This window comes from Kineococcus anabasis, from assembly GCF_054590795.1.
Window position 1 is genome coordinate 1 of record NZ_BAAIHU010000005.1, and the last position, 112,310, is coordinate 112,310.

Annotated in this window: 110 protein-coding genes, 4 tRNA genes and 2 pseudogenes (1 of these 116 running past the window's edge); 50 read left to right on the forward strand and 66 right to left on the reverse strand. The window is 73.8% G+C overall.

Annotation, left to right across the window (positions count from 1 at the left end; genetic code table 11):
* A partial coding sequence (locus ACYQBY_RS08130) for a CYTH domain-containing protein (protein WP_459643354.1) occupies positions 1-783 on the reverse strand: 783 nt, incomplete at its 3' end.
* A gap of 299 nt (positions 784-1,082) precedes the next feature.
* On the opposite strand from ACYQBY_RS08130, the gene ACYQBY_RS08135 reads away from it, so the two are divergent.
* Genes ACYQBY_RS08135 through ACYQBY_RS08150 form a run of 4 tightly spaced genes read left to right on the forward strand, consistent with a single transcriptional unit; the run spans position 1,083 to position 4,710 of the window.
* Complete coding sequence (locus ACYQBY_RS08135; protein WP_459643355.1) at positions 1,083-2,180, forward strand: Gfo/Idh/MocA family protein; 1,098 nt, start codon at positions 1,083-1,085, stop codon at positions 2,178-2,180.
* Positions 2,177-3,097 carry a DUF6807 domain-containing protein gene (locus ACYQBY_RS08140; RefSeq protein WP_459643356.1) on the forward strand — a complete coding sequence of 307 codons (921 nt, stop codon included), beginning with the start codon at positions 2,177-2,179 and terminating at the stop codon, positions 3,095-3,097. The genes ACYQBY_RS08135 and ACYQBY_RS08140 overlap by 4 nt, the downstream gene beginning before the upstream one ends.
* Positions 3,094-3,840, forward strand: coding sequence for a cupin domain-containing protein (locus tag ACYQBY_RS08145; protein ID WP_459643357.1), 747 nt, complete (start codon positions 3,094-3,096; stop codon positions 3,838-3,840). Before ACYQBY_RS08140 ends, ACYQBY_RS08145 begins: the two co-directional genes overlap by 4 nt.
* A 15-nt stretch (positions 3,841-3,855) precedes the next feature.
* Positions 3,856-4,710 (forward strand): shikimate 5-dehydrogenase, encoded by an 855-nt coding sequence (locus tag ACYQBY_RS08150; protein WP_459643358.1) that lies wholly within the window; start codon positions 3,856-3,858, stop codon positions 4,708-4,710.
* Positions 4,711-4,879: 169 nt separating this feature from the next.
* Here the strand turns inward: ACYQBY_RS08150 and ACYQBY_RS08155 are convergent, their stop codons facing one another.
* Together ACYQBY_RS08155 and ACYQBY_RS08160 are read right to left on the reverse strand one after the other, a co-directional pair.
* Positions 4,880-5,410: a DUF6584 family protein gene (locus ACYQBY_RS08155; RefSeq protein WP_459643359.1), complete on the reverse strand. Its 531-nt coding sequence runs from the start codon at positions 5,408-5,410 to the stop codon at positions 4,880-4,882.
* A 301-nt stretch (positions 5,411-5,711) separates the two neighbouring features.
* Positions 5,712-5,972 (reverse strand): glutaredoxin domain-containing protein, encoded by a 261-nt coding sequence (locus ACYQBY_RS08160; RefSeq protein ID WP_459643360.1) that lies wholly within the window; start codon positions 5,970-5,972, stop codon positions 5,712-5,714.
* A 268-nt stretch (positions 5,973-6,240) separates the two neighbouring features.
* Between ACYQBY_RS08160 and ACYQBY_RS08165 the strand changes: the two genes are divergently transcribed.
* Positions 6,241-6,702, forward strand: coding sequence for a hypothetical protein (locus ACYQBY_RS08165; RefSeq protein WP_459643361.1), 462 nt, complete (start codon positions 6,241-6,243; stop codon positions 6,700-6,702).
* Positions 6,703-6,768: 66 nt separating this feature from the next.
* Here the strand turns inward: ACYQBY_RS08165 and ACYQBY_RS08170 are convergent, their stop codons facing one another.
* From ACYQBY_RS08170 to thiM, 7 genes are all read right to left on the reverse strand, one after another.
* Positions 6,769-7,518 (reverse strand): response regulator transcription factor, encoded by a 750-nt coding sequence (locus tag ACYQBY_RS08170; RefSeq protein WP_459643362.1) that lies wholly within the window; start codon positions 7,516-7,518, stop codon positions 6,769-6,771.
* Positions 7,505-8,764 (reverse strand): sensor histidine kinase, encoded by a 1,260-nt coding sequence (locus ACYQBY_RS08175; RefSeq protein WP_459643363.1) that lies wholly within the window; start codon positions 8,762-8,764, stop codon positions 7,505-7,507. Before ACYQBY_RS08175 ends, ACYQBY_RS08170 begins: the two co-directional genes overlap by 14 nt.
* Entirely contained in the window at positions 8,749-9,315 is a 567-nt protein-coding gene (locus ACYQBY_RS08180; RefSeq protein ID WP_459643364.1) for a hypothetical protein, read from the reverse strand. The genes ACYQBY_RS08175 and ACYQBY_RS08180 overlap by 16 nt, the downstream gene beginning before the upstream one ends.
* Positions 9,316-9,418: 103 nt before the next feature.
* On the reverse strand, positions 9,419-10,135 hold the full coding sequence (locus ACYQBY_RS08185) for a TenA family protein (RefSeq protein WP_459643365.1): 717 nt from the start codon (positions 10,133-10,135) through the stop codon (positions 9,419-9,421).
* Entirely contained in the window at positions 10,132-11,034 is a 903-nt protein-coding gene (gene thiD / locus ACYQBY_RS08190; protein WP_459643366.1) for a bifunctional hydroxymethylpyrimidine kinase/phosphomethylpyrimidine kinase, read from the reverse strand. Before thiD ends, ACYQBY_RS08185 begins: the two co-directional genes overlap by 4 nt.
* On the reverse strand, positions 11,031-11,675 hold the full coding sequence (gene thiE, locus ACYQBY_RS08195; RefSeq protein WP_459643367.1) for a thiamine phosphate synthase: 645 nt from the start codon (positions 11,673-11,675) through the stop codon (positions 11,031-11,033). Before thiE ends, thiD begins: the two co-directional genes overlap by 4 nt.
* Positions 11,672-12,502: a hydroxyethylthiazole kinase gene (thiM, locus tag ACYQBY_RS08200; protein ID WP_459643368.1), complete on the reverse strand. Its 831-nt coding sequence runs from the start codon at positions 12,500-12,502 to the stop codon at positions 11,672-11,674. The genes thiE and thiM overlap by 4 nt, the downstream gene beginning before the upstream one ends.
* A gap of 218 nt (positions 12,503-12,720) precedes the next feature.
* On the opposite strand from thiM, the gene ACYQBY_RS08205 reads away from it, so the two are divergent.
* Positions 12,721-13,176: a DUF4383 domain-containing protein gene (locus ACYQBY_RS08205; protein WP_459643369.1), complete on the forward strand. Its 456-nt coding sequence runs from the start codon at positions 12,721-12,723 to the stop codon at positions 13,174-13,176.
* 38 nt (positions 13,177-13,214) lie between these two features.
* Here the strand turns inward: ACYQBY_RS08205 and ACYQBY_RS08210 are convergent, their stop codons facing one another.
* Positions 13,215-13,625: a hypothetical protein gene (locus ACYQBY_RS08210; RefSeq protein WP_459643370.1), complete on the reverse strand. Its 411-nt coding sequence runs from the start codon at positions 13,623-13,625 to the stop codon at positions 13,215-13,217.
* Positions 13,626-13,757: 132 nt separating this feature from the next.
* Positions 13,758-14,528: an LmeA family phospholipid-binding protein gene (locus ACYQBY_RS08215; protein ID WP_459643371.1), complete on the reverse strand. Its 771-nt coding sequence runs from the start codon at positions 14,526-14,528 to the stop codon at positions 13,758-13,760.
* A 158-nt stretch (positions 14,529-14,686) separates the two neighbouring features.
* Between ACYQBY_RS08215 and ACYQBY_RS08220 the strand changes: the two genes are divergently transcribed.
* The 6 genes from ACYQBY_RS08220 to trxA all read left to right on the forward strand — a co-directional run bounded on the left by ACYQBY_RS08220 (position 14,687) and on the right by trxA (position 20,399).
* A complete protein-coding gene (locus ACYQBY_RS08220) occupies positions 14,687-15,514 on the forward strand; it encodes a hypothetical protein (RefSeq protein ID WP_459643372.1) in 828 nt (275 codons plus the stop codon).
* Complete coding sequence (locus ACYQBY_RS08225; protein WP_459643373.1) at positions 15,511-17,109, forward strand: sensor histidine kinase; 1,599 nt, start codon at positions 15,511-15,513, stop codon at positions 17,107-17,109. Before ACYQBY_RS08220 ends, ACYQBY_RS08225 begins: the two co-directional genes overlap by 4 nt.
* The gene (locus ACYQBY_RS08230; RefSeq protein ID WP_459643374.1) at positions 17,106-17,768 is read left to right on the forward strand and encodes a response regulator transcription factor; all 663 of its coding nucleotides are present in this window, start codon (positions 17,106-17,108) and stop codon (positions 17,766-17,768) included. Before ACYQBY_RS08225 ends, ACYQBY_RS08230 begins: the two co-directional genes overlap by 4 nt.
* Before the next feature lie 313 nt (positions 17,769-18,081).
* On the forward strand, positions 18,082-19,107 hold the full coding sequence (locus ACYQBY_RS08235; protein WP_459643375.1) for a helix-turn-helix transcriptional regulator: 1,026 nt from the start codon (positions 18,082-18,084) through the stop codon (positions 19,105-19,107).
* Between the two features lie 119 nt (positions 19,108-19,226).
* Complete coding sequence (locus tag ACYQBY_RS08240) at positions 19,227-19,871, forward strand: DinB family protein (protein WP_459643376.1); 645 nt, start codon at positions 19,227-19,229, stop codon at positions 19,869-19,871.
* A gap of 63 nt (positions 19,872-19,934) precedes the next feature.
* Positions 19,935-20,399 (forward strand): thioredoxin, encoded by a 465-nt coding sequence (gene trxA, locus ACYQBY_RS08245; RefSeq protein ID WP_459643377.1) that lies wholly within the window; start codon positions 19,935-19,937, stop codon positions 20,397-20,399.
* Positions 20,400-20,487: 88 nt separating this feature from the next.
* Here the strand turns inward: trxA and ACYQBY_RS08250 are convergent, their stop codons facing one another.
* The gene (locus tag ACYQBY_RS08250; RefSeq protein ID WP_459643378.1) at positions 20,488-21,807 is read right to left on the reverse strand and encodes an extracellular solute-binding protein; all 1,320 of its coding nucleotides are present in this window, start codon (positions 21,805-21,807) and stop codon (positions 20,488-20,490) included.
* Positions 21,808-22,020: 213 nt separating this feature from the next.
* Here ACYQBY_RS08250 and ACYQBY_RS08255 point away from each other — a divergent pair, with 213 nt between their 5' ends.
* The 8 genes from ACYQBY_RS08255 to ACYQBY_RS08290 all read left to right on the forward strand — a co-directional run bounded on the left by ACYQBY_RS08255 (position 22,021) and on the right by ACYQBY_RS08290 (position 29,454).
* Positions 22,021-22,947 (forward strand): DHH family phosphoesterase, encoded by a 927-nt coding sequence (locus ACYQBY_RS08255; RefSeq protein ID WP_459643379.1) that lies wholly within the window; start codon positions 22,021-22,023, stop codon positions 22,945-22,947.
* A 156-nt stretch (positions 22,948-23,103) separates the two neighbouring features.
* Positions 23,104-24,492, forward strand: coding sequence for a pectate lyase family protein (locus ACYQBY_RS08260; RefSeq protein WP_459643380.1), 1,389 nt, complete (start codon positions 23,104-23,106; stop codon positions 24,490-24,492).
* Positions 24,493-24,644: 152 nt separating this feature from the next.
* A complete protein-coding gene (locus ACYQBY_RS08265; protein WP_459643381.1) occupies positions 24,645-25,196 on the forward strand; it encodes a DivIVA domain-containing protein in 552 nt (183 codons plus the stop codon).
* A gap of 49 nt (positions 25,197-25,245) precedes the next feature.
* On the forward strand, positions 25,246-25,614 hold the full coding sequence (locus ACYQBY_RS08270) for a group I truncated hemoglobin (RefSeq protein WP_459643382.1): 369 nt from the start codon (positions 25,246-25,248) through the stop codon (positions 25,612-25,614).
* A gap of 25 nt (positions 25,615-25,639) precedes the next feature.
* Positions 25,640-26,779 carry a globin domain-containing protein gene (locus ACYQBY_RS08275; protein WP_459643383.1) on the forward strand — a complete coding sequence of 380 codons (1,140 nt, stop codon included), beginning with the start codon at positions 25,640-25,642 and terminating at the stop codon, positions 26,777-26,779.
* Positions 26,776-27,462, forward strand: coding sequence for a DivIVA domain-containing protein (locus ACYQBY_RS08280; protein ID WP_459643384.1), 687 nt, complete (start codon positions 26,776-26,778; stop codon positions 27,460-27,462). Before ACYQBY_RS08275 ends, ACYQBY_RS08280 begins: the two co-directional genes overlap by 4 nt.
* 109 nt (positions 27,463-27,571) lie before the next feature.
* Positions 27,572-27,644: transfer RNA gene (locus ACYQBY_RS08285), tRNA-Lys, on the forward strand.
* Between the two features lie 1,153 nt (positions 27,645-28,797).
* Positions 28,798-29,454 carry a hypothetical protein gene (locus tag ACYQBY_RS08290; RefSeq protein WP_459643385.1) on the forward strand — a complete coding sequence of 219 codons (657 nt, stop codon included), beginning with the start codon at positions 28,798-28,800 and terminating at the stop codon, positions 29,452-29,454.
* A 55-nt stretch (positions 29,455-29,509) separates the two neighbouring features.
* Here the strand turns inward: ACYQBY_RS08290 and ACYQBY_RS08295 are convergent, their stop codons facing one another.
* From ACYQBY_RS08295 to ACYQBY_RS08325, 7 genes are all read right to left on the reverse strand, one after another.
* Positions 29,510-30,742 (reverse strand): HNH endonuclease, encoded by a 1,233-nt coding sequence (locus ACYQBY_RS08295; protein ID WP_459643386.1) that lies wholly within the window; start codon positions 30,740-30,742, stop codon positions 29,510-29,512.
* A 45-nt stretch (positions 30,743-30,787) separates the two neighbouring features.
* The gene (locus ACYQBY_RS08300) at positions 30,788-31,921 is read right to left on the reverse strand and encodes a tyrosine-type recombinase/integrase (RefSeq protein ID WP_459643387.1); all 1,134 of its coding nucleotides are present in this window, start codon (positions 31,919-31,921) and stop codon (positions 30,788-30,790) included.
* Positions 31,918-32,100 (reverse strand): helix-turn-helix domain-containing protein, encoded by a 183-nt coding sequence (locus tag ACYQBY_RS08305; protein WP_432571594.1) that lies wholly within the window; start codon positions 32,098-32,100, stop codon positions 31,918-31,920. Before ACYQBY_RS08305 ends, ACYQBY_RS08300 begins: the two co-directional genes overlap by 4 nt.
* Positions 32,101-32,349: 249 nt before the next feature.
* Positions 32,350-33,825, reverse strand: coding sequence for a replication initiator (locus ACYQBY_RS08310; protein ID WP_459643388.1), 1,476 nt, complete (start codon positions 33,823-33,825; stop codon positions 32,350-32,352).
* Complete coding sequence (locus tag ACYQBY_RS08315; protein ID WP_459643389.1) at positions 33,822-35,261, reverse strand: FtsK/SpoIIIE domain-containing protein; 1,440 nt, start codon at positions 35,259-35,261, stop codon at positions 33,822-33,824. Before ACYQBY_RS08315 ends, ACYQBY_RS08310 begins: the two co-directional genes overlap by 4 nt.
* Positions 35,262-35,311: 50 nt before the next feature.
* Entirely contained in the window at positions 35,312-35,557 is a 246-nt protein-coding gene (locus ACYQBY_RS08320) for a hypothetical protein (RefSeq protein ID WP_459643390.1), read from the reverse strand.
* Positions 35,554-35,985: a plasmid replication, integration and excision activator gene (locus tag ACYQBY_RS08325; RefSeq protein WP_459643391.1), complete on the reverse strand. Its 432-nt coding sequence runs from the start codon at positions 35,983-35,985 to the stop codon at positions 35,554-35,556. The genes ACYQBY_RS08320 and ACYQBY_RS08325 overlap by 4 nt, the downstream gene beginning before the upstream one ends.
* 176 nt (positions 35,986-36,161) lie before the next feature.
* Here ACYQBY_RS08325 and ACYQBY_RS08330 point away from each other — a divergent pair, with 176 nt between their 5' ends.
* Positions 36,162-36,911 (forward strand): helix-turn-helix domain-containing protein, encoded by a 750-nt coding sequence (locus tag ACYQBY_RS08330; RefSeq protein ID WP_459643392.1) that lies wholly within the window; start codon positions 36,162-36,164, stop codon positions 36,909-36,911.
* 8 nt (positions 36,912-36,919) lie between these two features.
* Entirely contained in the window at positions 36,920-37,390 is a 471-nt protein-coding gene (locus ACYQBY_RS08335; protein ID WP_459643393.1) for an NUDIX hydrolase, read from the forward strand.
* Here the strand turns inward: ACYQBY_RS08335 and ACYQBY_RS08340 are convergent.
* The gene (locus ACYQBY_RS08340; protein ID WP_459643394.1) at positions 37,378-38,232 is read right to left on the reverse strand and encodes an HD domain-containing protein; all 855 of its coding nucleotides are present in this window, start codon (positions 38,230-38,232) and stop codon (positions 37,378-37,380) included. The two genes, ACYQBY_RS08335 and ACYQBY_RS08340, sit on opposite strands and share 13 nt — an antisense overlap.
* A gap of 50 nt (positions 38,233-38,282) precedes the next feature.
* Here ACYQBY_RS08340 and ACYQBY_RS08345 point away from each other — a divergent pair, with 50 nt between their 5' ends.
* Together ACYQBY_RS08345 and ACYQBY_RS08350 are read left to right on the forward strand one after the other, a co-directional pair.
* Entirely contained in the window at positions 38,283-38,762 is a 480-nt protein-coding gene (locus ACYQBY_RS08345) for an NUDIX domain-containing protein (RefSeq protein ID WP_459643395.1), read from the forward strand.
* Positions 38,763-38,802: 40 nt separating this feature from the next.
* Positions 38,803-39,390 carry a GIY-YIG nuclease family protein gene (locus ACYQBY_RS08350; RefSeq protein WP_459643396.1) on the forward strand — a complete coding sequence of 196 codons (588 nt, stop codon included), beginning with the start codon at positions 38,803-38,805 and terminating at the stop codon, positions 39,388-39,390.
* Between the two features lie 11 nt (positions 39,391-39,401).
* On the opposite strand, the gene ACYQBY_RS08355 is transcribed toward ACYQBY_RS08350, so the two are convergent.
* Positions 39,402-40,448 carry an HNH endonuclease gene (locus tag ACYQBY_RS08355; protein WP_459643397.1) on the reverse strand — a complete coding sequence of 349 codons (1,047 nt, stop codon included), beginning with the start codon at positions 40,446-40,448 and terminating at the stop codon, positions 39,402-39,404.
* Positions 40,449-40,497: 49 nt separating this feature from the next.
* Between ACYQBY_RS08355 and ACYQBY_RS08360 the strand changes: the two genes are divergently transcribed.
* A complete protein-coding gene (locus ACYQBY_RS08360; protein ID WP_459643398.1) occupies positions 40,498-40,806 on the forward strand; it encodes a pyrophosphohydrolase domain-containing protein in 309 nt (102 codons plus the stop codon).
* A gap of 96 nt (positions 40,807-40,902) precedes the next feature.
* On the opposite strand, the gene ACYQBY_RS08365 is transcribed toward ACYQBY_RS08360, so the two are convergent.
* Positions 40,903-43,092 carry an ATP-dependent nuclease gene (locus ACYQBY_RS08365; protein ID WP_459643399.1) on the reverse strand — a complete coding sequence of 730 codons (2,190 nt, stop codon included), beginning with the start codon at positions 43,090-43,092 and terminating at the stop codon, positions 40,903-40,905.
* 549 nt (positions 43,093-43,641) lie between these two features.
* Here ACYQBY_RS08365 and ACYQBY_RS08370 point away from each other — a divergent pair.
* The gene (locus ACYQBY_RS08370; RefSeq protein WP_459643400.1) at positions 43,642-44,181 is read left to right on the forward strand and encodes a uracil-DNA glycosylase; all 540 of its coding nucleotides are present in this window, start codon (positions 43,642-43,644) and stop codon (positions 44,179-44,181) included.
* Between the two features lie 153 nt (positions 44,182-44,334).
* Here ACYQBY_RS08370 and ACYQBY_RS08375 read toward each other — a convergent pair whose 3' ends face one another.
* Positions 44,335-45,078, reverse strand: a complete 744-nt coding sequence (locus tag ACYQBY_RS08375; protein ID WP_459643401.1) for a site-specific integrase — start codon at positions 45,076-45,078, stop codon at positions 44,335-44,337.
* Positions 45,079-45,517: 439 nt separating this feature from the next.
* Positions 45,518-46,537 (reverse strand): NADPH:quinone reductase, encoded by a 1,020-nt coding sequence (locus ACYQBY_RS08380; RefSeq protein ID WP_459643476.1) that lies wholly within the window; start codon positions 46,535-46,537, stop codon positions 45,518-45,520.
* A 97-nt stretch (positions 46,538-46,634) separates the two neighbouring features.
* Here ACYQBY_RS08380 and ACYQBY_RS08385 point away from each other — a divergent pair, with 97 nt between their 5' ends.
* Positions 46,635-46,976: an ArsR/SmtB family transcription factor gene (locus tag ACYQBY_RS08385; protein WP_459643402.1), complete on the forward strand. Its 342-nt coding sequence runs from the start codon at positions 46,635-46,637 to the stop codon at positions 46,974-46,976.
* A 388-nt stretch (positions 46,977-47,364) separates the two neighbouring features.
* Here ACYQBY_RS08385 and ACYQBY_RS08390 read toward each other — a convergent pair whose 3' ends face one another.
* The 4 genes from ACYQBY_RS08390 to ACYQBY_RS08405 all read right to left on the reverse strand — a co-directional run bounded on the left by ACYQBY_RS08390 (position 47,365) and on the right by ACYQBY_RS08405 (position 51,687).
* Entirely contained in the window at positions 47,365-49,059 is a 1,695-nt protein-coding gene (locus ACYQBY_RS08390; RefSeq protein ID WP_459643403.1) for a tannase/feruloyl esterase family alpha/beta hydrolase, read from the reverse strand.
* Between the two features lie 121 nt (positions 49,060-49,180).
* A complete protein-coding gene (locus tag ACYQBY_RS08395) occupies positions 49,181-50,005 on the reverse strand; it encodes an SDR family NAD(P)-dependent oxidoreductase (RefSeq protein ID WP_459643404.1) in 825 nt (274 codons plus the stop codon).
* Between the two features lie 57 nt (positions 50,006-50,062).
* On the reverse strand, positions 50,063-50,656 hold the full coding sequence (locus ACYQBY_RS08400) for a TetR/AcrR family transcriptional regulator (RefSeq protein ID WP_459643405.1): 594 nt from the start codon (positions 50,654-50,656) through the stop codon (positions 50,063-50,065).
* Between the two features lie 158 nt (positions 50,657-50,814).
* Positions 50,815-51,687, reverse strand: coding sequence for a helix-turn-helix domain-containing protein (locus ACYQBY_RS08405; protein WP_459643406.1), 873 nt, complete (start codon positions 51,685-51,687; stop codon positions 50,815-50,817).
* Between the two features lie 180 nt (positions 51,688-51,867).
* On the opposite strand from ACYQBY_RS08405, the gene ACYQBY_RS08410 reads away from it, so the two are divergent.
* The 4 genes from ACYQBY_RS08410 (at position 51,868) to ACYQBY_RS08425 (ending at position 55,064) form a co-directional block, all read left to right on the forward strand.
* Positions 51,868-52,647, forward strand: a complete 780-nt coding sequence (locus ACYQBY_RS08410) for an SDR family NAD(P)-dependent oxidoreductase (protein WP_459643407.1) — start codon at positions 51,868-51,870, stop codon at positions 52,645-52,647.
* A 411-nt stretch (positions 52,648-53,058) separates the two neighbouring features.
* On the forward strand, positions 53,059-53,367 hold the full coding sequence (locus tag ACYQBY_RS08415; RefSeq protein ID WP_459643408.1) for an ArsR/SmtB family transcription factor: 309 nt from the start codon (positions 53,059-53,061) through the stop codon (positions 53,365-53,367).
* 144 nt (positions 53,368-53,511) lie between these two features.
* Entirely contained in the window at positions 53,512-54,246 is a 735-nt protein-coding gene (locus tag ACYQBY_RS08420) for an SDR family NAD(P)-dependent oxidoreductase (RefSeq protein ID WP_459643409.1), read from the forward strand.
* A gap of 62 nt (positions 54,247-54,308) precedes the next feature.
* Positions 54,309-55,064, forward strand: coding sequence for an SDR family oxidoreductase (locus tag ACYQBY_RS08425; protein WP_459643410.1), 756 nt, complete (start codon positions 54,309-54,311; stop codon positions 55,062-55,064).
* A 276-nt stretch (positions 55,065-55,340) separates the two neighbouring features.
* Here the strand turns inward: ACYQBY_RS08425 and ACYQBY_RS08430 are convergent, their stop codons facing one another.
* Positions 55,341-55,772, reverse strand: a complete 432-nt coding sequence (locus ACYQBY_RS08430; protein ID WP_459643411.1) for a Rid family hydrolase — start codon at positions 55,770-55,772, stop codon at positions 55,341-55,343.
* Between the two features lie 91 nt (positions 55,773-55,863).
* Between ACYQBY_RS08430 and ACYQBY_RS08435 the strand changes: the two genes are divergently transcribed.
* Positions 55,864-56,418 (forward strand): MarR family winged helix-turn-helix transcriptional regulator, encoded by a 555-nt coding sequence (locus ACYQBY_RS08435; RefSeq protein ID WP_459643412.1) that lies wholly within the window; start codon positions 55,864-55,866, stop codon positions 56,416-56,418.
* Positions 56,419-56,599: 181 nt separating this feature from the next.
* Here the strand turns inward: ACYQBY_RS08435 and ACYQBY_RS08440 are convergent, their stop codons facing one another.
* Positions 56,600-57,331 (reverse strand): SDR family oxidoreductase, encoded by a 732-nt coding sequence (locus tag ACYQBY_RS08440; RefSeq protein ID WP_459643413.1) that lies wholly within the window; start codon positions 57,329-57,331, stop codon positions 56,600-56,602.
* 136 nt (positions 57,332-57,467) lie between these two features.
* Between ACYQBY_RS08440 and ACYQBY_RS08445 the strand changes: the two genes are divergently transcribed.
* Positions 57,468-58,310: an MmyB family transcriptional regulator gene (locus tag ACYQBY_RS08445; protein ID WP_459643414.1), complete on the forward strand. Its 843-nt coding sequence runs from the start codon at positions 57,468-57,470 to the stop codon at positions 58,308-58,310.
* Positions 58,311-58,594: 284 nt separating this feature from the next.
* The gene (locus ACYQBY_RS08450; RefSeq protein ID WP_459643415.1) at positions 58,595-59,488 is read left to right on the forward strand and encodes a MerR family transcriptional regulator; all 894 of its coding nucleotides are present in this window, start codon (positions 58,595-58,597) and stop codon (positions 59,486-59,488) included.
* Between the two features lie 476 nt (positions 59,489-59,964).
* Here ACYQBY_RS08450 and ACYQBY_RS08455 read toward each other — a convergent pair whose 3' ends face one another.
* The 6 genes from ACYQBY_RS08455 to ACYQBY_RS08480 form a co-directional block, all read right to left on the reverse strand.
* Entirely contained in the window at positions 59,965-61,122 is a 1,158-nt protein-coding gene (locus tag ACYQBY_RS08455; protein ID WP_459643416.1) for a diguanylate cyclase domain-containing protein, read from the reverse strand.
* Positions 61,123-61,335: 213 nt separating this feature from the next.
* Positions 61,336-63,189 (reverse strand): putative bifunctional diguanylate cyclase/phosphodiesterase, encoded by a 1,854-nt coding sequence (locus ACYQBY_RS08460; RefSeq protein ID WP_459643417.1) that lies wholly within the window; start codon positions 63,187-63,189, stop codon positions 61,336-61,338.
* Positions 63,190-63,531: 342 nt separating this feature from the next.
* Positions 63,532-63,768: a hypothetical protein gene (locus ACYQBY_RS08465; RefSeq protein ID WP_459643418.1), complete on the reverse strand. Its 237-nt coding sequence runs from the start codon at positions 63,766-63,768 to the stop codon at positions 63,532-63,534.
* A 121-nt stretch (positions 63,769-63,889) separates the two neighbouring features.
* Entirely contained in the window at positions 63,890-65,746 is a 1,857-nt protein-coding gene (locus tag ACYQBY_RS08470) for a SpoIIE family protein phosphatase (RefSeq protein ID WP_459643419.1), read from the reverse strand.
* A gap of 223 nt (positions 65,747-65,969) precedes the next feature.
* Positions 65,970-67,460, reverse strand: coding sequence for a flotillin family protein (locus tag ACYQBY_RS08475; RefSeq protein ID WP_459643420.1), 1,491 nt, complete (start codon positions 67,458-67,460; stop codon positions 65,970-65,972).
* Positions 67,461-67,735: 275 nt separating this feature from the next.
* A complete protein-coding gene (locus tag ACYQBY_RS08480) occupies positions 67,736-67,978 on the reverse strand; it encodes a hypothetical protein (protein WP_459643421.1) in 243 nt (80 codons plus the stop codon).
* 261 nt (positions 67,979-68,239) lie between these two features.
* On the opposite strand from ACYQBY_RS08480, the gene ACYQBY_RS08485 reads away from it, so the two are divergent.
* Positions 68,240-68,959, forward strand: coding sequence for a DUF6875 domain-containing protein (locus ACYQBY_RS08485; protein WP_459643422.1), 720 nt, complete (start codon positions 68,240-68,242; stop codon positions 68,957-68,959).
* 57 nt (positions 68,960-69,016) lie between these two features.
* Positions 69,017-69,334, forward strand: coding sequence for a hypothetical protein (locus ACYQBY_RS08490; protein ID WP_459643423.1), 318 nt, complete (start codon positions 69,017-69,019; stop codon positions 69,332-69,334).
* A gap of 52 nt (positions 69,335-69,386) precedes the next feature.
* Here the strand turns inward: ACYQBY_RS08490 and ACYQBY_RS08495 are convergent, their stop codons facing one another.
* The 4 genes from ACYQBY_RS08495 to ACYQBY_RS08510 form a co-directional block, all read right to left on the reverse strand.
* Positions 69,387-70,220, reverse strand: a complete 834-nt coding sequence (locus ACYQBY_RS08495; protein WP_459643424.1) for an aldo/keto reductase — start codon at positions 70,218-70,220, stop codon at positions 69,387-69,389.
* A gap of 112 nt (positions 70,221-70,332) precedes the next feature.
* Positions 70,333-71,358, reverse strand: coding sequence for a glycoside hydrolase family 5 protein (locus ACYQBY_RS08500; protein ID WP_459643425.1), 1,026 nt, complete (start codon positions 71,356-71,358; stop codon positions 70,333-70,335).
* Between the two features lie 298 nt (positions 71,359-71,656).
* Entirely contained in the window at positions 71,657-72,646 is a 990-nt protein-coding gene (locus ACYQBY_RS08505; protein ID WP_459643426.1) for an acetylxylan esterase, read from the reverse strand.
* Between the two features lie 136 nt (positions 72,647-72,782).
* Entirely contained in the window at positions 72,783-74,063 is a 1,281-nt protein-coding gene (locus ACYQBY_RS08510) for a GNAT family N-acetyltransferase (protein ID WP_459643427.1), read from the reverse strand.
* A 113-nt stretch (positions 74,064-74,176) separates the two neighbouring features.
* On the opposite strand from ACYQBY_RS08510, the gene ACYQBY_RS08515 reads away from it, so the two are divergent.
* Both ACYQBY_RS08515 and ACYQBY_RS08520 read left to right on the forward strand, forming a co-directional pair.
* Complete coding sequence (locus ACYQBY_RS08515; protein WP_459643428.1) at positions 74,177-75,865, forward strand: GAF domain-containing sensor histidine kinase; 1,689 nt, start codon at positions 74,177-74,179, stop codon at positions 75,863-75,865.
* A gap of 81 nt (positions 75,866-75,946) precedes the next feature.
* Positions 75,947-76,417 (forward strand): DUF4383 domain-containing protein, encoded by a 471-nt coding sequence (locus tag ACYQBY_RS08520; RefSeq protein ID WP_459643429.1) that lies wholly within the window; start codon positions 75,947-75,949, stop codon positions 76,415-76,417.
* A 13-nt stretch (positions 76,418-76,430) separates the two neighbouring features.
* Here the strand turns inward: ACYQBY_RS08520 and ACYQBY_RS08525 are convergent, their stop codons facing one another.
* The 16 genes from ACYQBY_RS08525 to ACYQBY_RS08600 form a co-directional block, all read right to left on the reverse strand.
* Positions 76,431-77,813 carry an MFS transporter gene (locus ACYQBY_RS08525; RefSeq protein WP_459643430.1) on the reverse strand — a complete coding sequence of 461 codons (1,383 nt, stop codon included), beginning with the start codon at positions 77,811-77,813 and terminating at the stop codon, positions 76,431-76,433.
* Positions 77,814-77,881: 68 nt separating this feature from the next.
* Positions 77,882-78,673, reverse strand: coding sequence for an SDR family NAD(P)-dependent oxidoreductase (locus ACYQBY_RS08530; protein ID WP_459643431.1), 792 nt, complete (start codon positions 78,671-78,673; stop codon positions 77,882-77,884).
* Positions 78,674-78,799: 126 nt separating this feature from the next.
* The gene (locus tag ACYQBY_RS08535; protein ID WP_459643432.1) at positions 78,800-79,567 is read right to left on the reverse strand and encodes an SDR family NAD(P)-dependent oxidoreductase; all 768 of its coding nucleotides are present in this window, start codon (positions 79,565-79,567) and stop codon (positions 78,800-78,802) included.
* Between the two features lie 272 nt (positions 79,568-79,839).
* Positions 79,840-81,414: an L-piperidine-6-carboxylate dehydrogenase gene (amaB, locus tag ACYQBY_RS08540; RefSeq protein ID WP_459643433.1), complete on the reverse strand. Its 1,575-nt coding sequence runs from the start codon at positions 81,412-81,414 to the stop codon at positions 79,840-79,842.
* Positions 81,411-82,853, reverse strand: a complete 1,443-nt coding sequence (hglS, locus tag ACYQBY_RS08545) for a 2-oxoadipate dioxygenase/decarboxylase (RefSeq protein WP_459643434.1) — start codon at positions 82,851-82,853, stop codon at positions 81,411-81,413. Before hglS ends, amaB begins: the two co-directional genes overlap by 4 nt.
* Positions 82,850-84,151 (reverse strand): L-lysine 6-transaminase, encoded by a 1,302-nt coding sequence (gene lat, locus ACYQBY_RS08550; protein WP_459643477.1) that lies wholly within the window; start codon positions 84,149-84,151, stop codon positions 82,850-82,852. The genes hglS and lat overlap by 4 nt, the downstream gene beginning before the upstream one ends.
* 115 nt (positions 84,152-84,266) lie before the next feature.
* Entirely contained in the window at positions 84,267-84,746 is a 480-nt protein-coding gene (locus ACYQBY_RS08555; RefSeq protein WP_459643435.1) for an Lrp/AsnC family transcriptional regulator, read from the reverse strand.
* 179 nt (positions 84,747-84,925) lie between these two features.
* Entirely contained in the window at positions 84,926-85,945 is a 1,020-nt protein-coding gene (locus ACYQBY_RS08560; protein WP_459643436.1) for a sugar phosphate isomerase/epimerase family protein, read from the reverse strand.
* Between the two features lie 14 nt (positions 85,946-85,959).
* Positions 85,960-87,144 (reverse strand): Gfo/Idh/MocA family protein, encoded by a 1,185-nt coding sequence (locus ACYQBY_RS08565; protein ID WP_459643437.1) that lies wholly within the window; start codon positions 87,142-87,144, stop codon positions 85,960-85,962.
* A gap of 150 nt (positions 87,145-87,294) precedes the next feature.
* Positions 87,295-88,350 carry a Gfo/Idh/MocA family protein gene (locus tag ACYQBY_RS08570; RefSeq protein WP_459643478.1) on the reverse strand — a complete coding sequence of 352 codons (1,056 nt, stop codon included), beginning with the start codon at positions 88,348-88,350 and terminating at the stop codon, positions 87,295-87,297.
* Positions 88,351-88,388: 38 nt separating this feature from the next.
* A complete protein-coding gene (locus ACYQBY_RS08575) occupies positions 88,389-89,180 on the reverse strand; it encodes a ThuA domain-containing protein (protein ID WP_459643438.1) in 792 nt (263 codons plus the stop codon).
* 38 nt (positions 89,181-89,218) lie between these two features.
* Positions 89,219-90,103 carry a carbohydrate ABC transporter permease gene (locus ACYQBY_RS08580; protein WP_459643439.1) on the reverse strand — a complete coding sequence of 295 codons (885 nt, stop codon included), beginning with the start codon at positions 90,101-90,103 and terminating at the stop codon, positions 89,219-89,221.
* A 10-nt stretch (positions 90,104-90,113) separates the two neighbouring features.
* Positions 90,114-91,082, reverse strand: coding sequence for a carbohydrate ABC transporter permease (locus ACYQBY_RS08585; RefSeq protein WP_459643440.1), 969 nt, complete (start codon positions 91,080-91,082; stop codon positions 90,114-90,116).
* Positions 91,075-92,301: a sugar ABC transporter substrate-binding protein gene (locus ACYQBY_RS08590; protein WP_459643441.1), complete on the reverse strand. Its 1,227-nt coding sequence runs from the start codon at positions 92,299-92,301 to the stop codon at positions 91,075-91,077. The genes ACYQBY_RS08585 and ACYQBY_RS08590 overlap by 8 nt, the downstream gene beginning before the upstream one ends.
* Before the next feature lie 164 nt (positions 92,302-92,465).
* A complete protein-coding gene (locus ACYQBY_RS08595) occupies positions 92,466-93,470 on the reverse strand; it encodes a LacI family DNA-binding transcriptional regulator (protein ID WP_459643442.1) in 1,005 nt (334 codons plus the stop codon).
* A 145-nt stretch (positions 93,471-93,615) separates the two neighbouring features.
* A complete protein-coding gene (locus ACYQBY_RS08600) occupies positions 93,616-94,404 on the reverse strand; it encodes a ThuA domain-containing protein (RefSeq protein ID WP_459643443.1) in 789 nt (262 codons plus the stop codon).
* 191 nt (positions 94,405-94,595) lie between these two features.
* On the opposite strand from ACYQBY_RS08600, the gene ACYQBY_RS08605 reads away from it, so the two are divergent.
* On the forward strand, positions 94,596-95,690 hold the full coding sequence (locus ACYQBY_RS08605) for a DUF3616 domain-containing protein (RefSeq protein WP_459643444.1): 1,095 nt from the start codon (positions 94,596-94,598) through the stop codon (positions 95,688-95,690).
* A 46-nt stretch (positions 95,691-95,736) separates the two neighbouring features.
* Here the strand turns inward: ACYQBY_RS08605 and ACYQBY_RS08610 are convergent, their stop codons facing one another.
* The 4 genes from ACYQBY_RS08610 to ACYQBY_RS08625 form a co-directional block, all read right to left on the reverse strand.
* Complete coding sequence (locus ACYQBY_RS08610; RefSeq protein ID WP_459643445.1) at positions 95,737-96,897, reverse strand: epoxide hydrolase family protein; 1,161 nt, start codon at positions 96,895-96,897, stop codon at positions 95,737-95,739.
* A gap of 112 nt (positions 96,898-97,009) precedes the next feature.
* Complete coding sequence (locus tag ACYQBY_RS08615) at positions 97,010-97,888, reverse strand: MaoC/PaaZ C-terminal domain-containing protein (RefSeq protein ID WP_459643446.1); 879 nt, start codon at positions 97,886-97,888, stop codon at positions 97,010-97,012.
* The gene (locus tag ACYQBY_RS08620) at positions 97,885-99,246 is read right to left on the reverse strand and encodes a 3-oxoacyl-ACP reductase (protein WP_459643447.1); all 1,362 of its coding nucleotides are present in this window, start codon (positions 99,244-99,246) and stop codon (positions 97,885-97,887) included. The genes ACYQBY_RS08615 and ACYQBY_RS08620 overlap by 4 nt, the downstream gene beginning before the upstream one ends.
* Positions 99,246-100,544, reverse strand: coding sequence for an acetyl-CoA C-acetyltransferase (locus tag ACYQBY_RS08625; RefSeq protein ID WP_459643448.1), 1,299 nt, complete (start codon positions 100,542-100,544; stop codon positions 99,246-99,248). Before ACYQBY_RS08625 ends, ACYQBY_RS08620 begins: the two co-directional genes overlap by 1 nt.
* Positions 100,545-100,648: 104 nt before the next feature.
* Here ACYQBY_RS08625 and ACYQBY_RS08630 point away from each other — a divergent pair, with 104 nt between their 5' ends.
* A complete protein-coding gene (locus ACYQBY_RS08630) occupies positions 100,649-101,398 on the forward strand; it encodes a TetR/AcrR family transcriptional regulator (RefSeq protein ID WP_459643449.1) in 750 nt (249 codons plus the stop codon).
* On the forward strand, positions 101,395-103,395 hold the full coding sequence (locus tag ACYQBY_RS08635) for an acyl-CoA dehydrogenase family protein (protein WP_459643450.1): 2,001 nt from the start codon (positions 101,395-101,397) through the stop codon (positions 103,393-103,395). Before ACYQBY_RS08630 ends, ACYQBY_RS08635 begins: the two co-directional genes overlap by 4 nt.
* A gap of 84 nt (positions 103,396-103,479) precedes the next feature.
* Here the strand turns inward: ACYQBY_RS08635 and ACYQBY_RS08640 are convergent, their stop codons facing one another.
* Positions 103,480-104,703: a multidrug effflux MFS transporter gene (locus ACYQBY_RS08640; RefSeq protein WP_459643479.1), complete on the reverse strand. Its 1,224-nt coding sequence runs from the start codon at positions 104,701-104,703 to the stop codon at positions 103,480-103,482.
* Between the two features lie 282 nt (positions 104,704-104,985).
* Here ACYQBY_RS08640 and ACYQBY_RS08645 point away from each other — a divergent pair, with 282 nt between their 5' ends.
* On the forward strand, positions 104,986-105,222 hold the full coding sequence (locus tag ACYQBY_RS08645; protein WP_459643451.1) for a hypothetical protein: 237 nt from the start codon (positions 104,986-104,988) through the stop codon (positions 105,220-105,222).
* Positions 105,223-105,234: 12 nt separating this feature from the next.
* On the opposite strand, the gene ACYQBY_RS08650 is transcribed toward ACYQBY_RS08645, so the two are convergent.
* Together ACYQBY_RS08650 and ACYQBY_RS08655 are read right to left on the reverse strand one after the other, a co-directional pair.
* Positions 105,235-107,076 (reverse strand): putative bifunctional diguanylate cyclase/phosphodiesterase, encoded by a 1,842-nt coding sequence (locus ACYQBY_RS08650; RefSeq protein WP_459643452.1) that lies wholly within the window; start codon positions 107,074-107,076, stop codon positions 105,235-105,237.
* A 95-nt stretch (positions 107,077-107,171) separates the two neighbouring features.
* The gene (locus tag ACYQBY_RS08655) at positions 107,172-108,212 is read right to left on the reverse strand and encodes a PHP domain-containing protein (protein ID WP_459643453.1); all 1,041 of its coding nucleotides are present in this window, start codon (positions 108,210-108,212) and stop codon (positions 107,172-107,174) included.
* Positions 108,213-108,270: 58 nt separating this feature from the next.
* Between ACYQBY_RS08655 and ACYQBY_RS08660 the strand changes: the two genes are divergently transcribed.
* From ACYQBY_RS08660 to ACYQBY_RS08695, 8 genes and pseudogenes are all read left to right on the forward strand, one after another.
* The gene (locus ACYQBY_RS08660) at positions 108,271-109,350 is read left to right on the forward strand and encodes a DNA topoisomerase IB (RefSeq protein WP_459643454.1); all 1,080 of its coding nucleotides are present in this window, start codon (positions 108,271-108,273) and stop codon (positions 109,348-109,350) included.
* A gap of 158 nt (positions 109,351-109,508) precedes the next feature.
* A tRNA-Glu gene (locus ACYQBY_RS08665) sits at positions 109,509-109,581 on the forward strand.
* A 74-nt stretch (positions 109,582-109,655) separates the two neighbouring features.
* A tRNA-Asp gene (locus ACYQBY_RS08670) sits at positions 109,656-109,729 on the forward strand.
* A 30-nt stretch (positions 109,730-109,759) separates the two neighbouring features.
* A tRNA-Phe gene (locus tag ACYQBY_RS08675) sits at positions 109,760-109,833 on the forward strand.
* Positions 109,834-110,045: 212 nt separating this feature from the next.
* Positions 110,046-110,255 (forward strand): hypothetical protein, encoded by a 210-nt coding sequence (locus ACYQBY_RS08680; protein WP_459643455.1) that lies wholly within the window; start codon positions 110,046-110,048, stop codon positions 110,253-110,255.
* Positions 110,252-110,601, forward strand: a pseudogene (locus ACYQBY_RS08685) (MerR family transcriptional regulator); the annotation flags it as partial. The gene ACYQBY_RS08680 and the pseudogene ACYQBY_RS08685, both read left to right, overlap by 4 nt.
* A 40-nt stretch (positions 110,602-110,641) precedes the next feature.
* Positions 110,642-110,866 carry a hypothetical protein gene (locus ACYQBY_RS08690; RefSeq protein WP_459643485.1) on the forward strand — a complete coding sequence of 75 codons (225 nt, stop codon included), beginning with the start codon at positions 110,642-110,644 and terminating at the stop codon, positions 110,864-110,866.
* Between the two features lie 111 nt (positions 110,867-110,977).
* Positions 110,978-111,079, forward strand: a pseudogene (locus tag ACYQBY_RS08695) (YnfA family protein); the annotation flags it as partial.
* Positions 111,080-111,161: 82 nt separating this feature from the next.
* On the opposite strand, the gene ACYQBY_RS08700 reads toward ACYQBY_RS08695, so the two are convergent.
* The gene (locus ACYQBY_RS08700) at positions 111,162-112,148 is read right to left on the reverse strand and encodes a cation diffusion facilitator family transporter (RefSeq protein WP_459643456.1); all 987 of its coding nucleotides are present in this window, start codon (positions 112,146-112,148) and stop codon (positions 111,162-111,164) included.
* Positions 112,138-112,310, reverse strand: partial view of a methyltransferase family protein gene (locus ACYQBY_RS08705; RefSeq protein WP_459643457.1) — the final stretch only. Its footprint extends 526 nt past the window's final position; the window shows 173 of its 699 coding nt (coding positions 527-699); its start codon lies off the right edge, out of view; it ends in the stop codon at positions 112,138-112,140. Before ACYQBY_RS08705 ends, ACYQBY_RS08700 begins: the two co-directional genes overlap by 11 nt.

Here is a 112,310-nt window from a genome sequence, read left to right on the forward strand (position 1 = left end):
GGCCACCCGCATCTTGTGGACGCTGTCGGGGGCGTCGAGGCGGACCTGCGGGTCCTGCGCCACGATCTGCTCGACCTGCTCGGCGAGGTGGGCGAGGACCACGTCACCGGCGGAGGACTTCGGCGACAGGGGCTTGGTGCGCGGCGCCTCGGCGGGCGCGCCGGTGTCGAGGACCCGGGCGAGCTTGGAGCCGGAGGCCGAGGGCTGGACACCGGCGGCGCGCAGCACGGAGTCCACGGCGGTGAGGAACGCGGGCTCGCCGTCGACGAGCTCGACCTCCAGCTCGCGCCACTCCTGCGCGGCGCCGGCCGCGTCCCCGCTGCCCTCGATCTGGAGGAGGCGGCGGGCCTGGACGTGGTCGTCGGCGACGAGGGCGAGCACCCGGGCGTCGGCGTCGAGGAGCTTGCGCTCGCTGCGGCGGGTGGCGATCGTCGCGACGGGCACGAGGGGCGCGCCGCCCGTGCGGGTCCACACCATGTTCTGCAGCTGGGCCGGGACGAGCTTCGTGGCGCGCCCGAGCGGCAGGCGGACCTCCTGGCGGGCCCCGTCGGGGGCGGGCAGCTTCAGGTGCCAGCCGGCGTCGGTGCCGCCCTTGCGGCGGCGCAGGGTGATGCGGGCGGCGGCGAGGGCGTGGTCGGCGGTGTCGAAGTAGGTCGCCTCGAGGCGGTGCTCCGCGGCCGCGCCCTCGAAGACCTGCTGCTCAGGGAGCTGCGTCAGGTCCGGCAGCTCGGTGGCGTCGTCCAGGTCGTACTTCAGCTCGAGTTCGCGGTGGGAGGCTGGCATGGGACATGACTACCAGCATTAGGTGAACAGAGCCCCAAGAAGTGGCACCGGGGACGAGGTTCCGGACGCGGAACACCGCTCCTGCTACGCCACGGGATCCGGTGACCGCGCACAGCGACGACGGACGGAGCCGGGACCGTCCCGAGCCGTGCGCGCCGTCCGGTCCCGGCGACCGCGAGCCGCCACCCGCGGCACCGGGATCCGTCCTTGACGCCGGGCGCCGCGCGGGACGACGATGGTAAGCGCTTACCGACGGCGTGGCCATCCCGGCGCAGCGCCGCGAAGACGCGGGAGGAACCGTGCCCAGCCCTGTCGAGCCCACCGAGAGGATCCGCGTCGCCGTCGTCGGCGCGGGCGCCATCGCCGAGGGCGGCCACCTGCCGGCGTACCGCGCCTTCGCCGACGAGGTGGAGGTCGTCGCCGTCGTCGACGTCGACCCCGAGCGGGCCCGCTCCCTCGCCGAGCGCGCCGGCGTCCCCGCCCACGGCACCGACCTCGCCACCGTGCTGCGCGAGCAGCGCCCGCACCTGGTCTCCGTCTGCACACCGCCCGGCGCGCACCGCGAGGCCGTCACCGCGGCCCTGGGCGCCGGCGCCTGGGTGTGGTGCGAGAAGCCCCCGGCCCTCAGCCTCGCCGAGTACGACGAGATGGCCGCCGCCGAGGGCGAGGACGGCCCCTACGCCGCCTACGTCTTCCAGCAGCGCTCCGGCTCCGCCTCCCGCGCCCTGCGCGAGCAGATCTCCGTGGGCGAGCTCGGCCGCCCGCTCGTCGCCGTCTGCCACACCCTCTGGTACCGCGACACCGCCTACTACGAGGTGCCGTGGCGGGGCCGCTGGGCCACCGAGGGCGGCGGCCCGGCCATGGGCCACGGCATCCACCAGATGGACCTGCTGCTGTGGCTGATGGGCGAGTGGGAGGAGGTCAGCGCCCTCACCGCCACGCTGGTGCACGACGTGGAGACCGAGGACGTCTCCACCGCGCTCGTGCGGTTCTCCTCCGGGGCGCTCGCCACCGTCGTCAACAGCGTCCTGTCCCCGCGGCAGGAGAGCTACCTGCGCTTCGACCTCACCGACGCCACCGTCGAGGTCTCCCACCTCTACGGCCACTCCAACGACGACTGGACCTGGACGCCCGCCGCGCACGTCACCGACGCGGAGCGCACCGCCGCCTGGCGCCCGGCGGTGGACGAGCCCAGCTCCCACACCGCGGCGCTGCGCGACGTGCTCGCCGCCCTGCGCAAGGGCGAGCGCCCGCCGGGCAGCGGCCCCGACGGCCGCCGCAGCCTGGAGCTCGTCGCGGGCCTGTACCAGTCCGCCGCCGAGCGCCGGCCCGTGCGCCGTGACGAGCTGGTGCCGGGCAACCCCTTCCACGCCGCGATGCACGGGGGCCGGGCGTGAGCGCCCCCACCGCCACCGCCGCCCTCGCGCTCGACGACGGCACCGCCGGCCGCCTCGTGGTGCGCGCCGGGGACGTCCCGCTCGCCACCTACGTCCACGACGGCGACATGCCCGCCTTCGAGGCGCCCAAGCCGTACCTGCACCCCCTGCGCACCCTCTCCGGGGCGGTCGTCACGGCCTACCGCCCGCACGACCACCGCTGGCACAAGGGCCTGCAGATGACCGCGACCCACGTCTCCGGGCAGAACCTGTGGGGCGGCAACACCTACGTCCACGGCCGGGGGTACGTCCCGCTCGACAACGTCGGCAGCATGCGCCACGACGCCTTCCGCGCGGTGGACGCCGGCGACGACGCCGTGGAGGTGTCCGAGCGGCTGACGTGGCTCACCGCGGACGGGCGGGAGTGGGCCGAGGAGGACCGCGGCCTGCGGTTCTGGGGCGTGGACACCGCCCGCGGGCTGTGGGTCCTCGACGTGGCCACCGACGTGCGCAACACCCGCGGCGAGGAGCTCGCCCTGGGCAGCCCCACCACGAACGGCCGGGAGAACGCCGGGTACACCGGCTGGTTCTGGCGCGGCCCGCGCGGTTTCACCGGCGGCACGGTCACCACCCCCGACGGCGCCGGGGCCGGCGCCATGGGCACCACCTCCCCGTGGCTGGCGTACGCGGGGCAGCACGACGAGGTCGACGGGGGCGCGACGCTGCTGTTCTGCGCCGGGTCCTCCTCGGCGGACGTGCCGCTGCGGTGGTTCGTGCGCAACGACCCCTTCCCCGCCGTCGCGCCGTCCTTCGCGTTCTCCGAGGAGGTCGTCCTCGCCCCCGGGGAGACCCTGCGGCTCCGGCACCGCCTCGTCGTCGCCGACGGGCTGCTGGAGGAGGACGCGGTCCGCGACCTCGCCGCGGAGTTCGTGCTGTGACCTCCCCCGGGGTTCCGGGGCTGCCCGAGTTCCCCGGCGCGGTCGGCCTCAGCGGGCTGGACGTCTACCCCTGGCAGGCCGCCGACGGGCTGTACGGCGGCTCCCCGCACGTGCACACCTGCTGCTCGGAGTGCTACGTCGTGGTCGCCGGCTCCGGTGAGCTGCACACCCTCACCGCCACCGGGGCGCAGCGCACCCCGCTCGCCCCCGGCGACGTCGTGTGGTTCACCCCCGGCACCGTGCACCGCGCCGTGGACCTCGGTGGCCTGCGCGTCGTCGTCGTCATGGAGAACTCCGGCCTGCCCGAGGCGGGGGACGCCGTCATGACGTTCCCGCCGCAGCACCTGGCGAGCCCGCAGGCCTACGCGGCCGCCGCCTCGCTCACCGGCCCGGACGGCACCCCCTCGGCGGAGCGGGCCAGGGCGCGGCGCGACCTGGCCGTCGCCGGGTACGCGGAGATCCTGCGCCGCACCGAGGCAGGGGACCCGGCAGCCGTGCGGGAGTTCCTCGACGCCGCGGCGGCGCTCGTGCGGCACCGCGCCCCGGAGTTCCGGCGCCGCTGGGAGGCCGGGGCCGCCGCCTCGGCCGCCGCGACGGCCGCGCGCATCGACGCCCTGGAGGGCGGGGACGGCTCGCACCTGGCGGAGGGACGGGTCAGCCGGCTGCCCCGGCAGGACGCGACGCTCGGGATGTGCGGGTTCCTCTCGGCGTACGACCCGGCGCGCCGGGGGGCGCACTCGTAGGGCAGGCTCGGGCGGGTGACGATCCCGCCCGGAACCTCCCCCGCCGACGCCCGCGTCGCGCTGCCCTCGAAGGACACGCGGCTGTGCATCTCCCTGGCGGCGCGCCCCAGCAACCTCGGCACCCGGTTCCACAACTTCCTCTACGCCGAACTGGGCCTGGACCTGCTCTACAAGGCGTTCACCACGACCGACCTGCCCGCCGCGATCGCCGGGGTCCGGGCGCTGGAGATCCGCGGGTGCAGCGTGTCCATGCCGTTCAAGGAGGACTGCCTGGCCCTGGTGGACACCGTGGAACCCTCCGCGGAGGTCATCCGCTCCGTCAACACGATCGTCAACGACGACGGCCACCTCACCGCCTCCAACACCGACTACACCGCGGTCGCGGAGCTGCTGCGCACCCACGAGGTGCCCGTGGACGGCGCGTTCGCGGTGTGCGGCAGCGGCGGCATGGCCAAGGCCGTCGTCGCCGCCCTGCGCGGTGCGGGGTTCGGGGAGGGCACCGTCGTCGCCCGCAACGAGGCCACCGGCCGGGCGCTGGCGGAGCAGTACGGGTACGCGTGGGCGCCGTCGGTGGGCGACCTGCGGCCCCGCCTCCTGGTGAACGCCACCCCCGTCGGGATGGCGGGCGGCGCGGGCGCGGAGGACCTGCCCGTACCGGCCGCGGTCGTCGACGCCGCCGAGACGGTGTTCGAGGTCGTGGCCGTGCCCGCCGAGACCCCGCTGCTGCGCCGCGCCCGCGAGCGCGGCCTGCGCACCGTCACCGGCGTGGAGGTGCAGGCGCTGCAGGCCGCGGAGCAGTTCGCCCGCTACACCGGGGTGCGCCCCACCCCCGAGCAGGTCCGGCGGGCCTCGGAGTTCTCGCGCTCGTGAACCCCGGCCCGCGCCGCGGCGGGCTCCCCGCGAGCGGCGCGGGGACGTTCCGCGCGCGACACGCCGGTGTCGCCCGGCGGAACGTCCCCGCACCGGGCGCCTCCCCGCGGGAGGGGGACGTTCCGCCCCCGACGCGCCGGTGTCGCGCGGCACGACGTCCCCGCCGGGCTCAGCCGGACAGCGAGGCGAGGAACCGCAGCACCACGCGCACGCCGTCGACCACGCCCACCAGGAACAGGGCGAGCAGCGCGAGCAGTCCCGCCACCACGAGGCGCTCGCCCCGGTCCGGTCCCGCGGGCGGGGACCAGCGGCCCTGCGCGAGCGCTGCGCAGGTCAGCCCCGCCCTGCCCGTCTCCTGCCGGGCCCGCTCCAGCAGCTCCTCCAGCCGCGCCCGGGCCGTGCCCGTCGCCGCCGCCCGGGGCGCCTCCCGCCACGCCAGCGCACGCATCCGGTCCACCGCCGACGGGGTGGCGTCCTCGAACGCCGCGACCTCCGCGGGGTCGCGCCCGTCGGACAGGTAGTCCCAGCGGCCGGCCTGCACCCGGTCGCCCAGTCTGCGGTGGGTGTCCGCGAGGCGTGCGCGCAGGTCGAGGCGCGCGGGGTACGTCGACACGAGACCGCGCAGCCGCTGCTGCGCCTTCTCCACGTCGCCCGCCGCCAGTTCCGCCTCGACCCGCTGCAGGGTCCCCTCGATCGCCACGGCGCCACCGTGCGCGAGCGGGAGGGTTGCGGTCCAAGGGTTTTCACCCGCCCGGCGCAGCAGCCGGCGGGGACGTCGCGCGCCCGACACGCCGGTGCCGCCCGGCACGACGTCCCCGCGCCGCGCGCCACCCCGCGGGAGGGGGACGTTCCGCGCCCGACACGCCGGTGTCGCCCCGCGCAACGCCCCCGCCTCACCCGCGCACAGCCCGGGCGGGGACGTCGTGCGCGCGACACGCCGGTGTCGCCCGGCACGACGTCCCCGCCCAGCGGTCGCCCGCGCTCGCGACCCGGGCCCGCCCCTACCGCCCGCGCAGCAGCGCCACGACCTCGCGGCCACCGGGGTTCGTCAGCGTCGCCGACCCCACCCGCACGGTGGGCACCGTCTCGTCGCCGCCGTTGACGGAGCGCACGAACTCGCGCGCCTCCTCGTCCTCCCAGATGTTGCGCCAGGTGGCCCGCACCCGGCGCAGCCCCAGGTCCACGCGCAGCCGCGTGCAGAAGGGGCACCCGGGCCGCCAGAACACCTCGACCTGCGGCGTCGTGGACTCCTGCGTCCTCATGGCCGGACGCTACGCCGGGCCCGGCGCGAGGTCGAGACCCCGGCGCGCCGGGGTCCGGGGTGGGGACGTCCGCGACCGCGGTCGCACCACGGGGGACGCGGCGACCCGCGGCGCCCGTCATCCCCGCGGACGAGGCGCAGGGCGCGCGTACCGCGGGGTGATGACGCCAGGTTGTCCGTTTCCGGAGGACGCGCTGCGCGCCGCGTCGGAGCACGCTCGTCGTACCACGCCAGCCGGTCCACCGGCTGCCAGACCAGGAGGTCACACGATGTCCGACAAGGGATCCGGGAACCGTTCCGCGGCCCGTCGCCCGTCCGCCCGCAGGGCGCTCGCGCTGCTGCCGGCGGCGCTCGCGACCGCCGGCCTGCTCGCCACCGCACCGGCCGCGTCGGCCGCGGTGACGGACGCGGTGCTGCAGCAGCAGGACCACGACAGGCTGCAGAACGGCAAGCACTCCGCGACGTTCGTCACGTACGACCGCGGGCAGAACCAGGTGACGGGGTTCTCCACGGTGGGCACGCCGTTCTGGTTCCACGGGGCACGCAACGACTACACGATCACCCTGTGGGCGAACGGGCAGGCGGTCTGGTCCCACACCAGCGGCCTCACCGCCTGCGCCCTCACCGACCCCTCGTGCGGGAGCACGGTGACGGGCTTCTTCAACGTGCCGGTCAGCCCCGACCTCGCCGCCACCGTCTCCACCATCACGGTCGAGAACCATCTGCGCTGAACCACGGCACGGCGCCGGTGGAACTCCTCCGGCGCCGTGCCGTCAGCGGGACCGCGGCTGCCCGGCTCACGGCCGCCGTGCCGGCGCGGGACGCTCGCCGGGACGCACCAGACCGCTGTGGAAGGCGATGGCGACGGCCTGGGCCCTGTCGCGCGCGCCCAGCTTCAGGAGCACCCGGGCGATGTGGGTCTTCGCGGTGGCCTCGGAGACCGTCAGCCTCGTGGTGATGTCCGCCGTGCCGCACCCCTGGGCCAGCAGGACCAGGACCTCCCGCTCCCGCGGCGTGAGCTCCGGCAGCGGGGTGTGCTCGCCGGGCGGCGGCTGGCGCGGTTGGCTGCGCAGTTCGCGCAGCACGTGGCCAGCGACGGCCGGGTCCAGCCACGTACCGCCCCCGGCGACCGTCCGCACGGCGGTCACGACGTGCTCCGTGGGGGCGCTCTTGAGCAGGTAGCCCGATGCCCCGGCGCGCAGCGCGGCCACCACCGCCTCGTCGTCGTTGAAGCTGCTGAGCACCAGCACCCGCACGGCCTCGGGTCCCTGCCCGCCGGAGTCGTCGGCGGCGAGGACCCTGGTGACCGCGACCCCGTCGAGCACAGGCATCCGCAGGTCGACCACCGCCACGTCGGGCCGCAGCCGGCGCACCAGCTCCAGCAGGCCGGCGCCGTCGCCGGCGCCGCCGAGGACGTCGAGGTCCGCCTCGCTCTCCAGGATCATCGACAGGCCCTCGCGGACGAGCGGCTCGTCGTCGGCCACCACCACCCGGATCCGCCGCCCCGGTGCGCCGCCGGCCGGGGCCGGCCCGTCAGCGGCGGGCACGGTCGGCCTGTGGGCGGGCGGGCACGGTGGCGGGTGGCCCGGGAGCCTCGGACAGCGGCAGCGTCGAGGTCACCGCGAAGGCACCCCCGTCCTCCGCGCCGGCCTGGAACCGGCCGCCCACCGCGCGGACCCGCTCCGCCAGCCCGAGCAGCCCGTGCCCCGTCGACCCCGTGGCCACCCGACCGGCGGGGGCGACCCGGTTCCGCACCCCCACCAGGAGGTCGTGCTCCTGCCAGGTGAGCTGCACGTGCACCGGCTCACGCGGATCGCCGTAGCGGAGCGCGTTGGTGAGCGATTCCTGCAGGACCCGGTAGGCCGCCAGCTCCCCGCTGGGGTCCAGACTCCGCGGGGTGCCGTGCACCGACACCTCCAGTTCGACGCCGCTCTGGCGGACCCGGGCGAACAGCGCCCCGAGGCCGTCCAGTCCGGGTCCCGGCTCCTGCACCGGGGCCGGCTCGGCACCGGTGCCGTGCAGCAGCCCCAGCATCCGGTGCAGCTCGCTGACCGCCTGCCGTCCCAGCTCCCCGACCTGTGCGAGCGCCCGCTCCGCCCGCTCCGGGTCGCTGCGGACCACCCGTGACGCGCCCGTCGCCTGGAGGGCCATGAGGCTCACGGCGTGGGCGACGATGTCGTGCAGCTCCCGCGCGATCCGCGCCCGCTCGGCGGCCACCGCCCGCGCCGCCTCCTCCTGCCGGCGTCGTTCGAGGTCGCGCAGCGCCCGGGTGCTGGACCCGCGGTAGCGGCCGGTGGCCACGATCCCTGCCGTGACCACGAGCAGGAGGACGGCGGTCACGACGAGCGTGTCGGCGCGCTCGTGCGGCACTGCCGCACCCACCTCCCGCCACACCAGCAGGGAACCGGGCAGCACCATCGCGGCGCAGGCGGCGGCCAGGACCCTCCACCCGCTGCGCGCGGCGAGGAGGTACAGGGCGCCCCACAGGCCCATCGTGGGCCGGTAGCCCGTCGTGAGGGCCAGCGCGGCCGACGACGCCGCCCAGACCAGGACGAACACCGGCAGCGGGTGCCGGCGGCCGGCCAGCAGCGGCACGGTGCACGTCAGCGCCAGCGCGGCGACCAGCAGGGGCAGCAGCCTCCCCCGCACCACGACGCCCTCGGCGTGCGGCTCGTGGAAGAGGATCAGGTCCAGGGCGAGCAGCACCGCGACGAGGACGAGGTCCCGCCACGCCGGGGACCCCCGCGCGCCGTGCGACCGGCGCGGGGTGGGGCTGCTCAGCCGCAACCGCACTTGGGGCTCAGCAGGCAGAACGGGTTGATCCACCCCGGCGGGAAGGTGGGCAGCAAGGTGGTGCGGACCATCGCGAGGCGCTGCACCGACTCCAGTTCGCCCACCCGGGCGAGCAGTTCGGCGTGCGGCTGCCCGCGCAGGCCCGCGGGGACGACCCCGGCGTCCTCCAGGGCCGCCCACACGTCGGTTCCCGCGGCGAGGGCCTCGTCGAGGACCGCGGGCTCGAAACACCTGCCCGCGCCGCCCCGGTACAGCGGCCCGGTCAGGCGCAGGACGGCCACCGCCCCGCCCGGGTCGTCCGCCAGGCCCAGCTCGTGCGCGCCCCGGACGGTGAGCCGCTGCACGGGTGGCCCCGCCGCACCTCCCGGGCCGGGCTCGTCGCCGGCGGCGGCCAGCACCTCCAGGCGTTCGCCGCCGTGCAGCCAGTCGAGCGGGCCGTGTGCCACCACGACGTCGACGTCGAGCGCGACCGCCCACGCCAGGTGCCCCTCCACGGGGTCGGCGGCCGTGCCCCGCTGCACGGAGACCGCTCCCACCACCTGTGTCTCCATGTGCGGCTCCCCCGTCGGCCCGGCACGGCTACGCCCGTCCATAGTGGCCCGCCCCACCCGCGCAGGACAGCCCCGCGCCGGTGCGGATCCGGCCGGGCCTCCCTCAGACGGGGCGGCTCAGGTCCAGGTCGTCCAGGGGGTGCGCCCACGCCTCCAGGTCGAACGCCGACTGCCAGAACAGCAGCTCGTACCGGGTGGCGATCGCGAACGCCCGGTGCATGGCGCGGCGCTCGGCGGGCGAGGCGTCCCACGCCGCGGCGTCCACGAGCTCCCGCGCGGTGTGCACGGACTGCTGGAACTCCTCCGCGTCGTACGTGGCGACCCAGCGGGCGTACGGGTGCTCGCGGTCCGCGTCGAGGACCCCGCGCGCGGTGCGGGCCAGGCGGCTGCCGACCTCGGCGTACACCCAGTAGCAGGGCAGCACCGCCGCCGCGGCCACCGGGTACGGCTCCGTGGCGGCCGTCGCGACGAGGTACGAGACGTACGCCAGGCACGCCGGGGAGTGCTCGGGCTCGGCGGACCTCGCCGGGGGCAGCCCTCCGCCGGAGAGCAGGTCGGCGTGCAGGGCGCTCTCCACCACCGTGGTGGTGCGCGCGGAGCCCGCCCAGAACGCCACCGCCTCGGGGCCGGGGGCGCGCACGGCGAGCAGCGCCAGCGCCCTGCCGTACCCCGAGAGGTACAGCGCGTCCTGCTCCAGGTACTGGCGGAACGCCTGCGGGGGGAGGGTGCCCTCCCCGAGCTGGGCGAGGAACTCCAGGCCGTCGATGGCCTTGCGCAGGTCCGTGGTGGCCGCCCACAGCTCGTTCGTGAAGCGCGTCATGCCCGTTCCTCCCGTGCCATCCCCTGAGAACCCTCCACCACGCGCACGCCGCCCGCACCCGCGGGCTGCGCCGGACCGCCCGCAGGCCACCACCCGTGGAAGTGGTGCACCGGGCCGTGCCCGTGACCGACCCCCAGGTGCCGCCCCGCCAGCAGCGCGGAGTGCAGGTAGCCGCGCGCCTCGTCGACGAGCCCGAACCAGTCCCCGTCCACCGGCGCGCCCCGCACCGCCGCCAGCGCCGCCACCGCGGAGGACAGCGTGCAGCCCGTGCCGTGGGTGTGCGGGGTGTCCACCCGCTCCCGCTCCACCAGGCGCGTGCCGCCCGGCCCGGCCAGCACGTCCACGCTGCGGGGGCCGGCGCCGTGCCCGCCCTTGAGCAGCACCGCCCGCGCGCCCCGGCCCACCAGCTCCTCCGCCTGCGCCACCGCCCCGTCGAGGTCCCGCGCCGGCTCCCGGCCCAGCAGCACCGCCGCCTCGGGCACGTTCGGGGTGAGGAGGTCCGCCAGGGGCAGCAGCTCCCGGGTGATGACCCCGACGGCGCCGTCGTCGAGGAGGCGGTCGCCGCTCGTGGCGACCATCACCGGGTCGAGCACCACGGGCCCGGCGCCGCGCCCCGCGAGCACCTGCGCCACGGTGCGCGCCAGCGGCGCCGTCCCCAGCATGCCGATCTTGGTGGCGTGCACGGTCACGTCGTCGAGGAGGGTGTCGAGCTGCTGCCGCAGGAACTCCGGCGGCACCAGGTGCACGGCCGCCACCCCGCGCGTGCTCTGCGCGGTGAGGGCGGTCAGCACGGCCGTGCCGTAGGCCCCGAGGGCGCTGAACGTCTTGAGGTCGGCCTGCACGCCCGCGCCGCCGCTGGGGTCGCTGCCGGCGACGGTGAGGGCGACGGGCGTGCTCACGAGGGACCTCCGGGCAGCAGCGAGCGGGCGGCGGCCGCGGGGTCGGGGGCGGCGCAGACCGCGGACACCACGCAGAGCCCCGCGACGCCGGTGGCCCGCACCGCGGCGGCGTTGCGGGCGTCGATCCCGCCGATGGCGACGCACGGCAGGGTGGTCGCGGCGACGACCTCCCGCAGTCCGTCGAGGCCGAGGGGCTCCGCCGCGCCGGGCTTGGTGTCCGTGCGCCACACCGGGCCCACCCCGAGGTGGTCGACGGTCCCGGCGGGCAGGCGCTCCGCGGCGAGCGCCTGCGCGACGGTGGAGACGGACAGCCCGAGGAGCACGCCCGGGCCGAGCAGGGCGCGGACCTCCTGCGCGGGCAGGTCGTCCTGACCGACGTGCACCCCGTCGGCCCCGGCGAGGAGGGCGACGTCCACGGCGTCGTTCACGACGACCGGGACGCCGGTGCCGGCGAGGGCGGCCTGCACCGCGCGCACCAGCGCCAGCAGCTCCCGGCGGGAGGCGTCCTTGTCGCGCACCTGCACGGCCGTGGCCCCACCGGCGACCGCGGCGGCCACCACGTCCGGCACACCCCGCCCACCGCACAGGTGGGTGTCGGTGACCACGTACAGGGACAGGTCCGCGCCGCGCGGGCGGCTCACGACAGCCTCGCCCCGGCACGCACCGCGTCACCGTCCACCGCGTCGAGGGCGTCCAGCCACGCCACGGCGAAGCTGCCCGGCCCGCCGCAGACCTGCGCGGCGACCTCCCCGGCGAGCCCGACGTGCACGTGGGCGGCGACGGCCGCCAGGAGCGGGTCGGCCGTCACGGCGGTGTAGGCGGCGGTCACGGCGCCCAGGGCGCAGCCGGCCCCGGTGGTGCGGGTCAGCAGCGGGTGCCCGCCGCTGACGCGCACGGTGCGGGTGGCGTCGACGAGGACGTCCACCTCCCCGGAGACGGCGACGACGCCGCCGGTGCGCCGGGCCAGCTCCCGGGCCGCGCCGAGGGCGTCCTCGCCGGTGGCGGTGGAGTCCACGCCGCGCCCGCCCGCCCCGGCGCCGGCCAGGCCGAGCACCTCCGAGGCGTTGCCGCGCACGACGGCGGGGCGGTGCACCAGCAGGTCCCGCGCCAGCCGGGTGCGGAACTCCAGGCCCCCCACCGCCACCGGGTCCAGCACCCACGGGGTGCCGTGCCGGTCGGCGGACCCCGCGGCCAGGACCATCGCGCGGGCGCCGTCGTCCGTGGGGGTGCCGACGTTGACGAGGACCGCCGAGGCGAGCGCCGCGAACGCCCCGGCCTCGTGGGGGTTGTCGACCATCGCGGGCGAGGCGCCCACGGCGAGCAGCGCGTTGGCGGTCAGGGTGGTCACGACGCTGTTCGTGAGGCACTGCACGAGGGGCTGCTGCTGCGCCACCGCCTCCCGGGCCCGCGCGACGGCGTCGGCGGTGACCGCGCCCGGGGTCCCGGCCCGCGCCTCGTCGGCAGCCATGCGGCGACATCCCTTCGTCAGCACTGCCTGCGTCAGCTCCGGTGGGTGTGGTCCCCGTCCGGTGGGCACCCCGTGCCAGCGGCGCACCGTAGCAGGCGGCCCGCGGCCCGGCGGGGGGTCGTTCCGGCGCGCGGCACGGCGGGGTTTCGGCGCGCCCGCACAGGGCAACTCCCCGGGGGGCCACCGGAACGACCGGGGTGCACGAGCGGAGGTCGTCGATGAGTCTGAACATGTCCGGGCGGGCCACGACGGACCTGCCCGCGAGGACGGCGGGGCAGTGGATGTCCCTGGTCGTGGGGGCGGCGTTCCTGCTCGCCGGGGTCGTCGGCTTCTTCATCACCGGGTTCTCGGACTGGACCGGGCACGACCACGGCAAGCTGCTCGGCTTCACGATCAACCCGCTGCACAACCTCGTGCACGTGCTGGGCGGCGCGCTGGGGATCCTGGCGTGGACGAAGCCCGGGCTGGCGCGGGCGTACGGGGTGTTCCTGCTCGTGGGGTACGGCGCGGTGCTGTTCCAGGGCATCGCCTCGGCGGACGACCCGGCGATGGACGTGCTGAACCTCAACCAGGCCGACAACGTCCTGCACGGGGTGACGGCGGTGACCGGGCTGGTCATCGCGCTCGTCCCGACCCGCACCCCGCGGCGCCCCTCGACCGCCGAGCTGGCCTGAGGGCCCTCCGGGCCGGTGCCCGCCCGCGCGGGCGGACCTCAGAGGTGCGAGTGCAGCCCGGCGAGGACCTGCGCCAGGATCTCGCGGCTGGCGGGCGTGACGGGCGCGGTGATCGACGGCCTGCCGTCCGGCCCCGCCGCGGGCGGCTGGAACGGCGGCGGCAGCGCGGGCACGTCCTCCGGTGCGGGCACGTCCTGCGCCGAGGGTGCGGGGAGCGGCGCGACGACGTCCCGGCGGGGCAGCGGCAGGGTCCGCGCGGGCCCGCTGGCCGGGGGCACGGGCAGCACCGGGGGCACGGGAGGCAGGGCGCGGGGGCCGCGGCGCTGCGCGGCCACGACGACGGCCACCACCGCCACGAGCGCCACCGCGACCCCGAGCCGGAGGGCACCGCGCCCGCGTCCCCGCCCGCCCTGCGGTCGCGGGAACCCCGACGCGTCGCCCAGCCTCATGGCGCCCGAGGGTAGGTGACCCGTGGCGGGGGCGGAAACGCACGACGGCGCCGCTGGACCGTCCGGACGGCCCCGGCCACGGAAGCGGGACAGGACGTGGACGCAGGGTCAGCGAGCGGTGTCAGCGAGAGGTCAGCGCGGGGGCAGGACGAGGGTGGCGGGGTCCACGGACGCGGTGACGAGCAGCCCGCCGGCCGCGACCCGCACCTCCCGCGGCCGCACCTGCGCGGGCAGTCCGGGCAGGGGCACGACCACCCGCTCCACCGCGGCGCCGGCCCCGGCCGCCCGGGCGAGACGGCGCAGCTCGGCGAGGCCGACCTCCTGCCCCGCGGCCGAGGCCGACACCGGGGTGAGGACGAGCACGTCCCCGTCGAGGGCGGGGTCGAGGACGAGCGACAGCGGCAGGGTCCGGCCCAGCGCCCGCAGCTCGGTGGTGGCGCGCAGGTCCTGCCCGGCCGCGCCCAGCCGGACGTCGAGCCCCTCCGCCCGGGTGCGCTGCTCCAGGGCGGCGTAGGGCAGCAGCGCGCGGACGGTGCCGCCGCCGGCGCTGACCCTGCCGCCGCGGCCGAGGAGCACGTCGCGGGGCACGCGCACGTCGCGCAGCCGGACCTGCACGTCCTGCGCCGTCAGGCCCTGCTGGGTGGCCTCGGCGGCGGTGACGTCGACGTGCGCGAAGGAGCCGGCCAGGAGCTGCCGGAGGAAGGAGCCCGCGGGGAAGGCGACGTCCGGGGTGGCGGGCAGCGCCGCCTCCCGGCGGACCTGGGCGGCGACGGTGCGCTCGGCCCAGGACCGGGCCGCCCCGTCGGCGAGCACGGCGGCGACGGCGAGCACCACGAGGACGGCCACGGCGGACACCAGCCCGCGGCGGCGCCGTCCGGTCCTGCGGCCTGCCGGTGCGTCCACCCACGGATTCGAGCACAGATCGGGCCGCTCCCCTCGTCCGGACCTCTTTCGTCACCACCCGTTCGGGCGCTGTGACGGTGGGTATGGAGAACCGCCGGATGAGAGCCTTCTCATCGGTGTCTCACGGAAGTCGCGGGCTCGACGGGGAGCTAGAGGACATGAAGAACTCGACGAAGCTCAGCCTGGTGGGGGCCGCCGCGGCGGTCGTGACCGCCGCCGGTGTCGGCGCGACGTACGGCAGCCCGCCCGATGTCGACCTCGGCGGTCCGGTCGTGATGGTGGCCGGGTCCTCGGACCCCTCCGCCCCTGCTCCCACGGACTCCCCCACCCCGACCACCACGGCGTCGCCCGGGGACGTGGAGACGGTGCCCGCGGACCCGCCGCAGGCGCTGCCCGGCGCGTCCGCGGAACCCACCTCCGCCCCTTCCCCGACCTCCACCGGGGAGCCGGGTGGGCAGCCCGCTCCCACGCCGACCGTTGACGACGACGAGAACGGGGCGCCGCAGGGCAGGGCCGTGGGCCGGCCCGACCGGGTGCCCGGCCCTCCGCCCTGGGCGCCCGGCCCTCCGCCCTGGGCGCCCGGCGCCCCGGCCGGGGTCCCGGTCGGCCCTCCGCACCCCGTGCCCGTCGGCCCCCCCGCCGAGCGCGGGGACGAGGGCGATGACGGAGGCGAGGTCCGGGAGGACGAGGCCCGGGGGCAGGTGGAGGCCCGGCCGAAGCCGAAGCCGAAGCCGAAGCCGAAGCCGAAGCCGGTCCAGGAGGCCCGTCCCGAGGCCCCGCGCGAGGCCCGTCCCGAGGCACGCCGGGAGGCTCCGGCGCGGGTGGCCGCGCCGGAGGAGCGTCGGGAGGCGCGCGAGGACCGGCGTGAGGACCGGCGCCAGGACCGCGAGGACCGGCAGGACGACCGGCGCGGCGCCCAGGGCGACGGCGACGGCGGTGGCGGCCAGGGCGACGGGGGCCGGCCCGGGGGCCCGCGCGGGCGATGACGGTCCACCCCCTGCGCCGGCGGGCGTCCGCGGCGATCCCGGCGAGCGGTCCCGCAGCGGCGTGGCGCGGGCTCACCTCCGCGCCCGCCGCGCTGGGGGCCGCGTCCAGGCGGGCCGCGCGCCGCACCGCGGAACCGGTGCGGCGCCGCGTCCGGGAGGCCACGTCCCGTCTGCGCCGGGGGGCGCGCACGGTGCGGGTGCGGATGCTGCTGGCGGTGGTGCTGACCGCGGTGACGGGCACGGCGCTGGAGGGGACCGTGTCACACCTCGTACAGGTCGACGCCGCCCAGCGCCGGATGGACGCCTCGCTGCGGCAGGAGGTGGACGCGCTGCGGGTGCTGGCCGGCGACGGGGTGGACCCGGCCACCGGCGCGCGCTTCGCCTCGGTGGACCGGCTGCTGCGCAGCGCCGTCGCGGGGCACGTCGCCGAGGAGGGCGAGAGCTGTCTCGCCCTCCTCGACGGGCGGGCGGCCTACCAGCCCGCCGCGCAGCCGTTCACGCTCACCGGTTCACCGGCCGTCCTGGAGCTGGCGCGCTCGCTGCGCGCCGGCTCCCCGGCCGTGGTGCGCACCGTGCCCGGCGCCGGAGGGGACCTGCGGGTGGCCGCCGTCCCGGTCGCGCTGCCCGGCTCCGACCAGCTCGGCGTGTACGTCGTGGCGCACAGCGTGGACGCGCACCTGCGGGGTGTGCGGGAGGGCTCCCGCACCTCCGCGGTCGTGGCCCTCGGCGCGCTGCTGTTCATGACGGCCGTGGGCTGGGTCGTGATCGGGCGGCTGCTGCGCCCGCTGGAGAGGTTGCGGGCCACCGCGCTCGGCGTCGGGGCGGAGGCGCTGACCCGCCGCAGCCCCGTGGACGGCGACGACGACGTCGCGGACCTCGCGCGCAGCTTCAACGGGATGCTGGACCGCCTGGAGGAGGCGTTCGCCACGCAGCGGCAGTTCCTCCAGGACGCCGGGCACGAGCTCCGGACCCCGCTGACGATCATCAGCGGGCACCTGGAGGTGGTGGACCCCGCCAGCCCGGACGACGTGCGGGAGACCCGCGACCTGGTGCTCGACGAGGTGGAGCGGGTCGGGCGCCTCGTGGACGACCTGTCCGTGCTCGCCAGCGCCCGCCGCCCCGACTTCCTGACCCCGCGCACGGTGGACGTCGCACACCTCGTCGAGGAGACGGCCGGGAAGGCGGTGGCGCTGGGGGAACGGCGCTGGCTGGTGGAGGCCCGCGCGGACGTGCGGGTGGAGGCGGACCCGCAGCGGCTGGCGCAGGCGCTGCTGCAGCTGGTGTCCAACGCGGTGAAGTTCACCTCCCCGGGGGACGTGGTGGCGCTCGGCAGCGCGGTGCGGGGGCACGAGCTGCACCTGTGGGTGCGCGACAGCGGCCCGGGGGTGGCGCCGGAGGACCACCGGCGCATCTTCGAGCGGTTCGGGCGGGCCACGGCCGGGCGCGGGGTGGAGGGCTCGGGGCTGGGCCTGGCGATCGTGTCGTCCATCGCCGAGGCGCACGGCGGCACGGTGCGGCTGGACAGCCGCCCGGGGGCCGGCGCCACCTTCACCCTGGTGCTGCCGCTGTGGCCCGTCGCCGGGGAGCAGCCGTGACCCACGTGCTGATCGCGGAGGACGAGGACCGCATCGCCTCCTTCCTGCAGAAGGGCCTGCGCGCGAACGGGTTCGCCACGACCGTCGCGGGCAGCGGCCGGCGGGCGCTGGACCTGCTGGCGGTGGAGCCGTTCGACCTGGTCGTCCTCGACCTCGACCTGCCGGAGCTGGACGGGTTCACCGTGCTGCGCAGGCTGCGGCAGTCCCGCAACGACGTGCCCGTGGTGGTGCTCACGGCCAGCGGCACGGTGACGGACACGGTCGCGGCGCTGGAGGGCGGGGCCGACGACTACATGACCAAGCCGTTCCGGTTCGAGGAGCTGCTGGCGCGGGTCCGGCTGCGGCTGCGCGCGAGCCGCGCCCCGGAGGCGACGGTGCTGCGCGCCGGGGACCTGGCGCTGGACCTGCGCACGCGCAGCGCGAGCGTCGCGGGCCGGGCGGTGGAGCTGTCCAGCCGGGAGTTCTCCCTCGCGGAGACGTTCCTGCGGCACCCCGGGCAGGTCCTCTCCCGCGAGCAGCTGCTGAGCGCGGTGTGGGGGTACGACTTCGACCCGGGCTCGAACGTGGTGGACGTCTACGTGCGCTACCTGCGCCGCAAGCTGGGCGTGGAGCGGCTGGAGACGGTCCGCGGGATGGGCTACCGGCTGCGGCCGGGCTGACGCACGGGAGCGCCACCCCCCACCCCCACCCCGCCCATCTCCGGGTTTCGGCGCACCACCCCACCCCGCACCCCGCCCATCTCCGGGTTCCGGCGCACCACCCCACCCCCCACCCCGCCCATCTCCGGGTTCCGGCGCACCACCCCACCCCCCACCCCGCCCATCTCCGGGTTTGGGCGCGGGGCGGGGCGGGGCGCGGCGCCGCGCGGCGCAAGGCGGCGCAAGGCGGCGCAAGGCGGCGCAAGGCGGCGCGGGGCGGCGCGGGGCGCGGGCGCGGCGCCGCTCGGCGCGGGGCGGGTGGGACCGTGGTGCCGTGCGCGCCGGCCGGCTGCTGACCATGACGATGCTGCTGCAGACGCGGCAGCAGATGACGGCGCGCGAGCTGGCGGAGCGGCTGGAGGTCTCCGAGCGCACGGTGCAGCGGGACGTGGAGGCGCTGCAGGCCGCCGGCGTGCCCGTGGTGTCCACCCGGGGCGTGGCCGGCGGGTACCGCCTGGCGCCCGGGTACCGCTCGGGGCTGACGGGGCTGTCGCCGCGCGAGGCGGAGGCGGTCGCGTTCCTCGGGCTGGCCGGCCCGGCGGGGGACCTGGGCCTGGCGGACGTGCTGGGCGGGGCGCGGCTGAAGGTGCTGGCGGGGCTGACGTCCGAGGGCCGCGAGCGCGCCGAGCACGTCGCGGGCAGGTTCCTGCTGGACACGGACCGCTGGTTCGGCGGCGCGGAGCCGGCGCCGGTGCTGGGCGCGCTGGCCGGTGCGCTGTGGGAGGACCGGCGGGTGCGGGTGCGGCACCGCCGCCGCGGGGAGGTGGTCGAGCGGGTGCTGGACCCGCTGGGGGTGGTGCTGAAGGGCGACTGGTACCTCGTGGCGCTGCGGGAGGGGGAGCAGCGCACGTACCGGGTCTCGCGCCTGGAGCACGTGGAGGTGCTGCCCGATCCGGTGCGCCGGCCGGCGGGGTTCGACCTGCAGGCGGCGTGGCGGGAGCACCGGGCGGGGTTCGAGCGCCGCCCGGTGGCGGTGCGGGTGCGGGTGCGGGCGGCGGAGGAGGCCCTGCCGTCCCTGCGCCGGGTGGCGGGGGCGGCGGCGCAGGGAGAGGTGCCGGTGCTGCCGCGGGACCTGCCGCGGGACGCGCGGGGGCGGGTGGAGGTGGAGGTGGGTTTCGACTCCGAGCGCTGGGCGGTGATGGCGCTGCTGGGTCTGGGCGCGGCGGTGGAGGTGCTGGAGCCGGCGGGGCTGCGGGCTGCGCTGGCGCGGGAGGTGCGCCTGCTGGCGGAGCTGTACGGCGGTGCCCCCGGAACAGCCCCCGGAACAGCCCCCGGGAACAGCCCCGGGGACGGCCCCTGAGGACAGCGCCGGGAGTGGGCGGAAGTGGGTACGAAAGGCGACAGATCCTGACGGGTTGCTCCCCTAGCGTGCGGAGCGCGACCCGCTGCGGGCCGCGTCCACGTCCTCCGGAGGAAGCCATGACCCAGACCACCACCCCGGGCAGCCCCGCCCCCGCCGCCCCGGCGCTACCCGACCCCCGCCCGCTCGCCGCGCTCGCCGTGCGGCACTTCGCCGCCCTGGTGGGCCGGGTGCCGGCCGACGCGTGGGGGCGCAGCACCGCCGGGCACGTCAGCGCGAGCGACCCGTCGGCCGACCTGACCCTGCGCCAGGTGCTCGGGCAGCACGCCTACGACGACGCGTGGATCCCCGCGATGCTCGCGGGCCGCACGATGGCCGAGGTCGGCGAGGACGCCTTCACCGGCGACCTGCTCGGGGACGACCCGGCGGGGCGCTCCGCCGCGCTGGCCGCCGCGGGCGAGGCCGCGATCGGGGAGGTGGCGGATCTCGGGCGCACGGTCCACTGCTCCTTCGGGGACTTCTCCACCGGGGACTACCTGTGGCAGGTCGTCGCCTTCCGGGGCCTGCGGGCGGTGGAGGTCGCCCGGTTCCTCGGCGAGGACGCGCAGCTGCCGGCGGAGCTCGTGGACGGGCTGACGGCGTACTTCCTGCTCAACGCGGAGCAGTGGCGCGAGTGGGGCGTCCTCGGCGCGGAGGTGCCGGCGCCGGAGGGTGCCACCGCCCAGGAGCGCCTCCTCGCCCTGACGGGGATCCGCCCCCGCTGAGGCACCCGGGAACGTCTGCGCACCCCCGGGAACGTCTGCGCACCGGAGGCGGTTGTGCCCCTCATGACGACTTCCGCCCTGACCCTGGAGACGCACGACGAGACGGTGCGCGACGGCATCGTGCTCATCGACTTCTGGGCGGCGTGGTGCGGCCCGTGCCGCCAGTTCGCCCCCGTCTTCGAGCAGTCCTCCGAGACGCACCAGGACATCAAGCACGTGAAGGTGGACACCGAGGACCAGCAGGAGCTGGCCGGGCGCTACGGCATCACCTCCATCCCCACCCTCATCGCCTACCGCGACGGCATCCCCGTGTTCGGCCAGCCGGGCGCGCTGCCGGGGCCGGCGCTGGAGGACCTCATCACGCAGATCCGCGGCCTGGACATGGAGCAGGTGCGAGCGCACTACGCGCAGATGCAGCAGCAGGCCGCCGCCCAGCAGGCCGAGCAGCAGCAGGCCGCCGAGGCCGCCGCGGCGGGGTTCAGCCGCTCCCCCGGCGTGCGGGCGGGCACGGACCCGACCGTCTTCTGACGCCCTCCCCCGGCTGACGGCCCGGGTCCGGGGGCGTGCGCGCACGGCGGCCGGGGTCGGGCGCCGCGGCCGGGGTGCCGCGGCGGGGTTACGAGGTGAGGACCGAGGCGATGCCGTCGGTGATGCGGCGCAGTGCGGTGGTGTCGTCCTCGGTGCCGCGGAACGCCTCGTCGAGGCGGTCGCGCAGCTCGGCGTTGACCGCGCCGAACCGCGGCAGGGCGACCTGCTCGACGAGCTCGGACCGGACGGCGCGGGCCTGCTCGGCGTAGAGCCGCACCAGGTCGGGCCGGACCGCGGGCTCGGGGGCGACCGGGTCCACGTCGGAGCGGGTGGGCAGCGCGGTCGTGGCGGCGCAGAACCGCGCCATCTGCTCGGCCCCCGCGCAGTAGGCGAGGAAGTCCAGGGCGGCGTCCTTGCGCTCGCCCGCCTCCACGGCGACGAGGGCGTTGCCGCCGAGGTCGGCGGAGGATCGCTCGCCGCGGGGCAGGAAGGTCGCGGTGTAGGGGAAGCCGGCGGCCTCGAAGGCGGGCAGGAGGGGGTTCCCGGCGAAGCACACCGCGACGGCCTGGCCGGCGAAGAGGTCCCCGGCCGCCTGCCCGCGCGTGGTGCCGGTGGGCGGCACGAGGTTCCGGTGGAACAGGTCGCGGGTGAAGGTGAGCGCCTCCAGCATGCCGGGGTCGTCCTCGGTGACGCCGGTGAGGTCGTCGGTGAGGAGCCTGCCCCCGGCCTGGTCGACGAAGTCGAGCCACCGGTAGGCCCCGCCGCCCTGCCAGTTCACCGCGACGGGCCAGGTGCCTGCGCGGGGGCTGCCGATGCGGGTGGCGACGTCGACGAACTGCTCCCAGGTCCAGGCGTCGTCGAGGGTGGCGGGCAGCCGGCCGATGCCGGCGGAGCGGGCGGCGTCGGTGTTGACGAGCAGCACCGAGGTGTCGGCGTGGTGCGGGATGCCGAAGGTCCCGTCCTCGTCGGTGACCGCGCCCCAGAACGCGGGCAGGAAGGCCGGCTCGAGGGACCCGGCGTCGGGCAGCTCCGCGAGGACGTCCTGCTGCCGGTACACGCCGATGTCGAGGTAGCTGACGCGGAACAGGTCGGGCGGGTCGGCGCCGCGCAGGCCGCTGTCGACGGCGGTGAGCACCTCGGAGCGGGGCACGACCCGCAGGCGGACGGGCGGGCCGCCGGCGGCCTCGAAGCCGTCGGCGAGGACCTGGAAGGCCCGTTCCTCGGCGTCGTCCGCCCAGGTGAGGAGGGTGAGCTGCCCCCGGGGGCCCGCTCCTCCGCCGGCCGCGCCCCCGCCGGCGGCGGAGGAGCGGCCGGCGGAGGGGGCGCTGCACGCGCCGAGCCCCGCCGCGGCGGCCGCGGCGCCGAGGAGGGCGCGGCGGCGGGGTCCGCGGGAGGGGGATCGGGACACGGCGGCACTCCGCTCGGAGGGGGTGGTTCGGACGCGGCGGGGAGGGGTGGCGCCAAGCTAACGGCGGCCGCGCCGCTCGGCCCGTCGAGCCGCGCGCTCCCGGCGCCGCCGTCGCGCCATCGCGCTAGCGTGTTCAAACCATTACCCTCTGTGGTGACGGTCTCGCCGCGGAGGACCACGGCGTGGGACCCGTGACGGCCCGAGGAGACCTTCGTGAAGTACCGGCTGGTGACCCGCAGCGACTTCGACGGCCTGGTGTGCGCCGTGCTCCTGCGCCACCTCGACATGATCGACGACATCACCTTCGTGCACCCCAAGGACGTGCAGGACGGCACCGTCGACGTCAGCGGGCGCGACATCCTGACCAACCTGCCGTACGCCCCGGCGGCGCACCTCGTCTTCGACCACCACCACTCCGAGACGCTGCGCACCGGCGGCGACGCCGCCAACCACGTCATCGACGCCGACGCGCCCTCCGCGGCACGCGTGGTCTACGACTACTTCGGGGGTGCCGAGCGGTTCCCGCAGGTCTCCGACGAGCTGATGCGCGCGGTGGACCAGGCGGACTCCGCGCAGTACAGCGAGCAGGAGATCCTCAAGCCCGAGGGCTGGACCCTCATGAACTACCTGATGGACAGCCGCACCGGCCTCGGCCGCTTCCGCGAGTTCCGGATCTCCAACTACCAGCTGATGATGCAGCTGATCGACGCGTGCATCGAGCACAACGAGGTCGACGAGATCCTCGCGCTGCCCGACGTGGCCGAGCGGGTGGAGCTCTACCGGGCGCAGGCCCCCCTCTTCGAGGAGCAGCTGCGGCGGGTGACGAGCCTGCACGGCGACGTGGCCCTGGTGGACCTGCGGGACGAGGAGACCATCCACGCCGGCAACCGCTTCATGGTCTACGCCATGTTCCCGCAGGCCCGGGTGTCCATCCACGCCATCTGGGGCCGGGGCAAGCAGAACACCGTCTTCGCGGTCGGCAAGTCGATCCTGGACCGCACCTCCCCCGTCGACATCGGCTCGGTGTGCCTGCGCTACGGCGGCGGCGGGCACCTGGCGGCCGGCACCTGCCAGGTGCCGCACGAGGACGCCGAGCGGGTCCTCGCCGAGGTCATCGAGGCGGTGCGCACCCCCCGCTGACCTCTCCGCCACCGCTCACCGCCGGATCGCGCCACGGGCGCGGTCCGGCGGTGACCGTTTGCGGCAAACGCTTGCAGGAAACCGGTATCCCCGGCGTACCCTCCCCTCAGCCGCCCTTCGCCCCCGGCGGGCGGCCCCGACTCGAAGGGGAGTCCTGTGACCACTGCCCGCACCCTCGCGGCCACCTGCGCCCTCGCCCTCCTGGCCCCGCTCGCCGCCACCTCCGCCCACGCCACCACCTCCCAGGCCACCTCCGCCCAGGCCACCTCCGCCCCGGCCGGCCCCGCGCACCACGGCGGCCGCGACCTCGGGCGGCAGGTCCTCGGCGCCTCCGACGGCTGGGCCGCCGCCGGCACGGGCACGACCGGCGGGTCCGCCGCCGCCCCCACCCACGACGTCACCGTCCGCACCTGGGCCGAGCTGCGCGCCGCGCTCGGCGGGGCCGCGGCCGCCGGCAGCACCACGCCCCGCATCGTCCGCGTCGCCGGGCACATCGACGCCCACACCGCCCCCGACGGGCGCGCCCTGGACTGCGACGACTACGCCGACCCCGCCTACTCCCACGCCGCCTACCGGGCGGCCTACGACCCCGCGACGTGGGGCAAGGCGGACCCCAGCGGGCCGCTGGAGGAGGCGCGGGCGCGCTCGCAGGCCCGGCAGCAGGCGCAGATCCGGCAGAACATCGGCTCCAACGTGACCCTGGTGGGCGTCGGGAAGGACGCGCGGATCACCGGCGCCAACCTGGTGGTCAGCGGCGCGGACAACGTCATCGTGCGCAACCTGCGGCTGTCCGACGCCTACGACTGCTTCCCCGCGTGGGACCCCACGGACGGCAGCACCGGGGCGTGGAACGCCGAGTACGACAACCTCTGGATCACCGGCTCCACCCACGTCTGGGTCGACCACAACACCTTCGACGACGGCGAGCACCCGCCCGCCTCGCTGCCGACGGTCTTCGGCGTGAAGTTCGAGACCCAGGACGGCCTGCTGGACGTCACCAACGGGGCGGACCTGGTCACCGCGTCGTGGAACGTGTTCCGCGAGCACGACAAGACGCTGATCATCGGCAACTCCGACAGCCGCACGACCGACCGCGGCAAGCTGCGCACCACCCTGCACCACAACCTCTTCGAGGGCACGGGCCAGCGCACCCCGCGGGTGCGGTTCGGGCAGGTGCACGTCTACAACAACGCCTACGTGAACGACGACCCCTCGCTCTTCGTCTACAACCTGGGCGTCGGCAGGGAGTCGCAGATCGTCGCCGAGAACAACGCCTTCGTGCTGGCTGAGGGCATCGACCCGGCGCAGGTGCTCCGGCGCTTCGGCGGCACGCAGCTCTCCGAGACCGGCAGCGTCGTCGTGCGCGACCGCGGCACCGAGCGCGTGGACCTGGCGGGCCTGTACAACGCGGCGAACGACCCCGACCTCGTCGACGCGCCCACCTGGACGCCGCAGCACGTCGAGGGCCGCATCGACCCGGCGACGTCCGTGCTCGGCACGGTGTCCGCGCGCGCCGGGGCCGGGCGCCTCGGCAACTCCAAGTAAGCATCCCGTAGCGCTCCGCTGAAGAACCGGGGCATCACGCAGGGCAGGGGCGCCGCAACACCATGTGGCGGCGCCCCGTCCGGGACAACGACCGCGTTCATGAGTAGGGTCCGGCCAGCGGGTCCACGGCAGCACCGACCGGAGGAGGGGCGATGTCCCTGACGAGCGTTGAGGACTTCGAACGCGCGGCACAGTTCCCCGTGGCACGGCGCGGGGGGTACTCCGAGGCCGAGGTCGACGGGTTCGTCGACCGCGTCCGCACCACCATCCTCGACCTGGTGCAGCGCCTGCGCGCCAGCGAGGACGCCCGCGCCGAGCTCGAGGCCCGTCTCGCGGCCGGTGGCAGCGCACCCGCCCCCGCCCAGGAGCCCGCCTCCCCCCGCGCGCTGCGCCTGCTGGAGCTCGCGGAGCAGAGCGCCAACGCCGCCATCGAGGACGCCCAGCGCACCGCCGAGCAGATGGTCGCCGAAGCCGGTGAGCGCGCCGCGGCCCGCGAGGAGGAGGCCCGCGAGGCGGCCCTGGCCATCGAGGCAGCCGGCCGCCAGCGCGAGGTCGAGCTGCAGGACTCCATCAACACCCTGCTGGAGTCCGAGCACGCCGCCCGCCTCCAGGTGCACGAGCTCGCACGCCAGCTCACCGCCCTCCTGGAGAACCCCCGCGGCGGGGACGTGCCGGCCCAGCAGATGAGCCCCGCCCGGCCCTGAGCCCCGGCAAGGCCCCGCGCGCAGCAAGACGCAACGGAGAGGAACACGGATGTCCATCTACGAGGAGCTCGGCCGGGACGTCGGCATCGGCACCGCCGTCGACGACTTCTACCGCCGGGTCGTGGCCGACCCCGAGCTGGCGCCGTACTTCGAGGGCATCGAGATGCCGAAGCTGCGCGCCCACCAGGCCGCCCTGCTCGCCCAGGTCACCGGCGGGCCCGCCGCCTACTCCGGGCGCGACCTCGGCACCGCCCACGCCCCGCTGCACATCACCGACGAGCACTTCGACCGGGTCGTCGGGCACCTCGTCGCCACCCTCACCTCCCTCGGCGTGCAGCAGGAGACCATCGGCCAGATCGGCGCCGCGCTCGGGGAGCACCGCGCCGCCATCGTCACCGCCCCCGTCACCGCGGGCTGAGACCGCACCGGCCGCAGGAGGAACCGTGGACATCGCCGCGATGCGGGCCAGTTTCAGCAAGGCCGCTGAAGCCGGTGACGAAGCACCCCTGTACTTCTACTCGCACCTGTTCCTCAGCCACCCCGAGACGCGCGGCATGTTCCCCGTCTCCATGGCGCACCAGCGGGACCGCCTCTTCACCGCGCTCGGCGAGGTCATGGCGCGCGTCGACGACCTCGACGCCCTCGTGCCGATCCTGCAGCAGCTCGGCCGGGACCACCGCAAGTTCGGCACCCTCGCCGCCCACTACCCCGCCGTCGGCGCCAGCCTCCTCGCCACCCTCGAGCACTTCGACGACACGTGGAACGCGGAGCTCGCGGCCGACTGGACCGCCGCCTACCAGCTCATCGCCAAGGTGATGGTGGAGGCCGCCGACGCGGCGTCCGACCAGCCCCCGTGGTGGGACGCGAAGGTCCTCACCCACGAACTGCGCGGCATCGACACCGCCGTCCTGCAGGTGCAGCCGCAGGTCGTCCTGCCCTTCAAGGCCGGGCAGTCCGTGTCCGTCGAGACCGAGCGGCGCCCGCGGCTGTGGCGGTACTACTCCATCGCCAACGCGCCCCGGCCCGACAACATCCTCGAACTGCACGTGCAGGCCCAGGACGGCGGGCCCGTCAGCTCCGCCCTCGTCCGCCACGTCAGCGCCGGTGACGTGCTGCGCCTCGGCTCGCCCGTGGGGCAGCTCACCCTCGACCCCGACTCCCGCCGAGACCTGCTCCTCGTCGCCGGCGGCACCGGCCTCGCGCCCCTCAAGGCCCTCGTCGACCAGGTCGCCCGCCAGGGCCCGCCCCGTCGCGTCGACCTGTTCGTCGGCGCGCGCACCGAGGACCGCCTCTACGACCTGCGCGACCTGCGCAGGCTCGAGCAGGAACTCCCCTGGCTCACCGTCACCCCCGCGGTCTCCGACGACCCGCGCTCCAGCCTCGAGCGCGGCGACGTCTCCGAGGTGTGCCTGCGGCACGGGCCCTGGACCAACCGGGACGTGTTCGTCGCCGGGTCCCGCCAGACCGTGCGCGACACCGTCGCCCGCCTCACCGCCCTCGGCACCCCCGCGGAGTCCATCCGCACCGAGGTCTTCGCGCCGAGCCGACCAGGGCCCACCCTTGAGGGAGAGGTGACCTCTTGACCACCACCGAGCACGGGGGCGACCGCGACCGGCGTCTCAGCCCCGCCGACGTCCAGAACGTCATGTTCTCCCGCGGCGCCTTCCGCCGCGGGTACGACGACCACGAGGTCGACAGCTTCCTCGACCGCGTCGAGTACGAGCTGACCCGCCTCATCGCCGAGAAGGCCGAGCTGCGGGACCACGTCCAGGCCCTCGAGCAGCAGATCGCCACCGACGGCAGCACCCCCGCCCAGCCCCCCACCGCGCAGGCCGTGCGGATCCTCTCCGCAGCTCAGCAGACCGCCGACCAGTACGTCGCCGACGCCGAGTCGTACTCCCGCCGCCTCGCCTCCGAGGCCCGCGAGCAGTACGAGCAGATCGTCGAGCAGGCCCGCGAGCAGGCCGACGCCCTCCTCCAGCACACCCGCCAGCAGGCCGCCAACGGAGCCGTCGGCCCCGTCGGCGCCATCGCCGGCGACGCGCGCACCACCGAGGAGCTCCAGGCGCAGGTCGTCTACCTCCAGGCCTTCGCCCAGGCGTGCCGCACCCAGTTGCGCTCCTACCTCGAGGCGCTCCTCACCGACGTCGAGGCCGAGTGGGGCCGCGCCGACCCCAACGCCCTCCCCCCGTCCCGCGCCAACGGCCGCCCCACCCGACTCAGCGGCGCCCACCCCGCCGACGACGTCGTCGACCTGCGCCGCTGACGCGGGGCGGGCGGCGGCGGTGGGTCCCGCGTCCGGCAGGGGCGCGGGGCGGGGCGCGGCGCGACGTGCGGCGCGCTCTGAGAGGATGGACGAGCACGCCCCGGCGTGCGGGCCTCTAGCTCAACTGGCAGAGCAGCGGACTTTTAATCCGCGGGTTGTGGGTTCGAGTCCCACGGGGCCTACCGCTCTGACCTGCGAAGATGCTGGCATCACAGCCTAAGCCGCCAGGCCTGACGGCAGCGTTTGACGGCAACGCAGGTCCAACATCTAACATCCGCGCCGGGACGCGGCCCCAGGTGGAAGCGCAAGCTCGGGCAGCCGGCACCAGCATGAGCACTCACGCAGTGGCAGTCGACGTCGAACCGTCCATGCACTGAAGTGCTGCCGCACAGGAAGGCGGCGCGCCTACGATGCGCTCTAAGCGGACACATGAGCCCGCTGCCACCGAGCTCGAAGGAGAGTCCTGCGGTGCCACGCCACGGAAACGCTGCACCGGTATGCCTGTGTGGCTGCGGAGAGAGCCCTAGTACCACACGTGCGCGGTACCGCCCTGGTCACGATGCTCGACATGCTGGTCAGGTGGCTCGGGCAATCAGGCGCGAGCCGGATCGGCTCGAGGAGCTCCTCATGACCTTGCCGTCTGAACAGCTGCGCACGAAGGCTATAGATCAAGCCGCAGTAGCCGGTAAGCCACCAGCAGCAAAGGCCCCCCTTCCGTCGACACATGCAGCGCCCGCCCCTGCCGCTATCAGCGTCGCCGTCGAGGAGGAGCTGCCCAGCATTCCAGCGCAGGACGCCGAGACGCCGGCGGGAGATAGCAGAGTCCAGCGTGAGGTCGAGACACTGATGCTTGACGCGTTGGCCGCCAAACTATTCGCCCGCTTGGTTCCAGAGCGCGTGACCCTGTCCGACGGGTCATGGGTTGAGATCGATGGAGTGAGCCATGAGCCACCGATGCTGGTGGAGGCATGGGCTCACCAGGGCCCATCCAAAGGCGCTCAACGGAATAAGGTCCTCGCTGACGCCTTAAAATTGGTTCATGTAGCGAAGGCGCTAGGTGGCAGGCATCGCATGATCTTGTGCTTCAGCGATGACGAAGCTATGGCACGCTTCACCGGACCCACGTGGTACGCGGGAGCTCTCCGCGCTTTCGGAGTCGAGTGCCATCTCGTCAAATTGGACGAAGCCTCGCGCCAGCGCGTGCTCGAGGCGCAACGTCGGCAGTTTCGCTGAAAATCGACTAGACCGCACCCATGCACAACTTTACAGGCGGCATCAGACCGCTTCGCGACTTGTTGTTGCGTCTGCCATAAATCGACCGAAGGATGCCCAAGCATGACTGAAGTGTCCGCTGCAGTCACTTGCCTCCGCCAACTTCCTCAGTGGAACGAAGCCATCAGTCGACTCGGCGAGCTTTACGCATTGCAGCACGGCAAAATTGCCGAAAAGGTGACCGGTTACGGCGACCGATACCGCGGCGCACGAGCGGCCATGGTGGTTGACGTAGTAATGAGCCGGCAGCGCGCATATACAACACGAGTGCTACCTAGGGTTGAAAAGTTCCGCCAAACTCAGGCAGCAGCAAGCCTCACTCTCCTCGCCAGACTTGGCCCAGGTGAGCTCGGCTGGGTGCGAGGGGAGGCAGACACGGTGCAAGCTGTAGCAGAAGGGCTTTGTAAGTACTCCAAAGAGCGCGGCCTTGACGATGATGAGGGCACGTTTCGCTGGGCGACTGATCAAGAACCCATTCGTTATGCTTGGCGCCTAGATCCATACGTCGGCCAGGTCAAGGGTATTGGCATCGCCCTGTTCGCCTACCTGAGGATGCGCTCAGGAGTCGACGCACTGAAGCCAGACGTGCGCGTGCGCAAGGCTTTGAACAAACTTGGCTTTGCCGTCCCCGTTGGGGATGCGGCACTCATACTCGTGGCGGAAGCCGCCGCGGAGGAGCTCGGCCTCAAACGACTGGAGCTCGATCAACTCCTTTGGTGAACCAAGATTTAGGCGAGCACCTCTATCCCCGCAATAAAGACGAGCACAATAAAGCTCACTGTTGAACTGTGGAGGGCTTCTTAGGCGGCGAGTCACCTCCTCCGCTCCACTTACTCCATGCATGCAGTAATGCGTCTGGATGCGGGAGCTGAGGGAGTGTACTCAAGTCTTTTCGAGTGATCCCCATGTCCGTCAAGCTAGGACCATCGGGTCTTGCCGCTAGGGAGTTGTCTGCCGGATTGATGCCCCACAAGTTCGCATCGAACGCAATATGGTGATTGGCACACAGGGGGAGTCCATTTCCGGGATGATCGCTTCCTTTCTCCTTCTTTGCACGCAAATGGGCGGCCTGCAACAGCGCAGAAATTGCAAGACCACAAGCGGCGCACACCGCCCCATAGCGTTGCATCACTTGAAAGGCAAACCGCTGCTGATTTGGCCGATTACGCCGCTTAGTCCACGTCGTTTGGGCGTCATCGTTAGAGGTCAAAGAAAATAGCGCGTCGAGTCCGCTTGTGGACGACGGAGGCGGCGGCGGCGGAAGCGGAGCATCAGTAAACGTTACAAGGAATACTCTGAGGGAGTCATCGAAATCTTCGATGTACCCACGATGAACTGTGCGAGTCGATGACGGAGTCCCCGTTGTGATAACGAAGACAGGAAGTCCCCATCTATATGCCGCTCGAGACGCCTCAATCTCAGCCTGATCCCTACCGGGCGTTACGGTTTTCGGATAGTGGTAACGGACCCCGCCATCTGAAAGCTCGTCGGCGTAACTGCTCCCGTTATGCAGGAAAGAAACGGCGACGCCACTCACGCCAAGAGGGCCGCGCGTAGCGTCACCATCGGCGTAGATTCCGCGCCCGCCACGGAAGAACCGGAGCTGGTTGAGCAATCCGGGAGAGACGTTCACCGGCCCTCCTGCCCCAGCAAGATGCGTCCACATTCCATCACGTCGACTCATCTCAGCGGCCCGTGCGGCGTGAGGGGCGGACAGCAGTGCCATTGCAGCCTGGGAACCTGGTCCAGCCAGCTCCCAAATGCCATCAGCGCGGTTAGTCAAAAGGCCATCGCGAACCATGTCAGCACGCTCAAAGCTAACCCTGTTTTGCCACTTGGTCTCCCAGGGCCTGGAGTTTTGAGGACCTTTGTCATCGGCCGTCCAAGTGGCGCCATACAAGTCATCCAGGTCCTGCAATACTTCACTTCTGGGCCCCGCTCCCCCGATCCGCTTATACAACGTCACCAGGAGGCGATCGCGAAGCGTTGCGTGCGAGGTGAGGGCCATGGAGTCATGATGGTCGATAGGTACGACAGACACATCGCCATGTCGCTACCGCTCGAACACCTCATCCAGGCGGCATGCCGCCTCCTGCAGCATCGACGGCATGACATGGCTGTACGTGTTCATCGTCAAGGTGATGCCACTGTGGCCGAGCACTTCCATGACCACACGCGCCGGCACGCCTTGCGCCAGGAGCAGCGTCGCGCAGGTGTGCCGTAGGTCATGGAGTCGCACGCGCCGTAGCCCAGCCGACTGCAGCAGCTCGCCGAACGCGCGGTTGACGTTGCGCGGCTCCATCGGCGTACCAATCGACGTTACGAAGACTGGCGCGTCATCTGCCAAAGGACGGCCGCGGGATAGCGCCTCAGTGACCATTGCCCGCCGGTGCTCCCGCAGCGCCGCCCGAGCCACCGCAGGCAGCGGGACCGTCCGCCGGGACCGCTCCGACTTCGGCGGCACGAACACCAGGCCCTCCGTCGTTCGCTGCAGCGTCTGCCGCACCCGCAGCAGGCCCTCGTCCAGGTCGACGTCGCACCACCGCAGCCCCAGCGCCTCCCCGCGCCGCAGCCCCACCGCCAATGCCACCGCCCACAGCGCGTACAGCCGATCCCCACGGGCCGCATCCAGCAGCGCCCGAGCCTCCTCCACCGACAGCGGCTGCCACTCATGCCGGGGCCCGTTCGGCACCACCACGAGCCGGGCGACGTTCCGCGGCAGCACGTCCTCCCGCACCGCGTGCTGCAGCGCCGCCCGCAGGATCGCGTGCACCTGCTTCACCGACGCCGGCGCGAGCCCAGCCGCGCGACGATCCGCGAGGAAGACCCGCACATCAGTCGGAGAGAGCCGAGATAGCCGCTTGCGCCCAAGCCCGGGCACGAGGTGCCGGCGGACGTACATCTCGTAGCTCCGCAACGTGGCCGGGCGCACCTTCGCCGCCGCGACGTTCTGCAGCCACGCCTGCAGGTAGTCCCCGACCGTCAGGGTCCCTGACACCCCTACCGGCACGCCGCGGTCGCTCTCCCGCTGCAGCGCTGTCATTTTCTCCCGCACCTCGGCGCGGGTCCGGCCATAGACGCTGCGCCTGGCGCGGCCGCCGGAGGGCAGCAGCACGTAGCAGGAGCCCTCCCACCGGCCGTCCTTGCGCTGGTAGATCGTCCCCTCGCCGTTGGCCCGCCGGCTCATGCCACGTCCGACGTCGCCAGGCGGCTGACGTACTGACGCAGCGCCTCCACCGGCACCCGCCGCGAGCGGCCGATCTTTACGCTCGGCAGCAGCCGCATCCGCATCAGGTCGTACACCGTGGACCGCCCCACCCCGAGGACCTCCGCGGCCTCCTCCGGCGACAGCAGCAGCTTTTCCATGACCATGTACCCCGTTCCGCTCGCCTGCCCGCGGCCACGCCAGCCGTGGTCGCCTCCTGCCTGCGTCTCACCTGGGGCGGCCTCCCGATCCGGAGAGGGTCCAGGCCGCCCGGCACCCATCAAGGGCGCCCCTGGCGTCACTACGTGATCTCGCTGCGCTCGACCCTTGACCGGCACCGACCAGCCAGGACGAACGCTCTGTATCGGGCGGACGCCCCTCCGCGGTCCCCACCCCTGCGCCGGTCTTCGTCAGGCGGCCGCAGCAGCCCGCCGGGATCGTGCCCGCTCATCGGCCCACTCCCGCGCCTGAGCAGCCGCCGTGGCCGCCAGCGCCGCATCACCGGCCGAAAGCCACCCGAAGCCGTCGAGCGACCAACTCCCGACCACCAGCGTCGAGTCCTCGGCCTCCTCGTCGAGGGTTGTCGGGTCGACGTCCGTGGTGCGGCCGGTCATCCGGTCCCGCAGCCGCTGCACACTCCACCGCCGGCGAGCCGTCCGCAGCCGCCCGAGGGTCGTGGAGTACCAGCGGGACTTCGTCGCGAAGTGCCCGCGGAAGCCCAGCATCGGCACCCACTTCACCAGCGCCAGGTACGGGCCGTCCTCCACCCCAGCCAGACGGTGCACCTCCGCCAGCAGCCGGCATACGTGCTCGTTGACGCCCAGGCGCCGCGCCGCTTCCGGGTCCCGCAGCCGCGGCGGCAGCCCGAAGTCCTCGCACGCCTTCGTGGCGTACTTCGCGATGTAGGCCGCCACCGTCTCCGGATGCAGCCCTGCTCCCTCGTCGGCACGGCCGAGCTCCCGGTGCGCCGAGGGCGTCACCGGCCGGGCATCGACCTGCATTCCGAAGCGCAGCCGGCGCACCTCGTCGCCCTGCCCCACCGGCGGCGCGTCGAACCACACCCGCGCCGCGGCCGAGCGGACCAGCAGCGCCAGCTCCTCGGCGGGAACATCGACCAGTGGCGCCGGGTACGGCTCGTCGTCCGTGGGTGGGCCATCGAGGCGGATGAGGGCGTGGAAGTGGACGACGGCCCGACGCTGGAACTCCGCGACCTTCGCGAACGACACCCGCACCAGGTCGTGCGCTTCCTTCTGCGAGACGCCGAGGCGGGCGGCCAGAGACCGGCGCAGCGCGATGGTGAACCGCCGCCACAGCTCCGGTGCCCACCACTGCCACACGACGTGCCCGGTGTAGTCGTAGCAGTCGGGACAGATCGGCTGCCCCAGCCGGTCATCGCCGTCCTCGTGCACCGCCTCGCAGCCCACCGGGCGCCCGTGCTCACACAGCACCTTTCGCGACCGAGGACGGCAGCGGCCGGCGCGCCGGGTGGTGTGCACCGGCCCGAACGAGGGCGCCGTCAGCGTCGCGAACACCAGCGGGTGCGACGCGACCGACGACGGGACACCCTTCATCCCCCCGGCAGCGCCGGCCGCGAGCAGGTGCCACATGTCGCCCTTGTACTCGTGGCTGCACGACGGGCACACGCTCGCCCGGCGGTTCCCGCACCGCACGTACAGCACCCCGTCCGGTTCGGTGCCCGAGTCGTAGGACGAGAGCACCTCTCCCGTTGCCCGGTCCAGCGTCGTTGCGCTGCCCCGCAGCCGAACCGGATTCGCGCAGTGCCCGCAGCTCGCTGCCTGCTCCGCCCACCGCTCGAACCCCGGCGACACCAACCGCGTCGCAGCCTGCGCCTCGACGACCTCCGAAGTCACCACAGTGCCGCTCATGCCGCCTCACCACCGGCAACCGTCACAGGCGCGTCCTCGACGACCTGGAGCACACCGGGGCGAACCATCGACGGCGCATAAGTGGCGGCCAGTTCGGCGATGGCCTCGTCGGAGTAGTACGACGCCCGGACACGCACCGGCTCACGAATGCCGTCGACCTTGACGAACGCCACCCCTGGCATGGACTCCGGGATGCGGTGGCAGTGCGCACCGGCCTCGCGCGCACCTTCGCCGAGGACCATGTCGACCTGCGCCTTCTCGTCCAGCCGCATCGCGACCTTCGTCGGGAAGAGGTTGCGCAGCCCGAGGACCTCCTTGCGCGGGTCCTGCAGCGCCGCCACCAGAACTACCCCCGGTGCCCGGCCCTGCGTCGCCAGGGCGGCCAGGGCCTTCTCCGCCCGCTCCCGCAGCTTCCGGTCCGGGGTGTAGGCCGTCAGCAGCGCCACCTCGTCGACCAGGACCAGCAGCAGCGGCTCCGCGGTCGAGGGTTCGTGGGTGCGGGAGTAGCCGGCCATCCGGGCGGCCCGCTCCGCCATGACCGCCGCGGCGTCCTCGAGCAGTTGCACGCCGTCCTCGACGGTCGTGGCGAAGCGGGAGAACAACGCCCGCCCTGCCGTCAGCTCCATGCCCGCCTTGCCGTCGACCGCCCATACCTGCACCAGCCCGGAGCGGATGCCACCGGCGAGCCCGGCGAGCAGCGACCAGATCACCGAGCCCTTGCCGGCGCCGGTGACCCCGACCACGAGCAGGTGCGTGCCCGCGACCCGCAACTGCCACGGCGCACCGTCCTCGCGCTGTCCGACCTCGACGGCTGCGCAGTCCGGCATGTCCAGGACCGCCCGCGGCAGCACCGGGCGGGCGAGGGGGTCGCCGTACAGCCAGGTAATCGACGCCGACCGCGGCGAGGTCTGCACCACCCGGCAGGCCCGCGCCCCACACGCCGAGGCCAGTCGCTCCGACGCTGCGGAGAGGTCGTCAACCGTCTGGCCGGCCAGGATGCGGACCTGCCCCTGCAGAACCTCGTGTTCCTGCGAGATCCACCGCAGCCTCGACAGCCCCGGCGTCCAGCAGGTACGGCCACCGGCACGGTGGTCGACCTCCATCAGCGACAGCCCGACCCGCTCGCACAGGCCCGGCCAGGACCGGTGCACCGCGCGACGCTTGGTCCGCCGCCGCACCGGTCCCTCGACCCACTGCGCGAAGGACTCCGGCCGCAGCAGCCACCACGTCAGCAGCACCGCCGCGACGACGCAGACGACGACCAGGAGCGTCAGCACCTCGCCCTGCACGTACGCCACCACTACGACGGCCACGCCTGCCGTGACGACGGGGAAGCGCCACACCGCTGCCGCCGTCGTCCGCAGCAGCCACCACGCCGCGGTGAGGACACCGAGAAACAGGTCCGCGAAGCCATCCCCGGACTTGCCCACCTGCATGACCGGCTGCACCGGCTGCCCGAACCGCACCCCACGAGGCGCCCCGCCCCTCACCGCACACCCCTGCCGCGGTCTCCGCCAGCAGACCGTGCCGCTTCCTGCGCCGCGCGGGCCGCGAGGTCCCTGCACTCCGCTGCCTCTGCAGGATCCGTTCGGGCGTAGTGCTCGGCGAGACGCTCGAACAGCGCCGCCTTGCGCTGGAAGAACGCCACCCACTCCACCGCCGGCGCCGCCATGCCCGGGCGCGTCCGCAGCAGAGCGGTGATCTCCTGCGACGTCGACAGCGTCGCCATCACGCGGCCCGGCCCTCGTCCACCTTGCCGCCCGCCTTGCCCGCCGCACCCGGTGCCGTCATACCCGTGGCCCGCAGCGACCACGCCAGCCGCGGCCGGGCCCGGTTGGTGTCAATCCACGGCGTCGCCGTCAGGTTCTGGAAGACGACGGGCCGAAACGGCAGTCCCGGCAGCTCCGCCGGCGGCACGGGCTGGTGCTCGGCGGCGATCTTCACCACGACCTCGGCCTGCCCGCGCCGGGACTCCGGGTCGGCGTCGACGACTCGCACCGCCCACAGCCGCTCACCGGTCACCTTGTCCCGGGACTGCGTGTCCACCTCCCCGGCCTGCTTGCGGTCGAAGTCCTCCAGCCGTTCCACCTCGCCCACCACGAACGCCCCGTGTGGGAAGACCAGGTCCTGCCCCAGAGGGATCGCACCCTGGATCGCCATCGTCTGTCTCCTCTCGAGCGGCGGGGAACCGTCCGTAGTGGTTCGCCTGCGCCGTGTAGACCACGCTGGCTGTTGACGTAGGGACGCCATCACCCCACAGTGGGACGTCTAGGGACGTCCTCTGTTTTCAAAGTCGTCCCTTTCCGTCCCGAGGTACCCGGTCGCGAGGGAGCGAGATGTCCAACGAGCGCCTACGCCACGCCCTCGCCAACGGGCGCATGAGCGCCGCCGACCTCGCCGAGCACCTGGGCGTCGACGCCAAGACGGTTCAGCGCTGGGTCAGCCAGGGGCGGGTGCCGTACCCGCGCCTCCGCGTCCACGCCGCCGATGTGCTCGGCGTCAGGGAGTACGACCTGTGGCCCGACGCCGTCAGCCAGGACCGACACGACGCCGCCTCCGCGTCTGAGGTCATCGAGGTCTTCCCGCGCCGTGCCGCCGTGCCGTGGGATGCCTGGCCCCAGCTCTTCGCCAAGGCCACCACGCAGATCGACGTCCTCGTCTACGCCGGCCTCTTCCTGCCTGAGCAGCTGCCCGCTGTGCTCGACACCCTGGCCGAGAAGGGGCAGCAGGGAGTGCGCGTCCGACTCATGTTGGGCGACCCGAAGTCCGGAGCGGTCGCCATCCGGGGCGAGGAGGAAGGCATCGGCCGCACCGCAGTCGCCGTGAAGGTCCGCAACGCCCTGCAGCTGCTGCGGCCGCGCCTCAAAGGCGTTCCCGGCGTCCACGTCCGGCTGCACGGCACGACGCTCTACACCTCGATCTACCGCGCCGACGACGAAATGCTCGCCAACCCCCACGTCTACGGCCTGCCCGCTGCCCAGGCCCCGGCCCTGCACCTGCGCAAGCTGGCGGCCGGTGGCCTGTTCGACACCTACAGCGTCATGTACGACAAGGTGTGGGACGAAGCGACGCCAGCCTGGAGCTAGGAGGACCCGTGGGCCGCACCGAATACTTCCACGACCCCGTCGGCCCGCGCCCCAACCGCATCGTCACCGCCGCCACCGCCTTCGTCCTCGACGAGCGCGAGCGGGTGCTGATGATCCAGCGGTCTGACAACGGCCTGTGGGCCCTGCCCGGTGGCACGCAGGACGTCGGGGAGCGCATCGCCACCACCGCCGAACGGGAAACGCGGGAGGAGACCGGCTACGAGGTGCGGGTGACGGGACTGATCGGCGTCTACTCCGATCCTGGCCACGTCATCGCCTACGACGACGGCGAGGTCCGCCAGCAGTTCGCCCTTTCCTTCCGTGCCGAGCTCCTCGGCGGCGAGCTCCAGCGCAGCGACGAGTCACCCGACGTCCGCTGGGTGGCCGACAATCAGCTGAACGACCTCCCGATGCACCCCTCGATCCGGCTACGCGTCGACCACGGCTTCGAGGACCGCGACGAGCCCTACATCGGCTGAGTGGGGCCGCCCGTTCGCACGGGGCCTTGCAGCGCCTTGGCCAGCTCCTCCAGCTTGTGCAAGTCACGCTCGCGGGTGAGGCAGCTCTGCGGGCCGAACCAGTGCTCCCACACTGCGACCACCATCGAGACGTCGATCGCGTAGCCGGCGCGCAGGAGGCTGCTGAACGCCTGAGCCTCCAGGGCGTACTCGTCGGGAGCGCAGTCAGCGATGCCCTCCGGGTCCCACACCTCGAGCACCGGCAGCATGTGCGGCAGCAGCTGCGCATTCGCCCACTGGTCGTACGACACCGAAGCCGAAACGGGGCCGCCCGCGATGCGCTGGGACGTCCGCTGCACGGCCATGGCCAGCTGGGGCGCGATGTGCACCATGCACTCCGAAACCAGGTCCGCCGGCTCGTACCGCTGGACCACCTCCAGGACGCGTTCCGCCACCGAGAGCCGCTGCCCGTCCGGGCCGGTCGTCGCATCACTCGCCCAGAGGACGTCCCGCGCCGCGCCCGGCGTGTCGGGGTAGCGGCGCATGACGTCGCCCAGTCCGCGCCGCTCGGCTTCGACGTCGGCGCAGCTGTGGTGCGCCACCAGGTTGACCACTTCGTCAGTCCAGCCCGAGCGGGCGAGGAGTGCCGCCCCGTCGAGCGGATGGAAGCCCGTGTCGACGAGCGGAGGGGCGTAGCCGACGTCATGCAGCCACGCGGCCGCCACGACGACGTCTGGGTCCAGGTCGAGCCGAGCGGCATAGTCGGCAGCCGTCGCAGCGACCACCTGTGAGTGCTGCCAGCGACGCGGCAAGGCCTCGGCGAGGTGCTCCTCTGCGAGAGCCCGAGCGGTGGCGACGTCCACGCCACGATGCTGCCAGCCCGCACCGACCCCGACGTCCTACGGTCAGCCCTGTGACGTCGGATGCCAGGCCGCCCATGGCGACCCCTCGCGTGGCGGCAGGGGTGATCTACCGCAATGGCCGCGGCCACGTCCTGCTCGTGCAACCGACGTACAAAGACGGCTGGGACTTGCCCGGCGGCTACGTCGAGCCCGGCGAGAGCCCGCTGGCCGCCGCCCGCCGCGAGGTCGTCGAGGAGCTCGGCATCGAACTGCCCGTAGCCGGCCTGCTGCTGGTCGACTGGGCGCCCCACCCCGACGAGGGCGACAAGCTGCTGTTCGTCTTCGACGGCGGGGTCGTCTCCCCCGCCGATCACGCCCGCATCGCACCCGATGGCCGAGAGATCCGCCGCGCCAACTTTCACGACCCCGCCGCTCTCGACGAGCTCACGCCCGACCGGCTCGCTCGGCGCATCCGCACCGCCCTGCAGGCCAGCTCCTCGAGAGCGGGGCACTATGCCGAGCACGGTGCCACGGTCACGCCGACGTCGTGACCGGCAGGACTGCAGCCGCGTCGTCGGACACGATGCTGTTATGAGCGCCAGCCTCCTCGCCCCCGCTCGGCTCTGGACACGAGCAGAAGTGCTCGAACGCCCAAGCCCCGTGCCGGCGGGGAACGGCGTGTACGCCTGGTACTTCGATGCCACCCCGCCCGGTGTCCCCGTTGAGGGATGCCACCTCGTAGACGGGATGGCGCTGCTGTACGTCGGCATCTCCCCCAAGCGCCCACCGGCCAACGGCGGCCCGGTCAGCAAGCAGACGCTGCGCAGTCGGGTGCGCTATCACTACCGAGGCAACGCCTACGGCTCCACGCTGCGGCTGACGCTGGGCGTCCTCCTGGCCGACGAGCTCGGCATCGGCCTGCGTCGTGTCGGCAGCGCCGGCAGCCGGCTGACGCTCAGCGACGGCGAGGCGGTGCTCAACGACTGGATGGCCGAGCACGCCCGCGTGTGCTGGGTCGAGGACCCGCAGCCGTGGCTGCTGGAGACACAGCTCATCGAAGGCGTGGATTTGCCGCTCAACCTTGCGCAGAACGCCCACGGCAGCTTTCACGCCCAGCTGAGCCAGGCACGTGCCCGGCAGCGCGACCTGGCCCGGTCGCTGCCGATGCTGCCGCGCTGACGTCACCGGCCTCAGGAGGTGACGGACCAGGCGGTGCCCGCGTGGCCCTCGGTCGTCAGGCGCACCACGTCACGCAGGAAGGACCTGCGCTGCTCTGCGGTCTTGGCTTCCGGACGGCCGGGTGCCCGCATGGTGAGCTGCAGGCTCCGCTTGAGCGGGTGCGGTGAGGTCATGATCGCTTCGTTGCGTGCATCGAGAGCCTGGATCCAGGCCTCAGTGGGGCGGCGGTTGCTCTTGACTAGGTTGCACCCCGCGCACGCCACGACGAGGTTCCACACCGCGTTGAGGTCAGGACCGCGCCAGGAGCCCGTCTTCATCCATGAGTACGGGAAGACGTGGTCGACGTGGACGTCGCGCTCCAGAGTGGTCAGCGGCTGGTGGCAGTAGAAGCAGCGTCCGTGCTGGAAGCCGACGAGCGCATGACGCGCGGAGGCCACGTGTGCCCGGCGGATGACGGGCGCCTGCAGCGTCTCCCCATCTACCGAGAGCACCACGCCGCTGCGCAGCAAGGAGGTGCCGATACCGGCGTCGAAGGACGTCTCGACGATTGACCAGCGGGCGTCCAGCTCGTCGCGCAGCACCGTGGCGCCCGCGGCGACTCGGTGCAGCTCCGGCGTCAGATGAACCCGGCGGTCCCTGCCCCGCCCGCGCAGCTCGTAGAAGGTGTGACCCACGGTGCTGCCCAGGGCGCTGTCGCGCAGGTTGTGGAACTTCTGCATCACCATGGCCGGCATCGAGATAACCGCCGCCTCCAGGAGCCGCTGCGTGGGTTGCCCGGCCGCCAGGCTTGCCTCGGCCTCCTCAGCAGCGACGGCGAGGAAGTCCGAGGGTGCCAGCTCCTGCTTGGCCGACGCCTGTGGGTAGCGCTGCGCCCGCCTCACCAGCGCCATGGCATACGGCACGGCAAGCTCCGGCACGGTGAGGCTGTCGCGGCCCTCACCGGCGGCCTGCAGCAGCGCCTCGCCCAAGGCGAACTTGTAGGTGCGCGAGTTGGCGCCCATCAGCACCGCAAGCCGCCACGACGACGGTGCTGTCGGCTCACTCCGGTAGAACTCCACCCACCCAGCATGCCGAGCACGACCGACACATGAGGAGGCGAGAGACGCCATGGGCAAGCTCGTCCGCGACCGCATCCCCGAGCTCATCCGCGCCCGCGGCGCCGAGCCGATCACCCGCGTGCTCGACGAAGCCGAGTACGACGCTGCCCTGCGGGACAAGCTCGTCGAGGAAGCGCAGGAGCTGCAGGCCGCCACGAGCCCGGCCGAGCTGCTGGCTGAAGCCGCCGACGTTTATGAGGTCCTCGCTGCCCTGGCCGACCGCTTGAGCGTCGGCCTCGACGCCATCGCTGAAGCAGCCCGACGCAAGCGCGACGAGCGTGGCGCCTTCGACGATCGCATCTGGCTCGAGTCCTACTGACGCCCCTGCCGCAGCGTTGCTGTGAGGACTTTCTCTACTCCGTCAAGGCGTCCCTGCGGGCGGCGCTGGCGCGCCGTCCTCAGGACGCTTTGACTATCACACTGGTTCGAACCAGTGGCTCAAAACATGCTCCAAGTCACAGGCATCTCCCGCCTCATATACGGTGCCGTGGGGCAGGACCCGTATGTCATCGGCCGACTTCACCAAACGACAGAACGACTGAGCCTTCGAGGGCTTATCGCTTCCAGTCACATCACTCGGATAATAATCCTCAATTTCCCCGAAACGAAGTACATAGATTCCATGTGCCCGCAGACGCTCAAGAAGTGCTTGCTTCACGGTTCGAATTTCATGCGTGGCCTCTTGCATCAGTCCATCACAGATAAGTCTTTCGTTCTTGAAATCGAAAAAGTCATGAACGCTATTCTTCAGGTCTTCCCAAGTGGCGTTCCCCTCCTGCCAGGCTGCATGCGTACGCTCCGCATGATTCCACCGCGCCTTTAGTTCCCCCTTGCCTTGAAGTTTCTGCGCTGCCTTGTTGGAAATTTCTGTTGCTAGAGGTTCAGTAGTCAAGTGGTGAGCTCGCACCTTCTGGATCAAGTCTTGACGCATCGCGTCAGCGACCACAGGGGCACCCAGGTGTTGGAATCCACTGGTAAGGGCATCAAGGTCGGCCATGATCGATACCTTCACACCGAAAGCCTCGAAAAAGTTGCGGTACCGCGTGAAGCTCCCCTTGCCCTGAACTTTGACAATCTTGAAGGGGCGTAGATCACAATCCCAGTTTTCATTGATGGTTTTAGCCAAGTGCTGGAGCACGATGGCGTCACTGTCGCCCTCGACAAGAAGGATGCTCTCCGAGAAGAGTGCGGCCTCGTTGTTGTCATGGCAAATGAGCTGGTACTGGTCCCGTGCAGTGAAATCAGACAGGTCAATGACGCGCGACACCGAGAATGCAGGGCCGTCCGACGGCCGAACTTTGCTTAGTTTGATGAAAAGGTCGGTGACCTGCGGGCCCAAAAAATTTGGGGAGTGAGTACTAAGAATTACTGCATTCTCTTCCGAAAAAAGGCGGAGCGCCGAAAACAACTGCTTTTGTGCCCTCGGATGCAAGTAAAGCTCAGGCTCTTCGAACAAGACCATGTATGGTCGACGCGATGGAATCTCGGCCTCAATACCGCGATCATCAATTACGGTTGAATCGACCGCATCGACCGCATCGACCGCATCGACTGCACCGCCTGACCCAGCGACCTTCCTATGCGCATCCCTCGCCATCTCGACGTAGGCTCGGAAGATAGCGAACATAAGCGCTCGCTTCAATCCATCGCCCTTTTGATGCGCCTCACTCTCAATTCCGTCATCAATAAGCACCTTCATACCTTGGATGATGGTTCGAATCTGTGGTGCCGGCACTTCGAGGCGGAGCTTGATGCCCGGGAAGCTTGACTGCAGCAAAGTGTGCATCTTTTGTTCAACATTCGCCAGGTGCTCGAAGCGGGCACCCGGGTCATCGGGGTAGCCATTGAGGGCGCCATGCAGTTTGTCAAAGTAGTCCGAATACTCCGCCAGCGGGTCGGCCAGTCCATCAAGCAAGATACTGACGATTTTCCCGAGGGGCGTGCTCGCGGAAGTCTTCATCTCGTCGGTCAAGCTCTTGACTGCCGGAACGTAAAGCGCTTCGGGCAGTAGACTTTTTATGGAGCTTGAGATGCCCGTAGGTAGCGCCGACTGTTCCATGCAGAACTGCGAATCATCGAGAGACGCCACATGCTCGGCGATGATCTCCTTGGCGCGGATTTGCGTGTCCTTATCGAGACGCGCTTCGAGCTCAGGATAGTGTTCGATAAAGGCAGCTTTCAGCTCCTCTCCGCGCTTCCCCTTCAGTAGGTCGTTAGCATGCGCGGGCCGGAATCGCAGGTCGACAGGAAGCCGCCGTTCAACTAAGTAGGCACCGCGCTGTTCAGGTTCGAACTTGAGGGTTAGAGACAGCTCGCCATTCTCCGTCAACTTCTCAATATCCGCTCGATGTCTCTCTTCTAGGCGGAGCAAGTCGCCTTTCGATACATCGCTCAACTGGATCGAAAGTTCCACCGCTTTCGCGGGATTAAAGTGCTCAGTTAATGGAAGGGTTGTCGTGGCCCCATCGAGCACAAGCCTCAACGCAAGGAGGACAGTCGACTTCCCTGAGTTGTTCTCGCCAACCACGACACCGAACTTGGCAACTGGCAACTCCAGATGCTGCAAGCCTCGATAGTTTTTAACCCGCATAAACGTGATGTGCATGGCGCCTCCTGCCTCCTGAGCTTCCTTGAGCAAGCTAGTGGACGATGCTGGTGGCCGTCAGCCAATCGGCAGGAGTGGCAGCATCACAAGTGAGCCAGCCCTGCGTTGTCACCCTCGCGCCGCATGGCGTTCGGCGGACAGCACGGCGACTGATGCTTGCGCGGGCGGCGCATGGGGTGTGGGTACTTGGGACTTCGACGCCAGGAGACGCCGCCCGCCAGTCCCACGATCGGGAGACTCTGAGTCCGAGTCGCCGCCTTGGCTGTCTGGCCTGCGCGTATGCTCAACGGTTCTGCCGCAGTGGAAATATCATGACAAACGACAGCAGCATGCACAGGCACACAGTGATGAAAAGATGGCAACAAATCACACGGTCAACAGCGCCTTTAGGATGAGTGGGGCATGGCGGTAGGAGCGCTGGCGGAGCTGCTCTCGTAGGCTGCGCTCATGTATCTAGATGCGCCACAAGGTCTGGGCATGCCTGAGCGACTAGCCGAGCGACGCAGCCTGCTCCTCACTACCCCTGCCGTGCAGCCCCTACGCGCCTGGATGACTGAGCTCCAGGCGCGACGGCCAGGCGCAATCTGTCCCGACTTCGATCCGGCGGAGGCGGGAGTCAATGCACGGGCACTGTTTGTACTGGAAGCTCCCGGACCGATGGCCCATGCAGATCACACGGCAAGAAAGCCGGGGACGGGTTTTATCTCCGTCGATAATCCTGACCGCACCGCACAGACCATGTGGGAAGCGAGCAGGAACGCGAAACTAACGCGGCATGAGATCGCGCACTGGAACATCGTGCCCTGGTACTTAGGACCCGCCAGCAAGAAGCCGACGGTCGCCGAGTTACGAGACGGAGTCGCTGCTTTACATTCACTTCTGCCTCTCTTGCCGCAGCTCGAGGTGATCATCTTGTGCGGCCGTATAGCAGAGCGAGGCTGGGATCGATATATGGTGCCTTTGCCGCGGGTGCATGTGGTTCGAGTGCCGCATCCCTCTCCGCTGGCCATGGCGCAACCAGGCAAGCGACAAGCTTTAGAGAATGGCTTCGTACGCGTGAAGGAACTACTCGAAGGCGCCACTTCATGAAGGTGGCGGTTTGCTGCAACCGCAACGGATGATGACATTGAGGGGCTGCACAGGCACCTGCATAGACATCAACAGTGACTCGAGGCTGCATCGGCAACGACTGTAAGCTCATCCGGTCGACCCACATGTTGACGACAGTTCTACAAACGGAGCTTAATGTCGCCTGAGCCGTGATGTCATCACAATTGCCCTGGCATCACTGAGAGCGGAATGTGGAGGACAGCGTCGGCAGCTGACGGCAACCCTGACGGCAACGCGACGGCAGCCGCCCCGCACCACCCACACGCCGGCGCACCATCGCCGCAGGTCAGCCACCCTCCCCGGACCCCGGCGGACACCCCTCCCCGCTCTTTTAATCCGCGGGTTGTGGGTTCGAGTCCCACGGGGCCTACCGGCTTGACCTGCGACTTCACCCTCCGGAGGGCCTCTTCCCGCCCCTTCGAGGTCCGCATGCGCTAACACCTCGCTAATATCGCGCGCCGCACCGCCACGGGTGTAGGCCACGGCCGCGGCGATCGCGTCGGCCGCCGAGCGGGCCACGGCCGGCACCACGTGCGTGTAGAGGTCGGCCGTGATGGTGGTCGTAGAGTGACCCAGGCGGTCGCTGACGACCTTGATGTCCACCCCGGCGGCCAGGGCGAGGCTGGCGTGGGTGTGGCGCAGGTCGTGCAGCCGGATGCGCGGCACGCCCGCGGCCTCGACGAGCCTGCCGAAGGTGTGCGTGGCGACGTCCGGGCGCACTCCCCCGCTCGCGGGAGGTACCCCCTGGTCGCCGTTCTCCCGGGCGCGGATCAGGCCGTGCTCCTGCCGCGTCTCGCCGCAGGCGGTGCGCTCGGCCTCGCGCACCACCTGGTGGTTGCGCAGCACGTCGACGGTGAACGGGTCGATGGGAACCACCCGCGCTCCGGCGGCCGTCTTGGGCGCGCCGAGCTGCGGGTGCCGTCGGCGCCCTCGGTGATCTGCCACGCCACGACGACGTGGGCACGGTCGAGGTCGACGTCGCGCCAGTGCAACCCGATGGCCTCGCCGCGGCGCATGCCGGTGAAGGCGAGGACGTGGAGGAGGGCGTGGAGGCGCTGCTCCGCAGCTGCGTCGAGGAACGCGGCGATGTGCCGCGGTTCCCACACGGTGCTGCGCGCCACGCGGTGTGGAGGCCTCGACCTGCACAGCGGGGTTCCAGGCGATGAGGGGCCCCTCGTCTGCGGTGTTCAGCGCCGAGCGCAGCGTGCGGCGCACGTGCTGGGTCGTCGTGGTGCTCGTCCCGCCGCAGCGGCCGTCGAACAGGCCGGAGTAGAGGGCGTCGACGTGGTCGTGCACTCCGGATGCGGGCCGAACGTCAGGGCGTGACGTCCACCAGCACCTTGCCGACCGTGCCGTCCTCCACTGCCCTGTGGGCGTCGGCGGTGCGGTGCAGCGGAAAGCGGACCAGTGGCAGGCCGTGCCGGACGCCGACTGGCAGGGCGCCGTCGCGGACGGCTGCGGCGACGTCCCCGACGGCTGCGGCGCGGGCTTGCGGGCCGGCCGTGTAGAGCACCAGGAACTGCAGGCGCGCGTTCAGCACCATGGCGTGCCCCACGTTCACGTCGACTTCTCGTCCGCCCTCGTTGGCGTAGATCGCGATCGTCCCGCGTGGGCGCAGCACCGCCAGGTCCAGAGCGAGGTTCGCGCCCACCGCCACCTCGGTGACGATGTCGACACCGTCCGGGGCGATCCCACGGATGGCGGCGGCCGGGTCGCCCTCGCGGTAGTCGATCACGTGGTGGGCGCCGGCCGCAGCGGCCAGGGTCGCCTTCTCCGGGCCGCTGACCGTGCTGACCACGGTGGCGCCGGCCCACCGGGCCATCTGGATGACGGCATGCCCGACCGCGCCGGCGCCGCCGGCGGCGAGCACCACCGTGCCGTCGAGTGCCCCCGGATGCAGGCGGCGCGGCCCGTCCTCGGCGACGGTCAGCGCACGGTGTGCGGTGAGCGCGGGTACGCCGAGCGAGGCGCCGACGTCGAAGCCGACCTCGTCGGGCAGTGGCACGGCCTGGTCGGCGGGCACGACGGTGTACTCGGCGGCGGTGCCGGTGGGCCGCCCAGCAGCGGCCATGAACAGCCACACCCGCTGGCCGACCCGGCTCGGATCGACGCCGTCGCCCACGGCGTCGATCACGCCTGCGCCGTCGAGGTGCGGGGTGATCTCGGCGAACAGCTTGCGGTGGGCGACGCCGGAGCGGGCCTGCGAGTCGGTCGGGTTGACCCCGGACACGGCGACCCGCACACGAACCGCGGCGGGCCCCGGCTCCGGCCGATCACGCTCGACGAGCTGGAGGACGTCGGGGCCGCCGTTGTCACGGTAGATGATCGCTTTCATGGTCTCTCCAGTGCTCGACCGATGGTTTTTGTTCGACCTTCGTCGAACCGTACGATGTCGGTCGAACTGTGCGCAAGAGATGGCTACGCTTCGCCCCATGACCCAGGTGACCGAACCAGCCACCGAGACCATGACGATCGATGTCGTGCTCAGCGCGCTCGCCGACCCGGTTCGGCTCGCTCTCGTGCGAGCGCTCGATGCCGCCGGGGACTGGACCTGTGGGAGCGACGTCCTGAGGAGCACCGGCATCACCATCAGCAAGTCCACCCTGTCGCACCACATCAAGGTGTTGCGCGATGCCGGCCTGATCCGCACGCGCGTCGACGGCATTCGCCGACTCGTCACACTGCGCTACGACGACGTGGAGCAAGCCTTCCCCGGACTCCTCCCCATGCTCCGCGAACGCCGACCGCCCGCATCGACCGAACATCCCGGCTGAGCGGATGGACCGGGCGGGCACCGACGCGAACGATGCGCTGAGACACTGCCCGCGTGGAACCACCCGACCGGGCCTCGATCGACGAAGCGTCACGGCTGCCCTGCCGCCTTCGGACGGGTGGCGACGCACGTCGGACCGCAGCGATCACAGCGCAGGGGGTGGCCTGAGCCACCTCGTGTGGATCATCGCGTCCAGGACCGCTGCTGCTCGGCGGCACGACCGGGAGCAGGAGGCCGCCAGCCCACCGTGCTGTACGGCAGGCCCTCGGCCCGCTCAGGCGGATCCGGGTGGCGTCTGGTGCTCCCCGCAGGTCGGACTCGTCGGCGGCGGGGAATCTTCGCCTCGACGCCGTGACGTCGGACCACCCGGTGGACCGGTCATCACGGCGTCATCTCGATGCGCACGTGAAGGAGGCTGCATCGTTGATGTCGCCGGAACCGTCGTACCTGGGCCACGTGGGGAACGAGCACATCGGCCTGGTCCGGCCGCGAACACCGGAGTCGTCGGTCGCGATGAGGTCGTCCGCCGGATCAACCCGGTCCTCGACCCAGCCCTCGATCGCCGCCAGCTGGTCCCACTCGGGTTGGAAGACGGACGAAGGCCCGTGCTGGGCGCCCGGGATCTCGTAGTAGCGCACGAACGAGTCGACCTCCGCCGCTCCCATGTCGGCTTGCATGCGCGTGTAGTAGTGCGCGCTGGTCCTGACCGCGGGATCGGCGGTGCCGGTCCACATCAAGAGCTTCCCACCTCTGTCCCGGAAGGCGGACAGATCGGTGATGTTGGAGAACAGCGCTGAATGGGCCTCGATGTGCGGGGCCATGCCGTGTCCGCTCGGGATGTCCATCGCCAGCGTGTTGAAGTGCGGATCCCCCACGATCATGTGACGGATCACGCCGTCGGCCAGCGACAGGTTCAGCGACATCCGCGGGGTCGGCGGAAAAGCCGGTGGAGTCGATCCGTAGATCCCGAGCTGGGTCAGCAGCGCCTCGTGCTCGGAACCAGGAACGCCCCCGCCGTGATCGGCGAGGTAGATCGGGAGTCCGGGGAGGCTCGTCTCGCCCGCACCGATCACGTAGGACAGGGGCTCGGGCCGGTTGAGGCGCTGGAGAGCCGCGAGCTGGACGTCGGACAGGCACGTGTTCGCCGAGTCCTCCCCGTCCGGGCACCTCAGGCGGGAGGGGTCGAACTCGGCTCCACAGGCGCGGACGTTGCTGATGATGCCGTCGTCCGCGCCGTCGAGCGTGTCGCACACTCCGGCCACCCCGGTGTGGAGGGTGTGCCGCTCCGCCTCGTCGAGCCACGCCCCCGGGGTAGCGACCACCTGAGCTGTGCGCAGCATGTTGAGCGCCACCGCGGTGACGTTCCAGCCGGGCGCGCCCGCGACCACGCCGTCCCAATCGGCCGGCCAGCGTTGGGCGGCGGCAAGTGCCTCGCCACCACCCTTGGAGTATCCGATGAAGTAGGACTTGGCAGGTGCGCGTCCGTATCTGGAGCTGATCAAGGTCACCGCAACGTCACGGGTCTTCTTCAGCGCATCACCGGCGTAGTTCCTGAGGGCTTCGGCGTCGGCACCGAAAGCAGCGGGGGGCTCTCCTTGCCGAGGTTGGTGTCCGGAGTCGCTGGAGAAGACGGCGTAGCCTCGGCTGAGCGGCAGTGGCGCCTTCTGGGCACCCCAGAGGTTCGATGCGTTCGTCAGCGGTGGGATGAACTCGTTCAGACCGGCGCCGCCGAGCATCACGGCCTTGCCGTTCCACTCCTCCGGGAGAGCCAGCTGGAAGTTGATGTCCGGGGCCGTGGGATCGACGGGTTCGATGTGGCCGGACACCAGGCAGTGTGGGCCGTAGGCCTGCGCCCCGGTGCCGCCTGCGCCCACCGGGACCGCCGAGAACGTTGCAGCGCCGCCGGTCGGGAGTCCGATGGCATCGTCGGCGATCGTCATCCCCGCCAGGTCGGAACACTGCTCCACCGGCGTCGCTCCTGCTCCACCGCTGAGGACGCCGCCGACCGTCAGCAGGGGCGCCACGAGCGCGAGCGCCGCGACGGATGGGGCGGACCGCCTGCCACGTACGAGGGGGAAGCGCATCAGCATCTCCTGTCCGGTCCGGGTCGGCTGTGCACGAGAGGAGCGAGATCGCGCCGGCAGCACCGGTGCGCCTCGTGGCACCGCACCGGATCGGGCGTGGTGCGGACCGGGCGGGGGGCGGTCACGTGGCGCCTCGGGGCCGGGGGGCGCGGCGACCGGGGTCGGTCATGCGTCCCATCAGGGAAGCGGTGGAGCGCCGGCCGAGGGCGCGCACGAACGTCGCGGTGAGCCTGTTGGCGCGGCCGTCGATGACGCTGGGGCCGGGGTCGCGCCGGTCGAGGTGGGCGAGCGTGGTCGCGACGACGTCTTCCGGGGTGCGCTTGCGCGCGCCGGCGGTGGCGTCGTCGGTGCCGACGACCGTGTTGAACTCGGTGTCGGTCGCGCCGGGGGACGTGACGAACACGGTGACGCCGCTGCCTCGCACTTCCGCCCAGAGCGCCTCGGTGAAGTTGAGGACGAAGGCCTTCGCGGCGCCGTAGGTGGCCATGCGTGGGGTGGGGGTGTAGGCCGCCATGCTCGCGACGTTGATGACGAACCCCTTGCCCGCCGCCAGGAACTGTGGGAGGAACGCCGAGGTGAGTTGCACCGGCGCGGTGACGTTGACGGCGATCAGCCTGGCCAGATGATCGGGGTCGTCGTCGGCGAACGCCCCGAAGGTGCCGAAGCCGGCGTTGTTGATGAGGGCGGTGGCGTGGACGCCGCGACGGACGAGCTCGTCGCGCAGGTCCGTCGCCACCGACGGGGCGGACAGGTCGAAGGGCACCACGTGCGCGGTGGTGCCGTAGCGGGCGCGCAGGTCGCCGGCGAGCGTCTCGAGCCGGTCCGCACGGCGGGCGACGAGCGCGAGGTCTGCGCCGCGACCGGCGAGGGCGTGGGCGAAGCTGCGGCCGATTCCCGAGCTGGCGCCGGTGAGCAGGACGGTGTGACCGCCATACGCGAAGGTCATGGTGGCACCGTATGCCTACTTGGCACTCGGTGACAAGGTGTCGAGGGGTAGCTCAGGTCATGAGGTGGGGGTGACGGCGTCGAAGGCGTCGGTCAGCAGGTCGCCGAGATCCGGCTCGCCCTTCGCGACCGTCCACGCCTCACCGGCGGTGTCCAGACAGGCGATCGCGGCGGCGACGACAGCGCGAGCGCGCAGGTCGACGTTCGGCCCTCCGCCGGAGGCGATGAGACGCCGGCGGATGTCGGGGACGAGCTCGTCGTGCCACTGCAGGTGTTTCTCCACGCTACGAGCCCTCAGCGACGGCGTGCCGTACACCATGCCGGAGATCTTCAGCTGGTGGTCAGGGGGGGCGGCGGTTCGCTGCAGCGTCAGGAACGTCTGCAGCAACGCGGTCCACGCGCTCTCGTCGGCGGGGCGCTGCTCGAGGGTGGCGCGCAGTGCGGGACCCTCCGCAGCGAGGTGGCCCAGCACGAGGTCTTCCTTGCTGGCGAAGTAGCGGAAGACCGAACGGCGGGAGACGCCTGCTGCGGCGGCGATGTCGTCGATGGTGGTCGCCGCGAACCCCTTCTCCAGGAACAGACCCATGGCGACAGTGACGATCTCGTCGCACGCGGCGCGGCGGGAACGGTCCCAGACGCTGTCGGTGGCCACGTGGGCAACCCTAACCGAGCAGGCCCGAGCGGGACCACGGACGGCGAGCTCGCCGCCCGGGTGCACCGTTGTCGTGGTCTCGTCGACGACCCCGTGACCGGTGGTCCGTCGCAGGTCTGCCGGTTCTCCCGGACTGCGCCTGGTGCACAGGATGCCGGTCACCCTCCTCGACGGTGCGGCGTCCCTCCTGCGGCCTCACCGAGCGGTGCGGAAGCTGTGTAGGAGGCCAGCAGAGCGAGCTTGTCGGCGTTGTCGGTCCCCGGGTCGGGATGGAAGACGGCGAGGACGAGGGTCTGCGCGGTGTCACCGACGACGAGCTTCTCGCGGTTGAGGGTGAGCGACCCGACGAGGGGGTGATCGATGGTCACCGGCCAGTTCTGCCGGGCCTGGACGTCGTGCTGCGCCCAGAGGGTCCGGAATCGATCACTGGCGAGGGCGAGCTCGCCGACGAGCTCGACGAAGCGCGGGTCGTCGGTGTCGGTTCCGACGGAGCGGCGGAACCCCGCGACGAGCCGGGCGGTGGTGTCGTCCCAGTCCGGGTAGAGGGCTCTCTCGTCGGGGTCGAGGAAGACGGAACGAAGACGGTTCTCCCCCGCCACGAGCCGGGGGGAGAGCGCGGTGGCGAGCGGGTTGGCGTCGAGGACGTCGAAGTAGCGGCCCTCGACGAAGGCGGGCAGGTGCAGGGACGTCAGGAGTTTCCGGATGCCGTCGGGGACGCTCTCGCGCCGCGACCGCCGGCGAGCCCGCGCCGGGGCCTGCTCCGCGAGGGAGAGCAGGTAGGCGGTCCCGGTCGGGTCGAGCCCGAAGACGCCGGCGAGGGCCTGCAGGATCTGCGGCGACGGGCGCCGGTCGCGGCCCTGCTCGAGGCGGAGGTAGTAGTCGGGGCTGATCCCCGCGAGGAGGGCGACCTCCGCCCGGCGCAGGCCCGGAACCCGGCGGTTCCCGGTGTCGGGGAGGCCGACCTGGTCGGGGCGGACCTGCGCGCGGCGGGCGCGGAGGTAGTCACCGAGCAGGTTGTCCGTGGACGCCACGCCGTCATCGTAGGTCTCGGCACCGGGCTGGTCGTGGCCCTGCCGGGACCACTGTCGCGGGGGCATACCCGCTGCGACGGCGGCGGGACCACCCTGGGCGGCGGACGGAGCGGGCATGCTCCGAACCGGAGGTGGAGACGCTCTCGATGCCGCGCGTGCGGCTGCGGACGAGGAGGAACCGTGGGTGGGTTGGCAGTGGTGACCGGTGCGTCGTCCGGGATCGGGCGCGAGTACGCGCGCCGGCTGGCGGCGCAGGGCGTGGACGTGATCGCGGTCGGGCGCCGGCAGGAGCGGCTCGACGAGTTGGAGGCGGAGTTCCCCGAGGTTGACGTGCGGACGGTCGTCGCGGATCTGGCGACGCAGGACGGCATCGAGGAGGTGATCGCCGCGGTCGGGGACGAGCCGGTGACGATGCTGGTCAACAACGCCGGCGTGGCGCACTACAAGGCGTTCACCGAGCTCCCGCCGGCGCAGGCGGCGGAGCTGGTCGGGGTGAAGGTGCTCGCACCGACGCTGCTGGCGCGCGCGGTCGCGCCGGGCATGGTCGCACGTGGCGCCGGGCAGATCGTCAACGTGTCCGGGATGATCGCCTTCAGCGGCCCGGCGAGCCTGGAGCAGGTGCCGCTGCGCCGTGCGGTGTACGCGGCGAGCCTGGCGCACAGCGTGGCCCTGTCGCAGACACTGCACGCCGAACTGTCACCGCACGGGGTCCACGTCCAGGCGCTGTGCCCGGGTGCCGTCGCCACCGAGTTCCACGAGCGGCAGGGCCTGGACCTCAGCGCGGTCCCGCGCATGAGCGCCGCCGACGTCGTCACCGCGAGCCTCCGTGGTCTGGAGCTCGGGGAGACCGTCACCGCGCCGGGCCTCGAGCGGGAGGACCTGCTGCAGCGCGTGTTCGCAGCCGACCTCGCCGCCTTTCAGGGCCAGTCCGCGCACCTCGCGACCCGCTACCGGTCCTGACCATTCGCCCACCGCGCCCGGGAACGGATCGGAGCCTCGACGAATCGCACCGCCAGGACGGTGGGGACAGCCCCCACCCGCAGCGTCCAGCCCAGGTCGCCCAGGTCGCCCAGGTCGAGAGCGTCGGGGGCGGACTCGACGGGGAGCAGGACGACGACGGGCCGGCGCCACAGGGGGGGTGTTGCAGGAGATCCGGCAGGAACGGTGCGCCGGTGGACGGACCGGGGAACCCGTGCAACCAGGAGGACGGTGTCGATCATCCCCCGCACGCGGGAGGCGCCCCCTGATGACGCTCGGACCCCCGCAGGTGGGGCCGCACCACCTGCGGGGGTCCGAGCGTGCTCGACGGCTCCGCGGACCCGGCCACCGAGGTACGCTGATCATCGAACGTACGCCGCGAGGGGAGCAACGATGTCGACGGTCGACCGCGCAGCCGATGTCGAGCTCTCCCTCGACGCGACCTTCAAGGCGCTGGCGAACCCGCTCCGTCGCCACATCGTCACGACACTGCTGCAGACGCCCGGTGGGCAGGTGGAGTCGTGCGCCGCCCTCAACGTCACCGTCAGCAGGTCCACCCTGACGCAGCACATGCGCGTCCTGCACGAGGCCGGGCTCGTGGAGACGCTCGACCACGGCAACCGCGTGTTCGTGCGGTTGCGGTCCGCTGAGATCGACCAGCGGTTTCCCGGTCTGCTCGACCTGTTGCGCCACGAGAGCTGACGCGCCGGACGGGTCGCCGCAGCCGCCCGCCCACCCCTCGCCCAGCACGGACCGAGCCGAGCATCGCGCCAGAGGTTCGTATATTGACGAACCTTCGTCGAAGAACTAACGTCGGATCGGAGGCATCCGACGGGAGGTACCGACGTGGGCAAGCTCGACGGCAAGGTCGCGGTCGTCACCGGCGGCTCGAGCGGCCTGGCGCTGGCCAGCGCCAGGTTGTTCGTGGAGGAGGGTGCGTACGTGTTCATCACCGGCCGCGAGCAGGGGACCCTCGATGCGGCCGTGGCGTCGATCGGGCGGGATGTCACCGGCGTGCAGGGCGATGCGAGCAGCCTCGACGACCTCGACCGCCTGTTCGACACGGTCCGGCGCGAGAGAGGCAGCATCGATGTGCTCTTCGCCAGCGCCGGAACGGGAGAACCCGGCAACCTGGGCGAGATCACCGAGGAGCACTTCGATCGGACGTTCGGGCTGAACACGCGGGGGACCCTGTTCACCGTCCAGAAGGCGCTGCCCCTGTTCAACGACGGCGGCTCGATCTTCATGACCAGCTCGATCGCCTCGGTCAAGGGCTGGCCCGGGTGGAGCGTCTACGCCGCGAGCAAGGCTGCGCTGCTGGCCTACGCGCGGGTGTGGCTGTACGAGCTCAAGGACAGGCGGATCCGGGTGAACGTCCTGAGCCCGGGGCAGGTCGGCACGCCGATCCAGGAGCAGCTGTTCGACGAGCAGACGAAGCAGCAGTTCGAGTCGCTGATCCCGCGCGGGCGGATGGGCCGCCCCGAGGAGATCGCATCGGTGGCCCTGTTCCTCGCCTCGGACGACTCGTCGTACGTCAACGGGGTGGAGCTGGCCGTCGACGGCGGCACCTCCGCCATCTGAACCACCCGCCGGCAGGTGCTGAGCGCACCCGGGAACACCACCGAGCAGGAGGAGACAAGACGATGGACGCTGCCAGAGGGAACTACGGCGGCAGGAGCGCCGTGATCACAGGTGGCGGGAGCGGCATCGGGTTCGCGATCGCGAAGCTGCTCGTCGACGGCGGCGGCCGGGTGGTGATCACCGGGCGCTCCCGGACCACGCTGGAGGGCGCCCGGGAGCGGCTCGGGGAGAACGCGCTGGCAGTCCGCAGCGACGTGTCCTCGGTGCCCGATCTGGAGGCGCTGGCCGACCGGGTGGGCAGCGAGCTCGGAACAGTCGATGCGCTGTTCGTCAACGCCGGCATCGCATCCCTGACGCCCTTCGGCACGACGACCGAACAGGCCTTCGACGAGGTGCACGCGATCAACGTCCGAGGGGCCTACTTCACCGTGCAGAAGCTCGCCCCGCTGCTGAGCACCGGCTCCGGTGTCGTGCTCACCACCTCGGTCGCCAACGCCGTCGGCCTGCCGGGGACCAGCGTCTACGCGGCCAGCAAGGCGGCGCTGCGCTCCCTGGCCCGCAGCCTGGCCCGTGAGCTGCTCCCGCGCGGCATCCGCGTCAACGCGGTGAGCCCCGGCCCCATCGACACCGGGATCCTGGAGACCACGATGACCGCGGAAGCTGCCGAGCAGTTCAAGGCCGAGAGGGTCGCGGACAACCCCATGCAGCGTTTCGGCACGCCCGAGGAGGTCGCCAGGGCTGCCGCCTTCCTCGCCTTCGACGCCACCTACACCACCGGCGCCGAGCTCGTCGTGGACGGCGGCACCACGCAGCTCTGATCGCTGCCCACCGATGACTCCCGCCCGCCCGCACCGCTCCCACACCGCGCCGGTCGACGGAGCCCGGGAGGTCCCCCAGGCTCCGCGCAGAAGCTCGAAGCCCGGGCACGCACGGCTCGACGGGGGGCCGGTCGTCGAACCCACGAGGCGTGGGTGCCCCGTCCGACGATCCCCTCACGTCCGGGAACGCCTGGTCACCGCTTCACGCCGCGACCCTCCGCCCGGTGACGGCTCCCCCGGTTCGGGGCGGGGAGCGTCGTGACGGGAGCCCCGCACTCACCCGTCCTGGCCGGGAGGAGCGGTGATGGCGCTGACACGGATCTCGACACGCATCTTCGGCGCCCCCAGGGCCGCGACGCCGACCTCGGTCCAGATGGGGGCACGCTCTCCCATCCGTGCCCGCATCTGCTCCACCATCACCCGGTTGTGGGTCTCCCCGATGAACTCCGGGGACTCGGGGACGTGGTAAGAGTCCACGGCGATCACATCGCGCCACGTGGCACCCGCGGTCGCCAGGGTGCGCTCGACGTTGTCGAACGCACGCACGATCTCGTCCTCGAGGGCGGCGGGGAAGGTGAAGTCGTCATCCCACCCCCCCTGCCCGGAGATGTCGACGCGGTCACCGGTGCGGACCGCCTGCTGGTAGTGCATGACGGACAGCTGCCGCTGGCCGTATCCGGGAGTGGCGAAGAACTGCGGCTCGGTCATGGTCATCACCTCATGTTGACTTCATGTGTGAAGTGAACGTACCACTCCTCACTTCAGGCGTGAAGTCCTGGCGGCTCGGTATCGTGCGCCCATGGCCACGACCGGCAGCGCGGACCCCGGCGGTGGTGCGGCCGACACCGCGAGGGCGGCCGACACCGCGGTGGAGACCAGCACCGCGACGACGGCGGAGGAACCGCTCTGGCTGACAGCCGACGAGAAGGAGGCCTGGACGGGGCTGGTCTCGCTGGTCCTGTTGCTGCCGGGACGCCTCGAGTCGATGTTGCAGGAAGAGGCCGGCCTGAGCCTCTTCGACTACCTCGCGCTCAGCCACATGTCCGAGGCTCCCGGACGCCGCCTGAGGATGAGCGAACTGGCCTACCTGGCCAACGGGTCGCTGTCGCGCCTGTCCAACGTCGTCAAGCGCTTCGAGCAGCGAGGATGGGCCCGACGCTCCCCCGACCCCGACGACGGTCGGTACACCCTCGTGGAGCTCACCGAGGCAGGCTACGAGGTGGTGCGCGCCGCCGCACCGGTCCACCTGCGCTCGGTGCGGCGGTGGGTGCTCGACCCGCTCGGCCCCACCGAGCAGCAGGCGCTGGCCGACATCGCCGCCAAACTGCGCGGACGACCGACACGAGAGACCTAGGAGCACTCGTCGCGCGACGGCACGGTGCCCCGTCCTGCCCTGCCGCGCCCACCTCGTCGTATCACGTCCCGTCATGTCCCGTGTGCCCCGCCCACCGGAGCCGGACGGCACGGACTTCGGCCAGAACCAGTGCCCCCCGAGTTCGACGGCCCGTCAGCGGGGCGGGCTGCGCCACAGGCACTCAGGGGCGGTGTGCGCTCGGACGGACGACGACCTCGTTGACGTCGACGTCGGCCGGCTCACCGAGCGCGTAGGCGACAGCCCGGCCGATCGCCGAGGGCGCGATGGCGTTGCGGCGGAACCCGACCATCGCCGCGCTCGCCGCAGGGTCGGTGATGTGGGCGGCCAGCTCGCTCTCCACCACGCCGGGCGTGATGGTCGTCGCGCGGATCGCCGGCGGCAGGTCCTGGCGCAGCCCTTCCATGATGGCCCACACCGCGTACTTGGTGGCGCAGTACACCGCGGCGCCGGGGTGGACCTGGTGCGCCCCGACCGACGCCGTGGTCACGAAGTGCCCCGCCCCCTGCTGCAGGAAGTGCGGCAGGGCCGCGGCGATGCCGTGCAGGACGCCCCTGACGTTGACGTCGACCATGCGGTCCCACTCCTGCGCCTGCAGCGCGGTCATCGAGGACAGCAGCATGACCCCGGAGTTGCCGACGAGGACGTCGAGGCGGCCGTGCGCGGCGACGACCGCCTCGACCACCTCGCGGTGGGCCCCGGCGTCGGTGACGTCGAGGACGGCGCTCGAGGCCAGCCCGCCGCTGCGGGTGATGTCGGCCGCGACCTGCTCGAGGCGGTCGCGGCGGCGGGCGGTGAGGACGACGTGGTGCCCGGCCGCGGCCAGTTCCCGGGCCACGCCCTCCCCGATCCCGCTGGAGGCGCCGGTGACGAGGACGATCTTCTGTTCGGTCATGCCCACGAGGTTGCCCGCGCGCCGGACCGGTGAGGAGGCCGCGCCGAGGGTGGCCGCAGCACGGCCACCCTCACCGGTCCACCCCGGGCTACGGTGAGGACGGCGGACACGGCGAGGTCGTGAGGACGGTGACGGTGTGAGCAGCCTCGGGAACTACCTCCGCGCACGCCGGGCCGACGTCTCCCCCGCCGACGTCGGCCTCCCGGTCGGGACGCGCCGCCGGGTGCCGGGCCTGCGCCGCAGCGAGGTCGCGCTGCTCGCGGACATCAGCGTCGAGTACTACGTCCGGCTGGAACAGGGCCGCGAGCGAGGACCCTCGCCCGCCGTGCTCGACGCCCTCGCCGCGGCGCTGCGGTTGCCCCGCGACGGCGCCGGGCACCTGTACCGGCTGGCCGGTCTGGCCCCCGCCGCGACCCCGCCGGGTCCCGAGCGGGTGGACCCCCGGCTGTCCGGGTTGCTGCAGGCCTGGCCGGCGACCCCCGCGCTGGTCCTCGGCCGCGCCCTGGACGTGCTGGCGTCCAACCCGCTCGCCGAGGAGCTGTTCGGTGGTTTCCCGACGACGCGCAACCTCGTGGAGTTCGTCTTCCGCGATCCGCTGGCACGATCGCTGTACCCGGATCGGGACGTCGTCGCGCGGGACAGCGTCGCCGCGCTGCGCCTGGCCGACGGGGCGCACCCCGGTGACGGGCGCATCCGCGAGGTCCGCGGACGTCTCAGCGCCAGCCCCGGGTTCGAGCGGGCGTGGGCCCGGCACGACGCGCGCGGCAAGACGGCCGAGCACAAGCGTTTCGCGCACCCGGAAGCGGGCGAGCTGACGCTGCACGTGCAGACCTTCGACGTCCGCGGGCACCCGGGACAGCAGCTCGCGGTCTACCACGCCGCAGCGGGCACCCCCAGCGCGGACGGGCTGGCGCTGTTGGGCATCCTGGCCGCCCAGCGCACCGCACAGCCCGCGGACTCGACCAGCGGGCCGGGGTAGCGGTACCCGGACCGGTTCCCACCGGCACAGCCGTGCAGTGACGTCGTCGAAGGCGCTCGCGCACGGGCATCCCCACCCCACGGCCGACCCGGTGCGACATCCGCCGTGGCCGGCCTGCGAGCGTCGGGCCGACCCGGTCCGGTTGCCGGGATCCCGGGCCGACGATCCCGGCCCGACGAACGCCGGGTCGTGACGCGTGCGGGGCGGAGTGCCCGGAGTTGCACCTTCCGCAGCGTCACGTGATGCGGTGGACCCACGTACCGCCCACCGAGGAAGGTCCGATCATGTCCTCGTCCTTCATCGCGCCGCGTCAGGTCAAGATCGGTGACGCGGCATCGTTCGTCGGCACCACACCGCGGGCGATCCGCCACTACCACGAGATCGGCCTGCTCCCCGAACCCGAGCGAGGCGGTGACGGCCGCCGCCGCTACCGCTACGACGAGGTGGTCCGGCTGCTGTGGATCCGCAAGATGGCCGACGCCGGGATCGCCTTGGACGACATCCGGGACGCCTTCACCGGCACGGCTCCTGCCGGCCCCGACAGCGACCACGACGTCGCGGACGCCCTGGGACGGCTGGAGGGTGCCCTCCTCGCCCGGGAAGCGGAGCTGCGACGGCAGCGGACCGCCGTGCAGCGCATGCGCACCAGGGGCAGCAGGACCGGGCTGCTCTCCGACTTCGTCAGCAGCCGCCTGGTGGGCCTGCCCGAGGGTTCCCTGCGCCAGGCGGACCTGGACACCCTGCTGATCACCGAACGGATCCTCGGCCCGCTCGGAGCGGCCGTCCAAGCCACCCGTTTCATCGCCCTGGCCACCCACCCGGGTCTGCGGGAGGAAGCGGACCGTGTCGAGGCCGCCGAGGCCGCGCTCGACGACACGGTCGCCGTCGACGATCCCCGGGTGGTCCAGGTGGCGGCTGAACGGCACGCCTTCGAGCGGACGCTGCACGCCACCATCGAGGAGTCCGGACTCGCGCAGGCCGACGACGCGCTCTTCGACTCGTGGGAAGCACTGCACCCCGCTGCCGCCGGTGGAGATGAGGACGAGGCCGGCCGACGCTCCGGCAGGGGGCGGGAATCCATGAGCGCAGTCGAAGCCGTCGGGAAGATGCCCTACGACTTCTCCCCGGCCCGCTTGCGGTGCATGGAACTGGCCGAGGAACTCGCCGCCCGCGAGTGACCCGCTCCCCGGGCACGGCCTGGTGTCCTGGGTCTGCTGCGCTGCCCGCACGCGTCCGGCAGCCAGCCCGCGCCTTCCGGGCAGCGGGTCATGGCTTCGCGGTCATCCCGACCCACGGGCGCGACGTCCGCTCACGCCGCCCTGCAGGGTCAGGTCCCGGGGCCCGATGTGCAGGTCCTCGTCGACCACCTCCTCCACCCGTTCCCGCCTGACGCCACCGGCGGAGGACCGGGCGGGAGGAGGGGTGCTCCGGGTAGGAGGCCTTCGGTCGTGCCGCACGTCTGCGGTCGCCCCTCGACGGCTCCACCGCATCGACGCAGCGGCGCATCCGCCGCGGGACGAGCGCACGGGTCGACACCCGGCGGACGAGGGCGGACGCGCGCTCACACCGCGCCGACGGATGCGGCGGCACCGCCCGGTGCGGTGCCCTGCCGGGGCTCAACCGGGCCGCCGGTCCCCCGACCCGTCGTCGGTCGTCACGAGGGGTCGGCGGGCGCCTCGCCCGGAACCCGGTGCTGCGGCTCGCGAGCCTCCGGGTCGAGCACCGTGGGCTGCTCGCGCTGGCGGGGCATGCTCCTCCTGTCGCCGCGGTCCCTGCCGGTGGCTGCACGGCCCCGTCGCTTGGCCTCGTACATGGCGTGGTCGGCGGCCCGGAGGAGTTCGTGGGAGTCGCCCCGGACCTCGCTGAGGGTGACCACGCCGACGCTGACCCTCGGGGTGATCGTGTGTCCGTCGAGGACGGCCGGCTGCTCCAGGGTGGCGCGGACGCGGTGCGCGATGGCGGTGGTGGTGTCCCCGGCGACGGCTCCGGAGGGGCCGGGGGGCAGGTTCTCGCAGACGATGACGAACTCGTCCCCGCCCAGGCGGGCCAGGGTGTCCCCGGTGCGCAGGGTGGCGGACAGGCGCGCGGCGACCTCGACGAGCAGCTGGTCGCCGACGAGGTGGCCGTGGGTGTCGTTGACGTCCTTGAAACCGTCCAGGTCGAGGAACAGCAGCGCCAGCGGCGCGCTGCGGCGCTGAGCGGTGGCCACGGCGTGCTCCAGGCGGTCGTACAGCAGGGCCCGGTTGGGCAGGCCGGTCAGCGCGTCGTGGGTGGCGGCGTGGGCCGCCTCCTGCTGGGCGTTGCGGGCGACGTCGCGGTCGTGGGCCATCACCACGTAGCTGCAGGCGACGTTCGCCAGGCTGCGGGCGGCGGCCAGGTCCGCGGGCTCGAACGGGCCGGGGGCGGCGCGGTAGAGGTCGAGCGCACCCCAGACCTGTCCGCGGGCGAGCAGCGGGACGGCGACCACCGCGTTGAGCCCCAGGGCGACCGCGTGCTCGGCGAAACCCGGCCAGCGGTGACCGTCGAGCGCCAGGTCCTCCGCCACGACCACCTCGCCGGTGGCCGCCGCGTCCTTGCAGGGACCTGTCTGCAGGCCGTCCTGGACCCGTTCGGCGTCGTCGACGAGCGCCGGGGAGGCGTGGACGAGGGCCATGCGCTCACCCACCCGGTAGGCGACCCCGGCTCCGTCGACGGGCAGGACCCGTCCGGCGGCGAGCGCCAGGTCGCGCAGGATGTTCTCGATGTCGAAGGTGCCGGTGGCCCGTTCGGCGAAGTCCACGAACGTCTGCACCAGCTGGCCCTGATCGGCCATGGCCTGCCACCCGTCAGCTCAGCACGGGCAGCGGTCGCTGCTCGAGTCGAAAGCCGGTCAGCAAAGCTCTACAGGCCGCTGACGCCAGGTTACTCCCTGCATGCGATTTCCGGGCCTCCGCGGCCGGACGAGCGTGGGGCCGACCTGCGGGGCACGTCCTGCCGACACCCCGTGTCCCACCGCGCCGTCGCCCGCGAACCGGGATCCCCCGGGTCACGCCCTCCCTCGGACGGCCCACGCCGCGGTGAGGGCTTCGGCGGGTTGCGGACGGCCGCAGTGGAAACCCTGGAGGTAGTGGCAGCCGGCCCGGGTGACCTGACCTGCCTGGGCCGGGGTCTCCACGCCCTCGGCGACGACACGCAGGTCGAGGCCGTGGGCGACGGTGACGACGGCCTCGACCAGCGCCCTGCGGCGGCGGTCGTGCCCCAGACCGGCGACGAAGCTGCGGTCGATCTTGGCGATGCGCACCGGGAGCTCCACCAGTCGGGAGAGGGAGGAGTAGCCGGTGCCGAAGTCGTCGACGGAGAGCGGGTGCCCGCGCCGCTGCTGCTCGTGGAGGGCGGGCAGCACCTGGGGGTCGATGAAACTGCTCTCCAGCAGTTCCAGGCCGAGCTGCTCCGGCGCCAGGTCGTGCGCGCGCAGCGCGGTGGCCAGGGTGGCCGTGAGGCCGGGGTCCACCAGCTCGCGGGCGCTGAGGTTGACGTAGGTGGTCCGCGGCGCGCCCTCGCCGAGGACGCGGCGCCAGGCGGCCATCTGGGCGCAGGCCTCGGTGATGACCCACCGGCCCATGCCGACGATCAGGCCGCTGCCGGAGGCGAGGTCGATGAACTCCGCGGCCGGCAGCAGCCCGTGCTTGGGGTGCTGCCAGCGCAGCAGCGCCTCGACCGCGTGGACGGCGCCGTCCGCTCCGAGGATGGGCTGGTAGTACACCTGCAGCTGACCGCGGGGCAGCGCCTGCGCCAGCTGGCGCTCCAGCTGGCGGGCGGAGCGGCGCGCCGGTGGGGCGCTGCCCGTGACCGCCGGCTCGGGGGCGGCCTCGCCGTGCCTGTGCTGCTTGGCCGCGTGCACGGCGGCATCGGCATCGGCGAGCAGGTCGTCGGCGCTGAGGTGTCCGTCGCTCAGGGCGACCCCGATGCCGGCGGACACCACCAGGTCGACCCCGGCGACCCGGATGGGCTGGGCCAGGGCGCGGCGCAGCCGGGTGACGACGACGGAGACGTGCTCCTCGAGGTCCTCCGCGCCGGCCTGGGGCAGGTGGTCGCAGATGAGGGCGAACTCGTCGCCGGCCAGGCGGGCCAGGGTGTCCTCCGCGCGCAGCGTGGTGTTCATGCGCGTCGCGACGGTCGCCAGCACGGTGTCACCCGCGGCGTGGCCGAAGGTGTCGTTGATGGACCTGAACCTGTCCAGGTCGATGAACAGGAGCGCGACGACCCGCCGGTGGCGGCGCCCCGCCCTCAGCGCGTGTTCGAGGCGGTCGAAGAGCAGGGCCCGGTTCGGCAGACCGGTCAGGGCGTCGTGGGTGCTGCGGTAGGTCAGTTCCTGCTGCGCACGGCGGGCGTCGTCGCGGTCACCGGCCATCACCAGGTGGGAGACCGCGGTGTGGGCCAGCGTGTGGACCCACTCCAGCTCCTGACGCCGCCAGGGCCCGGGCTCGCGCCGGTAGAGGTCCAGCGAGCCCCACACCCGGTCCCGGGCGACCAGGGGCACCACCAGGACCGCGCGGAAACCCGAGTGCAAGGCCTGCTCGGTGAAGTCCGGCCACGACGTCCGGGCCGGGTCCGCCAGGTCCTCCACGACCACTGCGGCGCGCGAGGTCAGCACGTCGTGGCAGGGGCCTTCCTGCGTCAGCTGCTGCAGCCGCTCGGCCCGGGCCACGTCGCTGCGGTCGGCGTGGACGAGACGCAGCGCCCCGTCCTCGCTGGTCATCACCCCCACGCCGTCGACCGCGAGGTGCTGCGCGGCGACGGCGACGAGCCGCGTCAGCAGCCCGTCCGGGCTGATCTGCCCGGCCGCGGCACCGGCGAGCTCGGCCATCGCGCGGACCAGGGCCTCGCAGTCGACCGCCATCCCCGGCTCAGCAGCCGCGGAGGTGGAGGTGGGCCCTGCCGGACAGCTCGACGCGAGGCGGTCCCGCAGTGCCCGGCCCGTCGACCGTCGTCCGAAGGTGAGGACTCAAGGAAAACTCCCGTTGTCACGCTAGCGAGCCGCGCCCTGACCCGGAGTGACAAGCTACGCCGCTGCCCGACCGCTGCCCAGGGCAGGTCCTCACGTGTCGTCCAGCGCCCCGCCGGGAACCCGCCACCGACCGGGGCACCCCTGTCCCGGAGTCGCCGGCGGTGACCTCCACCCCGAGGTCGCGGATCCGGCCGGACCCGGGCGGGCCGCCGGACGGTCCCGCCCGGGGTCCCCTCAGGCTCCGGCGGCCCCGACCGCGGCGGCGCCGGACCACCCGGCGAACGCGTCGGCGTCGGTCTCCTCCGCCGCCTCCAGGGCCATGGAGAGGTCGTCGATCGCGTCGCGCAGCGCCTCGACCTCCTCCTCGAGGCAGGAGAGGGAACCGGGCCCGGCGGTCCCGAGGAGGAACTGCTGCAGGGTGGCGACCAGGTCCGCGTGCGCGCTGCTCACCGACGTGCTGATACCGCTCATGGCTCTCTCCTCGGGTGGTGGTCGTGGTGGGCGGGACCGCGGCAGCCCGCGGCCGCCCCGGAGTGGTCCGACCTCCGGGCCATCGGCCGCGGCCGCAGGGCACCTGAGGCGCGTCACCCTTTCAGCAGAGCGGGTCGCCGGGGTCCTCGCCCGCGCTCTCGACCCGCACGACCAGCAGCGCGATGTCGTCCTCGTGGACGTCGTGCAGCCCGGTGAGGACGTGGTCGCAGAGCTCCTCAGCGCTCAGGTCCTGCCGGTCCGAGACGGTGTCCCGCAGCCACTCCAGCCCGGCCTCCAGGGGCGCGTCGCGCCGCTCCACGAGGCCGTCGGTGTAGACGACCAGGGTGCTTCCGGGTTCCAGGTCGACGCGGTGGTCGGCGCGGGGGGTGCCGGGGTCCAGGCCGAGCACGAGGTCCGGGGTGGTCTCCAGCAGCCGGGCGGAGCCGTCGGGACCGAGCAGCACCGGGGGTGGGTGCCCGGCGTTGGACCAGTGCAGCCGCCACGCACCGGCGGGGGTCCGCTCGAGGTGGGCCAGGACGACGGTGGTGAAGGTGTCGACCCCGAGGCCGTGCATGGCCTCGTCGAGCGCGGTGAGGACGGCCGCCGGTGGGCGGCGCAGCGTGAGGGACACCCCGCGCAGGAGGTTGCGGGCCTGCGCCATGAGCGCCGCGGCGTCGCGGTCGTGCCCGGCGACGTCGCCCACGACGAGGGTGAGGGCGCCGCCGGGCAGGGGGAAGGAGTCGTACCAGTCGCCGCCGACCTCGGCCTGGGCGGCGGCGGGCAGGTAGCGCACCGCGATCCGCAGGCCCTCGGGCTGGTGGGGCCGGGTGAGCAGGCTGCGCTGCAGGCTCTCGGCGAGGCTGCGCTGGGCCGCCGCGGCGCGCCGCTCCCGCTCCTGGGACCGGATGCGGTGCAGCGTCTGGGCGCACTGCGCGGCGAGGGCTTCCATGAGGTCCCGGTCGCGCTGGTCGAAGTCCTGCTCCTGCCACCAGCTGGTGGACAGGGCCCCGAGCACCCTGCCGCCGCTGCGCAGCGGCAGCGCCACGGTGGCGCGGTAGCCGGTGACGTCGATCACCGCGGACAGCTCGGGGCTCCACTCCCGGCAGGAGCGCTCGTCGGGCAGGACGACGGCCTGCCCGGTGACGGCGGCGACGGGCACGGGCAGCGGCGCGTCCAGCGGCAGGCGGTGGTAGGTGGTCCGGGTCCGCTCCCCGACGGCGTCGCTGAACGCCAGGTCCAGGGCGTCGCCGTCCTCGGTGAGCAGCGCCACGGCGCCGTCGTCGGCCCCCAGCACCGCGAAACCGGCCCCGATGACCACGTTGGTGAGCTCCGCGATGCTCTGGGCGCTGCCCAGCTGCAGCGCCACCTCCACGAGGCCCTGCAGGCGCCGGGAGGTGGCCGCCTCGGCGTCCAGGGCGTCGTGCAGCTCCTGCCCGCGGGTGTAGACGTCGGCCACGGCCGCCTGCAGTCGCACCAGCTCGGCGGCGACCTCCTCCGGGGCGGCCTGCTCGGGGTCGGCCGGATCGGTGTCGTCCCGGCCGGAGGTGAGGAGGCGCTCGCGGATGTACGGGGTGACGTCCTCGACGCGCTCCATGATGAACGCGAGGTCGCCGTCGGCGCCGGGGACGGGCAGGTGCACGGCGCTCCACCAGCGCTCCGCCAGGGCGCCGCTGCCGTCGGGGATGTCGTAGCGGTAGACCGGCAGGGTGTCGGGGCGCCCGGTGCGCAGCACCCGCGCCAGGGACTGCTCCAGGTCGCTGGCCCGCCCGTCGCGGCGGGGGGTGACGTCGGGGAAGGCGTCGAGGACGTGCAGGCCCAGCACCTCCTGCCGCCGGCGCCCCGAGGCGCGCTCGTGGGCGGCGTTGAGGGCCACGATGCGCAGGTCGCGGTCCAGGACGAGGCACGGTGTCGGCACCGCGTCGAAGAGCGCGGCGAAGTCCACCCCGGCGTCCACCCCGGCGTCCACCCCGGCGTCCACCCCGCCTCCCACCCCGCCTCCCACCCCGTCCGTCGTCCCCTGCGCCGCTCCCGCACGCCCGCCCGCACCGCAGGAGCGGGAGCCCCGCGCGTCCTGCCATCCGACCACGGCGCACCCCGGCGCGGGAGGGCAGCCCGGTGCTCCTCCAGGGTGCCCGGTCCCCGCGCCGGGTGCGCGGGGGGCGCTCCGGCGGCAGCCCGGGTGCGGCGGCCCGGGCGGCAGCTCAGGCGGAGCCGTCGGCGCGCGCCGCGACCCCGTCCGCCGCGCGTGCCTGCCCGCCGCCGAGGGAGGTGAGCATGCCGGGCACGTCGACGCCGGTGGTCCGCTTGAGGACCTCGAAGGTCTCCTGCAGGTTCGCGCCGACGGAGCGGCTGAGGGCGCCGGGGCCGTCGTGGGAGATGACGGTGAGGTCCTTGATGCTCCCGAGCGGGCCGGCGAGGGCCTGCGCGACCTCGGGCAGGACCTCCAGGGCGCGCTGGGTGAGCGCGGCCTCCCCGAACTCCTTCAGCGCCTGCGCCTCCTTCTGCAGCGCCTCGGCCTTGGCGGCACCGGTCGCGGAGATGGCCTCGGCCTGCGCCTGGCCCTCGAGGCGCACGGCCTCGGCGTCGGCGCCGCGGCGCTGCAGCTCGGCCTGCGCCGCGAGCCGGACCCGGGCCGCCTCCGCCTCCGCGGACAGGCGGACCCGCTCGGCGTCGGCCTGCGCGGCGGCGACGGAGGCCTGCTGCTCGGCCTCGGCGGAGAGCACGCGCGCGGTCTTGGCCGCCATCGCCTGCTGCTCGGCCTCGTAGCGGCGGGCGTCGGCGGGCTTGCGCACCTCGGTGTCGAGCTGGCGCTCGGTCAGCTCCGCCTGGCGCTGCGCGACGCGTTCCTTCTCCTGCAGGACCTGCTGCTGCGCGGAGGCCTCGGCCAGGCGCCCGGCGGCGTCGGCCTCGGCCGCGGCCTTGTCCTGGTCGGCGCGGAACTGCGCCTGCTGCAGCGCCAGGTCGCGCTGCGCCTGGGCGATCTTCGCGTCGGACAGGGCCTTGGCCTGCTGCGCCTCCTGGGCGTTGTTCGCCTCGGCGATCTCCGCGGCGCGGCGGGCGTTGGCCGCCTCGGGCCGGCCGAGGTCCTTGAGGTAGTTGCCGTCGTCGCTGACGTCCTGGATCTGCAGGGTGTCCAGGACCAGCCCCTGGTTGTTCAGGCTGGTCACCGCCTCCTCCTCGACCTGGCGGGCGAAGGCGACCCGGTCGCGGATGATCTCCTCGACGGTGAGCGTCCCGATGACTCCGCGCAGGCTGCCGGCGAGGACCTCCTGGGTGAAGGGCTCGATCTCCTTCTGCTGGTGCAGGAACCGCTGCGCGGCGGCGCGGACCATGTCCTGCGTGCCGCCGACCTTGACGATGGCCACCCCGTCCACGTTGAGCCGGATGCCCTGGCGGGAGACCGCGCCGCGGATGGAGATGGGGATGCGCACCGAGGAGAGCGACAGGCGGTGGGCCTGCTGGACGAGGGGTTTGACGAACACGCCGGCGCCCATCACGACCTTCTGCCCGGACAGGTCGGTGGTGACCTGGCCGGTCTCCGGGTTCGTGACGGGCCTGCCCTTCTTGCCGACGATGATGAGGGCCTCGGACGGGCTGGCGATCTTGTAGCGCATCTTGACGGCGACGAAGGCCACGACGAGCAGGACGAGGAGCGCCCCGGCTGCGACGGCGGCGTAGATGAGGGTGTCCATCTCACAGTCCTCTCGGGTGTGCCGGGACCGCGCGGGGCCCGGCTGCGGTGTGCGCGCACGGCGGGGCGTCGCCTGCGGGGCGCCGGGCGGGTGCGGCGCAGGGCCGCGGCCGGGCAGGGCTGGGCCGCCGGGGGTTCTCCGGCGCGGGCTGGGGGGTTCTCACGCGGGCACCTGCTCCCGGGGTCGACGACGTCGTTGCCGACCAGGCTTCCCGGCGCACCTGTGGGGACCATAGCGGCATCCGCACCGCGGCGGGCCGGTCCCCGGCGACTTCCCTACGCGCGGCGCTCCAGCAGCGCGGCGAGGTCCTCGTGGCCCCGCTCCCGCAGGGTCCGGGCGTACTGCGCGAGCAGCTCCCCCGCCTCCGCGGCGAGGCCCTCGGGGGCGCCGGGTGCCGAGACGAGCTCGTCGACGGCGGCGAGCAGTTCCCCGACGGCGTCCTGGCCCGTGAACTCCAGGGACAGCTCGGTGCGCACCTCGACGGGGGCGTCCGTCGCGGACCGCGGGGACCTGGTCATCGGTGCACCTCGTTCCGTTCCTCCCGGAGGAGCGGAGGCTAACACCGGCGGATCGCAGGGGGCGATCCCGGGAACCCGTCCGGCGCCCCTCCGGCCCGCGTGCGCGCCGCCGTCCCGTCGGTGCCGTCGCGGCGCTCGGCGAGCACGTCCCCGGGCGCGCCCGTTAGCCTCGTGCGGGCGGGCCGGGCAGCCCCGGTCCGGCGCAGCACCGTCCCGGCGGACCACCCGCCCGGGCGGCACCACGTCTCCCGGAGGACGTCCATGGCCGAGCGCACCGACGTCCTGCTCGCGCCCGGCGCCATCGACGGGACCCTGCCGCGGGAGCACCCCCTGTCGGTGACGCTGCGGTGGGTGCGGACGTTCCTGGCCGAGCCGGACCCGATGCTGGGCCGCAAGGGCGCGGTGTGCCCGTTCGTCCCCCGGGCGCTGCAGCTGGACAGCCTGTGGTTCGCGACGCCCCCGCTCGCCTCGCCCACCGCGGAGGGCGTCGCCGCGGTGGCCCGCGACTACGTGGGCGCGTTCCTCGCGCTGGAGCCGTCCGACGGGGACACGGCGGCGTACAAGAGCATCCTGCTGGTCTTCCCCGAGGTGTCGCAGGAGGACGCCCCCGAACTGGTGGACGGCGCGCAGGCGGTGCTGAAGCCCACGTTCGTCGACGCCGGCCTGATGATCGGGCAGTTCCACGCCGGGAACCCGGAACCGGGGCTGCACAACCCCTCCTTCCGCCCGCTGCGCAGCCCCGTGCCGCTGCTGGCGATCCGGTGGATGGTCCCGACGGACCTGCCGTTCCTCGCGGGCAGGACGTACCCGCCGGCGACCCGCCTGCGGTTCCTGCGCGGGTACATGCGCGCCGCCCAGCGGATGCTGGCGGGCCCGTCGCACGCGCGCGTGCGGGACTGGGCGCAGATCCTGGACGACCTGATCGGCGACCTGCAGGACATCACCTCGACGGCGCCCGGGGCGCCCACCCCGCAGGGCTGAGGTCGGGGCCGCGCGCGGGAACGGGCGCGCGGCCGCCTCCGGTGCCAGGATCGGGACATGGCCGACGACCTGCCCGACGTCTACGACCTGGACCGCATCGCGCACATGGTCCTGGCGATGGATCCCGCCGACGTGCGCCGGCTGGCCGCGGGCGGGGAGGGCGGCACCGGGCTGGCCGGGCCGGGCCACGGCGACGGACGGGCCCTGGCCCTGTACCCGGCGGTGGGTTCCCACGGCGCGACCGTGGCGCGCACCGACGCGCTGGAGCTGGTGCGCCGGATCCTGGACCACCGCCTCGTGGAGGGCTCGCTCAGCGAGCAGCAGCACGACCAGATGCTCACCGAGGCCGTCGTGGGCCTCACCGGCCTGCTCTGACGGGCCCGCGCCGACCGGGTGGGGGCGCTCGCGGCGCCCCCACCCGGCGGGGTCAGCGCCGGTCGAAGGTCTCCGGGTCCGGCCCGAGGCGCCGCCCGGTCGCCAGCGTCGCCAGACGCGCCATGTCGTCCTCGTCCAGCGAGAAGCCGAAGACGTCGATGTTCTCCGCGATGCGCGAGGGCGTCAGGGACTTCGGGATGACCACGTTGCCCAGCTGGACGTGCCAGCGCAGCACCACCTGCGCCGGCGAGCGGCCCTTGGCGCCCGCCAGCTCGGCGACCACCGGCTCCTCCAGCAGTCCCCTGCCCTGCCCGATCGGGCTCCACGCCTCGGTCACGATGCCGTGCGCGGCGTGGTAGGCGCGCAGCTCCTCCTGCGGGAGCCACGGGTGCAGCTCGACCTGGTTGACCGCGGGGACCGTGCCGGTCTCGGCGGCCAGCCGCTCCAGGTGGGCGACGGTGAAGTTGGACACGCCGATGGAGCGCACGCGCCCGGAGGCCCGCAGCTCCTCGAACGCCTTCCACGTCTCCACGTACCGGTCGAACATCGGCAGCGGCCAGTGGATCAGGAAGAGGTCCAGGACCTCCAGGCGCAGCTTGCGCATGCTCTCGTCGAAGGCGCGCAGCGTGCTGTCGCGCCCGTGCTCGGAGTTCGTCAGCTTCGTCGTGACGTACACCTCCTCGCGCGGGACGCCGGAGGTGGCGAGGGCCTCCCCGACGCCCTCCTCGTTGCCGTAGCCCTGGGCGGTGTCGATGAGCCGGTAGCCGGCCTCCAGCGCGGTGCGGACATTCTCCGCGGTCCGCTCCGGCGGGACCTGGAACACGCCGAGGCCGACCTGGGGGACCGAGGTGCCGTCGTTGAGGGCGAGGGTGGGGACATCCGTCATGCGGCGCACGCTAAACCGGCCGACGGCGACCTGCACCCGCTGGCCGGGACCACGCGTGGCGGCGCCGCCGCACCACCGGGTCGGGCGGTGCGGCGGCGCCTGGTGCGGCAGGTCAGTAGATCGAGGCCTGCCGGGACGTGGAGGACAGGCCGTTGGTGCCCGTGATGACGCGGTTGCCCCACCAGGTGCGGCTGGAGGGGTTGAACCCGTTGACCATGTCGAGGTACTCCACCCCGCCGCCGTTGCCGCTCCAGGACCAGGCCAGCCAGCCCACCCCGCGGTACTGCGCGTGGCTCATGATGGTGTTCTCGTCGACCTGGCCGTCGGAGTGGTCGTGGCCGAACTCGCCGATGATCAGCGGCAGGCCGCGGCCGGTGAAGGAGTCGATGTAGTTGCGGACCGTGGTGCCGGACCCGTAGACGCCGTACATGTGCACGGAGAACACGACGTTCCGGTCCGGGTCGGCGCCGAGGACGCTGGCGGCGTTGTCGCGCATGATGCCCTGGTGGTCCTGGCCCCAGTTCGGGGCGTCCACCACGATCTGGTTGCGGATGCCGGCGCTGCGCAGCTTGCGGATCGCGCTGGTCGTCGCGGAGGTCCACTCCGAGGCGCGGTTGTTGCCCAGCGGCTCGTTGCCGATGTTGACGATGGCGTAGCGCTCCTGGCCCTGCAGGGCGGCCTTCACCCCGACCCAGTAGTTCGCGGCCTGGTCCAGGGTGTACGCGCCGCTCTGGTCGCCGTAGCCGGTGGTGTCGTGGTTCTCCAGGACGCACACGAGCTTGTGCTGCTTGCAGCGGTTGATGACGGCGGTGACGTCGCTCGCCGCGGAGTAGCCGTAGCGGCCGCCGGTGAGCACGACGCGGATGGTGTTGGCGCCCGCGGCCTTCAGGTCGGCCCAGACGCGCGTCTGGCCGGTGTACCAGGCGTGGCCGTGGTTGGCGCCGCGCATGACGAAGGTGTTGCCGTTGCCGTCCACGATGCGGCTGCCGGAGACGTTGAAACCCCCGGGGACGGCGTGGGCGTCCTCGGTGGGGGCGACGGTGAGGCCGATGCCCAGTGCGGCCGCCGCGGCGGCGAAGGTGGCGACCGTGCGGCGCGTGAACCGGCGTGCGGCGGTTCCGGCGGGGTGCTTCAGCACTGAAGGACTCCTGGGGGTCGGGAGGCCGGACGCCCCGCGGTCGCCGGGCGCGGAGGCGTCCGGCGGTGGGGGTGACCGCCTCGTCTGGGGGGTGTCCCCGCCGCTCCCGCACCGTTGCGGGCGCGGCGGAGAACCGCAGTCTGACACCGACTTAACCGGTTGAGAAGCCCGCGGTGGCGGCCGCTCCGGCGGCGTTCCGGCCGAGAGCGCTCTCATCGCGGGAGCGCCACGGGAGCGTCACGGTGGTCGGTTCAACCGGACCGCCCGGTCCGGTACACCCCGGGCGGTCCCCGCACCCTCAGCCGCCGAGCAGGCTGCCGAGCCAGGCGATCTGCTTCGCCCACTGGTAGCCGATCCCGCCCTCGTGGCCGTTGAACGGGTAGACCTCGATGGCCTTCGCGGGAGCCGACGCCGCCCGGCTGCCGTAGTGGTTGTACGCCGCGTACACCGTGGACGGCGGGCACACCGCGTCCATCAGCGCCACCGAGAACAACGCCGGGGCCTGGGCGCGCCGGGCGAAGTTCACCCCGTCCACGTACGACAGCGTGCGGAACGCCGCGGCCGCGGCGTCGCGGTGCACCGCCAGGTACCGCCGGACCTCCCCGTACGGGTCGGAGTCGGTCAGGTTCACCGCCCGCTCGAAGTGGCACAGGAACGGCACGTCCGTCATCACCGCCGCCACGTCCGGCACCAGGCCGCCGACCGCCAGGGCCATCCCGCCGCCCTGGCTCGTCCCGCACACCGCCACCCGGGACGGGTCGACCTGCGGCACGGCGCGCACCGCCTCCACCGCCCGGGCGGCGTCGGTGAACAGGCGCCGGTAGTAGTACGTGCGCGGGTCCAGGATCCCCCGCGTCATGGAACCCGGCAGAGCGGGGCCGGAACCCTCCGGGTCCGGGGTGTCGCCCCCGGTCCCCCACGTGCTGCCCTGCCCCCGGGTGTCCACGAACAGCTCCGCGTACCCCGCCGCGGCCCAGCCCAGGTGCTCGTGCGCCAGGCCCCGCCCGCCGCCGTAGCCGTTGTAGCCGACCACCGCGGGCAGCGGCCCCTCCACCCCCCGCGGCAGGGTCAGCCACGCCCTGACCGGCTGGCCCGCGTACCCGGCGAACGTCACGTCGTACACGTCCACCAGGCGCAGCCCGGTCTCCACCGGCTCCAGCCGCAGGCCGAGGTCGTGGCCGCGGGCCTCGGCGAGGGTGCCCGCCCAGAACTCGTCGAAGTCCTCCGGTTCGGCCACGTCGGGGCGGTAGGCCCGGAGCTCCTCCGGGCCGAGGTCGAACAGTGCCATGGGGGGTCGCGTCTCCTCGCTCGTCGCGGTGCCGCCGGTTCCACGGGGCGCGCCGCGGGGTGGGCCGGGTGCGTCGCCGCGCCCGGCGCCGCGCAGGCTAGCGGCAGGACCCCGGCGGGCCACCGGGGCGAGCGGGTCACCAGGGCAGGTAGTACGTCAGCAGGTCCGCCGACAGCGGCGGGAACAGCGCCTCGAACAGCTCCGCGTCCGGCCCGGGGTACACGTCGGGCCGGCGGCGGGCCAGGCCGTGCACGCCCAGCGGGCCCAGGAGCAGGGCGGGCAGCTCGTCGGGCGCCACCCCGGCGCCACCGGCCGCGCCCGGGGCCTGCATGCGCCCGCAGGTCCGCACCGGGCCCAGCCCGTCCGCCGTCACGGCCGCGCGGTAGCCGGCGCGGTACGTCGACAGGACCACCTCGCCCCCCGCCCGGTCCACCCCCGCCGCGACCAGCCTCGCGCTCAGCACCGGCCGCAGCGCCTCCAGCACCGGCGCGGGGTCCTCCACGCGGGCGTAGTACTGCTCGGCGAGGTCGTCCGCCGGCTCCAGCAGCGGCTCCCAGGCACGCCCCGTCACCGTCCCGGGGCGGTGCACGACGCGCAGCGCCCGCCCCGGGAACCGCGCGGCGAGGGCCCGCAGCAGCTCCTCCGCCGCCCGCGCGTCCACGGCCGCCGCCTCCGCGACGAGCACCTCGCCCTCCTCCGCGTCCTGCCCCCGGGTGCGGGCGGTGGCGAGGGCCGTCCCGGCGCGCTCCAGCAGCCACGTGGTGCTCGCCCCGTGCGCCAGCAGCCACCGCCGGCGCGGCGCGGGGTGCGGCACCGCCACGTCGTAGCCGGCCTGCGCGGCGTCCTGCAGCCGCGCCAGGGCGGGCAGGTCCGCCTCCTGCGCACGGCGCAGCACCGCGCCCTGCACGGCCGGCGGCACGGGAGCGGTGGGCGGCCCCGGCACCCGCCGCAGCGCCCGGGCGCGCGGGACGTCGACGGCGTACCCGTAGCCGAACAGCCGGTAGAAGTACGGGATCCCGATCATCACCTGCAGCAGGTGGCCGCGCCGCCGGGACAGCGCGTGCAGCCGGTCCACCAGCGCCCGCACGCAGCCGCGGCCCTCGTGGGACTCCGCGGTGGCCACCAGCTCCAGCTGACCGGCGGGCAGCGTCACGGTGCCCACCCGCACGCTCTCCTCCAGCAGCAGCGCGGTGGACACCACCCGCTCCGCGCCCCCGTCCCGGTCGACCACGACGGCGCACAGCCCCCAGCCCGCCTCCGGGTCCTGCACGGCCAGGCGGTGGTCCACCGCGTCGCCGGGCTCCCCCCTCGCCGTCAGCAGCGCTCCGATCTGCTCCAGGTCCGCCGGGCGCGCACCGCGCAGGAACAGCCCACCCCCCAGGGGCGTGGCGTCCGGGGGCGTGGCGTCGTCGCTCATGCCCCCACCCTCGCGCCCCGCCGCCGCCGCGGTCCACGGGACCGCCCCGCTCAGGTCGCGCCCGCCGCTGCCGATGGATCCGGGACGTGGGAGGGCCACGGGGAACGGGAGCGATGGACGACACCGAGCGGCAGCGCGTGCGCGCGCTGGAGGAGTACCGCCTCCTCGGCGCCCCCGCGGACGCCGAGGTCGAGGCGGTCGTCCGGCTCGCCGCGACCGTCGCCGGGGTGCCCACGGCCACGCTGAACCTCCTCGACGCCGACCGGCAGTGCCAGCTGGTCACCGTCGGGTTCGAGGGCGGCACGACCCCACGCCGGGACTCGATGTGCACGGTGCGCCTCGCCGCGGGCCGCTTCGTGCACGTCCCCGACGCCACCGCCGAGGCCGACTTCGCCGGCAACCCCTGGGTGACCGGTGAGCTCGCCGCGATCCGCTTCTACGCCGCCGCCCCGCTCCTGACGCCCGCCGGGCACGTGATCGGCACCCTGTGCGTCTTCGACACCGCGCCCCGGGAGCTCAGCCCCGAGCAGGTCGCCCGGCTGGAGGACCTCGCCCTCGTCGCCGTCGGCCTCTTCGAGCGGCGCCGGCAGGCCCGGCACAACGAGCAGCTCGCGGCCGAGACCGAGGAGCAGCGGCTCCTGGCGCAGATCACGATGCAGGAGATGGAGCTGCGCCAGCAGTTCACCGACGCCGTCCTCGACACCATCGACGTGGGCGTCGTCGCCGCCGACGCCTCCGGGCGCCTGACCATGTTCAACCGGGCCGCCCGCGACATGCACGGCCTCGACGCCGACCCGACCGCCGACCCCGGTGAGCACGCCGAGCGCTACGCCCTCTTCGAGCCCGACGGCGTCACCCTGCTCAAGCGCGAGCGCCTCCCCCTGCAGCGGGCGCTGGGCGGGGAGCACGTGCGCGCCGCGGAGATGGTCCTCGCCCCCGCCGGGCGGCCCGCCGTCACCGTCGTCGCCTCCGGCCGCGCCCTGTACGGCGAGGACGGCGCCGTGATGGGCGCGGTGGCGGCCATGACCGACGTGACCGCCGACCGCGAGCACCTGGCCGCCATGCAGGTCGCCTCCGCGCAGCTCGCCCGGCGCACCACCGAGCTGGAGCGCTCCAACCGCGACCTGGAGCAGTTCGCCGCGGTCGCCAGCCACGACCTCGCCTCCCCCCTCAGCGTCGTCAGCGGCTACGTAGAGCTGGTCCGCGACGTCTACGGCGGGGACCTGGACGAGCAGGCGGTCGAGTGGCTGGACACCGCCCTGTCCGGGGTGGGGCGCATGAAGGACCTCATCGGCGCCCTGCTGTCCTACGCGCGGGCGGGCGGGGCGACGTGCGCCCGGGAGGCGGTGGACCTGCGGGAGGTGTTCGGCCACGCCGTGCTGGACCTGCGTGCCGCCGTGAAGGAGGCCGGTGCCCGCGTCAGCGCCCCCGGCGACCTGCCGGTGCTGCACGGCGACGCCACCCTGCTGCGCCAGCTCCTGCAGAACCTCGTCGGCAACTCGCTGAAGTACCGCTCGCCGGAGCGGCCGTGCCGGGTGGTCGTCACCGCCGAGCCCACCGCGGACGGCTGGGAGGTCGCCGTCGCGGACAACGGCCGCGGCATCCCGCCCGGGCACCGCGAGGACGTCTTCGGCATGTTCACGATGGTGGAGCCGGGCCGGCGCACCGGGCACGGCATCGGGCTCGCCACGTGCCAGCGCATCGTCGAGCGCCACGGCGGGCGCATCTGGGTGGACCCCGCCGTCCGGGAGGGCACGACGGTGCGCTTCACCCTGCCCCAGCGGCAGGTCCCGCGCGGCTGAGCGCGGCGGGCACCGCTGCGGGGACGGGCTCCGGGGACGGGCAGGAGGGTGGCCGCCGGGGGAAGTGGGTACCGTCGGAGCATGGATGCTCGTTCTGCCGTCGCCGCAGCCCCCACGACCCACGGCCCCAGCCCGCTGCGCACGTGGGCCCGGCTCGTGGGCGTCGTCTTCCTCGTCGTCGGCGTGCTCGGCTTCGTGCCCGGCATCACCGCGCACCACGACCAGCTCACGCCCCTGGGGTTCAACACCGGGGCGATGCTGCTGGGCCTGTTCCAGGTGTCGTACCTGCACAACGCGGCGCACCTGCTGTACGGGCTCACCGGGCTCGCGTGCTCCGCGACGGCGAGCGCCGCCCACAAGTACCTCGTCATCGGCGGCCTGGGGTACCTGACGCTGTTCGTCATCGGCGTCGGCTACGTCCTGCTGGACGAGCGGGACCCCATCGGCCTCAACGTGTGGGACAACTGGCTGCACCTGGTCCTGGCCCTCGGCATGGTGGGCCTCGGCTGGCTCGGCTACCGCAAGCACCGGGCCGCGTACGGGCCCTTCTGAGCCGTCCCCCGTCTCACCCCCGCGGCGCGACCCCGGACTCCTCCAGGGTCGCGCCGCGCATCTCCGGCAGCAGCCGTGTCGCGGCGGCCCCCACCACGAACGCCGCCGCGAGGACCGTGAACACCAGCGCGGTGCCCCCGGCCGTCAGCAGCGGCGGGACGGACAGCGGGGCGAGGATCGAGGCGATCCGGCCGAAGCCCGCCGCGGCACCCGCACCGCGCGCCCGCACCGGCGTGGGGTACACCTCGGGCGTCACCGCGTACAGCGCGCCCCACGCCCCCAGGTTCGCGAACGACAGCAGCATCCCCGAGGCCAGGATCGCCGTCGGCGACTGCGCGGACCCGAACAGCACGGCGCCCGCGGCCGAGCCCAGCAGGAACAGCCCGAGGGTGGGCCGCCGCCCCCACCGCTCGACCAGGTACGCGGCGAGCGCGTAGCCGGGGAGCTGCGCGAGGGTGATGACGAGGGTGTAGCCGAACGACCGCACGAGGTCGAAACCCTGCTGCACCAGCAGGGTGGGGATCCAGATGAACGCGCCGTAGTAGGCGAAGTTGATGGCGAACCACACCGCCCACAGCCCGGCCGTCCTGCGGCGCAGCGCCGGGGCGAAGATCCCCTCCCCCGCCCGCCCGCTCTCGCGGTGGGCCTCGTGCGCGGCCTCCTGCGCGGTGGTCCGCCCGCTCTCCCGCACCGCGGGCGCGGGCCGCTCCCCGGCGGACTCCTCGAAGGCGCGGACCGTGGCCTCCGCCTCGGCCAGCCGCCCGCGCGAGACGAGGAAGCGCACCGACTCCGGCAGCCCGCGGCGCACCACGACGGCGTACACGGCGGGCACCGCCCCCAGGGCGAACGCCCAGCGCCAGCCGTCCTCGCCCGCGGCCACGACGAAGTAGCCGATCAGCGCGGCGAGGATCCAGCCCACCGCCCAGAAGGCCTCCAGCACGACGACGACCCGGCCCCGGATGCGCGCGGGCGCGAACTCGCTGACGAGCGTGGAGGCCACGGGCAGTTCCGCCCCCAGGCCCAGGCCGATGACGAAGCGGAACACCAGCAGCGCCGCCACGGACGTCGACAGCGCCGCCGCCCCCGTCGCCAGCCCGTACACCAGCAGCGTCAGCGCGAACACCTGCCGGCGGCCGATCCGGTCGGCCAGCAGCCCGCCGAGGGTCGCGCCGATCGCCATGCCGAGGAAACCGATCGAGCCGATCCACGACAGCTCCGCCTGCGACAGCTCCCACTGCACCGCCAGGGCGGCCATGACGAAGGAGATGAGCCCCACGTCCATCGCGTCCAGCGCCCAGCCGACCCCGGAGCCGGTGAGGAGCCGGCCGTGGCGGCGGGTGAAGGGCAGGCGGTCGAGGCGCTCGGTCAGCGCGGCGGTCCCGGGTGTGACGTCCACGCTGCACCGTATCCGCAGCGGCGGTCGGGTTTCCTGTCCGGTTCCCCGTCCAGGCTCCCGGCCCGCGGTCAGATCGTCGCGACCGACCCCGCGTCGACGCGGTGGTCACCGCCGTTGACGAACGAGGCCCGCTCCGAGCACAGGAACGCGATGACGTCGGCGACCTCCTCCGGGCGGCCCCGGCGCCCCAGCGCCATGCCGGGGCGCTCCTCGCGCAGGAAACTGCGCACCGCCTCGTCGAACCCGGTGCCGTTCTCCTCGGCACGCTCCCGCATCATCACGTCCGTCATGGGGGTGGCGATGAACGCGGGCGAGACGGTGTTGGTGAGGACGCCCTCGGCGCCGTAGCTCTTCGACAGGCCCTTGGCGAGGTTGAGCAGCGCGGCCTTCGCGGCGCAGTACGGCAGCTCGTCGGGGTAGGGCTGCACGGCGTCCTCCGAGGCGAGCAGCACGATGCGGCCCCAGCCTGCCGCGCGCATGGGCCCGACGAAGGCCCGCACGACGCGCACGGCGGACATCAGGTCGGTGTCCAGGGTGCGCTGCCAGCCCTCGTCGTCGATCTCGTGGAACGGGCCGGTCGCGCCCGTGGTGCCCGCGGCGTGCACCAGGACCTCCGGGGCTCCGAGGCGCCCGGTGACCTCCCGGTGCAGGCGCTCGACGTCGGCGGGCACGGTGAGGTCGGCGGCCACGGCCACCACCTCCCCGGGCAGTTCCGCCGCGGCGGCCCGCAGCGCCTCGCCGTCGACGTCGGTGACGGCGACGCGCGCCCCCTCCGCCAGCAGCACGCGGGCGGTCGCCAGCCCGATGCCGGAGTCCGCGCCCGTCACGAGCGCCCTGCGTCCGCTGATGCCCAGGTCCACGTGCACGTCCTCCCACCGGTGCCGGCGCCGGCTCCCGTCCGGGCCGGCGCGGCCACCGTAGGTCGGCGCCCGCCGGCCCGCGCGCGGGAGCGGCGGGCGCGGCGGGGTGTGCCGGCTGCGGCGGGTTCAGCGGCGGGTGCGGCGCCAGACGGCGCGGGGCGTCACGTGCATCGCGGCGGCCACCAGGCGCAGCACCCCGGGCACCCACACCACGTCGCGGCGGCGGCGCAGCCCCTCGGCCACGGCGTCGGCCACCGCGTCGGGGGTGGTGGCGAACGGCGCGGGGTCCATGCCCCGGGTCATCCGGCCGACGACGAACCCGGGCCGCACCAGCAGCAGGTGCACACCGGAGCCGGCGAGGGCGTCGGCGAGGCCACCGGCGAACCCGTCGAGCCCGGCCTTGGCGGAGCCGTAGACGTAGTTCGCGCGCCGCACCCGCGCCCCGGCGATGGAGGAGAACACCACGAGCCGCCCGGCGCCCTGCGCCCGCAGCAGCCGGGCCAGGTGGGTCAGGACGCTCACGTGCGCGACGTAGTCGGTGTGCACGACGGCCAGGGCGTGCGCGGCGTCGGACTCGGCGCGCCGCTGGTCGCCGAGGATCCCGAAGGAGACGACGACCGTGCCGAGGGGGCCGTGCTCGGCGAGGACGCCGGTGAGGAACTCCTCGTGCCGCGCGACGTCGTCGGCGTCGAACTCCAGCCGCACGACGTGCTCGGCGCCGACGGCCCGCAGCTGCGCCTCCTGCGCGTCCAGCCCGCCGCTGCGGCGGGCGGCGAGCAGCACGGTGCGGGCGCCGGCGCGCACGAGCCGGACGGCGACGGCGCAGCCGATCTCGCTGCGGCCGCCGAGCACGAGGACGGGGGCGGTCGTGGGGTCGGGGGGCTGGCCGGTCACGGGCGCACATCCTGCCGTGGCGGCTCCCCCGGGCACGGGGCGGGCGGGCACGGGGCGTTCCGGGGCGGGCGGGGCGGGCGGGCACGGGGCGGGGACGTTGTGCGGGCGGCACGCGGGCGTGTCACGGCACGACGTCCCCGCCCACGGGGTGCACCCGCCGGGGNGGGGACGTTCCGCTCCCGACACGCGGGCGTGTCGCGGCAGAACGTCCCCGCCCCAGTGGTGCACCGGGCCAGCACCAGCCAGCACCCTGCCCGGGCCCGCGCCCCGGGTCAGAGGAAGGTGACGTCCTGGGCCAGCAGCAGCTCCCCGGAGTGGTTGACCGTGTTCGTGGCGCGGCGCATGTACGCCTTCCACGAGTCCGACCCGGACTCCCGGCCGCCGCCGGTCTCCTTCTCCCCGCCGAACGCACCGCCGATCTCCGCGCCGGAGGTGCCGATGTTGACGTTGACGATGCCGCAGTCGGAGCCGTCGGCCGCGCAGAAGCGCTCCGCCTCGCGCTGGTCGGAGGTGAAGATGCCCGAGGACAGCCCCTGCGGGACGGCGTTGTGCAGCTCCACGGCCTCCTCGAACTCCTCGTACGTCAGCACGTACAGCACCGGCGCGAACGTCTCCTCGCGCACCACGGCCGTCTGCGCGGGCATCCGCACGATCGCCGGCTCGACGTAGTGCCCTCCCCCGGCACCGGGCACGTCGCGCCGGCCCCCGCCCACGAGGACCTGCCCGCCGTCGGCGCGGGCCCGCTCCAGCGCCGAGGCGAACCGCTCGGCCGAGCCGGCGTCGACGAGCGGGCCGACGAGGGTCCCGGCCTCCAGCGGCGAGCCGATCGGCAGGCGGGCGTAGGCGGCGACGAGGCGCTCCAGCAGCGGCTCCACCACGGAGGAGTGCACGACGAGGCGGCGCAGGGTGGTGCAGCGCTGCCCGGCGGTCCCGGCGGCGGCGAACACGATCGCGCGGGTGGCCAGCTCCAGGTCCGCCGACGGCGCGACGACGGCGGCGTTGTTGCCGCCGAGCTCCAGCAGGCTGCGCCCGAACCGGGCCGCCACGCGCGGGCCGACCTCCCGGCCCATCCGGGTGGAGCCGGTGGCGCTGACCAGCGGCACCAGCGGGGAGTCCACCAGCGCCTCGCCCACCTCCCGGCCCCCCAGCAGCAGGCCGTGCAGCCCGTGCGGCGCACCGGACTCCGCGATCGCGCGCTCCAGCAGGGCGGTGCAGGCCAGCGCCGTCAGCGGCGTCTTCTCCGACGGTTTCCACACGACCGCGTCGCCGCACACGAGGGCGACGGCGGTGTTCCACGCCCACACCGCGACGGGGAAGTTGAACGCCGAGACCACCCCGACGACGCCGAGGGGGTGCCAGGTCTCCGCGAGGCGGTGCCCGGGGCGCTCGGAGGGCATGGTGCGCCCGTAGAGCTGGCGGGAGAGCCCGACGGCGAAGTCGCAGACGTCGACCATCTCCTGCACCTCGCCGAGCGCCTCGGAGCGGATCTTGCCCGCCTCCAGGGTGACGAGGTCGGCGAGGTGTTCCCTGTGCTCCTCCAGGAGCCGGCCGAGGCGCTTGACGAGCCCGCCGCGCACCGGCGCCGGGGTGGTGCGCCAGGTGCGGAACGCCTCGTGCGCGGCGGCCACCACGGTCCCGGCGTCCCGGGGGGAGGCGGCGGCGACGCGCAGGAGCTCCTGCCCGCTGAGCGGGGTGACGGCGGACAGGGTGTCCCCGGCGCCGGGCTCCAGCGCGGCACCGGGCACCCCGCAGGCCCGCAGCGCGCGCAGGGCCAGCTCGCGCAGCTCGGCGGCGGGCGGGACGGCACCGGGTCGCGTGCGGGCGGGGTTCTCGCTCGTGGTGGTCATGCGTGCGTCTCCTGCATCTGCTGCGGGCCGGTGTTCGGTGGGGCCAGGGTCGCCGGGTCCAGCGACAGGTGCTGCGCGAGGTCCCGCAGCGACCGCCCCCGCCGGGCCTCGCCGAGGGCGACGGGGTCGGCGACGTCGCGCCCGAGGACGTCCGCGACCCAGGCGGCGTCGCGGCCGGAGCCGGTGGCGGTGGCGTCGCGGGAGCCGGAGTCGTCGAGGTTGGACTGGAAGATGCCGGCGGCGGAGCGCGGCAGGAAGTCCTCGTAGACGACGGGCTCGCGCACGGCGAACCCGGCGTCGACGAGGTCGTGCACGGTGCCGGCGGGAGCCCCCGTCCCCCCGGTCCCGGGCCGGTAGGTGAACACCCCGAGGCCACGGCGGTCCAGGTCCGCCTCGGTGCGCGGCAGGTGCCGCGGCCACACCCCGGCGGCGACGTCGGCGCGGGGGCGCGGGTCCCCGGCGGCTAGCAGGTCGTCCACGTGCGCGACGGCCGCGTCGTAGGCGGCGCGGCCGGCGGCGGTGAGCGCGATGCCGCGGGCCTCCACCTCCCCGAACCGCACGCGCAGGGCGCCGGGGGTGACGGTGCCGTCGGGCTCGCGGAAGCGGCGCGCCTCCGACAGGGCGCGGAACGACGTCTGCCGCAGCAGCACGTCGGGGCCGTCCCAGCGGGGCGGGCCCTGGATCTCGTCGATCATCTCGATGCCGCGGGCGGACATCCGCCGGTACAGCTCGTCGATGTCGAGGACGCGGGGGGTGAGGTGGTTCACGTGGGTGCTGCCCACGCCGCCGATGTCGGCGGCGACCGCGGAGACGCGGGACAGCTCGCCGTACCAGGCGCGGTCGACGGGCTCGGGGGACAGCTCGAACGCGGCGGTGGCCAGGCGCAGGAGTTCCTGCGCGTCCGGCTCGGGCAGCCCGCCGGCGGCCTCGGCGCAGGCGGCGAGGGTGAGCAGGCGCTGGGGGAAGAGGGTGCGCCGGGCCAGGAACGCCTCCAGCCTGCCCTGCAGGTCGGCGTCGAAGAAGCGCCGGTCGTCGGTCACGAGCACGGAGGTGAAGACGCGGAAGGGGTTGCGGGCCAGCTCGTCGGCGTCGAGGGGGCGGAACGCGGTGGAGACGACGGGCACGGAGCTGGTGGTGGCGTCGCGCAGGTCGTAGAACCCGACGGGGTGCATGCCGAAGGCGGCGAAGACCTGGCCCACCTGCCGCAGCTCGGCGGGGGTGCCGACGCGGATGGCGCCGTGCCGCTCGGCGGTGACCCGGTCGGGGCTGCCGAGGCGGGCGGCGGCGGCGCCCTCGCGGGTCAGCACGTCGGAGTTCACCTCCGTCGCGACGTCGACGAGGGTGGTGTAGGCGGGCACCTCCCGCCCGTACATGGTGGACAGGGACCGGGCGAACGCCGCCCGCAGCTCCCACTGCGCCAGGAACCGCACGGTGCTCACCGCCCCAGGGCCGTCAGGACCCGGCCGAGGGCGGCGACCGCGGCGTCGAGCTCGTCGGCGGAGACGGTGAGGGCGGGGCGGAAGCGCACGCTGCGGCCGCCGCAGCCGAGGAGGAGGACGTGCTCGTCGGTGCGCATCCGCCGCACCACCTCCTCGCGGATCGCGGTGTCGGGCAGGCTGAGCGCGCACATCAGGCCGCGGCCGCGGACGTCGGTGACGGCGGGGTGGTCGGCGGCGAGGGCGTGGAGGGCGTGGAGCAGGTGCCCGCCGAGCGCGGCGGCGCGGGCGATGAGCCCGTCGCGCTCGACGACCTCCAGGATGCGCCGGGCGCGGACCATGTCGGTGAGGTTGCCGCCCCAGGTGGAGTTCAGCCGGGAGGGCACGGCGAAGACGTTGTCGGGCACCTCGTCGACGCGCCCGCCCGCCATCACCCCGCACACCTGGGTCTTCTTGCCGAACGCGACGACGTCGGGGGTCAGGCCGAGCTGCTGGTAGGCCCAGGCGGTGCCGGTGAGGCCGCAGCCGGTCTGCACCTCGTCGACGACGAACAGGGCGTCGTGCTCGTGGCACAGCTCCTGCAGGGCGCGCAGGAACTCCGGGCGCAGGTGGTGGTCGCCGCCCTCGCCCTGGATCGGCTCGACGACGGCGCAGGCGATGTCGTGCGGGGAGGCGGCGAAGGCGGCCCGCGCCGCGTCGAGCGCCTCCCGCTCCAGCGCGGCCACGTCGGCGCCGGCGCGCACGTACGGGGAGGGGATGCGCGGCCAGGCGAACTTGGGGAAGCGTGCGACCTTCACCGGGTCGGTGTTGGTCAGGGACATCGTGTAGCCGCTGCGGCCGTGGAAGGCGTGCTCGAGGTGCAGGACCTTCGTGCCGAGGGCGGGGTCGATCCCGTGGGCCTCGTTCCAGCGGGACTTGAAGTCGAAGGCGATCTTGAGGGCGTTCTCGACGGCGAGCGCGCCGCCCTCGACGAGGAAGAGGTGCGGCAGGTGCGCATCGCCCAGGACGCGCTCGAAGGTGGCGACGAAGCGGGCCATCTCGACGGTGTAGACGTCGGAGTTGCTCGGCTTGTTCAGCGCGGCGCGCAGCAGCTCCGCGCGGAAGCCGGGGTCCGCGGCCAGGGCGGGGTGGTTCATGCCCAGGGCGGAGGAGGCGAAGAACGTGAACACGTCCAGGTAGCGGGTGCCGTCGCGGGCGTCGACGAGGGTGGCGCCGCGGGAGGCCTCGAGGTCGAGGACGAACTCGAAGCCGTCGGCGAGCAGGTGCCGGGCGAGGACCTCGTGCACCTCGGCGGGGGTGATGCCGGCGTCGTCGGGGGTGGCGGCGGCGACGGGTGCGGCGAGCTGCGTCATGACGGCAGGGTAGGACGAAGACTTCCGGCGCCACAAGGTGAGCACCGGAATATATACGGCTAGATCAGCCGACAGGCGGAATCTCGTTGGCGAAAGCGACGCTGCGCCGCTCGAACGCGGTGCTCAGGACCACCGTGGTCCGGGTGCGGACGTTCGCGGTGGCGCGGATCGCCGCCAGCAGCTCCTCCAGGGCGCGCGGGGAGGCCACCCGCACCAGCAGCAGGTAGCTCTCCTCCCCCGCCACGGAGTAGCACCCCTCGATCGCCGGCAGCCCCGTCAGGCGCTCCGGGGCGTCGTCCGGCTGCGCCGGGTCCAGCGGTGTGATCGCCACGAACGCCGCCAGGGGCAGCCCCAGCGCCTCGGGGTCCACGTCCGCGGAGTAGCCCCGGATGACCCCCCGGGCCTCCAGCCGGCGCACCCGCGCCTGCACCGCGGACACCGACAACCCCGCCGCGCCGGCGAGCGTGGTCAGCGTCGCCCGCCCGTCCTCCGCGAGCAGGTGCACCAGGAGCCGGTCGATACCGTCGTCGAGGACCTCAGCCACGGACGCCAAGCTAGCGGGCACGGGCCTTGGAGGTGGAAGATTTCCGGCGTCTCACCCGGACGGCCGTGCCCCGTCCGCAGGAAGTCCGGGCACACGGGAGGCCCCGCCCCCGGGCACACGGGAGGCCCCGCCCCCCGGGTGCGCGGGGGACGGGGTCTCGTGCGCCGTGGTGCGGGCGCTCAGCCCTGGCTGGAGAACGCCGCGTCGAACGCGGCGGCCGGCGGCTGGATCAGCTCGCCGAGGCGGCGCACGAACGCTAGCGCGTCGGGGGCGCCCTTGAGGCGGTCCATCCCGGCGTCCTCCCACTCCACGCTCGTCGGCCCCTCGTAGCCGATGACGTTGAGCTGGCGGAAGATCGCCTCCCACTCCACGTCGCCGTGCCCGACGGAGACGAAGTCCCAGCCGCGGCGGGAGTCCGCCCACGGCAGGTGCGAGCCCAGCCGGCCGGCGCGGCCGTCGAGCTGCTTCTTGGAGTCCTTGCAGTGCACGTGGTAGATCCGGTCGGCGAAGTCCCGCAGGAAGCCGACGGTGTCCAGGTCCTGCCACACGAAGTGGCTCGGGTCGAAGTTCAGCCCGAACGCCTCCCGGTGGCCGATCGCCTCCAGCGCACGCTTCGTCGTCCAGTAGTCGTAGGCGATCTCGGACGGGTGCACCTCGTGGGCGAAGCGGACACCCACCTCGTCGAAGACGTCGAGGATCGGGTTCCAGCGGTCGGCGAAGTCCTGGTAGCCGCGCGCGATCATGGCGTCGGAGGCGGGCGGGAACATCGCCACCGTGTGCCAGATCGAGGACCCGGTGAACCCGGTGACGGTCTTCACCCCGAGCGCGGCGGCGGTGCGGGCGGCGTCCTTGACGTACTCCGCGGCGCGCTGCCGCACGCCCTCGGCCTCCCCGTCCCCCCACACGTGCGCGGGCAGGATGCCCTGGTGGCGCTCGTCGATCAGGTCGCACACGGCCTGGCCGGACAGGTGCGCGGAGATCGTCCACACCTTCAGCCCGAACTTCTCCAGCGTCGCCTTCTTCCCCGCGATGTAGTCGGCGTCGCGGGCGCCGCGGGTGGCGTCGAGGTGGTCGCCCCAGGTGGCGATCTCCAGGCCGTCGAAACCCCACTCCGACGCGAGGCGGCACACCTCCTCGAACGGCAGGTCGGCCCACTGGCCGGTGAACAGCGTGACGGGCCTTCCGGTCGAGTACGGCATCAGGTCCCCTTCTCTCAGACGGTCGTGTACGTGGACGAGTTCGCGGCGCTGCGCTCCACCGCGTCCAGGACGCGCTGCACCTGCAGCCCGTCCGCGAACGACGGCGTCGGGTCGGTGCCCGCCGCGATCGAGGTGAGGAGGTCCTGCAGCTCGTGGACGAAGGCGTGGTCGTAGCCGAGGCCGTGCCCGGGCGGCCACCAGTTGCCCACGTGCGGGTGCGTCGCCTCGGTGGCCAGGATCCGCCGGAACCCGCCCTCGGCGTCGGGCAGGGTCGCGTCGTGGAACCACAGCTCGTTCATCTGCTCGAAGTCGAACGCGACGCTGCCCCGCGAGCCGTTCACCTCCAGCCGCATGGCGTTCTTGCGGCCGGTCGCGAACCGGGTCGCCTCGAACGTCATGAGGGCGCCGCCGTCGCCGCGGGCCACGAACGCCGCGGCGTCGTCCACGGTCACCTCGCCGTACTCGGTGGACGCGGCCGCCGCCAGGCCGGTCTGCTGCCCGGTGCGCTGCGCCTCCAGCGGCCGCTGCTTCACGAACGTCTCCAGCACGCCGGTGACGCCGGCGATGCGCTGGCCGGTGACGAACTGCGCGGCGTCGACGATGTGGGAGCCGATGTCCCCCAGCGCCCCGGCGCCCGCGAGGTCCTTCTGCAGCCGCCACGTCAGGGGGAACTCCGGGTCGACGATCCAGTCCTGCAGGTACACCGCCCGCACGTGGCGGACGTCCCCCAGGCGCCCGGCGGCGACCAGCTCGCGGGCCAGCGCGACGGCGGGGACCCGGCGGTAGTTGAAGGCCACCATGCTGCGCACCCCGCGCCGGGCGGCCTCCTCGGCGGCGGCGGTCATCTCCTCCGCCTCCTCGACCGTCTTGGCCAGCGGCTTCTCGCAGATGACGTGCTTGCCGGCGCGCAGGGCGGCGATCGCGATCTCGGCGTGGCTGTCGCCGGGGGTGCAGATGTCGACGATCTGCACGTCGTCCCGCCCGAGCACCTCGCGCCAGTCGGTGGCGGCGTCCTCCCAGCCGAACTGCTCGGCGGCCGCGGCGGTGCGGGTGGCGTCGCGGCCCACCAGCACGGTGCGGCGCGTGCGCAGCGCCGGGGTGCCCACGTGGTCGACGGTGCGCCACGCGTGCGAGTGCACCGCCCCCATGAAGGAGTGCCCCACGAGGGCCACGCCCAGCGGCTGCTGCTGGTCGGTCACGGTTCCTCCTCAACGGTCCGGCTCGGCACCGGGCCGGACACCTCGAAAACTTTCGGTGCGCGTACCGACACGCGCGGGGGAAGTCTGCCCCCTCCGCCCCCGCAGCACGAGGGCACCTCCCCCACGGGCGCGCCGCGTCCGCCTCCAGCCCTACGGGCGCGCCGCGTCCACCTCCAGCGCGGCGCGCACCGACGTCCACGACCGCAGCACCCCGGCCACCTCGGGCCGCGCCTCCTGCCGCAGCGCCTCGGCGTGCGCGGCCTCGAGGACGTCGTCGATGCGCACCCGCGTCCCCGTGGCCGCCGAGGCGACGGCGGCCTCCACCATGGCCAGGCTCAGGACGTTGGCGTGCACCTCCCCCATGGGGACGGGGCCGCCGCGCAGGGCGGTGCGGAACTCGGCCAGCGAGCCGGCGATCTCGCGCCCCGGGTCGCCTCCCGCCACGACCTCCGCCGCGCCCTCGGCCACGGGGGCGTCGTCGCCGTTCCAGAGGGCGCTGCCCCGCTCGGCGCTGACCCGCCACGACCCGTTCCACGAGGTCTCCAGGCCCGGGCTGCACCAGCTGCCGGTGTAGACGAAGCGGACACCACCGCTCATCTCGAACACCGCGGTGGCCGCGGCGTCACCGCCGTACCAGCTCCAGGCCGGGTTGAACTCCTCGCAGTACACCGACACCGGCTCGGCGCCCAGCAGGAAGCGGGCCGTGTCGAACGGGTGGATCGCCATGTCGAGGAGCAGGGGGTGCGCCATCTCCTCGCGGAAACCGCCGAAGCGCGGGGCCTTGAAGAACTCCGTCGAGAGGATGCCGGGCCTGCCCAGCGCCCGCACCTGCTCCCGGAAGGTGAACAGGTGCGCGTTGTAGCGGCGGGACTGGCTGACGGCGAACAGCGTCCCCGTGACCTCTGAGGCCGCCACCAGCGACAGGGCCCGGGCGACCGTGTCGGCCACCGGCTTCTCCCCCAGCACGGGCAGCCCCGCGACGAGGGCCGCCGTGGTCACCGGGTGGTGTGCGGCGGGGACGGTGACGTTGACGACCGCCTCCGCACCGGTGGCCCGCGCCAGGTCGACGGCGTCGCGCCCCAGGGGCACGTCCGGCACCCCGGCGTCGGCGGCGGCGGCTGCCGCCACGTCCAGGTCGAGGTCCACCACGCCCACCAGCTCCACACCGGGGTCGTCGAGGATCGTGCGCAGCCACGCCCTGCCCATGCCCCCGGCGCCGACGAGGACGACGCGCAGCGCCCCGCTCACCGCCGCACCTCCTGCAGGTCGCGCGCGAGGGCGCCCTGGTAGCCGTGGCCGTCGGAGAAGTTCCCCGTCTCGTAGCGCAGCAGCGTGGGTGGCGTGCGCTCGGGGCGCAGGGTCACGGCCCACTCCACCGCGTTGGAGATCACCCGGCGCACCCCGCCGTGGAAGTAGGTCGGGTACCCCTGGTCACCGGGGCGGAAGTAGAAGATCTTCCCGTGGCCCCGCTTGAAGGTGCAGCCGGAGCGGAAGACCTCGCCGCCGGAGAAGGAGCTGATGAACACGAGCTCGTCGGGGGCGGGGATGTCGAAGAACTCCCCGTACATCTCGTCCTCATCGATGACCATCGGCTGCGGCACGCCCCGGGCGATGGGGTGGGTCGGGTCGACCGTCCACACCAGCTCCCGGTCGTGCTCGGCGCGCCAGCGCAGCGTGCAGGTGGTGCCCATCAGCCGGGTGAACACCTTCGACCAGTGCCCGGAGTGCAGGACGACCAGGCCCATGCCCTCCAGCACGTGCCGGTGCACCCGCCCGGCGACCTCGTCGGAGACCTCGGCGTGCGCGGCGTGCCCCCACCAGGTGAGGACGTCGGTGCTCTCCAGCACCTCCTCGCTCAGGCCGTGCTCCGGCTCGTCCAGGGTGGCGGTGCGCACGACGGCGCGCTCGGCGAGGTGCTCCTCGATGCCCTGCGCGATCGCCCCGTGCATGCCGTCGGGGTAGCGCGCGGCGACCTCCGGTTCCCGCTGCTCGTGGCGGTTCTCGCCCCAGACGGTGACGCGGATCGGGTCGTTCACAGGTCCTCCTCGGGACTGTCGTGGTTCGGGTGCGTCCCTCAGGACTTGACGGCCCCGCCGGCGAGGCCGGCGGCGACGTACCGCTGGGCCAGGACGAGCAGGGCGATGGCGGGCAGCGACGACAGCACCGCGGTCGCCATGATGGGGGACCAGTCGGCGACGAAGCTCCCGACGTAGGTGTAGAGGCCCAGGGTGACGGGGCGCACGGCCTCGGTGGTGGTCAGCGTCAGCGCGAACAGGAAGTCGCCCCACGCGAAGAGGAACGTGAACAGCCCGGCGGTGATGAGCGCGTTGCGGCTCATCGGGAGCACGACGGAGAGGAACGCCCGCACGTACCCGGCGCCGTCCACGTAGGCGGCCTCGATGATCGAGCGCGGGATGCCACCCATGAACGCGCGCAGCAGCAGGATCGAGAACGGGATGCCGGCGGTGGAGTCGGCCAGGACCAGCCCACCGACCGAGTTGAGCATCCCGAGGTTCGTGTAGACGCTGTACAGGGCGTTGGCGACGACGATGCCGGGGACCATCTGGGTGATGAGAACCCCGAACAGGATGGCGTCGGCCCACCGGCCGAGCCGGAAGTGCGCCATGGCGTAGGCGGCCGGCGTGGCGACCAGCAGGCTGAACACCACGGACCCGAGGCTCACGACCAGGCTCGTGGCGAGGTTGCGGCCCTGCTCGTCGATCGCCGTGGTGTACCCGCGCAGGGTGGGCTCCACGGGGAACCACGGCGTCGCGACGGCGTTGCCGGCCGGCTGGAGCGAGACGTTGACCATCCAGTACAGCGGGAACAGCATGACGGCGACGACGAGGACGCCGACGGCCGTGTGCACCGGCCGGCGCGGCGCCTTCCCGCCGCGGGGCGCGGTCTCGGGCGTGCCGTCGTCCGGGCGGGCGGTGGGAACGGGGACCGCGGTGCTCACGACGTGCTCCTCACTCGTCGACGGCGCGACGGTTGGCGCGCAGGTAGACGATCGCGAAGGCCAGGGACATGAGGATGAGGATGTTGCCGAGGGCGGCACCCGCACCGAAGTCGAACTGGCGGAAGGACTGGAGGTACGAGGCCAGGGCGATGGTCTGCGTGGCGTTGGCCGGGCCGCCGCCGGTGAGGCCGAGGATGACGTCGAGCACCTTCAGCGTGTAGACGACGCCGAGGACCAGCACCACGGTGACCACCGGGCGCAGCAACGGCCAGGTGATGTGCCGGAAGGCACGCCAGCCGGTCGCCCCGTCCAGCGCCCCCGCCTCGTACAGCTCGTCGGGGATCTCCTGCAGGCCGCCGTAGAGGATCGTCATGTTGAACGGGACGCCCAGCCAGATGTTCACCCCGATGACGGCCACGAGCGCCAGGGAGGTGCTGGTGAGCCACTCGGGGCGCACGTCGACGAACGGCAGGGCGGACAGGATGCGGTTGAGGGCGCCGTTGTCGGTGTCGAGGATCCACCGCCACACCGCCGTCCCGGCGATCATCGGGATGAGCCAGGGCAGCAGGATCAGCGAGCGCAGGACGCCGGACAGCGGGAACCGCTTGTGGAAGAACAGCGCGATCGCCAGGCCGAGGACGAACTGCCCGGCGATCGACCCGGCCGTGAACAGCACCGTGTTGACGACGGAACGGGTGAAGAGGGGGTCGCCGACCACGTTCGCGTAGTTGGCCAGCCCCACCCACGGGGCCTCGCCCGTGAAGAACGTGCGGGTCGTGTACTCCTGGAACCCCATGGTGACGTTCTTGACGATGGGGTACCCGAAGAAGAGGACGAGGTAGGCCACGGCGGGGACGAGGAAGGCCACCTCCACCAGCCGCCCCGCCGGTCTGCGCGCAGATCCCCCGCGCGCGGGCGCCGCGGCCGGCGGGGCACCGGCCCCGCCGGCCGCACGGCGCGGGGTCGCGAGGTCAGCCATCCTGGGCCTGCCGCAGCGCGTCCTGCGGCGTCATGCCGCCGACGAGCGCGTTCTGCACCGCCGTGTAGATCTTCGTGGCGGCGTCCGGCCACTGCGGGCCCAGCTCGCCGGTGCGGGCGCGCAGGTCGGGCACCTGCTCGGCGAAGGGCCCGAGGTTCGGGTTCTCCGCGGTGACCTCGTCGGCCAGCTCCGGCTTGGTGGGCACGGTCCCGGTCCCCACCGAGAGGGCGATCCCGTTCTCGTCGCTGTTGAGGCACCGGACCAGCTCGGCGGCCTTCTTCTGCTTCTCCTGGTCGCCGGTCTGCGGCACGGTCCACGCCTCGCCGCCGAACGGGGAGACGACGGTGGCCCCGGGCGTGGGCGCCGGGATGGGGACGATGCCGTACTCCAGGCCCTTGACGGCGTCCAGGGTGCCGAAGTTCCACGGCCCGTTGATCATCATCGCGGCGTTCCCGGCGGCGAACTGGTCGGCGATGTCCGCCTGGGACCAGTTGACCGACGACTTCGACAGGGACCCGGAGTCCACGAGGTCCTTGACGAGCTGCAGGGCCGCGGCCGTCTCCGGCGTGGCGATGTCCTTCTCGTCGCCACCGTTGGACCACATGAACGGCAGGAACTGCCAGGTGCCCTCGTAGGTGTTGATGTTCGACATCGCGAACCCGTACCGGTCGCCCTCGGTCAGCGCGGCCGCGACCGTCTTCAGCTCGTCCCAGGTCGTGGGCGGGGCCAGTCCGGCCTGCTCGAAGACCGTCTTGTTGTAGAACAGCGCGATCGTGTTCGTGACCGGCTGGAGGGCGTAGAGCTTCCCCTCGTAGGTGGAGGCCTTCAGGACGCCCTCGGCGACACCGGTGGAGTCCACCCCCAGGTCGTCGAGGGGGGCCAGCGCGCCGGAGGAGGCGATCTGCTGCACGTCCGGGTTGTCGAGCATGAGGACGTCCGGCAGCGTCCGTGAGGAGGCCTGCTGCAGCACCTTCTGGATCAGGGTCTCGCCGGGGACGGCCTCGCGGTCGATCTTCATGCCGATCTGCTCGCCGCACGCCTCGATGGCGTCGTTCCACAGGGCGGCGTTGGGGTCGGAGTTGTAGTAGTCGAGCACTCGCAGCGTGTCGGCGCTGCCGGAGGCGGCCGCCCCGCCGCTCCCCCCGCCGCAGGCGCTCAGGGCCAGGGGCAGGGCCAGCACGGCGGCCAACCCGGTGCGCGCGGTTCCTCGTCGAACCATGACGTCGTCCTCTCGTCGCGCCCACGACTGCGTGGGCTGTCGGTCCTGCGTCCTGCATGCCTGTCGATGCGTATCGTCGATGCGTATCGACGACCGGTGCGGTTCGGTCCAGTGCGGTCTGGCGTGGTCGGTCCGGTGCGGTCGGTCGCGGGTGGCCGGAGGGTTCAGCCGGGGGTGCGCACGGAGCGCCGGCGGGTCAGCTCCGCAGGCACCCGGCGCAGCTCGCCGGGTGCGGTGGGCTCGTCGATCAGGGAGAACAGCCACTCCATCGCCTGCCGCGACACGTCGCGCGGTTGCGTGGAGACCGCCGTCAGCGGCACCGGCTGCGTCCCGGCCTCGGCGTGCGTGGAGAGCGCGACCAGGTCCACGTCGCGCCCGGGCACCAGCCCCCGCCGCAGCAGGGCGCTGACCGCCTCCGGGGTGTTCGTCGTGCTGAGCAGGCCCGGCGGCGCGCCCCGGTGGTCGGCCAGGACGTCGTCCAGGCAGCGGTCGAGCGCCTCCTGCCCGGGCGGCACCGCGCACCAGCGCAGGTTCACACCGCGCGCGGCGGCCTCCTCCTGCGCGGCGCCGCGGAAACGCGGCAGGTAGTTGATGTCGCGCTCCTCCGCGTCCGGGCCCCAGCCGAGCACGACGACCTCGCGGTTGCCGGCCCCGGCCAGCTCGGCCACCAGCAGCCGGGCCCCGGTCTCGAAGTCGAAGTCGATGCAGTGCAGGCCCTCGGCGTCCTGCGGGAAACCGATGAACAGCGCCGGGCGCGCCAGCGAGCGGGCCACCTCGGCACGCTCGTCACGGGTGCGCACCTCCATGACGACGACCGCGTCGCACAGGGCCCGCCCCACCACGCGCCGCAGGCCGCCCGGCCCCTCGTCGGCCATCACGACCAGGAGGTCGAAGTCGCGGGCGCGGGCGGCGAGGGCGATCTCCTCCACGAACGCCATGAGGCCGTGGGCGCTGACCTCGCTGCGGAACGGCACGACGGCCGCGACGACGTGGGTGCGCTGGCTGGCCAGCGCACGCGCGCCCGCGTGCGGCTGGTAGGTCAGCTGCGCCATAGCGTCCTCGACCAGGCGGCGGGTCTTCTCCGAGATGGGCCGCTTGCCGCTCATCACGTAGGAGACGGTGCTCTGGGAGACGCCGGCGACGCGCGCCACGTCCTTGCTGGTGAACACGAGCCGGCACCCCCGTTCGCCATCGATACGCTTCGACCCGGTGGCGCCGGACTGTAGTTCCGCCCTCCACCCGCGCACAAGACCCCGGCGCGCGGGTGGAGGGTTCAGGCGCCGGCGAGGTGGCGGCGCACCGGCCGGAGCGCGCTCACCCCTCCCCGCCGCGGCCGAGGGGACCCTCGTAGCCGTGGCCGGTGGAGAAGTCGCCGGTGTCGTAGCGCAGGAGCACCGGGCGGGCCCGCTCGGGCCGGTCGGTGTGCGCCCAGCGCACGCCGTTGGCGATGACGCGGCGCACGTCGCGGTGGTGGTAGACGGGGTAGTCCTGGTCCCCGGGGGAGAAGTAGAAGATCCTCCCGTGGCCGCGGCGGAACGTGCAGCCGGAGCGGAACACCTCCCCGCCGGAGAACGAGCTGATGAACACCAGCTCGTCGGGGGCGGGGATGTCGAAGAACTCCCCGTACATCTCCTGCTCGTCGATCACGATCGGGTGGGGCACGCCCTGCGCGATCGGGTGGGTGGGGTCCACCGTCCACACCAGCTCCCGGTCCCGCTCGCTGCGCCAGCGCAGCGTGCAGGTGGTGCCCATCAGCCGCTGGAAGATCTTCGACCAGTGCCCGGAGTGCAGCACGAGAAGGCCCATGCCGGCCAGGACGTGGCGGTGGACGCGCTCGACGACCTCGTCGGAGACCTCGTGGTGCGCCGCGTGGCCCCACCAGGTGAGGACGTCGGTGCTCTCCAGCACCTCCTCGCTCAGGCCGTGCTCCGGCTCGTCGAGGGTGGAGGTGCTGACGATGACGTCGTCGCCGAGGTTCTCCTCGATGCCCTCCGCGACCGCACCGTGCATGCCCCTCGGGTAGCGCGCGGCGACCTCCGGCTCCCGCTGCTCGTGCCGGTTCTCGCCCCAGACCGTCACGCGGATCGGGGTCGTCGTGCCCATGCGCCCTCCTCGGTCCCGGTGTCCCTCGCCGCACACCGCGGGACACGCTCTCACGACACCCCGGCCGCGCCCCACCAGCCCCGCCGGTGGGGTCCGTGCAGGAGGTCCCGCGCGGGGGGTCCGCGCGGGCGGGGTGCCGCGATCCGGCCGGAGGGCCCCGGCGCCGGGCCCGGGCGCGGCAGACTGCCCCCATGCGCGAACACGCCCCCGTCGTCCGCCAGGTGGAGCTGCACTTCACCGAGGACTCCAAGGCCGGAGCCACGCACGTCAACCTCTCCGCGGTCCGCCAGGACGGCCCGCACCTGTGGGTCGCCGGCGACGAGACCGCGACGGTGGAGCGCCTCACCGCCGAGGTCCGCGACGGCGTCGTCACCGGCTACGGCGGGCAGCACAGCGTGCGCCTGGCGGACCTGGTGACGCTGCCCGCCGGGGAGGACGAGGAGGTCGACGTCGAGGGCCTCGCGCGCTCCGGGCCGTGGCTGTGGGCGGTGGGCTCGCACAGCCTCAAGCGCAAGAAGATCCGCCCGGAGGACTCCGACGCCAAGGCCCGCAAGCGCCTCGGCAAGGTCGTGCGGGAGGACAACCGCTTCGTCACGCTGCGCCTGCCCGTGGACCCGGCCACGGGCCTGCCCGCCCGCTCGGTGACCACCCCGGACGGGCAGGTGCTCACCGCCGCCGTCCTCGGCGGGCACGGCGACTCCCTCGCGGAGGTCCTGGCGCAGGACAAGCTCCTCGCGCCGTTCTTCGCGATCCCCAGCAAGGACAACGGCGTGGACGTGGAGGGCATCGCCGTCCACGGCGACAGCCTCTACGTGGGGTTCCGCGGCCCCGTCCTGCGCGGCTGGGCGGTGCTCGTGGAGGTGCGGCCCACCACGCACCCCGAGTACCCGCACCGGCTGCGGCTGGAGCCCTTCGCCGACGGCGAGCCGTACCACCTGCACCTGCTGGACCTGGGCGGCCTCGGCATCCGCGACCTGTGCCCGGAGGGTGACGACCTGCTGGTCCTCGCCGGCCCGAGCATGAGCCTGTCCGGGCCCGTCCGCGTGCACCGCTGGGTCGACGGCTGCGCCGCCGACGCCCCCGCGGTGGTGCGCGGCGACGCCCTGCCCGTCGCCCTCACCCTGGCGCACGGGGAGGGCGAGGACCACGCCGAGGGCATCGCCGTGCTCGAGGAGCGCGGCCCGGACGGGCGCCGGCGGGTGCTCGTCGTCCACGACAGCCCCTCCGACGCCCGGCACACCGCCTCCGGCGGGGTGCTCGCCGACGTGGTGGACCTGCCGGGCTGAGGTCCCGCGGCCGGGTGCTCCACGGGGCGCCCGGCCACCACCGCGCTCAGCGCACGTCGCGGAAGAAGGTCCGCAGGTCCGCCACGACGGCCTCCGGCACCTCCAGGGCGGCGTCGTGCCCGCCCTCGGGGTGCTCGCTCCAGTGCACGATGCCGGTGTTGTCGCGCTCCGCGAAGGTGCGGATCGAGCGGAAGTCGTCGGCGAAGACCGCCACGCCCATCCGGCCGGGGTTCACGACGGGCTCGGCGCCGGCGTGGGCGTCCTCGTAGTGGTAGCGGCCCACGCTCGCGGAGGTGTTGGTGAGCCACTCCAGCGTGACCTCGGTGAGGATCTGCTCGGGGGTCACCCGCGAGGTGCCGTTGCCGAAGGAGTTGAACAGCTCGTTCCAGGCGAGCTGGCCGACCGGGGAGTCCGACAGGCCCACCGCGACCGTCTGCGGCCTCGAGGCGTTGACCGCGTTGTAGCCGCCGACGGACTGGAACCACTGCATGTGCTCCAGCGCGGCGTGGTCGGCGGGGGTGAGGTGCTCGAACTCCGCCGGGTCCCCGCTGGGGAAGGAGAAGGCCTGCAGCACGTGCGAGCCGAGGAACCCGGCGGGCGCGAGGATCCCCAGCTCCCGGGCGACGATCGCGCCGGTGTCGCTGCCGTGCACACCGTAGGAGGCGTACCCCAGGCCCCGCATCAGCACGTCGAGGGTGCGGGCGGCGCGCGCCAGGGTCCAGCCGCGGTCGGCGACCGGGGTCGACCAGGCGAAACCGGGCAGGGAGGGGACGACCACGGAGAAGGCGTCCCCGGCCCGGCCGCCGTGGGCGACGGGGTCGGTGAGGGGGCCGATCACGTCGAGGAAGTCGACGAAGCTGCCCGGGTAGGAGTGCACCAGCAGCAGGGGCACGGCGCCCGGCTCGGCGGAGGGCACGTGCAGGAAGTGGATCCGCTGCCCGTCGATCTCGGTGAGGTGGTGGGGGAAGGCGTTGATCCGCTCCTCCTGCGCCCGCCAGTCGAAGGCCTTCCAGCGCTCCACCATGTCGGCCAGGTAGGAGTTCGGCGTGCCGTAGGTCCAGTCGTCGCCCGGCGCGGGCTGCGGCAGGCGGGTGCGCTCCAGGCGCTCCCGCAGGTCGTCGAGGTCGGCCTGGGCGGCGCGGGAGCGGAAGGGCTGGACGTGCAGTTCCGCGCCGGTGCCCGTCCCGGTGGTCGTCTCGGTCGTCATGGCGGAACGCTAGGGGCGGCCCGGCGGGGTGCGGTGCCGCGACGCACGCCCCGGTGCCCGCCGTTCGCCGGCCCGTCGCCCGCACGTCACGGGACCGCCCCGGACCCGCGCCTCAGCGCGGCGCCACCCGCGTCAGCAGGTGCGGGATGCCCGAGCGCCCCCGCACCGCCGTGTGCCAGCCGTCCCCGTCGCGGGTGGCGAGGTGCTCGACGGTGGAGCCGAGCAGCAGGGGCTTGGCGAACTGCACGTCGACGGCGAGCGCCCCCGGCAGCCGCCCGTCCAGCGCGGCGAGGCTGCGCGCGGCCGTCCACATGCCGTGGGCGATGGCACCGCGGAAACCCAGCAGCCGCGCGCTCGGCGTGGACAGGTGGATGGGGTTCACGTCACCGCTGACGGCCGCGTAGCGCCGCCCGGTGCCGGCGGGCACGCGCCAGGTGGCGGACCCGCCCCGACCCGGCAGGGGCAGGTCGGGGGCGTCGTCGGCTCCCGCGCCGGCCGGGGCGGACGCGCCGCGGGCGAGGTAGGTGCTCACGCCCCGCCACACCGCGGCGCCGGCGGTGCCGACCTCCGCGACGAGGTCGACGACGGCGCCGCTGCGGTGGCTGCGCACCGGGGAGGCGCCCACCCGCACGGTGAGCTCCTCGCCCAGGCGCAGCGGGCGGTCCTGCTCGACGCGCTGGCGCACGTGGACGAGCCCGACGAGCCGGAACGGGAAGGGCCCGGTGGTCATCAGGGCGAGCTGGAGGCCGAAGGCCAGGACGTGCGGGTACGTCGGCGGCAGCTCGTCGCGCAGGACGAACCCGCAGACGCGGTCGTAGGCGGCGAGCCGGGCCGCGTCGACCCGCACGCCGCGCACCTCCAGGGCGGTGCGGGAGGGGTCGGCGGCCGCGTCGGGTCGCACTGCGAGCGCGCGGGCGTAGAGCCGGGCGACGGGCGGGACGGCGTCGAGGACGCGCACGGTGGGGGTCGTGGGTTCCGGCACGGCGCTCACGCCCCCAGCAGGCTCTGCCCGCAGACGCGGACGACCTGCCCGTTGACGCCCCGGCTCGCCGGGTCGGCGAGCCACGCCACGGTCTCGGCGACGTCGACGGGCAGCCCGCCCTGGGCGAGGCTGTTGAGGCGCCGGCCCACCTCCCGGGTGGCCAGCGGCATGCGTCCCGTCATGGCGGTCTCGATGAAACCCGGTGCGACGGCGTTGGCGGTCATGCCGCGTTCCGCCAGCCGCGGCGCGAGGGCGCGCACCATGCCGATGACCCCGGCCTTGCTGGTGGCGTAGTTCGCCTGCCCGCGGTTGCCCGCGATGCCGGACAGCGAGGCCAGGCACACGAACCGCGTGCCGGGCCGCAGGGCCCCGTCCGCGCCGAGCAGGGCGTCGTCGAGGCGGAGCTGGGCGGCGAGGTTGACCTGGAGCACGCTCCCCCACCGGTCGGCGTCGGTGTTCACGAGCAGCTTGTCGCGGGTGATGCCGGCGTTGTGGACGACGACGTCGGCGCCGCCGTGCCGCTCGCGCAGGTGCGCGGCGAGCGCGGCCGGGGCGGTGGGAGCGGTGATGTCCAGGTGCAGGGCGGTGCCGCCGACGCGGTTGGCCACGGCCGCCAGCGCCTCGCCCTGGGCGGCGACGTCCACGCAGACGACGGTGGAACCCTCGCGGGCCAGCACCTCGGCGATGGCCGCACCGATCCCCTGCGCCGCACCGGTGACGACGGCGACGGGGCGCTCGCCGGTCCCGGCCGGGCCCTGCGGTGCGGGGCCGACGGTCACGACCTGCCCCGAGACGTACGCGGAGCGCGCCGAGAGGAGGAACTCCAGCGTGGAGGACCAGTCGCCCGCGCCCGCACCGGCGCGCACCCGCAGCAGGTTCACGGTGGCGCCGGAGCGGGCCTCCTTGCCGGCCGAGCGCACGAAACCCTCCAGCCCCTGCTGCACGGCGGCGGCCTCGACGGTGGGGGCGGCCGGGGTGGGGGCCTCCTCCGGCACGGCGCCGACGACGAGGAGGCGCCCGCTGGGGGCCAGGCGGCGGAACGCGGGGGCGACGGCGGCGCGCAGCCCCTCCAGCTGGACCACCTGCCGCAGGCTGGTGGCGTCCACGACGACGGCCGCGACCTTCCCCCCGCCCTCGGGCAGGGCGTCGAGGACCTGTGCGCCGCGGGAGCGCAGCAGGTCCGCGAGGCCGTCGCGCAGGGGCGCGGCGCCGGCACCGGCGACGAGCACGGGCCCGTCGAGGAGGGGCTGGCCGGGGCTGTACCGGCGCAGCGCCGCGGGCCGGGGCAGGCCGAGCTGCGCGCTCAGCCACGCGCCGGGGGCGCTGCGGGTGAACCCGGCGTAGCGGTCGGGGGTGCGGCTGCTCATCAGGCCTCCACGATCGCGGCGACGCCCTGCCCGCCGGCGGCGCAGATGGAGATGAGGGCCCGCCCGCCGCCGCGCTCGGACAGCAGCTTGGCGGTGGTGGCGAGGATCCGCGCGCCGGTGGCGGCGAAGGGGTGGCCGGTGGCGAGGGAGGAGCCGGCCACGTTGAGCCGGGAGCGGTCGATCTCCCCGAGGGCGGCGGGCAGGCCGAGCCGGTCGCGGCACCACTCCTCGTCGGCCCACACGTCGAGGACGGCGAGGACGGTGGAGGCGAAGGCCTCGTGGATCTCGTAGAGGTCGAAGTCCTGCAGGGTGAGGCCGTTGCGGGCCAGCAGCCGCGGCACGGCGTGCGCCCCGGCCATCAGCAGCCCCTCGCCGCCGTGGACGAAGTCGACCGCGGCGGTCTCGGCGTCGACGAGGTGCGCCAGGACGGGCAGGCGGCGCTGCGCGGCCCACTCGTCGCTGGCCAGCAGCACGACCGCGGCGCCGTCGGTGAGGGGCGTGGAGTTGCCGGCGGTCATCGTCGGCCCGGCCAGCTCCGCGGCGCGGCCCTGCGTGCCGAACACGGGCTTCAGCGCGGCGAGCTTCTCGGGGGTGGTGTCGGGGCGCAGGGTGTCGTCGCGCCGCAGCCCGAGGTAGGGGGTGAGGAGGTCGTCGAAGAACCCCCGCTCGTAGGCGGCGGCGAGGTTGCGGTGGCTGGCCAGGGCGAGCTCGTCCTGGGCCGGGCGGGGGATGCGGCGCTCGGCCGTGGTGATCGCCATGTGCTCGCCCATGGACAGGCCGGTGCGGGGCTCGGAGTTGCGCGGCGGCTGCGGGCGCAGGTACCCGGGGCGCAGCCGGGCCACGGCCCGCAGCCGCTGCTGCGGGGTGCGGGCGTGCTGCAGGTCCAGCAGCACGCGGCGCAGGCCCTCGTCGACGGCGACGGGGGCGTCGGAGGCGGAGTCGGTGCCGCCGGCGACCGCGGACTCGGCCTGCCCGAGGGCGATCTTGTTGGCGGCGAGGACCGCGGCCTCCAGGCCGGTGCCGCAGGCCTGCTGCACGTCGTAGGCGGGGGTCCGGGGGTCCAGCGCGGTGGACAGGACGGCCTCGCGGGTGAGGTTGAGGTCGCGGCTGTGCTTGAGGACGGCACCGGCGACGACCTCACCGAGGCGCTCGCCGGCGAGGCCGTAGCGGGCGACGAGGCCGTCGAGCGCGGCGGTGAGCAGGTCCTGGGTGGAGGCCTGGGCGTAGTGCCGGCCGGAGCGGGCGAAGGGGATGCGGTTGCCCCCCACGATCGCGGCCCTGCGGGGTGCCGGAGCCATCGGGTCTCCTCGTCGACGTCGGAGCGGAGCGGAGCCTTCTCGGAACGCGCAGTAGTTCGGTACGGAAGGTAGCAGGTACTCCGAGTACCGCGTACTGTGGCGGCGTGGACCCCGCCGACGCCTCGCCGACCGCCCTGCACCCCGCCCCGGGCACGACCCCCGGCGCGGCACCCGGCGACGGGGCCGGCGGCACCACCGGGCCCCGCCCCGACCGGCGCCGCACCCGCTGGGCCGAGCACCGCCGCACCCGCCGCGAGGAGCTCGTCGAGGCGACCCTGCGGGCCATCACCCGGCACGGCGCGGGCGTCGGCATGGACGAGATCGCCGCCACCGCGGGCACCAGCAAGACCGGCCTCTACCGGCACTTCGCCGACAAGGAGGCCCTCTACCTCGCCGTCGTCGAGCGCGTGAACCGCCTCATCGTCCGCGAGCTCAAGGCCGCCGTCGCCCGGGCCGGCACCCCCCGCGAGGCCCTCGCCGGGATCATCGCCACCTACCTGCGCCTCGTCGAGGACGACCCCGAGGTCTACCGGTTCGTCGTCAAGCACCCCTTCCTCGACCGGGACGTGCCCTCCGACCCCGTCGCCGGCCTCACCACCGCCATCGGCGACGCCACCGCACGCACCCTCACCGCCCAGCTGCGCGCCGCCGGGGCCGGCTCGGAGGCGACCGAGGCCCTCGCCCACGGGCTCGTCGGCATGATCCGCGCCGCCGCCGACCGCTGGATCTCCGCCCCCGAGCGCCCCGCCGCGCACGTCCTGGCCCGCCACCTCACCGACCTCGCCTGGGGAGGGCTCAGCGCCCTGCTCCCCGCCCCCGACTCCGCCCTGTCCGTCCCCGAGGAGCAGCGATGACCGCCACCGACGTGCCTACCACCACCGTCCCGGCAGCCGCCGGCCCCGCCGAGGCCCCCGCCGCTCCCGGCCCCCTCGACACCGAGGCCCTGCGCCGCTTCGTCGACGGCACCTTCCGCGAGGCCCGCGAGGCGTGCCGCGCGCAGCTGCCCCCCGACCTCTTCGAGCCCGCCGACCACCTCGGCACCGCCGAGCACCGCGACCGCACCCGCGACCAGCTCCGCCGCGTCGTCGCCCTCGGCGGCCACGAGCTCGGGTTCTCCTCCCGCTGGGGCGGCGGCGACGACCCCGGCGGGCAGGTCAGCCAGTTCGAGATGCTCGGCTTCGGCGACGCCTCCCTGATGATCAAGTCGGGGGTGCAGTTCGGCCTGTTCGGCGGCGCGGTCCAGGCCCTCGGCACCGAGCGCCACCACGCCGAGCTGCTGCCGCGCATCCTGCGCCTGGACCTGCTCGGCTGCTTCGCGATGACCGAGTCCGGCCACGGCTCCGACGTCGCCGGCCTGCGCACCACCGCCACCTACGACCCCGCCACGCAGGAGTTCGTCGTCCACTCCCCCGACGCCGGCGCGCAGAAGGAGTACATCGGCGGCGCCGCCGAGGACGCCGAGGTCGCCGTCGTCTTCGCCCAGCTGGAGACCCTCGGCGAGCGCCACGGCGTGCACGCCCTCGTCGTCCCCCTCCGCCGCGACGGCGAGGCCCTGCCCGGCGTCACCCTCTCCGACTGCGGCCGCAAGATGGGCCTCAACGGCGTCGACAACGGCCGGATCCTCTTCGACTCCGTCCGGGTCCCCCGCACCGCGCTGCTCGACCGCTACGCCCAGGTCGCCGAGGACGGCACGTACTCCTCCCACATCTCCAGCCCCAACGCCCGCTTCTTCACGATGCTCGGCGCCCTCGTCAAGGGCCGCGTCAGCATCTCCGGCGGCGCCCTCAGCCAGACCAAGGTCGCCCTCGCGATCGCCCTGCGCCACGCCCAGCGCCGGCGGCAGTTCACCCGCCCCGGCGCCGGCGGCGCGGGCGGCGAGGAGGTGCTGCTGCTGGACTACCTCACCCACCAGCGCCGCCTGCTCGTCCCGCTGGCCACCACCTACGCGCTGACGTTCGCGCAGGACGAGCTCATGCAGGCCATGCACGAGGTCGTCGGCGCCCAGCTGCGCGGCGAGGAGGTCGACACCGTGAAGCAGCGGGCCTTCGAGGCGCACGCCGCGGGGATGAAGGCCGTCTCCTCCTGGCACGCCACCGCCACCATCCAGGCCTGCCGCGAGGCGTGCGGCGGCGCGGGCTACCTCTCGGAGAACCGCCTGCCGCAGCTCAAGGCCGACAGCGACATCTTCACCACCTTCGAGGGCGACAACACCGTCCTGCTCCAGCTCGTCGCCAAGAGCCTGCTGACCCGGTACAAGCAGCAGTTCTCCGACCTCGACACCCTCGGCATGGCCAGGCTCGCCACCCGCGACCTCATCAGCACCGTCGCCGGGCGCAGCCCCGCGCGCCTGCTCGTGCAGGAACTGGTCGACTCCGCCCCCCGCAACGACGTGGAGGAGTCGCTGCACAGCCGCACGTGGCAGCTCCAGATGGTCCGGTACCGCGAGAAGCACCTCGTCGACACCCTCGCCAAGCGCGCCCGCAAGGCGCGGGGCAAGTCCGTGGGCCGGTCCTATGACGTCCTCGGCGGCCTGCAGGACCACCTCGTCACCGCCGCCCGCGCGCACGTCGACCGCGTCGTGCTCGAGGCGTTCGCCGCGGCGGTCGAGCGCTGCGAGGACCCCGCGGTGAAGGCCCTGCTGGAGCAGGTGTGCGACCTGCACGCCCTGGCGCTGCTGGAGTCCCACAAGGGCTGGTACCTGCAGCACCGGCGGATGAGCCCGGTGCGCGCCAAGCAGGTCACCCGCGCCGTGAACGACGCGGTGAGCGCGCTGCGCCCCCGCACCGACGAGCTGCTCGCCGGTTTCGGCATCCCCGACGCCTGGCTCGGGGCCGCCGTCCTGCAGCGCTGAGCGCACGCACGAGGGCCCCGTCCGCGACCTGCGGACGGGGCCCTCGTGCGTGTGCCGCGTCAGTCCTGGACCGACGCTGCCGCGTCAGTGCACGGCCACCGCGGCCGCGTCGGCCCGCGCCGCCGCCTGCTCCCCGCGCACCACCAGCCGCGCCAGGACCGCCGCCACCAGCAGCGCCCCCGCGATCGCCAGGGCCATCGGCAGCGCCGAGCCCCGCTCGCCCAGGCCGGTCAGCGGGGCGATGACCGAACCCAGCCCGAACTGGCTCGCGCCCAGCAGCGCGGCGGCCGCCCCCGCCCGCTCACCGTGCCGGGACAGCGCCACCGCGGCCGCGTTCGGCCCGCACAGCGCCACCACCGCCAGCACCACCCACAGCGGCACCAGGATCCCGAGCATCCCGCCCAGGCCGGTGGCCGCCGTCACGACCAGGGCCACCCCGGCCAGCGCGCCGGCCGTCAGCGCCGCCGTGAGGATCGCACCCGGCGAAAAGCGCTGCAGCAGCGCCACGTTCACCTGGGAGGCCACGACGAGGAACACCGCGCCCGCCCCGAACACCAGCGCGAACGTCTGCTCGTCCAGGCCGAAACCCTCCTGCAGGACGAAGGAGGCGCCGCCCACGTACGCGAACACCGCCGCCATCGTCAGGCCCGCCACCAGCATCAGGCCCACCAGCGTCCGGTCGCGCAGCAGCTCCGCGTACGCCCGCAGCGTCGGCCGCACCCCCGCCGCGACCCGCCGCTCGGCCGGCAGCGTCTCCTTCAGCGCCAGCACGGCCACCAGCAGCAGCAGCGCCCCGAGGACCCCCAGGGTCAGGAACACCGTCCGCCACGAGCCCGCCGCCAGGACCACGCCGCCCAGCGACGGGGCCAGCACCGGCGCCAGGCCCATGATCAGGATGAGGCGGGACAGGATCGCCGCCGCGGCGCTGCCCGTGAACAGGTCCCGCACCACGGCCATCGCCACGACGCTCGCCGCGGCGACGCCGACGCCCTGCAGGACCCGCAGCGCACCCAGCGTCGCGATCGAGGGCGCCATCGCGCACAGCACCGACGTGAGGATGTGCAGGGCGATCCCGGCGATGAGGGGACGCCGCCGGCCGTAGGCGTCCGAGAGGGGGCCGATGAGCAGCTGGCCCAGCCCCATGCCGACAAGCATCCCGGTGAGGGTCAGCTGGACGGCCGACGCGCTGGCGTCGAGGTCCTGCGTCAGGGCGGGCAGTGCCGGCAGGTACATGTCGATGCTCAGGGGCCCGATGGCGATGAGGCTGCCCAGGACCACGACGATCCGCCAGCGCCGCGCGGCGCCCATCGGCTCCGGGTCAGCGCTGCGCCCCACGGGCGCGGGGTCCACGGCCTCCGGCAGGGCGGCTGCCACCTCTCCCGGCGCCGCTCCCGGCGCACCCCCCGCGACCGGGTCCTGCTCGTGCTGCCTCGTCACCGTTCCCCCTCCCGGGGAACGTCGGTCCGCTCCCCCTCCGGGCGACAAGCCTGAACCGTCACGGTGTGTTCCCGCCACGGCGTTTCCGGCCGGGCTGCACCCGCCCGGAGCACATCCCTGGACCGGGCGCCACGAGCGGGGCACACTCCGCTCATGGGTGCAGCGCCCGTTCCGGACCGCGCGACCGTCCTGCTGGGACGGGACCGCGCGGGCCGCGCGCTGCGCGTCTCGCGCCACCCCGAGCAGGACCGCGTCGTCCTCAGCGTGTGGCAGGGCTCCGCCTGCACCGCGACGTTCCGGCTGGCCACGGCGGACGTGCCCTCGCTGGTGCGGGCCCTGACCGACGCCCTGGTGGAGGCACCCACGCGCGGCGCCGGCGTGGACGCCTGAGCGCGGACCCCGTCAGGCCGGGTGCGCGGCGCGGGCGGCCGGGGAGGGCACGGCCCGCTGGGCGCGCAGCAGCTCCACGAGCTCCGCGTCCGGGCGCGCCGGGCTCCACAGGAAACCCTGCGCGCTGTCGCAGCCGTGGCGGCGCAGGAAGTCCTGCTGCCCCGCGGTCTCCACGCCCTCGGCCACCACGGACAGCCCCAGCGCCCCGCCGATGCCGATGACGGCGCGCACCACGGCCGCGGCGGAGGGGTCCTCGGCGATGTCGCGCACGAAGCTGCGGTCGACCTTCAGCACGTCCACGGGGAGCTCGGTGATGCTCGTCAGCGCGCTGTACCCGGTGCCGAGGTCGTCCACGGCCAGCTTCACCCCGCGCGCCCGCAGCCGCTCCAGGTCGGCCCGCAGCGCGTCGTCGATGACCGCCACGTGCGTCTCGGTCAGCTCCACGACGAGGTTGCGCCCCGGCAGGGACCAGCGGTCCAGGGCCGACTCGACGTCCGCGGCGAACGTGCCGGTCTCCAGCTGGCGGCCGGAGACGTTGACGTGCACGGAGGGCGCGTCGGGCCCGAGGGTCTCCAGCCAGCCGGCGGCCATCCGGCAGGACGTGTCGAGGACCCAGCGGCCCAGCGGGACCATCAGCCAGCTGTGCTCGACGGTCTCGAGGAACGCGCCGGGGAACAGCAGCCCCCGCTCGGGGTGCTCCCAGCGGATGAGGGTCTCCACGGCGGTGGTGCGGCCGGTGACGATGTCCACGACGGGCTGCCCGTACAGGACGAACTCCCCGCGCTCCAGGCCCGCGGCGGCCTCCGCGAGCAGCACCGAGGCGCGGGTCGCCGCGGCCCGCACCTCCACGTCGAACAGGTGGCTGCGGCCCCGGCCGGCGCGCTTGGCCCCGTACATCGCGTCGTCCGCCTCGGCGAGCAGCTGCCCGGCGGTGGTGTCCCGGCCGGACAGGGCCAGGCCCACGCTCACGCCGAGCAGGTGCGCCCCACCGCGCAGGTGGAACGGCTCGGCGAGGGCCGCCACGATGCGGTCGGCGACGGCGCGGGCGTGGAACTCGTCGGTGATGTCGGGGCACAGCATCGCGAACTCGTCGCCGCCGAGGCGCGCGACGGTGTCGCCGGGACGCAGGATGCGCTGCAGGCGGCCGGTGACCTCGCGCAGCAGCTCGTCGCCGGCGGCGTGCCCGGCGGACTCGTTCACCTCGCGCAGGCCGTCGAGGTCGCAGGACAGCAGTGCCAGGCGGGTGTCGTCGCGCCCGGCGGAGGCCAGGGCGTGCCCGACGCGGTCCAGCAGCAGCGCCCGGTTGGGCAGGCCGGTGAGGGCGTCGCGCAGGGAGCTGCGGCGCAGTTCCTCCTCGAACGCGGCGCGGGCCCGGCGGGTCTCGTCGCGGGCCTCGGCGGCCGCGGTCGCGGAGTCCGCCAGGTGGCGGGCGGACTCCAGCAGGGACGCCGCGACACCGGCGAGGTCGTGCAGCCGCCCGACCCGGCCCGCGGGCAGGGCGCCCGGCGTGCCGCCCAGGACGCACAGCGAGCCCAGGACGGCCCCGTCGGCGGTGGTGACCGGGACGGCGGCGCAGCGGCGCACCGAGGTGTCGCCGTCGACGACGAAGGCGGTGCCGGTCGTGGCGGCCAGCGCCGCCAGGCGGGAGGCCGGGACCTCGCTCCCCGTCCACGCCGCGGGCACGGGCGAGCCGTCGACGAGGACGGTGACCACGGCGGCCGGCGCGGCGCACAGGTCGGCCGCGGCGCGGGCCAGCGCGCGCAGGTCCTCCGCGGGCACCCCGGTGGGCACCTCCGAGGGTGCCTGCCCTGCGGGGGTGGTCGCGCTGGGGTCCTCCGCTCGCAGCTGCGGCACGTGGTCCTCCGGGTTCCTGGGGCGCTCCGGCCGAGACACCACCACGGGATGCCATCGTCACGCCGGGGCGCCGTCTTGAGCCGCCGGCCCGCACCTCAGCGGCTCCTGCGGCGCCCCGTCCACGCCAGGAGCTCCGCCACGGGCCACGTGTTGACGACCCGCCCGGCCGGCACGCCGCACCCCGCGGCGCGGGCGCACCCGTAGACCTGCCAGTCGAGCTGGCCCGGTGCGTGCGCGTCGGTGCTCACCGCGAACAGGCAGCCGGCGTCGACGGCCAGGCGCAGCAGGTCCAGCGGCGGGTCGAGCCGGTCGGGGCGGCAGTTCACCTCCACCGCGACGCGGTGCTCCGCGCAGGCCGCGAACACCGCCTCCGCGTCGAAGGTGCTCGGCGGGCGCGGCTTCGCCCCCAGCCGCCGGCCGGTGCAGTGCCCCAGGACGTCCGCGCGCCCGCCGCGCACCGCCGCGAGCACCCGCTCCGTCATGACCGCCGCGTCCGCGCGCAGCCCGGAGTGCACCGAGGCCACGACCACGTCCAGGCGCGCCAGCAGGTCGTCCCCGCAGTCCAGGGACCCGTCGTCGAGCACGTCGACCTCGATGCCGGCGAGCAGGCGGAACGGCGCCAGCCGCGGCGCCAGCGCGGCGATCCGTTCCAGCTGCCGCTCGCGCCGCTCCCGCGAGAGGCCGCGGGCCACGCGCAGCCGGGCGGAGTGGTCGGTCAGCGCCGCGTACTCGTGGCCGAGCGCCGCGGCGGTGCGGGCCATCTCCTCGAGCGGGCTGCCGCCGTCGGAGTCGTCGGAGTGCAGGTGCAGGTCACCGCGCAGGGCCGCGCGCAGCGCCTCCCCGCCCGTGGCGAGCGGGACCGCGGCCTCCTCCTCCAGCCTCCGCAGGTACGCCGGGACCTGCCCGCGCAGCGCCTCCGCCACGACCCCCGCGGTGGTGGCCCCCAGGCCGGGCAGCTCCGCGAGGGTGCCCTGCGCGGCGCGGCGCGCCAGCTCCCCGGGGTCGAGGGCGTCGACGACCCCGGCGGCCCGGCGGAAGGCGGCCACGCGGAACGTCCCCGCCCTGGAGCGCTCCAGCAGGAACGCGGCGCGGCGCAGCGCCCCGGCCGGGCCGTCCCGCTCCTGGGTGCCCCTCACCTGGTCCTCCCGCTCGGCTCGGCGTGCACGTGCGGCGGCCACTGTGCACGATCTGGAGATGCCGCGCCTGCGCCGTTCCTCCCCCTCCTCGCCGGGTTTCACGCGCCGGCGCGCCGGTCGCGGCTGGGTCTACCTGGACACCGAGGGCCGGCGCATCACCGACCGCGACGTGGTCGAGCGGATCGCCGCGCTCGCGATCCCCCCGGCGTACCGGGACGTGTGGATCTGCCCGTGGCCCAACGGGCACCTGCAGGCCGTCGGCACGGACGAGCGCGGCAGGCGGCAGTACCGCTACCACGAGCAGTGGCGCGCGCAGCGGGACCGGCTCAAGCACGAGCGCGTCCTGGAGGTCGCCGACCAGCTGCCCCGCGCCCGCGAGAGGGTCGCGCAGCACCTGGCGCTGCCGGGCCTGCCGCGCGAGCGGGTGCTGGCCGCGGCCTTCCGGCTTTTGGACCTGGGGTTCTTCCGCGTCGGCGGGGACACCTACGCGGAGGAGAACGGCTCCTACGGCCTGGCCACGCTGCGCCGCGAGCACGTGCGGGAGCAGGGCGGGGAGCTGGTGTTCTCCTACGTCGCCAAGTCCGGCAAGGACCGGGTCGCCGTCATCGCCGACCCCGAGGTGCGGGACGTGGTGCGGGCGCTGAAGCGCCGCCGGGGCGGCGGGGACGACCTGCTGGCGTGGAAGGAGCCGTCCGGCCGCTGGCACGACGTGACGAGCGCGGACGTCAACGACTACCTGCACGAGGTGATCGGCCCCGACGTCTCCGCCAAGGACTTCCGCACCTGGCACGCCACGGTGCTGGCGGCCGTGGCCCTCGGGGTGTCGGCGCAGGTCTGCGGCAGCCGCACGGCCCGCACCCGCGCGGTGAGCCGGGCCTGCCAGGAGGTGTCCGCGTACCTCGGCAACACCCCCACCGTGTGCCGCGCCAGCTACATCGACCCGCGCGTGATCGACCTCTTCCACGACGGGGTGACTCTGGAGCCGGCGCTGCGGGACCTCGGCGCGGACGCGCAGTTCGGGCACCCGGCGACGCACGGGGCCGTCGAGGCGGCGGTGCAGCGGCTGCTGCGCGACGAGCCGGTGGCGCCGGAGCGCCCGGCGCCCGCGCGGGTGCGGGGCTCCCGTCCGGCCGCGTGAGGGCGGGGCGGGCCCGGGCCGGGTCGCTCCGGCCTGGGGTCGGTCGCCTTGGACGGGGTCGGTCGCTTTGGCCCGGTTCGGGTCGTACCCCTATGCTTGTCGACGTCCTCCGACGGGTCCTGGCGTTGACGGACGCGAGCATCCTCCGGAAAGCTGGCGCCCTCATCGTCTAGCGGCCTAGGACTCCGCCCTTTCAAGGCGGCAGCACGGGTTCGAATCCCGTTGGGGGCACGTCCGGGTCGCACCGGTCGGAAGCACCGCCCAGCACCTAGTACGATCGGGTGCAGCACCAAGGCCTCACACGAGGCCCCGTAGCGCAGTTGGTTAGCGCGCCGCCCTGTCACGGCGGAGGTCGCGGGTTCGAGTCCCGTCGGGGTCGCTCGCCGAGCCGGAGTTCCGGCTCGGCTTCGGCCAGGTAGCTCAGTTGGTACGAGCGTCCGACTGAAAATCGGAAGGTCGGCGGTTCGACCCCGCCCCTGGCCACACATCACATACATCGCGAAGGGCCCCTGAGCTGCAGAGATGCAGCTCAGGGGCCCTTCGTCGTGCTGGGTGCGACCGTCCGATCGGGGCCACTTGTCAGCAAAGTGTCACCGATACCCAGGTACAGGTTCACGGTCCTCGACATGAGCATTCCCCCGCAAGCGGGAGGTACCCCCAGCGAGGCGAGCGGGGCACCACTCGCGGTGGAGTGGATGCCGACAGCGTGCACACTGCCTACGGCGGAGCAGCCGCTGCGGGTGGCGGAGTTCGACAAGCTGTTCCGCCAGGCAGCCGGGGACGTGCAGCGTCCGGAGCCGACACGGCTGGTCGTGGAGGTGGCCGCCGTCCCCGGCCGGGCGGAGCAGGTGGCCGTCCTCGACGCCCTGGCGCAGAGGGCCGGCCTGGCCGGGAGGGCGGCGTGAGGAGCGAGGGCCTGCGCACCGGGGAGGTCGCCGACGCCGCTGGGGTGAACATCCAGACGCTGCGCTACTACGAGCGGCGGGGCTGCTGGCCGAGCCGGAGCGGACCCTGGGCGGGCACCGGCTCCACCCCTCCGAGGCGGTGACGACGCTGCGGGTCATCAAGGCCGCGCAGCGCCTGGGCTTCAGCCTGGAGGACGTCGCGGAGCTGTTGGAGGCCGGACCAGCCCGCCACAGGCGCGGCTGCGGTGGGGCGGGCCTACGAGAGCGGACGGTGGAAGAGCTGACTGAGGTCGAGGCGAGGACGGCCGACCTCGGCATCGTCGCGTGCGCGGTGTGCTGCGCGCTGCCGATCATGGCCGCCGCCGGACTGATCGCCGGGGGCGGGGGTGGCCGCGACCCTGGGCTGGCTGGAGGGTCTGGCTGCCGCACTGATCGCCGCCGCGGTCGCCACCTATGCAGTGCAGATTCGGCGTCGGCGCCGCGGCGCCGGCTGCGGTGGGAGCAGCTGCAGCATCGACGGCGGCTGCGGCTGCGCCACCTCGACGAGCACCACCGATCCCGCGGGCTCGCAGCAGGAGCCGGTCGCGGTGCGTCTGGAGACCCGGCGTTGACGACGGTTCGACGTCAGCGGTCACGCCCGGCGCCTCTACGGTGCCGGGCGTGACCATCGCCCGCTCCCTCCTCCTCTTCGCCCTGGCCGCCCTTGCCGAGATCGGCGGGGTATGGCCGTCGACGGCTTCCGCCCTGACCGCTACGACGTGGCCGGCGCGCTGATCTGTCTGGTCGGGGTCGCGATCATCATGTACGCGCCGCGCCCGTCCTAGCGACGGCTTCCGCCATCACATGCGAGCCGGGCCCTTCACGGCCCTGCCTCCGTGCGCCACGCCGGTAGAGACTTAGGCACGCTCAGGCGTGGACAGGGCTCTCGTGATCGGCATGACCGACAGGCTCCAACTGGAAGGTGGAGTGCTCTACCGAGACGGGGAAGTGGCTTCCGACGCAGTCCTGCAGCTGGTCCAGGATGCGGGGGGCGTGCCCGTCGGAGAAGCAGGAGTCCTCGACGACGACGTGCGCGGAGAGCACGGGCAGCCCGGTAGTGATCTGCGAGGCGTGCAGGTCGTGCACGTCGAGGACGTGAGGCATGGCGAGCAGGTGCTCACGCACCGCTGCAAGATCCAAGCCGCGGGGCGTGGACTCCAGGAGGACGTCGGTGGTCTCGCGTAGCAGCCGCAGGGTGCGGGGCAGGATCAGTGCGCCGATGAGCAGGGAGACCAGGGCGTCGGCGCGGGTCCAGCCGGTGGTGGCGATGACGAGGGCGGCAACCAGCACAGCCACCGAGCCGAGGGCGTCGTTGACGACCTCCAGGAAGGCGGCACGCATGTTGAGGTTGCCGCTGGCGCCCTTGTCGCCGTTGCGCTGACCGCCGAGCAGGACGGCCATGGCGACGAGGTTGCCGACCAGGCCGATCACACCGAACAGCAGCATGGAGCCGGAGTGCACCTCGGCCGGCTCGACCAGGCGGCGCACTCCCTCGATGAGGACGTAGACCCCGACTGCGAGGAGCACCGCAGCCTGCAGTGCGGCGGCGAGGACTTCGGCCCGGCGGTAGCCCCAGGTGCGTTGGGCGGTGGCCGGGCGCATGGCGAGACTGGCGGCGAGGACGGCGATGAGCAGGCCGACGGCGTCGGTGAGCATGTGCCCGGCGTCGGCCAGCAGCGCCAGGCTGCCGGACCACCAGGCGCCCACCGCGCCGGTGATGAGGATGGTCGTGGTGATCGCGAGAGCGATCGCCAGTCGACGGCGGTTGCCCGCCAGGCTCTGTCCGTGCCCGTGCCCGTGCCCGTGCCCGTGCCCGTGCCCGTGCCCGTAGGAATGGGAGTGGTCAGCGCCCATGCTCAGCAGCTCCGTCTGTCGTGGTGGCGTCGGTGGTAGGTGCCGAGGTGATCGGGTGCCCTGTCGCCGGGTGCAGGCGCCCGAGACCCGGCAGGAACCGGCCGGTGCGTGCACCGTAGGCGGGGTAGGTGACCGGATGGTTGCGCAGCAGGTACGGCTCCT

Coding starts and splice junctions, on each gene's coding strand:
- amaB (WP_459643433.1), bottom strand. CDS start 81,414: ATGACCACCACGAGCGAGAACCCCGCCCGCACGCGACCCGGTGCCGTC.
- ACYQBY_RS08370 (WP_459643400.1), top strand. CDS start 43,642: ATGACTGAGCTCCAGGCGCGACGGCCAGGCGCAATCTGTCCCGACTTC.
- ACYQBY_RS08315 (WP_459643389.1), bottom strand. CDS start 35,261: ATGCAGGTGGGCAAGTCCGGGGATGGCTTCGCGGACCTGTTTCTCGGT.
- ACYQBY_RS08460 (WP_459643417.1), bottom strand. CDS start 63,189: ATGGCGGTCGACTGCGAGGCCCTGGTCCGCGCGATGGCCGAGCTCGCC.
- ACYQBY_RS08490 (WP_459643423.1), top strand. CDS start 69,017: ATGGCCGACGACCTGCCCGACGTCTACGACCTGGACCGCATCGCGCAC.
- ACYQBY_RS08610 (WP_459643445.1), bottom strand. CDS start 96,897: ATGACGACCGAGACGACCACCGGGACGGGCACCGGCGCGGAACTGCAC.
- ACYQBY_RS08165 (WP_459643361.1), top strand. CDS start 6,241: ATGTCCGACAAGGGATCCGGGAACCGTTCCGCGGCCCGTCGCCCGTCC.
- ACYQBY_RS08485 (WP_459643422.1), top strand. CDS start 68,240: ATGGCCGAGCGCACCGACGTCCTGCTCGCGCCCGGCGCCATCGACGGG.
- ACYQBY_RS08600 (WP_459643443.1), bottom strand. CDS start 94,404: ATGGGCACGACGACCCCGATCCGCGTGACGGTCTGGGGCGAGAACCGG.
- ACYQBY_RS08635 (WP_459643450.1), top strand. CDS start 101,395: ATGACCGCCACCGACGTGCCTACCACCACCGTCCCGGCAGCCGCCGGC.
- thiM (WP_459643368.1), bottom strand. CDS start 12,502: ATGGCTGCCGACGAGGCGCGGGCCGGGACCCCGGGCGCGGTCACCGCC.
- ACYQBY_RS08180 (WP_459643364.1), bottom strand. CDS start 9,315: ATGGAGACACAGGTGGTGGGAGCGGTCTCCGTGCAGCGGGGCACGGCC.
- ACYQBY_RS08510 (WP_459643427.1), bottom strand. CDS start 74,063: ATGAGCGACGACGCCACGCCCCCGGACGCCACGCCCCTGGGGGGTGGG.
- ACYQBY_RS08415 (WP_459643408.1), top strand. CDS start 53,059: ATGTCGACGGTCGACCGCGCAGCCGATGTCGAGCTCTCCCTCGACGCG.
- ACYQBY_RS08475 (WP_459643420.1), bottom strand. CDS start 67,460: ATGGACACCCTCATCTACGCCGCCGTCGCAGCCGGGGCGCTCCTCGTC.
- ACYQBY_RS08505 (WP_459643426.1), bottom strand. CDS start 72,646: ATGGCACTGTTCGACCTCGGCCCGGAGGAGCTCCGGGCCTACCGCCCC.
- ACYQBY_RS08325 (WP_459643391.1), bottom strand. CDS start 35,985: ATGGCGATCCAGGGTGCGATCCCTCTGGGGCAGGACCTGGTCTTCCCA.
- ACYQBY_RS08430 (WP_459643411.1), bottom strand. CDS start 55,772: ATGACCGAGCCGCAGTTCTTCGCCACTCCCGGATACGGCCAGCGGCAG.
- ACYQBY_RS08680 (WP_459643455.1), top strand. CDS start 110,046: ATGCCGACAGCGTGCACACTGCCTACGGCGGAGCAGCCGCTGCGGGTG.
- ACYQBY_RS08440 (WP_459643413.1), bottom strand. CDS start 57,331: ATGACCGAACAGAAGATCGTCCTCGTCACCGGCGCCTCCAGCGGGATC.
- ACYQBY_RS08380 (WP_459643476.1), bottom strand. CDS start 46,537: ATGAAAGCGATCATCTACCGTGACAACGGCGGCCCCGACGTCCTCCAG.
- ACYQBY_RS08450 (WP_459643415.1), top strand. CDS start 58,595: ATGTCCTCGTCCTTCATCGCGCCGCGTCAGGTCAAGATCGGTGACGCG.
- ACYQBY_RS08585 (WP_459643440.1), bottom strand. CDS start 91,082: ATGGCTGACCTCGCGACCCCGCGCCGTGCGGCCGGCGGGGCCGGTGCC.
- ACYQBY_RS08425 (WP_459643410.1), top strand. CDS start 54,309: ATGGACGCTGCCAGAGGGAACTACGGCGGCAGGAGCGCCGTGATCACA.
- ACYQBY_RS08590 (WP_459643441.1), bottom strand. CDS start 92,301: ATGGTTCGACGAGGAACCGCGCGCACCGGGTTGGCCGCCGTGCTGGCC.
- ACYQBY_RS08350 (WP_459643396.1), top strand. CDS start 38,803: ATGAGCGCCAGCCTCCTCGCCCCCGCTCGGCTCTGGACACGAGCAGAA.
- ACYQBY_RS08210 (WP_459643370.1), bottom strand. CDS start 13,625: ATGAGGCTGGGCGACGCGTCGGGGTTCCCGCGACCGCAGGGCGGGCGG.
- ACYQBY_RS08220 (WP_459643372.1), top strand. CDS start 14,687: ATGAAGAACTCGACGAAGCTCAGCCTGGTGGGGGCCGCCGCGGCGGTC.
- ACYQBY_RS08240 (WP_459643376.1), top strand. CDS start 19,227: ATGACCCAGACCACCACCCCGGGCAGCCCCGCCCCCGCCGCCCCGGCG.
- ACYQBY_RS08435 (WP_459643412.1), top strand. CDS start 55,864: ATGGCCACGACCGGCAGCGCGGACCCCGGCGGTGGTGCGGCCGACACC.
- ACYQBY_RS08310 (WP_459643388.1), bottom strand. CDS start 33,825: ATGAGCGGCACTGTGGTGACTTCGGAGGTCGTCGAGGCGCAGGCTGCG.
- ACYQBY_RS08225 (WP_459643373.1), top strand. CDS start 15,511: ATGACGGTCCACCCCCTGCGCCGGCGGGCGTCCGCGGCGATCCCGGCG.
- ACYQBY_RS08480 (WP_459643421.1), bottom strand. CDS start 67,978: ATGACCAGGTCCCCGCGGTCCGCGACGGACGCCCCCGTCGAGGTGCGC.
- ACYQBY_RS08270 (WP_459643382.1), top strand. CDS start 25,246: ATGTCCATCTACGAGGAGCTCGGCCGGGACGTCGGCATCGGCACCGCC.
- ACYQBY_RS08330 (WP_459643392.1), top strand. CDS start 36,162: ATGTCCAACGAGCGCCTACGCCACGCCCTCGCCAACGGGCGCATGAGC.
- ACYQBY_RS08645 (WP_459643451.1), top strand. CDS start 104,986: ATGGGTGCAGCGCCCGTTCCGGACCGCGCGACCGTCCTGCTGGGACGG.
- ACYQBY_RS08160 (WP_459643360.1), bottom strand. CDS start 5,972: ATGAGGACGCAGGAGTCCACGACGCCGCAGGTCGAGGTGTTCTGGCGG.
- ACYQBY_RS08300 (WP_459643387.1), bottom strand. CDS start 31,921: ATGAGCCGGCGGGCCAACGGCGAGGGGACGATCTACCAGCGCAAGGAC.
- ACYQBY_RS08620 (WP_459643447.1), bottom strand. CDS start 99,246: ATGAGCAGCCGCACCCCCGACCGCTACGCCGGGTTCACCCGCAGCGCC.
- ACYQBY_RS08660 (WP_459643454.1), top strand. CDS start 108,271: ATGCCGCGCCTGCGCCGTTCCTCCCCCTCCTCGCCGGGTTTCACGCGC.
- ACYQBY_RS08290 (WP_459643385.1), top strand. CDS start 28,798: ATGACTGAAGTGTCCGCTGCAGTCACTTGCCTCCGCCAACTTCCTCAG.
- ACYQBY_RS08455 (WP_459643416.1), bottom strand. CDS start 61,122: ATGGCCGATCAGGGCCAGCTGGTGCAGACGTTCGTGGACTTCGCCGAA.
- ACYQBY_RS08295 (WP_459643386.1), bottom strand. CDS start 30,742: ATGGCCCTCACCTCGCACGCAACGCTTCGCGATCGCCTCCTGGTGACG.
- ACYQBY_RS08560 (WP_459643436.1), bottom strand. CDS start 85,945: ATGCCGTACTCGACCGGAAGGCCCGTCACGCTGTTCACCGGCCAGTGG.
- ACYQBY_RS08185 (WP_459643365.1), bottom strand. CDS start 10,135: ATGACGCGCTTCACGAACGAGCTGTGGGCGGCCACCACGGACCTGCGC.
- ACYQBY_RS08495 (WP_459643424.1), bottom strand. CDS start 70,220: ATGACGGATGTCCCCACCCTCGCCCTCAACGACGGCACCTCGGTCCCC.
- ACYQBY_RS08360 (WP_459643398.1), top strand. CDS start 40,498: ATGGGCAAGCTCGTCCGCGACCGCATCCCCGAGCTCATCCGCGCCCGC.
- ACYQBY_RS08265 (WP_459643381.1), top strand. CDS start 24,645: ATGTCCCTGACGAGCGTTGAGGACTTCGAACGCGCGGCACAGTTCCCC.
- ACYQBY_RS08625 (WP_459643448.1), bottom strand. CDS start 100,544: ATGGCTCCGGCACCCCGCAGGGCCGCGATCGTGGGGGGCAACCGCATC.
- ACYQBY_RS08700 (WP_459643456.1), bottom strand. CDS start 112,148: ATGGGCGCTGACCACTCCCATTCCTACGGGCACGGGCACGGGCACGGG.
- ACYQBY_RS08570 (WP_459643478.1), bottom strand. CDS start 88,350: ATGGGCAGGGCGTGGCTGCGCACGATCCTCGACGACCCCGGTGTGGAG.
- ACYQBY_RS08515 (WP_459643428.1), top strand. CDS start 74,177: ATGGACGACACCGAGCGGCAGCGCGTGCGCGCGCTGGAGGAGTACCGC.
- trxA (WP_459643377.1), top strand. CDS start 19,935: ATGACGACTTCCGCCCTGACCCTGGAGACGCACGACGAGACGGTGCGC.
- ACYQBY_RS08365 (WP_459643399.1), bottom strand. CDS start 43,092: ATGCACATCACGTTTATGCGGGTTAAAAACTATCGAGGCTTGCAGCAT.
- ACYQBY_RS08605 (WP_459643444.1), top strand. CDS start 94,596: ATGCGCGAACACGCCCCCGTCGTCCGCCAGGTGGAGCTGCACTTCACC.
- ACYQBY_RS08305 (WP_432571594.1), bottom strand. CDS start 32,100: ATGGAAAAGCTGCTGCTGTCGCCGGAGGAGGCCGCGGAGGTCCTCGGG.
- ACYQBY_RS08205 (WP_459643369.1), top strand. CDS start 12,721: ATGAGTCTGAACATGTCCGGGCGGGCCACGACGGACCTGCCCGCGAGG.
- ACYQBY_RS08395 (WP_459643404.1), bottom strand. CDS start 50,005: ATGACCTTCGCGTATGGCGGTCACACCGTCCTGCTCACCGGCGCCAGC.
- ACYQBY_RS08390 (WP_459643403.1), bottom strand. CDS start 49,059: ATGCGCTTCCCCCTCGTACGTGGCAGGCGGTCCGCCCCATCCGTCGCG.
- ACYQBY_RS08640 (WP_459643479.1), bottom strand. CDS start 104,703: ATGGGCGCCGCGCGGCGCTGGCGGATCGTCGTGGTCCTGGGCAGCCTC.
- ACYQBY_RS08520 (WP_459643429.1), top strand. CDS start 75,947: ATGGATGCTCGTTCTGCCGTCGCCGCAGCCCCCACGACCCACGGCCCC.
- ACYQBY_RS08385 (WP_459643402.1), top strand. CDS start 46,635: ATGACCCAGGTGACCGAACCAGCCACCGAGACCATGACGATCGATGTC.
- ACYQBY_RS08465 (WP_459643418.1), bottom strand. CDS start 63,768: ATGAGCGGTATCAGCACGTCGGTGAGCAGCGCGCACGCGGACCTGGTC.